Genomic DNA, 115,343 nt, shown 5'->3' on the forward strand with positions numbered 1-115,343 from the left:
CATACGATTGGTCTAAAAGCAGATGGTACAGTGGTAGCTACAGGCCACAATTTTTGGGGTCAATTGTATATAGAGGACTGGGAAGATATTGTTCAAATTGCGGTAGGGAGTTATCATACCGTCGGTTTAACAGGAGAAGGAAAAATAGTTGGTACGGGCAACAATAGCTATAGACAACTGGATTTTTCGCCTCAAGCACCTCTAGCTTTAGAGGTTGCTAGTGTAGCGAATCCAGAAACAGATGTAGAAGTGAATTGGCGTTGGTCGCCATTTAGTTCGATAATCTGGGGGATTGGAGAAGAAGGTTCCCGTATTTATAGATTGGAACAATGGAATGGAGAGGATTGGGCTCTAGTAGAGGAGTTCGATGGAGGTCATACATCATGGGCAGGAAAATTACTAGAAACAAATCAGACGAAGCTGCGTATTCAATTAGCTACGGACATTGGCTTATCCGCTTATACAGAATCTAATTTGTTTCGGATCGGCGCTCCTGAGTCACCAGATATCGATGACTATCCAGAAATGACGAATCAATCTGCCATTGATATAGCTGGAATAGCAGAACCTGGCAGTGAAGTAAAGGTCACATATGGGGAGAAAGAAAAAAGTGTAACAGCAGAGGAAGAGACAGGTGAATTTACACTGGAAGGGCTGGAGTTAACGCCAAATCAGGAAAATCAATTAGAGGTTGTAACTATTTCTTATGGTGTAGCAAGTGAGCCAGTCATTTTATCGATTTTACATGATGATATTGCTCCTGCTGTTCCAACGATTGAATTGGCACCAAGTGGATGGACTAATGAGGAAAACGTGCTTGTTACAATCACAGATGGAGAGGATCAAGGCAGTGGAGCAGCTCGAACCGAGTATCGAGTCGGGGAAGATGGAAACTGGACGCATTACGAAGAAGTATTTCCTATTTCAGATGAAGGCGAAACCACTGTATATGCACGAACGAGTGATCAGGCAGGCAATATCAGTGAAGTTGCTGAAGCCATAGTACAAATTGATCGTAATATCCCCACTGCCCCAAGTATTTCGGTTGATACCATGGAGTGGACCAATGCCGACCAGGTAACTGCTCATATCATGGTAATGGAAGAAAACACCACGATTGAATATCAACTTGGCGGTACAGAAGGGGAATGGCAAATTTATGAAGAAGAAATCGTTATTACCGAAGAAGGTGAGACCACGATTTATGCCAGAACAGTGAACCAAGCAGGCAGCAAAAGTGAGGTCACAGTAGAAACCATTCGGATCGATCGCACCAATCCAGAGATACATGTCATCATGACACAAGGCGAAAATGAGGATGTCTATGAAGAGGGAACATGGACAAATCAGACGGTTTATTTATCTATAGTAGCAATCGATCAAGCGATGAAAGATTTGGTGATCAGCATCAATGGAGAAATCGTTGAGGATCAGGCTGATTTTGCCTATGATACCTCTATTACAGAAACAGGAACACATCAAATAGAAGTAAAGGCTTCTGATCAAGCAGGAAATCAAACCGAAACAACACAGATCATTCCTATCGATCAAATGGCTCCATCCGCTCCGTCGATTCAGTTGAATCCAGATGGCTGGACTAATGCTGAATCGGTTACAGCAACGATTACAGCAGGAGAAGATAGGGAAAGTGGGGTAGCTCGAACGGAATATCGTATAGGTGAAGGCGAGTGGCAAATCTATGATACAGCTTTATCGATTACAGAATCAGGAGAAACCAAGATTTATGCTCGTACCATCGATCAAGCTGGAAATACCAGTGAAACATCTGAAGCAGTAGTGCAAATCAAACGGACAATACCTGCTGTGCCAACCCTCGCAGTAGAAACAAATAAATGGACTAATGCTGAAAGTGTTTCGGTAGCGATGACAACAAGTGAAGATAATGACCGTATCGAGTATCAATTAAATGGTGAAGGCGCATGGTTTACTTATGCAGATGGATTAGCCATTACTAAAGAAGGTAAAACAACGATTACGGCCCGTGCTGTTGATCAAGCAGGTAATACCAGCGAAGTAGTACAGGATATAGTTCGAATCGACCGCACAGCACCAGAACTGACTTTGCTTGGAGATAATCCTCTGACTATTCAGCATGGTGAAGTCTTTACCGAACCTGGTTATCAAGCAGAAGATAGTTTTACCAATGACTTACAAGTAACGAGTACTGGAGAAATAGACACAAACAAAATAGGAGCGCAAGAGTTAGTTTACACCGTGAAGGATGTAGCCGGAAATCAAACTAGCAAAACGCGTGTGGTACAGGTAGTTGATGAGGGATACCCTGTTATTACTTTAAAAGGTGATAACCCGCTTATTTTAGAGGTAGGAACAGACTATCAAGAAGCAGGCGCAATAGCAGAAGATAATGCAGACGGTGATATCAGTGATCAGATTCAAACGATAGATAATATCGATACATCGAAGCTGGGCATCTATCAAGTAACTTATCAAGTAACGGATAGTTCTGCAAATCAAACGGAAGTGATTCGTATGGTAGAGGTCGTGGATACTGTTGCTCCAGAGCTGACATTGCAAGGAGAACAAGAGGTTACCATGGAGCTTGGTGACGACTATGACGAAGCAGGCGCTACCGCTTCAGATAACTACGATGGAGATCTCAGTGAACAGGTTACGGTTACCGGTAGTATCGATACCAGTCAAGCAGGAGTATATCAGTTAACGTATGTCGTAAGGGACAGCTCTGGCAACATAACTAGTATGATACGCACGATAAATGTGATAGATACGATAGCACCAACAGAGATTACAATAGAAGCTACCGAAGTTACCGCAAATCAGATTGTATTCACATTCTCTGCTGAAGATTTGGCAGGTATTAAAGAATATCGTTTATTCCGTGATGGTGAGGAAATAGCGCGTATCGCTGGTAATGCAACAAGTTATACAGATCAAACAGTGCAGGCAGGCACAACCTATCACTATGAGTTAACAGCAATCGACCCATCGGATAATACTTCAACAGCGAATGTGGAAGTTACTACCAAACAAGTAGCAATACCGGAGGAACCTGAATTAAGTATTGAAAGAGTTCCGACATTGGCGAAGCAGCAGATAGCCTATGGGACTCCAATGTCTAAGCTCTTACTTCCAGAAAAGGTAGAGGTTTTATTAACTAATGGAGATCAAGTTAACTTATCTGTTACCTGGGATAAAGGTACACCTGTTTATGATGGGAAAATTACCGGCAGTTACTTTTTTACTGGAGAGATAATTTTACCAGATAACGTGACAAATCCGAATCAACATAAGGCGTTAATGGAACTTATTGTGGAGGCAGGACCAGAAGAACCAAAAGAGTTTGCAGTAACCGAGGTTATAGTAGATAAGCCGCCAGTATTGGTTGCGGCAGGCACAACAATTACCGTAAGGGATACAGAGACAACGATCCAATTGCCTGATGATTTGCCAGAAGGTACGAGGCTTCAGGTAAAATCAGTCAAGGACCTGACTTTTGAAGGCTTTCAGTTGGCAGGTGAACTTTATGACTTTATCTTTATCTATCCAGAGGGAGAGGAAGATTATACAGGTGAGTTTATCTTGACGATGGGGGTAACAGAAGACAGTGATCAAACTGCACTTTATCATTATCAAGAAGGTACGAAGACATGGGAATATATTGGTGGAACAAGAGATAAAGACTCTATAACAGCACCAGTCAATCACTTTTCAATCTATGGTGTATGGATGAAAGAAGATAATTCAATACCGCCTAGTAAAGAGAAACCAGAGCAGACAGAAACAGACCATGACAAACCATCTAAAATAGATAAAGAAGAACAAGACTCAATACCATTAGATCAAACAAATAATACTGAAACTACAAAAGAAGTAATCGACAACGAGCAGGAGCTAAAACAGAACTTACCAAATACTGCCACACAGCAATATAATTGGCTTTTAGCTGGTCTAATACTGCTATTATTAGGTAGCAGTATCTGGTGGATTGGTAGAAAGCGAAAGGAACTATAACAAATTATTACCTTAAGTATGCGCTCATCAATCTATTGGTGAGCGCTTTTTGTGCACAGTAAATAAAAATTTCCATTCAACAGATTAACGAGAATTGCCGATCTATAAATAAACTAGCTAAGATGAGCGATAGGAAGTATTCATTAAGCGCTAATTCTAATAATAAGAATTTTTTGTCTTTATCGCTTTATAGTGCTGTGATAAAATTTAAAGTGTGTTATTTTCATACAGAGTAAACGCTAGGTAATCGGGAGACGTGCAAGTAGAATTTAAGTGAACCCGATTTAGTTGTTAATACTGGGCATGTCGCAAGACAACAATTTTTTTAAAACAAGTATATATGAAAGAGAGTCAATGGATAGAGGGAGAGGATTATATTGCACTTTTGGCATAAATGGGTGATTGGCATCATTGTTTGTATCCAAGTAATTGCCCTCTTTTTTCTGATTTATGAAAATGGAGCTTCAATAACGATAGTAGGAGGAAGTATTCTATTTATCTTATTTGGTTTATATCGTCTGATATATTTTGATGTAGATCACTATCCTCGTATCAATTTGCTTTTATTGTGGGTGCAATTGGCTATAGGTTTTCTGATAACCTGTTTTGATTCCTCCTTTATTTCTTCCATTTATTTATATTTTTTGATTTCTGAAATAGCATTGATATATCGCTTTCGAACTAGTTTTCTGTATATGATATCCTCCTATATTTTGTATGTTATTAGTCGGTTCATTGTATTTGATTTTCCAGCGTTTGAAGAAAAATGTTAGTGAAGTAGTAGAAGCTGTAGTAAGAATCGACCACACTACTCCAACATTGACCTTACTTGGTGAAAATCCAATGTCTGTATTTTATGGAGAAGTTTTTGAAGAGCCTGGTTATCAAGCAGAAGATAACTTTACGGATGACTTGGAAGTAATCGTGACAGGAGAAATAGATACGAATCAAATAGGTGAACAAAAGTTAACCTACCCCGTCCAGGATCAAGCAGGAAACAAAGTAACCAAAACTAGAACGGTATATGTCATTGATAAAGATCAGCCTATCATAACTTTAAAAGGTGGAAATCCGCTTGTTCTAGAGGTAGGAACAGCTTATGAAGAGGCTGGAGCAACTGCTGAAGATAATGTAGATGGTGATATAAGTGACCAAATCAAAATTACTGATAATATCGATACATCGAAACTAGGAATCTATCAAGTAGTTTATAAAGTGGAAGACAGCTCCGGTAACCAAGCTACAGCGATTCGTACCATAGAGGTTGTAGATACTATCGCTCCAGAAATTACATTAAATGGAGAAGAAGAAATAATCATCGAGCTTGGTGATGAATACCAGGAAGCAGGTGCTCAAGCTTTAGATAATTATGATGGAGATGTGAGTAATCGTATTGAGATCACAGGAGATGTCGATACTAATCGGATAGGAACATATCAGATAACATACAGCGTGGCAGATAGTTCAAATAATACTGTTAGCATAACACGCACAATCCATGTAACAGATGCAACACCGCCAACCGATGTTATTTTCAAAGCAACAAGCGTAACAACAGATCGTGTAGCATTTACCTTCTCTGCACATGATTTGGGAGGAATTAAAAATTATATACTCTTAAGAGATGGAGAAGAAATTGCGCTTCTTGATGGGGGATCAACAAGCTATACAGATGAAGAATTGCAAGCAGGAACTACTTATCTTTATGAGCTTACAGCCGTTGATTTTTCTGATAATGCTTCTCTCAAAGTAGCTAAGGAGGTTACCACGAAAGAAAAATCAGTAGTAGCCGCGCCGATAACTGTAGAGTATGTAGATGAGGGAGGAAATCAGCTTACTAAAGTGGAAACGCTCACTGGGAAGATAGGAGAAGTCTACCAAACGGAAGCGAAAGAAATCGAAGGCTATGAGCTAGTAGAAATGCCAGACAATGCAAGTGGTGAATTTACAGAAGAAGCGCAGACAGTGACGTATGTGTATGCATTGGAGGAAGAAGAGTCAATTCTAGGTGAACCAGTGATAGTAGAACATGTCGATGAAGAGGGAACTGAGCTTCTTCCACCAGAAGAGCTTATTGGGAACATCGGAGATTCCTATCAAACCCATCCGTCTGAAATTGCAGGCTATGAATTATTACAGAATCCAGACAATGCAACTGGTGAATTTACCGATGAAGCACAAACTGTTATTTACGTCTATACACCAATAGAAAGTGATGTAGAAGGAACAATCATCATCGACTATGTCAATGAAGCTGGTGAATCTATTGCCGGTAGAGAGACGCAAACAGGCATAGTGGGAGAGGTTTATCAAACAGAGCCGAAAGCAATTGAGGGGTATCAGTTAATCGACACCCCGGACAATGCGACTGGCGAATTTACTGAAGAACCGCAAATCGTGGTCTACGTCTATGCGCTAATGGAAGAAGAGCCAACATTGGGAGCACCAGTAATCGTAAAATATATGGATGAAGCAGGGGAGGAACTGATTCCTTCCGAAGAATTAACTGGAAAGTTAGGCGAATCCTATCAAACAGAAGCAATCGAGATAGGTGGCTATGAAGTCTTGAAAACACCAGACAATGCAACTGGTGAATTTACAAGTGAAGCACAGACCGTGATTTACATTTATACTTCAGTAGAAAGTGACGTAGAAGGAACAGTCATCATTGAATATGTTGATGAAACGGGGCAGTCCATTGCAAATAGAGAAACACAAACAGGAGTAGTAGGAGAAGCCTATGAAACGGAACCAAAAATAATTGAGGGCTATGAATTAGTAGAAACGCAAGGTAATGCGACTGGCGAATTTACCGAAGAACCGCAAACAGTAACCTATGTTTATGCTTTAGAGGAAGAAGAGCCGATACTGGGAGCACCAGTGACCGTGAAATATGTGGATGAAGCAGGAGAGGAGCTCATTCCATCCGTAGTATTAAAAGGAAATATGGGTGAATCCTATCAAACAGAAGCAATCGAGCTAGGAGGCTATGATGTTGTGCAAACACCGGACAACGCTTCTGGTACATTTACAGAAGAAGCACAAACAGTAACGTATGTGTATGCTCCAAAGAAAGTAGAAGTGCCTTTGGAAGGAACCATTATGATAGAGTATGTGAATGAAGAGGGTCAATCACTTGTAAGCAGAGAAACGAGAATAGGCGTAGTAGGCGAAGCATATACAACAGAAGCGAAAGCAATTAAAGGCTATCAATTGATCGAAATCCCAGAAAATGCAACAGGTACATTTACCGAAGAAATGCAAACAGTAACGTATGTGTATACGTTAGAAAAACGAGAGGAACCAAAAGAAACTGAAATCCCAGAATTAATCGAAATTATTCTGGATGAACCACCAGTAGAGGTATTTCCGGGAATCACGGTCACGGTGAAAGATACCCAAACTATCATCCAATTACCGAATGATTTACCAGCAGGCACGTTATTACAAGTGCTCACTGCCGAAGTGAAAGAACAGAAAGACTTGAAGCAGGCTGGAGAAGTATACGACTTTCTCTTTACTTTCCCAGAAGAACAGGGGGATTACAGTGGAACATTTATCCTGACAATGGGTGTGGATGAAGCAGGTGACCAAGCAGCCCTATACCATTATCAAGAAGCATGGCAGCGGATTGGTGGAACCTTAAGTGGAAATACCATCACCGCAACGGTATCCGATTTCTCGATGTATGGTGTGTTTATGGAAGAAGTGCTAGAAACAGAACCGCCAGTGAAGGAAGAGCCAGAAGAGAAGGAACCAAAGCAAGAGCCGAAAGGGCAAGAAACAGAAGGAAAGAAACCAGCAAAAGAACCAAAAGAGGAAAAACCAGCAGAGGAAGAGGCCACTATTTTGCCAGCAACTGCAACCAATCAATATAACTGGCTGATTGCTGGGATCGTATTGATGATAACAGGAAGCAGCATATGGTTGATTCGTCGAAAAAGGAAGTATAAGGAAGATCATCAATAGAGTAAAGACATAACAGAACGTGTTCATAAACCTAAACGTACCCTGTATTCTTCCGCTAGAATAGAAGGAGCGATTAGGTTTTCCTTACTATCTCTGCTTGTCAACATATAGATATCGACGTGAACAAGACTAGATCAAACGAAAGTAGAATCATAAATTAGTAGAAAATCTGTGATTATGGTTTATAACAGTCAAAAATGTTAGCTCTCAACATTTTTTGACTGTTATTTTTTGTAATTTTTTCACTTTCCCAGGAAATAAAAAAATTATCTAGAAAAATAGCCAATTGCTAACATTCCTCAATATTCAAATAAATAATTCTCTGATAGCATTATGAAAAATCTTCTTAAAATGAGGTTTTGTAACGAATTGGAGGAAATTAACTTCAAATTGATTTGATAAGAGGATATGAATTATTTATAAAGGGGGAATAGAGATAAATGGGAGTAAAATTAATTAAGATTTCAGTTGTTTATTTTGCATTAGGAGCATTACTCGGGCTTTATATGTCTATGGCACAAAATTACAGCTACACTGGTGTGCATGCACATGTGAATTTGCTAGGGTGGACTGCTTTAACCCTAGCAGGAATTTTATATTTAATGTTTCCGAAAGCTGGAAATAGCCTGGCTGGTAAAATTCATTTTTGGATGCATAATATAGGTCTGCCTTTGATGATGATCGGATTATTCATGGCAATTAGCGGGTATGATCAATTTTTGATCTTAATTCCAGTAGGTGGGGTAACCGTTGTTTTAGCTGTTTTAGTCTTTGCTTTTAATATATTAAAAAATATTAAATCAGTTGATGCTTCATAGAACTCGCTTTTCGTTTAGAACAAATGAAATCTTAAATATATTTAAGGTTTCATTTCAATAGGGTGAATCATGGTAAGTTTAGCATAATTTCGTTGATGAGAAAATGAAGTAAAAAAAGGAAGGATGAATATATTTGCAGAAGGTTATGATGAAATCACAAGTATGGTTAATTACATTAGTATGTTTACTTGTATTAACACCAATTACATCAGTAATAGCAGCTGGGGTGGAGAAGGAAAAAGTTAATTATGTTTCATTAGGAGATTCATTAGCTGCTGGACAATTATCTGATAAAACCCTTGGTATTGGCTATGCAGGTAACATTGTAAAGGATTTAGAAGCAAATGGATATGAGGTGAATTTTTCTAACAAGGGAGTGCCTGGAGCAACTTCGACAGAGGTGGTTGCACAACTGAATGCTCAAGAGCTAATGAACGCAGATATTGTAACAATTAGTGCTGGTGCAAATGATTTATTAAGAGCATTAGATATGTCAAAAATTGCTTTATTTGATAAAAATTATTTGAATCCAAAAGCTGTATCTGAAATGAAAAATACTGTTAAAATTGAAATTGATACAGATATCGAGACAGCTATAGATATGGCTGAAGAATCAATAGTTGGAGCTGCTGGAAAGATAGCTACTTTACATATAACAATGGAAACACTAGAAGAAGCTGTAAAACCATATGAAACATTTTTATCAGATGATATAAAAGAAGCACTTACTTCAATTCGAAATGATTTAGATCATGTGATATTAAAGCTTACTAACATCCAAGAAGCAAAAGATAGTTTTGTAATGGGTGAAGAAAGTTCTAGAGAGACATTAGGGACGATATCCAATGAGCTTGGTTCTATATCAGAGGGTATAAACAAAATAAATAATGCAATCACAACGATTAATCTAGAAATAGACAAGTTACCTATTACTGTTCCTGTTGAAATTGTAGAGGCTGTAGAAACAGTTAACAATTTAAGCTTAGATATTAAAGAAAACGTAGATACAGCAAAAATTATGATTGATGATGCATTAATTAAATTAGATGAATTTGATGAGCGTATAGCAGAGATTGATAGATTAGTAGTAAATGCACAAGAAGTACAACAAATGCTAGCAAACCTGCCAAATAAGATAACAGAGGCAGGGAAAAATACAGCTCAAATCATTGCTGCTATTAAGGAAGTAAATCCGGAGGTACAGGTGTATGTATTAGAATATTATAATGCTTTGCCTTATTTATCAGCAGAGATACAACAATTCATAGTACCATTATTAATTGCTTTAAATGATGCGAATAAAGCAGTGGCAGATGCAACAGGAGCAATCTATATCCCTACTTTTGAAGCATTTGATGGAAAGCATGAAGCTTATCTTCCTAATCCAGGAGATATTCATCCAAATGAAGCAGGATATCGCGAGATTGCTGACGCATTTATGAGTAAAATAAATGAATCATTCCCAGAAATTTCTAAGCCAGATCCTACGCCTGAAGAGCCAAAAGAGCCGAATGAACCTGAGGAAGAACCTAGAGAATCAGCTAAACAGCCAGAATCAGTAGAAATCGTTCTAGGTAATTCACCTGTGGAGGTATTTGCAGGTACATTAGTTACGATCAAAGATACACAGGCAACTATCCAATTACCGGAAGATTTACCAAGTGGTACGATGCTACAGATTATGCTTGCGCAAGTAGATATACAGAAAGGTCTAACACAATCTGGAGAAGCTTTTGATTTTATTTTCACTTATCCAGTGGGGGATGAGGACTATAAGGGCGAATTTGTTTTAACATTAGGTGTAACAGGTGAACATGAAGGATCTTCTATTTATCATTATCAAACAGAAGATCAAGTATGGGAGTTAATTGGCGGTAAACTAGAAGAAGGAAAACTGACTGCGACAGTATCACATTTCTCTATGTATGGTGTATTTACGTCAGAAAAAACAACTGAGCCACCTAGCAAGCAAGAATCTTCTACTAAGGAAAAACCAATAAATGATGATCAAGGTACAGCAGATAAGGAAGAAAAAGAAAATAATGATAAAATTATAACAGATGAAGAAGTAAAAGCAGAAAAGGAATCTCAGAAGCTACCAGAAACAGCAACAAATCAATATAATTGGTTAATCATAGGGATTCTACTAGTTTTAATGGGTGGAAGTATTGAATTTATCCGTAGAAAAAGCGCAATGATGAAGTAAGTACAGGCCTAACTATATTCTTTTACATTAGAATATGTTTAGGCTTTTTCTACATGTATACAAATTGTTAAATTAATAACATTCTTTTCTTTAGATAGGTACAAACTTCTTAATCTACACTAAATCTATGCAAAGAACGAAATGTAATATATAATTAAGTTGAATAATAAGAATATTTCGTTAATATAACATAGGAAAGGAGAACTTGAATAAACCATGCGTATTTTACTAGTCGATGATGATCAAGATATATTGAACATTAACTCTATTTATCTTGAACGAGAAGGATATGAATGTTTATTAGCAGAAACATTGCAGCAGGCACATGCAATCATAGAATTGGAAAATCCAGATTTGATTGTTCTTGATATTATGCTTGCAGATGGATCAGGAATTGATTTTTGTCGTAAAATACGAGATCTTACGATTGCTCCGATCATCTTTTTATCAAGCTTACTAGAAGAAGCTAAGAAAATAGAGGCATTGAAAATTGGTGGTGATGATTATATAACTAAACCATACAAGCTTGCAGAATTATCGGCAAGAATCTATGCCAATTTACGACGTATGCAAATGTATGAGAAGAAGACATATGAATTTCCACCATTGAAAATAGAGGTAGAGTCCTATCGTGTTTTTTTATATGAAAAAGAAATACTACTTACGCAAAAAGAAATGCAATTATTAGTTATCCTTGTCAGAAATCAAGGAACGACAGTGCGTGCTGTTGATTTGTATGAACAAGTATGGGGACAACCTGCAATTAATGAATCGAGTATGAGAACATTGCAAGTACATATTTCTACATTGCGTAAAAAGATTATCTTAGATGAAAATTCCTCCATTAATATTAAAACGATTCGTATGATAGGTTATTGCTTTCAATATGAAGAGTAGGGAAAGCAAAATAATGGAATTGGTGGTAAGACAATGCATATACCGTTAGAAGATTGGTCCCAGTGGACATTTAGCCTTTTATTGCTTGGGGGTATATTTTTCGTTGGGCTTTTTAATATAGTAGTCTACCTAGTGCGTAGGAGACTTAATGTACATTATTATTTTGGAATGCTATGTGTGTTTTATGTCATATGGTATAGCAGCCATGTTATGACATTCAATCTGTTTTCATCAGACTTTCTAAGTGATCATTATATTATTATCATTGCTGCAATAGCTACGAATCGGATGGCTTTACATATTACTTTATATACAATGCATACGTTAGAAATAGATAAGCCTATATTTGAAAAGAGGTTTAAGATTGCCTCCAATTTATTGCTACTTGCTTGTTTCTTTATGCCATTTTCGATTACTTATACAGTAGGCATGATATGGTTAATTGAGTTGTTCAATGCAATCGTTCAAATTTATTTTTCATATGAAATTATAAAAGTGATCAAACGTTTTCGCAAAAACATTCGAATGATTAATGTAATTTGTTATTTTGTAATTTGTATTGCAACAATTATGCAGTTTATCGACATGGAATTCCATGGTAATACGATATTCCTTGCATTTATAATGATGGCGTTACAAGCGATAATTCTAGCAATTCATTATAATAATGCAATTGTTGAAGTAGAACGAGCGAATGTGACACTGGAAAGGAAAGTTATCGAACGGACAGCTGACCTTATTCAGAAGGAAAAGGAAACCATTCACCTTATTTCGAGTATTTCACATGATTTGCGCACGCCTATCTCTGTTGTTGGCGGTTATATAGGGCTTTTGCAGAGTGATCCAAGCATAGATGAAACAAATAAAAAATATATTTCTAATTCATTAGTGCGCCTATCACAGATGGAAAAGCTCACTCTGGATTTATTTACATTATCACAAATAAGCGATAAAAATTATACATTTGAGTTGGAAAATATCCATATTATGAGAATAATGAAAGAAATTAAGGTATTGTATACAGATCATGCAAAGGAAAAAGGGATCACCCTGGAAGTGAACACAGTGAATGCAATCTGTATAGCTGATAAAATGAGAGTCTTACAAATATTGGATAATTTACTGACGAATGCTTTAACATATGCGAGAACTTCTATCAAAATAGAAGGAAGATTACATAAAGATGAACTTCAAATTACTGTTTCTGATGATGGGGCAGGTATTCAACCAAAAGATCTCCCACATGTGTTTGAGCGTTTTTATAAAAAAAGTAAACATGGATCGGGACTTGGATTAAGTAATGTGAAACAGCTTGTTCAGCGCATGAATGGCACAGTCGTTGTTGAAAGTGAACTAGATGTTGGTACAAGTTTTCGATTTACATTGCCACTTGCAATAGAAGGACAGGAAAAACGGAACCTAGAATTTATTTAAGGTTCTGTTTTTATATGTGTAAGAATTTTGTATAATTTATTTTTCAATAAAGCTGAAACAATTTAAAAGGCTTCCTCGTGTAATGAATGAAGTGGAAATGAGGGGAGAAGAAAATGAGTACAATTTACATAAAGGGATTAAATAAATCCTATAAAAAGTTTCAAGCTTTAAAGGATATCCATTTGCAAATTGAACCTGGTTTATTTGGATTATTAGGGCCAAATGGAGCAGGAAAATCAACATTGATGAATATTATCAGTACGATTTTAACCTGGGATGAGGGGCAGGTATCTGTATACGACTATGATTTAAAAAAGGATAGTCATAAGGTACGCGAGCTATTAGGTTATTTACCACAGCATTTCCAAGCACCGGGACAATTTACCGGGGAAGAATTCCTGCATTATGTTGCATCCATGAAAGGAATGAATAATCGCCAGAAACGAGCAATAGAGGTACAGCGCTTGTTAGAACAGGTGAATTTAACAGAGCATGCAAGGAAAAGAATAAAGGGTTATTCAGGTGGGATGAAACGTCGCTTAGGGATTGCTCAAGCATTAATTGGCAGTCCAGAACTAATCATTCTAGATGAGCCAACAGCAGGACTTGATCCATCTGAGCGAATACGTTTCCGTAATGTTATCGAACGATTAGGGAAGGAATATACGATTATCTTATCTACTCATATTCTAAGCGATATTGAAACAAGCTGTGAGCGTGTGGGAGTCATTAATAAGGGAGAACTGCTCTATCAAGGAGAGACGGATAAGCTTGCTTCTTTAGCGGAAGGGGTAGTTTGGGAAATAACCGTGCCAATTTCTCAATATGATGAAGTGGAACAAGCATACATCGTACTTTCAAGTAGACGTGAGCAGGAACAAATGGTATTTCATATTCTGTCGAAGGATGAACCAGAACACCCAGCTCAATATGTAAAACCAACATTAGAAGATGGCTATATGGCGTTGATTAATGGGGTGATCGCATGAAGCAGCTTAAAAATAATTTTAAATATGAATGGTTGCTGTTGATTCGTAATAAATTTTTAGCGATTCCAATTTTAATTAATTTTGTGATTTGGGCTTATGTAATATATGGGAAATTTCAATTTGGTGCTGGGATAACAGTTGAAAATCAATTTTATCAATATTTTATTTTTATCCTTTTATTTAATTTATTTATTGTTGGAATCCTAGCTGTTTATATCGTAAATCGGGATCGTAATTCAAAATTTGAACAGCTAGCAATGACCTATCAAGTAAGAAACTGGCAATGGCTTACGAGTAAATGGTTGATCGTGCAAATATATGGGCTAGTCATCACATTTTTCACAGTAATAATTCAAGTGATTTGGTTTTTTACGGCATCAATGAATGCGACTGAAGTGTTGAAGCAATCCATTTATACATTTGTACAAATGGGTGGAGCACTTTTCATTATTGTTTCATTTGGCTTTCTATGTGCAGTACTTATTCCAAATATATTTAGTTATTTAGCTATTCCTGTATTGATTATTGTGTCTGTATTTTTACCATTTGATAACACAGGAATGTCGTTGGAATATGATAATCCGCGTTTCCATTTGCTGACACCTTTTGATTTTATGTTTGTGGAAACGCCGTATGAAGGGATATGGGGAATTGAACGTGTATTTGACGATACACTGATTCATCAGGTAGCTGTATATGTTATAGCAATATTGATTTTTGCTTTTATGTTATTTATTTTTAAAAGAAACCGTCGTAGTAAAGGGGAAAAGCAAGTCTTGCTTGCTCTTTTAGCTATAACAATGGCAGTGGCTTTTTTTATTAGTTTTATTCGTTTTACAGACTATAATCAAGCATTTAATCAATATGTAGAAACAGGAAATTATTATCTAGAAACATTCCTTTTGGATTATGAGGGAAAATCGGAAGAGGAATATTACGATTATATTTATCAGTATTATGATGAAATGCAGGATGATGAGCCATATGATTTTTCTATTGAAACATCTGATTTAGATGTCTTATTAAAAGAGGGACATCAGTTAGAGGCAACAAATCAATTGACAATAAAAAATAATGGTAAGGAAGCGACTAATGAAGTATTCCTTACGTTAAATCATCAGCTTGAGGTAACAGAGTGTAGTAGTGAGCGAGAGTTAAGTTGTTTAATAGATGGGGATTTTATAACACTTCAACTGACGGAACCAATTCAGCCAAATGAAGAATTTGAAATGAAGCTTACCTATGGTGGAAAGATTTTACAATACTTTGATGAAGGAAATGGTGAGTCAGCATTTATTGATAAGCAACGTGTATTTCTACCTAAATCTGCTGGCTGGTATCCATTAATAGGCAAGCGTGCCTTATTTCAAGTAATGGAAGATGAACAGCTGTATGTAAAATTTAGAATGCGAAATACAAGACAAGTAGAAGATTTCCCTACACAATTTAATGTATCGCTTCAAAGTGCGGGTGTGGAAGTACCCTTAAGAATGTCGATTCCTAAGGCTGAAAATGGCAATTTTACTGGGAAAACAAAACATGGTTTAGAATTGATTGGCGGAAATATGGTGGAGCAAGAAGTAGCAGGTATCCGTGTGATTAGTCATCCACAATTGCAGGAAAGACTACCTGAAATCATCAATAAATATCATCAAGCGTGGACAGGACTGAGGGAATGGTTTGATTTAGATTTAATGCCAGAAGCGATTTTCGTATTGCCAAGTAATCAATATTATGACCAAATAAATCATACAGAGAATTTATATTTATTGAATGAAGATATGGTATATGGAGAAGCGTTAGAGAATCATGTTGCAAATGCTGTATATAGACAAGTGCTTCAATCTGGTATCCCTCATCCTAATACATTTCGTGACGGAGGTAGTACAGATGAAGTAGATTTCTATGATCGAACTATTTTAAATGAATTATTTGAATGGAGTATTTATTATCAAATGAAGCAAGAATCCTTTACAAAATATAAACCCGAAGGAAACTGGGAAAAAGAGTATGACCAAAAGATGGAAATAATTAAAGAAATGGAAAAACAAGGTGATGAATACTTACTTGCGTTTACCCGTTATTTATATGATGCTAGCAATGAATTAACAAATAGAAGTGAATTTAATATCGAGAAGCTTGCCGAATCATTTGAAAAGGAGATGAAGAAATGACAGGATTAATTTTTCGCTGTCAGCTCTTTTTCAAAAAATGGTTAAGCTCAATTTATGGGATTGTCTTACTAGTATCTATCCCTATGGTAGCAATGATTCTTTATTATGATTTTTATTATGAAGAGACGGAGAGATTATTAAGTTTAATTTTTGAATTATTAGCACCGGTATGGCTTGTGCTTATCCTGCAATGGTATTTTTCAATTGAATTTGATTCTGGCTTTTTTACGCAGGTAGTGACCTATCCCATCGCCAGATATAAATTTTTACTGGAACGTTTTTTATTTGCATATATGTTATTTTTCGCTTTGCTAGGTGCTATTACGTGGGTGCTTACACCAATTCTAGGTTCTATTGTATGGAAGGCGTTACTTTATACACTACCACTTTATTTTTTCTATGGGGCAGTAATGCTTATTGGGCTGGTGATCAGTAAACGTTCGCTTGGTGCTTTGCTTGGCGGTATTTTTCTTTATTTGCAGAGCTTAATTGGTGCACCATTATTAGGGCAAGCTTTTCAAATGATTATGCTAAAGTATGGCAGTGTTATCTACTTTTTAGAGGGAGAGACTGGCTATAGTTTTGTAGATAATGATTTCTATTACTATAATCGGCTCATCTATATTGGAATCGGCATCATTCTAGTCATTTTAGCGCTTATCAAATTTCAGAGAAAGCCGGTATAGGAAGGGGGAAGAAAATGTTAGATGAACAATATATGACAGAATTGGCAAGTGGAAATGAATCAGCATTTGATTCCCTTGTTTTCCGTTATCATAAGCCTCTTTTCGGCTACCTCTACCGCTTATTACATGATGAAAAGCAAGCGGAGGATCTAGTGCAGGAGACCTTTTTGAAAATTTATCAGGAAGGGAAAAGGGGATTTATACCGGAGCAATTTAAACCTTGGATGTATAAAATTGCCACGAATCGCTGTAAAGATTATTGGAAAAAAGCATCAACGAAAAGGGAATTTGTAGCAGAGGATATATATGATAATCCAAGTCAGGTATACCATATTATCGATCATCAGATAGAAAGAAAATGGATGATGGAATCATTGAATCATCTTTCGCTTGATTATCGAACAGCACTCTATTTACGTTTTTATCAGGATTTAAAATATGAGGAAATTGCTATGACATTGGAGATTCCTTTAAATACAGTTAAGACTCGTATTTCACGAGGGTTAAATCAGCTAGAGAAAATTTTGCAGGAGAATGAGGGGAAGGAGGAGAGAAAATATGAGTGAGGATAAGGAATTACACAAGCTTGAAAAGAAATGGGCGAGTCGTATGGAACGTTTTACCACTCCAGAGCCTACTCGAGAGCAGACATTTATGTTATTAGATAATATAAGAAACCAAGCGGTTGAAGAACAACCGCAAGATATGCGAGCGGAACTTGAACAATTACAGAAATCCCGTACACGACTCGAACAAATGTTTGATTTACTAGCCTCACAATGGACATTTTATGGAATGCGTAGCTGGATTTTAACAGCAATTCTAATGCTTATACTAACCATTTCTGTATATGGTAATGATCCAGGAGAATCAGGCTTTTCGCTATGGTTAAAGGGAATGAGCTTCTTAATGATTATTTTGATTGCTTATGCATTTCGACCAAGAAATGAAGGAAATGCTACGCTTGAAGAGCTGAGCTATTATCCGCTTATTCAACAAATGTTTGCTCGCTTTGTTATTGTAATGGGTGTGCAGCTTATTCTTGCTTTGCCATTGACCTTTTTCTTATTAGGGTCAGCAAGCACAATGGCGTATATTTTCGGTACGTTTACTCCATTATTTTTCTTTGGATCGGTTGGCTTTGCTAGCACATTTTGGCTAGGAGGAAGTGCTGGAACAATCATCACAAGCTTTCTTTGGTTCATGCAAATTTTGTTAGATGGTCAAGTAAAGTCATTCTCATTATTTCGCTTACCAGAGAGTGATTGGTTTATGCTTGCAAATGTATTCCTTTTACTCCTATCAATTTTATTACTCTGGTCGATTGTTCTTAAACGAGAGAAGGCTGGACAATGAGATTAGCATTAAACAATGTAACTTATGATATAACAGGAGAACGCATATTAGATCAGCTATCATGTAGGATCAATACAGGTATCACCTATATTATTGGTAAAAATGGCTCAGGAAAAAGCACTTTATTAAAGCTGTGTGCGACTGCGCTTCAGCCAACAGAAGGAACGATTGAGTATACAGAGTTAGTAGAGAATCAACAAACAATCCTACAACGTAAAAGATTGACGATAGAGGACATAAGAAGAACGATTGGCTATATGCCTCAGGAATTTACAGGTTATGGGGAGCTATCCATTGAACGGTATCTACGATATATGGCAGCACATAAAGGGATTCCACGACAGTATGTAAAGAAAATAGTACGCGAATGGTTAGAAAAAACAAACTTATACACGATTCGTAGAAAAGCTTTATTTACCTTATCAGGCGGGCAGTTAAAAAAGGTCGGATTGATTCAAGCACTAATTAACCAACCAAGCATTTGTATTTTAGATGAACCGTTTGAAGGATTAGATCAAATGGAAAGATATTATTTCGACCGTGTTCTGCGTAGATCCGCTTTCCATAGCATTATCCTGATTAGCACCAATATTGTTGAGGAAATGCAGGAAGGGGATGTGCTCTATTTAGATAGAGGAAAGATTCGATTATTTACTAATCTAGAGAAAGAGTCGCGTCAGCAGGTGAAGATGTGGATAGAGTGAAATCGATAAATGGAAGATAACCAAAAGAAATTAGTATTAAAAAAAGAATAGAAGCTTTGGAAAGTAATTGAAAAGCCTGGACAAGAAATTTTAGTTTAATATATTTCTTGTCTATTTTTATATGTTTTGAAAATTAGGAGTATGATTTTTGTTTTCTTATCATTCTTAAGATAGAATTTAGTTTTAGTAAGAAATTTGTTGATATGAGAAGAGGTTATCAGATGGTAAGTGTTGAAAATATCATCTAAAATAGAATTTTTTCTAGAAAGGAGAAATAGATGATTAAAAGAATAGGGGCTTTATTTGTTTTTCTACTTGGTTTATTTTTTAGCTTCTTCACTGCCGATGTTGTGGCAGAAGATGCAACTCCATCAGATATCCCACTTACAGAGTTAGAGGCATTTGTAGATACGTATGTGGATGAATATGTTGGTAAAACAGTAGCAGGTGCTACAATTATTGCAGTGAAAGATGGAAGAATTATTTTTTCCAAAGGTTACGGGTATGCAGATATAGAAGAGCAAATTCCAATGGATCCTAGTACCTCTGTACTCGAATGGGGATCAGTAGCAAAACTATTTGTCTGGGTATCGGCAATGCAGTTAGTGGAGGAAGAGAAGCTTGATTTACAAGCTGATATTCGCACTTATTTACCGGAGGGATTTCTCACCAAATTAAACTTTGATCAAGCTATCACGATGCTTGATTTAATGCATCATCAGGCTGGGTTTGAAGAAAATATTTTTGATTTACTCTATGATTCCTCAGACCATCTGATGTCTTTAGAAGAGACATTAAAATTGGCAGAACCAGAGCAAGTTTATAAGCCTGGGGAAGTAGTTGCTTATTCTAATTATTCGACCTCCTTAGCAGCTTTTATTATTGAAAAAATTACAGGGCGATCATTTGCTGATTATGCGGCAGAACATATTTTTACACCACTTGGTATGGAGCATACAACAATGCATTTACCAATGGAAGAAAAAGAAGAGATTCACTTAAACAAAACAAAAGGATATACGTTAGAAGGCTCAGGTGATTTTAAGGAATTAGCACCTTTTTATATTTCCATGTATCCGAGCGGAGGTATTAATGGAACAGTAGAGGATTTGGCAAAATTTGCACAGGCTTTAATGCCAAATGATACGGAAAGCTCTCCCTTGTTTCAAGATAATCAAACTTTAACAACATTACTTTCTACAAGCTATGCTCCTCATGAGGGGGTTGCAGGAAATGCTCATGGCTTTTGGGAATATGATGGTAAGTATAGAGGATTGGTGCATGGGGGAAATACGGTAGCTTTCTCTAGTAATTTTCATATTGTGCCTGAAGAGAACTTTGCTATTATTGTCTTAACTAACCAAGCAGATGAAGCAGATCTGACAAATGGTCTAATAGCTGAATTGGTTGGGCAAGGAGATCTAGCTATTCAATCAGATACTCCCCAGACATCTATTGTGGAGGGGGATTATTTATCAGCACGTCGAACTTATAGCGGATTTATCAATCTATATTTTTATCTCAATCCTTTACATATCACAGCAATTAGTGATCATGAAATCGAAATAGATTTAGCAGGATTTAAAGCTAATTATGTTCAAACAAGTCCGAACACTTATAAATTTGAAAGTGGAGTAAATCTTTTACTTCCACATAATATGTTATATTTTCATGTGAAAGATGGGAAGGTAGAGCAAATTTCGACCACCTACGCTGATTATTTGCCAATGGATAAAAGTAAAGTTTTTCTTATGGCTAGTTTAGTATTATTTATTTGGTTTGTGGCTTACTTTCTTATTTCACCTATCTTATTAGCGATATTCGCTATTCGTCGACGGAGGAAAAAACTGAAAACAACCTTTATGATGAAGTGGAATAGGTTACTACTTCTTTCGGGAACAGCGATGCTAGTAAATGTAATAGTATTAGCTGTCCGTATGCTAACAAAGCCAATGCGAGCATACTCAGAGCTTTTGATTCATTTTATATTGAATTATGGTTTAACAGCGATCAATCTTCTCGCTTTTGTAATCATACTTCTGTATTGGAAAAAGACTCAGCTGACGAATATACAAAAGTTTGGATACATACTCACAGGAATTAGTAGTATTCTATTTATTGCTTGGCTAATTGTCTGGCAGTTCTATGCTTGAGGTCATTTCTTAACCTTACTGAGTGTTCTACACTTTTCGTTCGGTAATGCAAATAAAGATATGATATGATTCAAGAGGATTAAAAAGCATAGTGCATATCATTTAAAATAAATACGGCTAGAGCTAGATGGAGTCTCAACAAATAGGACGGTGACATCTAAGTGCTTTATTTGCTTCATTACTGAATTGCTTTTAATAATTAAAGGTCAGATGAATCACTCTAAGGCGTGATTGATATAGACAGATGGAGAGTGAGGAAAATGGCAAGAACATCTTCAACAGTGCAGGGAATTATTTTTAGTCTAATTGCCGGCTCCGCATGGGGGTTGGCTTTTCTTATTCCCAATATGCTTGCAAGTTTCACATCGTTAGATATTACGATTGGGCGTTATTTTATGTACGGCCTTTATTCTATTATTTTATTTATGATTGCTCGACAAAATCCATTCAAAATATCGAAAAAAGTTTGGTTGCAAGCATTAATTTATGCATTTGCTGGGAATGTAGGATATTTTTTCTTCCTTGTTTTAGCGATAAAATATGCTGGAGCAACAGTAACTACACTAGTTCTTGGCACAATCCCAATTGTTATCAGTATTGTTGGTAATTTTATTTATAAGGAATTCCCATTGAAAATCATGCTTATTCCAGCGGCTTCGATTTTAATCGGTGTTACTTTACTGTCTTATGGGGAATTAGATATGCAAGCTTTCGAAGTAAGTGGCAATGATTTTCTTCTAGGTTTTGCTTGCGCATTAATTGCCTTAGGGATGTGGACAGGATACGGAATTTCGAATGGGCGTTTTTTACGAGAAAATAGTGATGTTTCAGCAGATTTATTTTCAACAATCATTGGTATTCAAACATTAACATTGGTAATTATAGTAATTATCGTAAACAGCATTTTCCAAGAGCCTATCTGGGTACGTATTTGGGCGAATGAGGAATTTCTAATCTTTATCATCGGTGTTTCTGTATTAGGGATATTTGCATCATGGGTAGCTACCTGGGCCTGGAATCATGCATCAGCTAGGTTATCAGTTTCCTTATCAGGAATGCTTCTATCATTTGAAACCATTTTTGGATTATTATATGCGTTTATATATTATCAAGCATTTCCAACGATGACAGAAGGCTTTAGTATTGTGCTTATCTTAATCGGTGTATTATTTGGAATTTGGCGTATTTATCATTATAAATTTACATTAAAATAGAGGTGAGAATCATGGAGATTATTCGTAACTCAGGTTGTGATAACGCACCGAAGAATAAATTTATTCAAGAATATTCGATTGCATTGTTAACAAATAATCAGGAAGCATTACTAGAAAAAAGTGCAGAGCAAATAGAAATGTATTTATCAAAGGGAACAATGATAAAGGGAAAAGAAGCACTGTCCCAGCTTAGAGATTTCCTTCCAACGGGTCACCAAATACTAAGATGTGATGCATCCATCTCTCACGGAAAGCAAGCTTCTTTCCTTGGAACCTTGGAAAATGATATAGAGACACTCTTTGTTTCGATTCATTATGAATTTCGAACCTTTAAAGCAACTGATATTGTTAAGGCGATTCTATTTTTAGAGGAAAAATGAGGTTAAAATAAAAGGAAAAACAGAGCTTGAAATACGGACATTATTCAAATGAAGCGAAGTATAGAGGAAGTTCGGTTAAGTTCGCGACGTCCTGTCGCAACACCGAACTGACATACATCCTGTATCCCTCGAAGCGGTTATTTTCACAATTTATGTTCGGAACTAATTTTAAGTAATAAAACCTTTTTTCTGAACCTCCTTCACAAATGGTTATGACGGAATAATCAGATAAGTCATGATAATCATACAACTATGTTGACGGAACTATTTATAGCACTTAAAATGAAGAGACTAACTAATTGAAAAAGGTGTGTATGTATAATGAGAAGTAATATGATTAAAGTTGGTATCGATCGTGCACCACATCGAAGCCTTTTATATGCGACTGGAAAAGTGAAAGCGAGAGATTTAGAGAAACCATTTATTGGTGTTTGTAACTCCTATATTGATATTATTCCAGGACATGTTCATTTACGTGAATTTGCTGATGTAGTAAAAGAAGCTATTATTGAAGCGGGAGGAATTCCGTTTGAATTTAATACGATTGGTGTAGATGATGGGATTGCTATGGGACATATTGGTATGAGATATTCCTTACCAAGTCGTGAATTAATTGCTGATTCTGCTGAAACTGTAATTAATGCACACTGGTTTGACGGTGTATTCTATATCCCAAACTGTGACAAAATTACTCCAGGAATGCTGATGGCAGCAGTTCGTACAAATGTACCTTCTGTATTCGTTTCTGGTGGACCAATGGAAGCTGGAGTAAGTGAATCTGGACAGCAAATTTCTCTTTCTTCTGTATTTGAAGGAGTAGGAGCATATAAATCTGGGCAAATGTCAGAAGCAGAGTTATTAGATATTGAAAATAATGCTTGTCCTACATGTGGATCTTGTTCAGGAATGTTTACAGCAAATTCTATGAACTGTTTAATGGAAATGTTAGGTCTAGCATTACCAGGTAATGGTACCATCGTAGCGACAAGTGCGAAGCGTAAAGAATTAATATATGAAGCAGCTAGAAACCTAGTTCGTATGATTAAAGAAGATGTAAAACCACGTGATATTGTTACTAAAGAAGCAATTGATGATGCATTTGCATTAGATATGGCAATGGGTGGTTCTACAAATACAGTGCTTCATACGTTAGCAATTGCTCATGAAGCAGGAATTGATTATAACTTAGAAGATATTAATGAAGTAGCTAGTCGTGTACCTTATCTAGCGAAAATTATGCCTGCATCAGATATTTCAATGGATGATGTGAATAAAGCTGGTGGGGTTGAGGCTATTATTAATGAATTAACAAAAATCCCTGGAGCAATCCATCCAGAACGTATCACAATCACAGGTAAGACGATGGGTGAGTTAGTAAAAGCACATGAGATTACGAATGATAAAGTAATCCGCACAAAAGACAATCCATATAGCCCAGTAGGTGGATTATCTATTTTATATGGTAACTTAGCACCTGAAGGGTCAGTTATTAAAGTGGGTGGAGTAGATCCATCTATTCAAACATTCACTGGAGAAGCAATTGTTTTTAATTCTCAAGAAGAGGCACAAGAAGCGATTGATGATGGCTCTGTAGAAGCAGGACATGTTGTGGTAATTCGATATGAAGGGCCAAAAGGTGGACCAGGAATGCCAGAAATGCTAGCACCAACTTCAGCAATTATGGGGAGAGGTCTAGGAACCAAAGTAGCCTTAATTACAGATGGCCGTTTCAGTGGAGCATCCCGTGGTATTTCTATTGGGCATATTTCACCCGAGGCGGCAGAAGGCGGACCAATTGCCTTGATTAACAATGGAGATGTAATCGAAATTGATCTACCAAAACGTACCATCAATGTAAAGGTTTCTGATGAAGAGTTAGAGGATCGCCGTCAAAATTTGGAGCCTTTCAAACCGAAGATTCAAACTGGTTGGTTAGCAAGGTACTCAAAATTAGTAACGAATGCATCTAAAGGCGGTATCATGAGCATTTAGGTCATAATAATAATCTGAACGAATAAAAGCATCTTTGTTTTTAATGTTCGTGAATTAGGCTAATGTAGTAATTTCGTTATATAAATTAATAGATTAATATAAAAAGGAGAATTCTGTTTTTTAATGGGATTCTCTTTTTGATATTAATATTCGGTTTTTGGCTTGATTTTTTCGCTGTGAAATAACGGGAAGTTATTGACAGGCAGGTTCATCTGCGTGTATGATTGCTTTATTGAAATGCTTTAAAGAAGTAAAGCGTATAATCCTAGAGAATAAGGCTCACGGAGTTTCTACCAGACTACCATAAATGGTCTGACTACGCTGATATTAGAATTCTAGTTCATTTTAACATGAATAGAAGCTAGTATAGAAAAATAAAAAACGAACAATACATAGATGGAATATAGTTAATGTACGTAATCTATTGAGTTGTTATCAATGTTCGTGCTCTGTAACTTTATTGGTTAGCCTTGCCCAATTCTCTAAAAATGAAATAGCTTTACAAACAGAAGTATTTAAAACTTATTATGATTTACACCACCTGTTTTTAAAAGCCAATTAAACTTGGTTTTTTAAAATAATATTATTTCAATTATTTTAGGGGGAAAGGGAATGAAGAAGTATTTCCGCTTCGAAGAACTTGGGACTAATTATAGGACAGAGTTCACAGCAGGATTAACAACATTTTTAGCGATGGCTTATATTCTTTTTGTCAATCCTGATATTTTAAGTGCAACAGGGATGGATCCTGGTGCTGTGTTTACGGCTACGGCACTTGCAGCAGCTATTGGTACGCTTTTAATGGGTGTTCTTGCTCGCTATCCAATCGCACTTGCACCAGGTATGGGCTTGAACGCCTTTTTTGCTTTTTCTGTCGTTATAGGTATGGGAATTGCTTGGGAAACAGCTCTAGCTGGGGTATTAGCATCTGGAATTCTTTTTGTTATTTTATCTTTATCTGGACTTCGTGAAAAGATTATTAACGCAATCCCATCAGAGTTGAAAAAAGCAGTTGGAGCAGGAATTGGTCTGTTTATTGCATTTGTTGGGCTTCAAAATGCAGGGATTGTGGTAGGTGATGAAGCGACTCTAGTTGCCATCGGTGATTTAACGTCACCAGTTGTATTACTTGCTGTTTTTGGTTTAATTATTTCTGTTATCTTATTAACATTAGGTATTAAAGCAGGTATTTTTTATGGAATGATTATGACAGCTGTTGCTGGGATTATCTTTGGTTTATCTGAATTTAATGGTTTTGTTGGAAGTGTGCCAAGCATTGCTCCAACTTTTGGCCAAGCATTTGCGCACTTCGGTGATATCTTTACATTACAAATGCTCGTTGTTATTTTAACGTTTTTATTCGTTGATTTCTTTGATACAGCTGGAACCTTAGTCGCAGTTGCGTCACAAGCAGGACTGGTAAAGGATAATAAATTACCACGTGCTGGTAGAGCACTTATGGCTGATTCGACTGCAACAGTAGCGGGTTCTATTTTAGGTACATCTACAACAACATCATTTGTTGAGTCTACTGCAGGTGTTGGGGTAGGTGGACGTACTGGCTTCGCTTCTGTTGTGACAGCAGGGTTTTTCTTATTAGCATTATTCTTCTCACCATTATTAAGTGTTGTAACATCTGCGGTAACTGCTCCTGCTTTAATTATTGTTGGGGTTTTAATGTCTACTGCTTTAAAGGATATCGATTGGAAGCAATTTGAAATTGCTGTTCCAGCCTTCTTGACAGTGTTAATGATGCCATTGACATATAGCATTGCAACAGGGATTGCGATGGGGTTTATTTTCTACCCAATTACAATGATCTTAAAAGGTAGAATTAAAGAAATTCATCCGATTATGTATGGACTGTTTGTTATCTTTATCTTGTACTTCATATTCTTAAGTTGATTTTTTAAAATAGAGGTTGTCCAGAAAAACAGTTTTCACTGATTTTCTGAACAACCTCTTCTTTAGTTAGATATTTCTTGCTCTCATTTTAAAGATAACCGTATGATAAATTGTAAGTAAGATTGTTCCAGTAAAAGCGAAACCTGCGATAACTTGGTAAAGGGTAGTACCACCATATGCTTCCATGATGGAACCTCCCATTAAAGCTCCGATGATTCCGGAAACTCCAAAAAAGACGGAAAAGAAAATAAGATGTCCTGTAGATTGTAACGATCTTGGTACCATACGCGCAATATAATCAAATGCTGCTAAATAAAATACAGCAAATGTTACTCCGTGTAAGGATTGTAATGCAATGACCATAAATGGACTTTGGGCACTTGCAAAGAATAACCAACGAATACTGTATAAAGCACCCGCCAAAATGACAAATACCATTGGATGATATTTTTTAAACCAATATCCTGCTAGAGCGAATACAACGGCTTCACTAATAACTCCAACAAACCAAGCTAATCCAACAAGACTTTCACTTCCACCGAGTTCTACAATATATAATCCTACGAAACTATCATTTGCTCGATGTGTCAAACATAGAAAGATAATTAAGATTAAGAAAAAGATATATGGTTTATTGCTGAACATCTTTTTCACATCATGTAATTGAACAGGCTCTGATGATACTTGAACATCTTGAAGCCGAGTTGCAATAAAAAGAGCGAACACCCCAAACATCAGATAAGGGAATATCATATATTGAATCCCAATATTTGTAAGTACAAATCCAATGACCAGCGAGGAGACCGCAAATCCAATGGAGCCCCAAGTTCGGATGGACCCAAACGGAACCTTAAGTTCAAATGCTCTTCTCTGTGCTAGACTATCCCCAAGTGCGCCAATAGGTGTGGAAAAGAAATAAAATAACCCTGCACTTAATAGAATAGCAACTAAAACATCCATTTGAAAAAAGATGGTGCTAGCAACAAGCATACCAGAAACACAAATGAGCAGTATTTTTTTCACGGTTTTATACTTGTCACTTAAGAATCCCCAGAATGGCTGTGCTAAAATAGTTGCAAGTGGACCTATCGCTAGAACCCAACCAACCTCTGCATTTGTTAATCCTTTATACTGTAAATACAAAGGTAAGTAACTAATAATAATTGTGTTTGTTGCATAATAACTAAATAGAAACATTTTTAATGGAACTAGAGGCCCTTTTGTCAATCCACATCCCGCCTTCATCTCTTAGGAAGTTATATTACTTCCAAACGTTTTCTATAAATTCGTCGCGACCAGATTTAGCGCGATCTTCTAAATATTCTTTTTCACTTTTCTTATAGAAATCTTGATGATAATCTTCGGCTGGATAGAATTTACTAGCAGGTAAAATTTCCGTTACAATTGGTTTAGAAAATCTACCGCTATCTGCAAGTGCTTGCTTAGAAGCTTCTGCAATAGCTTTTTGCTCTTCGTCATGATAGAAAATTGCTGCACGATAAGAGTCGCCACGATCTTGGAATTGTCCTCCTGCATCTGTTGGATCAATTTGTTGCCAAAAGATGTCAACAATATCCTTGTAAGCAATAATACTTGGATCAAATGTTATTTCAACAGCTTCATAATGCCCAGAAGTTCCTTTTTTCACATCTTCATAGGTTGGGTTTTCTAAATGCCCACCAGAATATCCAGATATGACAGCATGTACCCCGTCCCATTGATCAAATGGTTTTACCATACACCAAAAACATCCACCGGCAAAGGTAGCTTTTTTTAATTCAGTCATTTGTTTAATACCTACTTTCAACAAAGAAATAATTTATTCTTTCATTATAAATCAAATGGATGAAAGATAGAAAATAATTGATTTGATTTTATTTATTTTAATGAAAGGTGTGGATTCAAAAGGAGGAATTAATTCTTCAATTGTCAAGACAGATTCATTAATTTTTAATTCTTATAGTCTGAATAGTTCTCAAAATTGTCAAATTCATTTATACTTAAAGTATCATATTGCAACACGGCGTTTGTATTTGAGAAAAATGAAGCAGGATTAACAGAAGCAAAATGATGTTCTCCCTTAATAATGGAGCGGAAGAGATAAGAGAGAATGTGATGATGTTTCGATATTGATGATGATGGAGTTAATGAAGACTTGCTGTTTTTATAGCTCTTAATACTTCAAACTTCTATAAAATGTTTACCGCTGGTTCATGGGCACAATATATTGAGAAAGGCACCACGAAACGGTATTGGCAACATGGATTATGCAAAACATTTGGGGGAATGAAGGACTTTTCTAATTTTGAAATAGAATGGTTCTGAGGGGAGAGAAGGACAGAATCAATTTGGTTAATTTGCTAATTTACTCAAGGAATACGCCGCATGTGAAAAGAGATTGGGATATATAAAGAAGTGTTTTAGTTGTGTTCAGCATATATCTCACCTCTATAGATGGCGAGATATATGCTTATTTTTCTGTTCTAAAGAAGAGTTGGAGCCTCTTAAGGATGTCATAGGTTTTGAATAGATAATTTTCGAGATGAACAATCAAAAATTTAGAACCAAATAAAACAACGAGCAATATATGAATAGGATGTAAAAATATATAAAACTCCTAGAGTAGCATATATTTATAGGTTCGTATTTTATTTAATAAACACTTTTTTATTCTAGTCTCTTATCATATTGCTAAGTTTCGTGGCGCAAATGAAAATATATCGTTTAGTAACGATAGTGTCCGGTAAAAAATAGGAGATGATTACAGGATGGTGAGGTGGAAAAGAAACCTCTTAATACTGTGTATAGGACAATTTTTTGTGATGGCATCGATGAGCTCTATCGTTCCGTTTTTACCACTTTATTTGCAAGAGCTAGGTTTAACAAATGCGAAGGAAATTAGTTTCTGGGCAGGACTGATTTTTGCTGCTAACTTTTTAACTGCCTTTATCTTTTCTCCAATTTGGGGAAAATTAGCGGATAAGCATGGACGGAAAATTATGGTTATTCGCTCTGGGATAGGTATGGCTATTACTATTTCATTAATGGGAGTTGTAACAAGTCATATTCAATTACTTTTTTTACGTTTATTAAGTGGAACTATTTCTGGATTTATTCCAGCAGGTATTGCCTTGATTTCTACCAATACACCTAAAGAGCGAATGGGGTATGCGCTTGGAACATTACAAGCAGGTGCAGTTGCTGGTTCGATTATTGGGCCAATGTTTGGTGGAATTATGGCAGATTCCTTAGGTTTTCAATCGATTTTTATCTATACAGGATTAACCGTTTTTATTGCGACAATTCTCGTATGGATCTTTGTAAAAGAGAAATTTGAAAAAGAAGAAGTTCCAGTGAAATCAAGTCATCTTCAAGATTTCAAAAAAATCATAGCGGTGAAACCAATTCTTGCTATCTTTGGAGTAGCAACAATTGTTCAGCTTGCTTTACAGGGAACTTTACCACTAATTTCTGTATATGTGCAGGAGCTTGCACCTAATGCTGAAAAGATTGCGTTTTTAGCAGGGGTTACCATGGCTGTTATGGGGCTATCAAATATGTTAGCATCCCCGCAACTTGGGAAGCTCTCAGACAAATATGGACCTTCACATATACTGTTTTTCTCGGTGCTAGGGGCAGCGGTGTTTATGTTACCACAAGCTTTCGTCTTTAATCTTTGGCAATTAATCATATTACGCTTCTTCCTTGGACTATGCTTAGGTGGTATGCTTCCGGCTATTAATACTTTAGTTCGTCATTATGCTCCGAAAGGGATGGAGAGTACTACGTTTGGTTATTCTAATTCCGCTATCTTTTTAGGAAATCTAATTGGTCCAATTATTGCAGGAGTAATTGCTTCTAATTTTGGGATTCGTAGTATATTTGTATGGGCAGGTATTTTGTTAATTCTAAATGCAGCTTGGGTTAAGTTTGCAATTTTAACAAAGAGCAGTTCAAGTGTGAAAAAGAGGAAATTCTTTCAAAAACAGCATGGCTGAAGTAAGGGGGGGAAAGAGACTAGGATGAAGAGGATCTAATTCTCATATCCATGTCTTGATATTTGATGAGTGAGCCATTTGCACACCAATTATTAACAGGAAAAGTAAAAGAAGTTGGCGAACATGGAGCAGCAGACCCAATGGATCGCGCATGGAAGAGTGGAATGTTTAAAGAAGTTAAAACAGAACCTATTTATTTATCAAAAACAGGTTTAGTAGGGGATGAGGTAGCAGATACGAAGGTACATGGTGGACCTGAGAAAGCTATCTTCGCACATCCAAGCTCTCATTATGAATATTGGGAGAAGGATTTGCAAATAGATACCATGAGAATTGGCGCCATGGGAGAAAATATTGCACTCGAACATGGGGATGAATCTACCTTTTGTATAGGTGATATCTATCAATTTGGCGAAGCGATTATTCAAGTATCCCAACCAAGACAGCCATGCTGGAAGCCAGCCCGAAGATTCCGAGTGAAGGATCTTGCTTTACGAATTCAAAATACAGGTAGAACGGGATGGTATTTCCGGGTACTACAAGAGGGAAATGTTAAAGCTGGTGATGTTTTACAATTAATGGAACGCCCTCATCCGAAATGGACCATTACAGCTTGTAATGAAGTCATGCATGTCTATAAAAACGATTTGCAACTTGCAGAAGAGTTAGCAGGAATTCCCGAATTAGCAGAAAGCTGGAAAAAGACATTAATGAAAAGATTGCGTGGTCAGCAGTCTTCTATAGAAAAAAGAGTATACGGACCGAATATGGAAGTGGGAAGATAATACCCCTATTTCATATACCTTCTTCGATTGTTTAGATAAGAACAATCAAAGGAGGTATTTTTTATGAAGAAAATATTTATTGATCCCGGGCATGGAGGAAGAGATCCAGGTGCAATTGCCAACGGTTTACAAGAGAAAAGCATTACCTTGGCAATAGCACTTCAAACAAAGGTATTTTTGGAGCAAAATTACGAAGGTGTACTTGTTCAACTATCTCGCTCAACAGATCAAACATTATCATTGGTTCAACGAACGAATATGGCAAATCAATGGCAAGCTGATTTATTTGTATCTATCCATGTAAATGCAGGCGGAGGAACTGGATTTGAATCATTTATTTATGATGGCTTATTTGCAGAGAGAGCGAAAACAGATGAAATAAGAAAGATGATTCATCATGAAATTGTGCAAGGTAGTGACTTTTTTGATCGAGGATGTAAAGCAGCAAACTTTCATGTGTTACGCGCAACCAGAATGAGTGCAGTCCTTGTAGAAAATGGCTTTATTGATCGTTTAGAAGATGCACGGCAATTAAAATCCTATGCATTTATTGAAAGACTAGCTTTGGCACATGCTAATGGAATAGCAAAAGCAATAAAGTTATTAAAGCAGGATAAAAGGATCTGGCATGTCATTATAAAAGGTGACACTTTATGGAGCCTTGCCCAAAGCTATCAAACTTCTGTTGAGCAATTAATGAAGTTAAACACATCTATTAACCCTTTATCTTTACAAATAGGTCAGAAAATCAGAGTGAATTAAGTTAAACTAAGCAATCCAAATAATTTATGAGTGGATTGCTTAGTTTTCTTTATTTTCTAAAAAGTTAGTGATATACTAAATTTGATATGGTTTACCTAAAATTATGATAGGTATTTGGACGCTTAAAGCAATCCTTTTAAGGTTAGTTAATAAAACATATAGAGAAGAAAAGGGGCATGGGGATGAGTAAAGCGATTGTCTTATTTATGAATGATAAAGAGATTCAAAAAAATGAGCAGCTTGTTCAACTAGTAAATAATAGTTCAGCAGATTTTTCTGTTCAATTAGTTGATAATCAAGTACAGGTACTTGTGAAGGAAGTCCAACAACGTAAAAAAACAAAAGATAAAATTCGTATGTTAGCAGGGGAAATTGCTCGTGAACTACGCAATAGAAAGGTAAAAAATGCAGAGATCCATGAAGAAAGCTTATGGAATGAATTTTCACCTTGGTCAAAGGATGATGTAGTCACTGCATTTGTGGAAGGCTGGGAGCTAGGCTCTTACCAATTTATTAAATACAAACATAATGTAGAAGCATTTACTACAGAATTAAGCTGGGAAGGAACTGAATTTTCTTCAGCAATAGAAGCAGGTAAAATCCGTGCAAAAGCAACCATGTTTGCAAGAGATCTGAAAAATGAAATACCAAGCTTTTTAAATCCAGTGACATTCCCAGAAATCCTCGAAGATACATTTAAAGATACTGCTGTAAATGTTACTGTTTTACGTCAGCCTGAAATTGAAGAAAGAGAAATGAATGGCATATTAACTGTTTGTCGTGGAAGTAAGCATGACCCAGCCTTTGTAGAATTATCCTACTGTGGGGATGAAACAAAACCACTTGTTGCTTTAGTTGGAAAAGGGGTTACCTTTGATACTGGTGGAATTAGTTTGAAGGATGCACGTGATTTAAGTAATATGCGTATGGATATGGGTGGTGCGGCTGCTGTATCTGGTGCTATGAAGCTACTCGCTGACAGTGGTGCTAAAGTAAATGTAGTAGCATTAATCCCGATTGTAGAGAATATTCCTGATAACACATCTGTACTTCCAGGTGACGTGATTACTTATAAAAATGGACTACATGTTCAAGTTGCAAATACAGACTATGAAGGAAGATTAATTTTAGCTGATGGTATCATTCGTGCAACTGAGCTGGAAGCAGAATATATTTTCAATATTTCTACCTTAACAGGATCTATTATGATGGCATTAGGCACAGAAATGGCAGGAGCATTTGGTGATGAAGAATTGACCTTTGCTATTAAGAAAATTGGTGAAGAAAATGGAGATTTCATTTGGCCAATGCCACTTATTGATACATACAAAGAGCATTTTAGTAGTAATTATGCAGATTTTAGTAATTTACCAAAATCAGATATGGCGGGAGCTATTGCAGGAGGATTGTTTTTAAGTAACTTTATTCCAGAAGACCATAAATGGCTACATATTGATATGGCTGGTGTAATGGAAAGTACGGAAAGAGGTTATTACGGTAATTCTGCCACTGGATTTGGTGTTAGATTATTAGCAGATTTTACGGAGCATGTTTCTGAGTAGATGGGATTAAAATAAAACTAGGGGAACTCCTGAAAGAATAAATGATTTATTCTCTAGGAGTTCTCTTTTTATGTTTTAAATTTGGATATTAAAAGTATTTAAAAGTACTTGTGCTTTTTCTTTATCTGTCAAATCAGCCTTTTCAATGATTCCATTCTCTTTTGTAATCAATGTTTGATCACGTAAAGTAATTCTTCCAGTAGGTGTAGCTTTTGTCACTAAATCATGGTGAGTAAAGGAAGAACCTGGTGAGACTTGATTGAAAACAATACCTTCATGAAAGTCAATGAGCTGTTTTTCTTTTAGTTGAAAACGGTATAAAGGAGCCCATCCTTCTTCATTTTGACGTGTAAGATGATACCAGGTTTCATCAGCTTCGATTACTTTATATGTTCCACTTGCGTCAGCCTGCTCACTTCCATCGAGTGGGATAGAGTGATAATTGGAATCACCAAATCCAACATCCGTTAAGTAAATGGCATTCTCTATTTTTACAAAAATAATCATATGTGTATCTTCTTTTGCCCAATAGCCTTGTGGACGACGTACCGTTGCAGAGCCAAGACTAGCATTAAAGCCAAGTGCTGATAATGCCCAATGGAATAGACCATTGACCTCATAGCAATAGCCACCACGATTGCTTTCTACTATTTTCTTATACATATGTTCTGTATTTAGATAAATTGGCTCCCTGCGCATTACATCTAAGTTTTCAAAAGGAACATGGAATAAATGTGCTTGTTGTAGTTTGCGCAAGGATTCTAAATCTACATTTATATTTTCTGGGGCTTTTATACGTTTTAAATAAGCTTGAATATCCATTTTTATCCTGCTTTCTATATTAATGTGTATCAAATATTTTTTGAATATCTTCTACATTGTCATATTTTATTAAAGAAAGCATTAATAGAATTCTAGCTTTCTGTACTAATAAATTATCACCAATGACAGGATTAAGCTTTTCATATGATTTCATTGAAGCAACTCTTCCATTTCCAAGACGACTACAGCGAACAATATAAATGCCCTTTTCTTTAGCTTCTAAAAGAGCTTCCTCTTCGGCAGGAGAGACAGTACCGGCACCAGTACCCGCTACAACAATCCCTTTATATTTACCAGATTCCGTAATATATCGAATCAGATCACCTGTAACTCCAGCATAAGAATAAACAATTTCAACAGCTGGAATATCTGTTAAATCTACATCTGCGAAATCGGAATATGCTGTATGTTTTCTTGTTGGAGCGCGATAGAACTGAATGGAGTTATCAGGTTCTACAAATCCAAGAAACCCATGCTGTCCAGATTGAAATGTTTCTAGGCGATATGTATTTGTTTTCGTTACTTCTCTTGCGCCATTTATCTCATCATTCATTACTACTAAAGCACCTTTTCCATATGCTTCATCACTGGCAGCAACACGAACAGCATGAAGTAAATTAATTGGACCATCACTACTTATAGCGGTGAAGGGACGCTGTGAACCAACTAAAACAATTGGTTTTTCACTAGGTACTGTTAAATGCAAGAAGTATGCTGTTTCTTCCATGGTATTTGTTCCATGTGTAATAACAACTCCATCAAAATCTTCTGAATGAAAAGCTTTTGTAATACGATCTCTAAGTGTAATCCAATGTGAGTTTTGAATGGCAGTACTAACAATATTGTCAACATGCTCGACGATAACATTTGCGTATTGCTTAATTTCTGGAACTTGTTCAAGGAAGTATTCACCTGAATAATTACCTGCTTTATAATCTTTTAAATCAAGACGATCTGAACCAGCACCAGAAATGGTTCCACCAGTAGTTAGTAGTAAGATTTTTTTCAATAAAAACGCCTCCTTTATTCTCATTGTATAAATTTAACCTAGTTGTGTCTACGAAACTATATTAGGACCAATAAAGAGCTAATAGTACATGCTATAATAATCTATAATTTTTAGGATATAATTTTTTTAAGAGAGGGATGTCTATTTTGCTAAAGCATCTAAAATCTAACAAAATCATTTCTTGTATTATGCTCATTGCTTTAATACTAACAATATTTGGTTGTGCTAGAGAGGGGGAAACAACAACTACTACGGTAACAATTGAGAATCCTAATGCTGAAGAAGTATTAACACTAGATCCTGATGCTGATATTTTCCAATTTAACGGTATTATCTATACAACAAATATCGATTGGGTGGAAGAAAAAGTACTAACGAAAGATAAGGAAATCGGAGAAATAAAAACCAGAAATGGAGCAGATGCAAGTTTTGAAGATGGCATGGCTAATAAATTGCCGGTCGGGGCAAAAATATTTAAGACGAACGAAGAAAATGAAATGTTTTTAATTGTAGAATTTGCTGAAGAAAGCTTAAAATATTATGCTCTTGTTGAAGGATAATTTAGGATTCACTTGACTTTCTGTTAAATTGAAATTTATGTTCATGACGTTCGTTTTAATGAAATAATACCAATCTATCAATAGATAGTGAAAAACTTCCAAGCTCGCAAATGATGAATTTAATATTAATTTATCCTTAATTATAAAAGAAATAAAAGTATTCTTACATGCTTACAATATAAATGAAAGCGCTTTTACTATACGAGTTCGAAAAAATAGATTATAATAAAAAGGTTAAATTCTTCTGATAATTTTAAATAGTAGTAGTTGTGTTTATTGAAAGATTTTTATATTATAGATAGTAGTCAAAATATTAAAACAGCATTTCAATTAATGGAAACTAAGGGGGATTATTTGTATGCGGAGGAAAGGGAAGGTTTTATTATTTATGCTAGTCGCAGTAATGCTTGTCATTGCTGGTTGTAGTAAGGGGGGATCAGGAAGCGGTGGTGATGCAAGAAATATCGTCATTGGTGTCGTAACTGAACCAGATACTATCGACATTCATGGTACATCTTCTGTAGGTGATGCTAATGGTGCACCTTATGATAGCTTAATGGAATATGATTTTGATGGGAATTTAATTCCGAATTTAATAGAAGAATATGAAGTAGCAGATGATGGGTTATCAGTAACTTTTCATATGAGAGATGATGCTAAGTTTCATTCAGGTGAACCGGTTACTGCAGAAGCGATAAAACAAACTTTTGAACGTTTAATGGATAGATCTCCATTCAGCACAAATGTTGGAACAGTAGAGAATATTGAAGTAATTGACGATACTTCTTTTACAATTGAGTGGTCTGAGCCATTTGCGCCGATTTTCTCAAACTTAACTTCACAATATTTAGCACCTATAGATGTATCTGTATTGGATGAAGATGGAGATGGATTTGAAAAGAATCCAATTGCTTCAGGACCATTAATGGTTGACGAGATCAAACGCGGAGATTCTATTATTTATAAGCCATTTGATGAGTATTACAATTGGGAAAATGATGAGCCTGGATTTGACGAAGTAAAGTTCCGCTTTATTACGGATGATGAAACACGAGTATTAGAGTTTAAGAGAGGAAATGTGAATGTATTATTAGATGTTCCATTCCAATATGTTGAAGAACTGGAAGAGGACGAGGAAGTAGATATCATACGTGTTCCAAACTATGTAATGAACTATTTAGGATGGAATAACAAATTACCTATCTTCCAAGATGAAAAGGTAAGACAGGCAATCGCATTAGCAATCGATAGAGATGCAATTATTCAAACAACATTTAATGGAGAAGCTACTCCGATCTTTGGGCCGCTACCTCCAGCAACTTATGGATATAGTGAAGATATAGAAAATATGGCAAAAGAAAAGTATACACAAGATATTGAGCAAGCAAAGCAGCTTTTATCAGAAGCGGGCTGGGAAGCTGGTTCAGGTGGTGTTGTTGAAAAAGATGGAGAAAAATTCTCTGTGGAACTATGGGTAGACAATGATCCAGCAAACCAACGTGCAGCACAAATTATCCAAAATCAGTTAATGGAGATTGGAATTGAGATTAATATCTCTGTAATGGAATCTGCAGCGATTATTGAAATGACGCCACAAGGACAACATGAGATGTTACTTTGGAGCTTTGGTTGGTTAGATGCAGATGTATTGAACTTCTTATTATTTGGTGATGGTAAATCAACTAGATTACATTACGAAAAAGAAGAAATTTACTCAATTTTAGAAGAAGCAGGAATGGAGATGGATACAGAAAAACGTTTAGCAATGTATGAAGAAGCTCAAAAATTATTAATTGAGCAATCTCCATGGGTTCCATTATATGTAAAAGATGGAATTAATGCTGTTCGTGGTTTTGACAAATTTGAGATTCACCCAATCGGTAACAATATCGTTTGGGAAACAATCCAGATGTCAGAATAAGAAATAAAAATGAGGCAGAGGCTTGGATGCAAAAGTGAATGTAGTGTAATAATTTCCTATTCATTTGTGGCAATCAAGCTTTTGTCTCGATTTAAAAAATAATAGGAGTGAAGATGAAATGAGCTTACAGCAACAAATTGAAGACTATATTAAAACGGTAGATGCTGATTTTGGTATACATATTAAAAACTTACGTACAAATGAAGAAGTAAATATTAATTCAGATCGTTTATTTCAAATGGCAAGTGTGTTTAAAGTGCCTATTCTAGCAACTTTATATGATCTTGTGCATCAAGGGAAAATAGATGATACGAAACGAATTAAATTTAGTGAAGATGATCTAGTTCCAGGTTCAGGTGTTATTCAAGAATTAGCTCCAGGAGTTGAGCTTACAATTCGTGATATTGCAACATTAATGATTATTGTAAGTGATAATTTAGCTACAGATAAGATTCTTGAGCTTATCGGAGTAGATACAGTTGAAAATAAAATGAGAGAAGTCGGAATTGAAAACATCCATATCGCACACCCATGTTGGGATCTGTTACGTTTAGTTGCAGGTGTTAGTGAAAGACCACAGAATAGACAGTCATACAATGAGATCATTGACGCTTTTAAAACAAATGAAACAGATCCTATTATATTTAGTGAAGAGGTAAAAAATAATTTAAGTACACCACGAGATATGTCTGCATTAGTTGAAAAAATCGCTAAAAATGAATTTGTTTCTCAAGCGGTGTGTGAAGATATTCGTGATATTATGCATCGTCAGCAATACAAACAAAGAATTGGTGGCTTACTACCACCACACACGGAAGTTGCAAGCAAGACTGGTTCCATTGCTACGATGTTTAACGATACAGGAATTGTGTATTTGCCAGATGGTAAAGGTGAATATGTAATGACAGCATTTACAGCTGGAAACCAAGAAGGTTATCAAGGTAATGAACCTATCGCTAAAATTTCGAGAATGGCATACGACAGCTTTGTAAAATAAGATATCTTTCAGAATTATTACTAGGAAGTTAATCTGCGATCAAAGGAGCGGAAAGCATTGAAAATAATCATAGGCGGAATTCAGCATGAAACGAATACATTTTCTAATGTAAAAACAACAGTTGAAGCATTTGAACTTCGCGGCTGGGATCTTGGGAATACACTGATTGAAAAAAATCGTGGTATACGTAATTTTATTGGAGGAATGGTTGATAAAGCAGAAGAATTGGAACTCGAAATTTTTCCGACCTTTGCTGTTACTGCCACCCCATCAGGTATCATTACAACAGACACATACGAGGCATTGAAGAATGCATTAATGGGCGGCGTTAGACAAGCTACTGATGTTGATGCTGTTGTATTAAGTCTTCATGGTGCAGGTGTTGCAGAAAATACAGAAGATCTTGAAGGCTCTTTGTTAGAAGAAGTTCGAGTAGCTGTTGGAGAGGACACTCCGATTATCGTAACATTAGATTTACATGCTAATATGACGCCAAAAATGGTAGATATAGCAGATGCTATTTTAGGGAATCATTTATACCCACATACGGATAGTTATGAAATTGGTGCAGAGGCAGTGGTTTTAGCAACAGAGATTGTTGAGGAGAAAGTAAAACCAACTATGTATTTAGAACAGCTACCAATCATGATTCCAACATCTACAACAAATTTGTCACCAGCAAGTGATGTGAATCAGCTTTGCTATCAATGGGAAGACAAAGAAGGCGTAATAGATTGTACATTTTATCATGGATTTCCCTACACAAATATTAGCCATTTAGGTGTAGCTGTATTAGTGACAACCAATAATGACCCAGAATTAGCAAAACAAGTGGCTAATGATGTTAGTAGTTTTATTGAGGAGAAGAAGCATGAATTCATTGTGGAACAACCATCACCGAAGGAAGGAATTGCACTCGCACTTGCACATGAAGGACGTCCAGTAGTTATCAATGAAACATCGGATAATCCAGGTGCTGGAACGCCGGCTGATGGAACTTATTTACTTCGTGAAATGCTTGCGGCAAATCTAACGGATGCGTGTTTTGGATTCATGTATGATCCTGAAGTAGCTAAGATTGCTGCAGAAGCAGGTGTAGGGGCAACCGTTGAAGTATCCTTAGGTGGAAAAACAGATGATTTACATGGAGAACCAATTCAATTAAGTGCATATGTAAAAGCTGTAACAGATGGTAAATTTGTCCAGTCCTCTGATATGGGGAAAGGTGAATTGGTTAATTTAGGAACTTCTGTCCGCTTGCAATGTAATGGGGTAGATATCATTGTCTGTTCTGTAAAAACACAAACCTTAGATGATGAAGTTTTCTTATTACATGGTATCGATATCCAGCAATTTAAAATTGTTGCATTAAAATCTAGCCAACATTTTAGAGCTGGTTTTGAACCAATTAGTTCAAAAATTATTACTGTTGATTCACCAGGTTTATCGACGATGGATTTCACTTCATTTGATTATTCAAATTTAAAAATGGAAATTTTCCCTTTAAATTAATGCAAAGAATTTTTCGATTATTCTAATGAGAAAGAATCATAGAAATTCAATGGAGGAGTAGCCGATGGGAGAATCAACACTGAAAAGTTTTGAAACTTACGCAAAGGAATTACAGGAAAAATATCTAATACCAGGAATTAGTGTCGGATTAAATAAGGATGGAAAGTCCTTTTATTATAAAGGATTTGGTCATCGGGATGCTGATAACGACTTACCAGTTACAGGAGATACGATATTTGGAATTGCATCTATTACAAAATCCTTTACTTGTGTAGCTATTATGCAATTACAAGAACAAGGGAAACTATCTGTAGATGATCCTGTTGTGAAGCATATACCAGAATTAAAGATAGTAGATGCAGAGAAAACAGCGAAGATGACAATTCATCATTTTATGACACATACATCCGGGTTGCCACCACTAGCTTCATCTGTTGGTGAGGGAGGCAAAACGGCTGTTCAATCACATGAAGATTTTATTCAATTTGTGAATGGACAAAAAGTACAGTTATTAGGCGAACCTGGAGAGCAGTTCAGCTATTCCAATCATGCATACAATTTACTAGGAACAATTGTTGCGCGTGCAAGTGGACAAAGCTATGACAGTTATATTCAGAAAAATATATTAGAGCCATGTGGTATGTCAAATACAATGTTTGATATAACGGATGTACTTGAAGATGGAAATATTACTAAATTATATGAGGCAAAGGTTGTTCGTGGACAAACAAGTGTTTATCCATTGGATGGCTGGGGAGAGACACCATTTATGAAGGCCTCAGGATTTTTAAGATCGACAGTAAATGATATGTTGCGTTATGCAGAAATTTTCCGAAATAAAGGTTTGTCTGGTAGTCGACAAATTTTAAATGCGGAAAGTGTTAAACAAATGACAACACCATATATCGAAATCGAACCTGGGAAATTTTATGGTTATGGATTAATGATTACACCAGATTATCATGGTCATACACTGGTTGAACATAGTGGTAGTTTACCTGGTGTGGCATCAAGAATGTGTATTGTACCAGAAGCCGGTTTGACTGGAGTTATTTTAACCAATCTAGCTGATATTCCAGCGGGAACCATTATATTAAGTGCCCTTAATGATGCACTAGGGGAAAATGTGAAAGCATCCCATAACAATTATAAAGAACATACGCTATCAGTAGAAAAACTAGAGAGCTTAAAAGGACTCTATGAATCTGATGAAGGTATGAAAGTAATCATTGATTCGTATGGATCACAACTCACCTTTTTTATGAATAGTGCATATCATCCCATTCGCTACATTGGGAATGATACCTTCCAAGTAAATCTTCGTGATCAAGAAGAAGCGATACGCTTTGTTTTTGAAGAAAATGGCGAAGTAGATCGATTAGAGTTTCACTATCGCCAGCTCTGGAAGCGTTAGGTTAAATAGATTTTGAAAGGGGGAAGGTCTCGCTATAAAAAAAGTAAGAGTGAAGGCAAATGTTTTAAAAAACATTCTGGGGAGGGTAATTTAGATGAAAAAAATTGGTTATGGTCTACTTTTAAGCATATTTATTTTACTGTTTGTCTTAGTGGGATGTAGTTCTAAAAAAACTGATGAATCTACTGGAGGAGAAGGTGTTAGTGAAGGTGGAGGCGATGGAGGTACTTTAGTCATTGCATCTGTTCGTGAACCAGATACAGTAGATGTTCACAACACTACATGGGTAGATGATGCAAATACACATATTTATGATAGATTATTCGTTTCCGATGATGAAGGGAACATTGCTAATGGTCTTGTAGAAGATTACGAAATCTCTGATGATTCATTATCGATGGAATTAAAATTAAAAGAAGGTATTACTTTCCATAACGGTAATCCTGTAAACGCAGAGGCTGTTATGAAAACCTTTGAACGCTATCAAGTAATCTCAGCTGGCGATTATTTAGGGCCAATTGCTGATATGGAAGTTATCGATGATTTAACATTGAAAATGACTTGGGAAACACCATTTGCACCATTCTTTAGTAATGCAACAACTTCCTATTTAGGAATTCTGGATACGTCAGTACTAGATGATGATTTGATGGGATTTGAAAAAGATCCTATTGGATCAGGTCCATTAAAACATGTAGAAACAAAGCGTGGAGAATCAATTCTTTATGAACCATTTGAAGATTTCCGCTGGGGAGAAGAAGGTCCACCAAAATTTGATCAAGTACTATTCCGTTTTATCTCAGATGATGAAACTCGTTTGTTAGAGTTCAAGAGCGGTAATGTTCATGTATTGCCAAATGTTCCACCTCAATACATGGAAGAATTAGAAGCTGATGATGAGGTACAAATTGATCGTGTCCTAGCTAATGGTAACACATACCTAGGATTTAATATGAAGCTACCTATTTTTGAAGATTTAAAAGTTCGTCAAGCAATTGCTAAAGGTATTGATCGTGATCCAATTATCGAACATTCTTTACAAGGTTTAGGTCAACCAATTTATGGTCCATTACCTCCAACTATTTTAGGGTATAGTCAGAAGATTGAAGATAAAGCGAAAGAAATGTATTCACGTGATGTTGAAGGTGCGAAACAATTACTTGCAGAAGCTGGTTGGGATGAAGTAAATAGTAATGGTATTGCTATGAAAGATGGTGAGCCATTCTCCGTTGAGCTATGGATGACGGATGAGCCAGTAATGCAACGTATTGGACAAATTATTCAAAACCAATTAAAAGAAATTGGAATCGATGTTCAGTTAATGGTGAAGGAAGATGCTGCGATTCGTGCACAAACTCCAGAAGGAGCACACCAGATGCTACTATGGCAATATGGTTGGTATGATGCAGATATCTTAAACTCTCTATTTGGTAAAGGTCAGTCTACTCGTATGCACTGGGAGCCAGAAGAGCTAGATCAGATGCTGAAAAAAATGCGTTCTGAAATGGACATGGATCAAAGATTACAAGACATTGAAGATGTACAAGATTACTTAGTAGAGAATGCCCCTTGGGTACCATTATTTGTTAGAGAAAATGTTACTGCTAGTCGTGGAGTAACAGGACTTGAGAAGCATCCAATTCAAAATATTTTCATTTGGGATGGAGCATATTTAGGAAACTAATTTTTGAAAATGGGAAAGCCTATTTGGCTTTCCCAACTAATATTAACAACACAGAATATATCCTTTTTATCTTCATGCAGTAGAACACTTTTCTCCTCTAAAGGTAGAGAGACAAAAGTTGTTTTATTCTGTTTCATAGGAATTAGAATTCTGGCTGAACGAAGATAAATTCTCCGGCGGATGTCACAGGTTTTTTAGGAGAACTGCACGAAACAGGTCAGTGATCCGTTATCATAAGACGTGATGGTCTGCTAGTGAACTCAAAAAAATCTGGACGTAAATACGCCGATGCGTATTTGATAGGAGGAGTTTACGTTGTCATCTTACATACTTAAAAGACTCTCAACGATGCTAGTTACGTTGCTTGGTGTCTCGATTATCGTATTTTTTATGGTTCACTTGATTCCAGGGGACCCTGTTACCTATATTCTAGGAGATTTTGCAACGGAAGAAGCAATTGCAAAATTAAACAGCCAACTGGGACTAGATCAGCCATTATTAATTCAATATTTTAATTATATGCTAGGTGTTGTACAAGGAGATTTAGGAACTTCTTATATTACTGGTTATACCGTAATGGAGGAAATTTTAAATCGTATTCCAGTAACAGCACAATTAGCATTATATAGTGTTGTACTTGGAGGAATTACGGGAGTTTTAATGGGGACAATTGCTGCGATCAAACAAAATACAATCATTGACCGTATTGCGATGTTAATTGCTTTAGTGGGAATTTCTGCACCCGGATTCTGGATTGCATTGTTCTTAATTTTAATATTTTCATATCAATTTGGTTGGTTCCCAATCTCTGGATATTCCGGGTTCCACTCACTTATTTTACCATCTATCACCCTAGCACTTGGAGCGGCAGGTAATATAGCGAGAATGACCCGTTCCAGTATGCTAGAAGTTATTCGTCAAGATTATATTCGTACTGCTCAAGCAAAAGGAGCAAGCTTATATCGTCTAATCTTTAGACATAGCCTGCAAAATGCTCTTATTCCAGTTGTAACCTTAATTGGAATGCAGTTTGGTTATTTATTGGCAGGTGCGGTTGTAACAGAGACTGTTTTCGCACTTCCAGGTATCGGAAATTTAGTAATTGATGCAATTTCAACACGTGATATTCCGACAGTGCAAGGATTAATTTTATTTATGGCATTTACAATTATTATTGTGAATCTAATTATTGATATTATTTACACCATTGTTGATCCGAGGATCAAATACGATTAAAGGAGGAGAACTGTTTTGACTCAACACCCAACTCAACAACCAGTGGAAGATACATTTGTAGCAACAACACCAGAAGCGGAAACAAAATCCAAATCCTATCTTTCGATTGTTTGGAGAAGACTGAGAAAAAATAAAGCGGCAATGGTAGGGGCAGGTATTCTATTATTCTTTACGCTAGCTTCTATTTTCGCGCCAGTTCTTGCTCCTTATTCAATAACTGAAATGAATTATGATGATAGTTTAGTAGGTCCTGGAGCTGCACATCTATTAGGAACAGATGAATTTGGACGTGATTTGCTTTCCCGTATGTTATATGGGGGACGGGTATCCTTATTAATGGGATTATTCGTTGTAGCGATTGCTGGAACAGTCGGTGTTATTTTAGGAGTAATTTCTGGATTTTATCGCCGAGTAGATATGTTTATTATGCAGTTTATTGATATTTTAATGGCTTTCCCATCTTTATTATTAGCGATTGCTATTGTTGCTATTTTAGGTGTAGGTTTAACCAATGCGATGATTGCCGTAGCAATAGCAGTTACACCTTCATTTGTCCGAGTTGTTCGAGGCTCGGTACTTTCTATTCGAGAAGTAGAATATGTAGAAGCAGCTAAAGCACTTGGGGTAAAGGATTGGAAAATCATTTTCAAACACATTTTACCAAATATTGCATCACCAATTATCGTTTTAGCAACGTTAGAGTTTGGTAGTGCGATTTTAGCCGCAGCAGCACTTAGTTTCTTAGGGTTAGGTGCACAACCTCCAAACCCAGAGTGGGGAGCACTTGTGTTTGTTGGGAAATCCTTTTTAAGCCAAGCATGGTGGATGACCTTATTCCCTGGACTTGCAATTATGCTTGTCGTGTTAGGCTTTAACCTTTTAGGAGATGGCTTACGTGACGCATTAGATCCAAGAATGAAGCTATAGCATAAGAATTCTACTTTCAGAGGAGGAACGAGATTGGATAAGATAAAGGAACAGACAGAATTATTAAGTGTAGAAAATTTATCTATCACTTTTTACGCAGAAGGAAAGAAAACAATCTCGGCTGTTCGAGATGTCAGTTTTAACATCAAAGAAGGGGAGACATTAGCCCTAGTTGGTGAATCTGGATGTGGGAAAAGTGTTACTGCACTATCTGTCATGCAATTATTACCGAAAACAGATGGATATGTTGAAGGACAAATTAATTTAAATGATAGAAATATTAATGCTTTATCTGAGAAGGCAATGCGCGATGTTCGTGGAAATGATATCTCTATGATATTCCAGGAGCCGATGACTTCTCTAAACCCAGTTCATAAAATTGGTGAACAAATTAGTGAAGTACTAAAAATTCACGCTGCTGTTTCTAAAACAGAGTTAAGAAAAGAATCGATTAATATGTTGAAAAAAGTTGGTATTCCTCGTGCAGAGAAAATCGTTGATGAGTATCCTCACCAGTTATCTGGTGGAATGAGACAACGTGTTATGATTGCAATGGCTATGGCATGTAATCCAAGGTTACTTATTGCAGATGAGCCAACTACAGCACTTGATGTTACCATTCAAGCACAAATATTAGAGCTGATGAATGAATTAAAAGAACAATATAAAACAGCTATTTTAATGATTACCCATGATCTTGGTGTAGTAGCTGAAATGGCTGATAATGTTATTGTTATGTACTATGGTCAAATTGTTGAACAAGCAGATGTACGCACATTATTCAAGTATCCGAAGCATCCATATACGATTGGTTTATTAAATTCGATACCTAATATTGAAGAAGAGGATGACATTCGTTTAAAACCAATTGAAGGAAATGTACCAAATCTTGGGGTGATTCAACAAGGGTGTCCATTCCGCTACCGTTGTACAAAAGCACATGATCGCTGTGAAACTGAAAACCCACCATTGATACAGCATGGAGATCAGCTTGTTAGATGTTGGTTGTATGAAGAGGAGGCAGTACGATGAGCCAGGACACACAAAAGCTACTAAAAGTAGAAGACCTAAAGACACATTTTCCAATTGGTAGAGGCTTCTTCAGCAAAGGGAAAGGCTTTGTAAAAGCAGTAGATGGGATTACCTTTGAGCTTAATGTTGGAGAAACATTAGGAATCGTAGGAGAGAGTGGCTGTGGTAAATCAACAACAGGCCGGAGTATTTTACGACTTGTGGAACCAACATCTGGAGCTGTAGAGTTTAGGGGAACAGATGTTACACAAATGGGAAAACAGCAATTACGTAGTCTTCGCAGTGAAATGCAAATCGTTTTCCAAGATCCATATGCTTCATTGAATCCAAGAATGACAGTTGGGGCTATTTTAATGGAAGCATTAGAAACACATAAAATTGGTGCTAATGGTGCGGAACGAAAGAAACGTGTAGGGGAGTTATTATCAACAGTTGGATTATCGCCAAATCATGCATCCCGTTATCCACATGAATTTAGTGGTGGGCAGAGACAGAGAATTGGAATTGCCCGGGCAATTGCTGTGAATCCCAAATTAATTATTGCCGATGAGCCTGTATCTGCCTTGGATGTTTCGGTTCAAGCACAAATTTTAAACTTATTCCAGGATTTACAAACAGAGCTTGGTCTTACGTATATTTTTATTGCACATGATCTAAGTGTAGTGAAACATGTAAGTGACCGAATTGGTGTAATGTATTTAGGAAGAATGGTGGAGCTTGCAAATAAATCAGATTTATTTAGAAATCCACTACATCCATATACACAAGCATTGATGTCTGCAGTACCTGTACCAGATCCAGATGTGAAAAAAGAGCGCATTATTTTAACAGGGGATGTACCAAGCCCAGCAGATCCACCAACAGGATGTACATTTCATCCGAGATGTCGTTTTGCAATGGATGTATGTAAGCAAATTAAACCAGCTCAATTGGAAGCGGAGCCGGGACATTTTGTGAATTGTCATTTATATGATCCACAATATAATCAAGGAGCGAAAAACTAAATGGCGAATTTGAAAAATTTTGAGAGCTATGCCAATGAGATCATTGAAAAATTTCAAATTCCAGGGGTCTCTATTGGAATTGATAAATATGCCCAACCGTTTTATTATCAAGGTTTTGGATATCGGAATAAAGAAGAGAAATTAGCTGTAACACCAGATACTGTTTTTGGAATTGCTTCTGTAACAAAATCCTTTACTTGTGTAGGGATTATGCAATTACAAGAAGCAGGTAAGCTATCTGTTCATGATAAAGTAATTAAGTATTTGCCTGAGTTTAAAACGCCAGATGCGGAAAAAACAGCGCAAATTACAATTCATCACTTTATGACAAATTCATCTGGGTTACCACCATTACCTTCGCTTGTATATGCGAATAAACGAAGCTTTGATCAAGATCCATCTACAAAAGACTACCCAGGTTTAGATGTAGCAGAATCTGAACAAGGTCCTATTGATACACATGAAGAATTAATGGAATTTATTGCGGGACTTGATTTTGATTTATTAGGACCTCCAGGTATTCATTTCAGCTATTCAAATGATGCATTCTCTTTATTAGGTGCAATTATTGAAAGAGTAAGCGGACAGAAATATGAAGAATATATAAAAGAACATATTTTAATTCCAGCTGGTATGCATCATAGTACATTTGATTTAAGCGATTTAGCTGAATATGACAACATCACCATGTCTTATGCTAAAAAAGAAGAAGATGGGAAAACAGTTGTTTATCAAGCACCAGTATGGTGGGATGCTCCAGCAATGCGAGCGGCAGGATATTTAAAATCAACAGTGCATGATATGCTGCGCTATACAGAGATTTACCGTAAGAAAGGTATTGTTCATGGAACAAGGATCTTATCAGAGGAAAGCGTAAAAGCAATGACTTATCCATATATTGAAACAGAGCCAGGAAGTTATTATGGTTATGGTCTAACTGTTACTCCAGATTTCTTTGGATATAAGCTTATTGAGCATGGTGGAAATTTAAAAGCTATTGCATCTTTAATGAGTATTATTCCAGACTTAGGTATTACTGGTATGATTTTAACGAATTTAGCGGCAGTGCCAGCGGGACCATTATTACGTGCTGCACTTCACGATACAATTGGTCAAGAAATAGGAGCATCACATATGACCTTCCAGAAGCGCGAAATTACCGAGGAAGAGATTAAGAGGCTTGTTGGAACATATATGTCCAATGAAGGTGCGAAGATTACAATTGGCTTAGATGAAGGCGATATTACGTTCTTCTCACAAGGAGAATACCATCCAATTAAATGTATTGGCGAAAACTTATTTGATGTAAATGTGAAAGATCAGCAAGAGATTGTACGCTTTATTGAAAATGCAAATGGGGAAGTTGATCGGATTGCATATCATTATCGACAGTTCCCTAAAATTAAGGAATGACAAGTTTTTTTGAACAAAGTAGGGAATCAAGACAGGGATAAAGTAGTTTCTTCCGTTGATTCTCTATTTTATTTTTTATTGGAGGGGGTACATCATGGGTAATCAAGCAACAGAAGATATTCGCTCTAAACAGTTTTCGGAACTGTTCACCCAGCTAGCAGAGCAGAAACTTTTTAATGGAAATATTTCTATTTTAGAAAATGGGGAAGTCTTTTATGAGGCATCTCTGGGAATTGCTAATTATCAAACAGGAGAATTATTAAATAAGGATACGGTTTTTGAATTAGCGTCTGTTTCAAAAGCATTTACAGCAATGGCAATTATGATATTACAAGAGCAAGGAAAATTAGATTATCAAACACCAATTGAGGAGTACTTTCCAAATTTACCTTATAAAAATATCACTATTCAAAATTTGTTAAGTCATTCGTCAGGCTTACCAGACTATATGGAGCTATTTGAAAAGCATTGGGACCATTCAAAGATAGCAGTGAATAAAGATATTGTAACTTTACTTGAAATCCATCATCCACCTGCACTTTTTGAACCAAATGAGAGCTGTGAATATAGTAATACAGCATATGCTTTGCTAGCGCTAATTGTGGAAGAAGTTTCGGGAGTCCCATATGCTGAATTTATGGAAAAAGAAATTTTTATGAAGCTAGATATGAAGAGAACAAAAGTCCATAATCGCCGATTAACCGGGGAAACGATTCCTAATTTTGCCTATGGTCATTTTTATGATCATGACAAAAATCAGTATGTTTTCCCAGATGAGCTTGAGGCACTTCATTTTGTTTTTTACTTAGATGGAATTCAAGGAGATGGTGTTGTTACTTCCACACTTGATGATATGAAAAAATGGGATCGTGCACTTTATACAGATCAGCTCGTTTCTAAGGCGACAATAGAGAAGGCATTTTCAGCAATTGTAAAGCCAAAGGATGAAAGCTTTGCTTATGGAAATGGTTGGCGAGTGAAAGAGGGAGAGGCAACAGGAAAACTTGTATATCATGGAGGGAGCTGGCCAGGATATCGTAATTGGTTTAGCCGTTATATTGAACAAGATAAAACAATTATTTATTTCACCAATGTAGAACGTTCACGCGCATTTACAGAATCTATGCTGGAGACAATTGAAAACATCTTATATGGTCGTCCTTATACGATACCAAAAGAAGAATAATAAGAAAGTAAAAACTCAATCTCAGCTTATTATAAAGCATGGATTGAGTTTTCTTCTTTATTAAGGAAGTATACAAGTTTAACACAAATTAATTCTTATTCATAAATAGTGCTGTCTAGCTACAAGCGCCAAAAACTATGAGATTTCCCGTCACGCTCTACGATAAAGAAGACTTGACGATTGGCAAGCCATCAGGCGCAGACAGAGCCATATTCGCACTTTCATCGACTAAGTTCGGTCAGGTCACGAGCACCAACGTCGATACTAGCTCGTCGTGTCCGTCGTGCCCCACGGGTGAAAGTCAACACCGGCTTTGTTTTATAAGGAAGCCCGACTAAAACCAGGCTAAAGCCTAACGTCGGATACCCCTAAAGGGACATGTTTCCTTTATCTTAAGGGTAAAGGAAGTTCACCCAACGTCGAACCGCCCAAAAAGAACAGGGGCGCAATCTCTACGTTTTTCGACGCATAGGATGTGCTAGTGCAGGACGCCTGAGCTTGTGACGTCGCGTTATTAGCCTGTAAGGACGCGACTTTCGCTTTTCTTCTTATCTTCGCTTCGAAGCTTTGATCGCTTCTTGGAAAAGAACGATTTGACTATTTAATAATTTTTCTCCACGCAAATAAGTATAGATACCCTGATGATCCTGTATGCGTGCTTTGACCGTATCATTTAGCATTAAGTCCAGAATAGAAAGAATCCGATTTTTAATTCGATTTTCAAAGATTGGAAACATTAATTCTACTCTTTTCTCCATATTACGTGTCATTAAATCTGCAGAAGAAAGAAATAAAGCTGCTTCATTATTATGATGGAAATAATAAACACGACTATGTTCAAGGAAGCGCCCAACAATACTGATAACCCGAATGTTTTCACTGATACCCTGAACCCCAGGGCGTAGACAACAAATACCCCTTACAATCAAATCAATTTTTACTCCCGCTTGGGAAGCTTCATATAATTTTTCAATGATAGGCTTATCTGTTAATGAATTCATTTTCGCGATAATACGTCCGTTTTTGTATTGCTTATGATAGGCAATTTCTTTATCAATATAATCTATTAAATCATTGCGAATATCAAAAGGTGCCATAGATAAATAATGGAATTCAGGTCTTTCCGTATATCCACTTATATAATTAAAGAAATTTGTCGCATCAATACCAAATTTCGGTTTTGTAGTGATATAAGACATATCTGTATAAAATTTAGCGGTTTGATCGTTATAATTGCCAGTACCTAAATGAACAATTCTTTCAATATGTTCTTGATTTTTTCGAACAATTAAGGTGATTTTACTATGTGTTTTCAAAGATATCATGCCATAGATAACATGACAGCCAGCAATTTCTAACTGTTTTGCCCATTGAACATTATTTTCTTCATCAAAGCGTGCTTTTAATTCTACAAGAACAGTTACTTGTTTTCCGTTCTCAGCGGCTCTTTTTAATCCAGCAATAATTGGAGAACCCCCACTCACTCGATAAAGCGTTTGTTTAATGGCAAGTACATCAGGATCATTTGCCGCTTCCAGAATTAGATCAACAATTGGTTCAAAAGATTCATATGGATGATGGAGAAAAATATCACGTTTTCTTACAGCATCAAAAATATTTTCTTCCTCATGAATGTCCAATGCTGGTTGCGGAATGAAAGTTTCATAGATAAGATGCTCATAATCATTTTTCAATTGACCGTAAAAATCATTTAAACAGGTTAGATCAAGTGGCCCATCAATAATATATAAATCCTCTTGATCGATTTCTAAAACCTTCAGGAAAAAATCAACAATATTTGGATCATATTCTCGTTTGTCCATTTCCAGACGTACAGCTGCTCCAAATTTTCTTTTTTTCAATTCTTTTTCAATTTCCTCAAGTAAATCATGTGCGCCATCTTCATGAATAGTCATATCAGCGTTTCTTGTAATTCGAAAGATGCTTGTCGATACCACATGATAGCCTTTAAAAAGCTTGTAAATAAAGTGTCGTATTAAATCTTCTAGTAGCACATAATCATGCGTGTCTCCAACCTTTACAAATCGCTTTAATAGTGCAGGGACTTGCACGATTGCCGTCTTCTTATGTTCTTTTTCTTGTACATATTCATCTTCTAATTGAACAGCTAGATTTAAAGATTTATTTAGTAGCATAGGAAAAGCACGGTAGGCATCAATTGCCATTGGCGTTAAAATTGGATAAATCTGTTGATCAAAGAAGCTTTCTAGTACTTGGATTTTTTCTGAGGATAGTTCGTTCATCTGTACAATCCGAAGCTGTTCTTTATGTAATTGTTTAGTTAAATCTTCATATAGGATATATTGCTGCTTCACCAAATCATGATTAAGTTCTGCAATTGCAGATAATTGTTGAGCAGGGGTTAGTCTAGATTTGTTATCAGGACGGTTAAATCCTGCCTTTACTTGATCTTTAAGCCCAGCTACACGTACCATGAAAAACTCATCTAAATTAGAAGAAAAGATAGAAATGAATCGCAGCCTTTCTAATAATGGATTATCCCTATCTGCTGCTTCTTCAAGTACCCTTTTATTAAATAGGAGCCAACTAAGCTCTCGATTATTATAATAAGGTGTTTTTGGAACCTTTTGTAACTGCACATTTTTCATAATTACCGTCATCCTTCATAAGTAAATTAGTAAAAGACTTTCTAAAAAAAGAGTATCGTTTTTACTAATAGCTTATGTGTAGAGGATGTAAAATTACCGTAAATTATTCTTATCAATTATGGTTATATAAAAAAGAAGCAGACAATGTTTTGAACTGCCCCCTGTCAAGTAGACAGTGGAAATAATAAAAAGGATCTAAGCGGCTTTAGCTCTATATTCCATAGGGCTAAGGCCGTTTAGTCGTTCTTGATATCTTTCATGATTATAAAAATGTATATATGCTTCTATCGCACTCGATAGCTCTTCAAATGTCTCAAACTTATGTAAATAATACTTTTCACATTTAAGTGTTCCCCAAAAGGATTCCATAGGACCATTATCAATGCATCTACCAACACGAGACATACTCTGTGTCATTTCTGCTTCCTCTACCCTTTGTTTAAAACCTTTAGAGGTATACTGAAATCCCCGATCACTATGGATCAGCGGATGTTCTCCATCCAAAAGGGCTACAGCTTGATCAAAAGTCTGAAACACAAGCGGATTATTATTGGAATGCCCTAACACATAACTCACAATCGATCCATCATATAGATCACGAATCGCGCTTAAGTAGGCTTTTTTTGATTGGCCATACTTCAATTCCGTGACATCTGTCACCCATTTCTCATTTGGCTTTTCAGCTGTAAATTCACGGTTGAGCACATTTTCTGCGACATGTTGAGGAGTAGAGTGTTTATACTGTTTCTTCTTTCTTCGAATAACAGATTGGATCCCAGCGACTTTCATCAATCGATATATTCTTTTGTGGTTAAAGTGCTGACCAAATTTCCGATTCATGTTCAACATCATTCGTCGGTAACCATAGATGCCCTCCACCTGATGATGGAGGGCTTTCATTTCTTTGATAATTTTTTCATTCTCAAGCTCTCGAAAGGAAGGTGTACGATTGACCCATTTATAGTAAGCAGCTCTTGAAACACCAGCAATATCACATAATAAGACGATGCTTAGTTGATCCGTTTCATGCAGTTCTTTTATAGCGATATATGTATTTTCCCATCTGACTTGATTTATTTTCTCCTCCTTTCGATCTCCTCTAACTTTTTTAAGAAAGCATTCTCTGCACGTAAACGTTCATTTTCTTTTTCGATTTGGCGCATCTTTAATTTCATTTTTTCTTCTGGAGTTAATTCTTCCACACGTTTGGAACGTCCTCGTCGATCCTTTAACGCATCCCATCCACCTTCTTCATATTTATGTACCCATTGATATACTTGTTGGTAGGATACTTGGTGATTTTCAGCCGTTTCTTGATAATCTTTCTCGTCGGCTAAAGCATCTTGTACAATCTGGATTCGTTCTTTCCAAGTGGTTTTTCTCCCTTTCGTCATAGAGTATCTTCCCTTCCTTTTCGTCCCTTTTAATTCTCTATGACCATTATACTTTTTAATCCATTTTTGAAGTACCCCTCTACTAGAAATTCCATACTTTTTAATGATTTCATTTTGTGAGTACTTCCCTGATAAATAATCGTTGACTGCAGCTGTTTTCAATTCCTTAGCATATCGTTTCCAAGTCCTTGAATCTGCTAAACCCTCTATTCCAGATTCTTCAAACTTCTCTATCCAGTTATATAAGGTAACCTTAGGGATTTGATACGTTGAATAGATTTCTGTAAGAGAATATTTTCCTTTTTTATAAGCCATGACTACTTCATGTTTAAATTCTGTAGAATAAAATTTATTGGACACAAAAACCCCCCCTAAATAAACAGATTTTTATTTTTTTATCTGTCTACCTTAAGGGGAGCATACCATTTAAGTGTCTGCCTCTAACAATATAGTTCACAACTTCAAGATAATCTCTCGCTTAATTGCTTTTTCTAAATGTTTCTTATGTTTTTCGGATTGATATATTTCTGGTTTGGCATCGCCATCGCATTTAAGCTGAATATTTAATCGGTTTTTCTCCATAGAGCATGTAAGCTTTTTAACAACTTGTCGCTTAGTTGTATCAAGGCTATAGACAAATTTTAATAATGCACCTAAATGTTGGAAATGGTGTCTTTCCTTTTTCAAAAACCAAGATTTAAATGGCTGAATAAATTGCTTGAATAGCGTGTTATTTTTATAAGATGCAATAAGTGCTAATTTAACACGGTCCTTATGCTCTAATCCATCAATGGTTCGATTGGCAAGCAAGTAAAAGGTATGTTGTGCACTTGCTTCTGAATCAATATAATCGCCAAGATGAAAGAGACAGCTTGCTCTTTGCAGTAGCACCCAATCAGCTTTTTCTAGTTCCATTAATCCATTTCCTTTTAAATAATCGAATAAGACTTTCATCAATGCTTGTACATGTTGAATTTGTGTCGTATTCATATGATAATCATCAATTAGCTTTTGAATACTTGTATCAATTACCTTGGGGAAAAGCAGTTTTCCTTTTTCTGTAGCTAGTCGTTGATAAAATACTCCGTCACGAAGTCCTTTTCTACTTAACATTAGGCTTTCTGCCTGTACTACTTGGTAAAGACAATGAAATACTTCAATAGCAGGGATAATAATGTCTGCACGATCTCTTGATAGGCCTTCTACTTTTACTAATTTTTCAGGCACTAAGGAAGTAAGGTAACTATTCACTTCTATAATATCTTTAGAGGACATTTCATATTGATGAAGTCCAGCTAATGGATAGTTCGTTAAATTTTGGTGAATTTGTGCTAAGTTACGTGCACTTCCGCCAATGGCAATTAGTTTTAATTCTTTATCCTGTAGCCAGGGGAGGGTTGCAAACTGTTTGTTTAAATATTGTCTTAATAACTGTATTTCTTTGTCAGTAGGAATTGTTTTTTTGAAAAAATCCTTTAATGTTAATGCACCAAAGGAAAAGCTATGAGATTCCAATAATTCCCGGTTTTGAAAAAGAGTTACTTCTGTACTGCCTCCACCAATATCCACTGTAATACCATCTTTAATCGAAGTGGAATTGACAACCGCTAAATAACCATAATAAGCTTCTTCTTGTTCAGAAAGAATTTGGATAGATAAACCAGTTTTCTTTTTCACTTGATCAATGATTTCTGCCTGATTGACAGCTTGTCGAATCGTTGCTGTGGCTACACAAATAATATCCTGTAATTCATACGTAATCATTACTTCTTGAAATGATTTTAATGTTTTTATCAGACGATCAACTCCACTAGGATTTAATGTATAATCTGTTTCTAAAAAGGAACGAAGACGGGATACGGATTTTACATTTTCTACTTCCTTTAGGTTTCCGTTGTTCTCTCTAAAGTAAATGACTAGTCTTGTTGTATTCGAGCCGATATCTATAATTGCAAAATGTTTACCCTTCATTTTTCCACCTGAATTCTTTTGTTTTTGCTTCTCTGATGACAACCCATCTTAATAACCTATCTCATCAATATTTCATCATATCGTACCACAATTCTTTCCCTAAAATTCTTTGTGGAAAAAAAGTTTAAGGAAACTTTACAGAATGCTGTTAAGGCAGAAATGTGCTACAATTTCAAAAAGTACAATAAATAATTAACCGTATGGAGAGGGAGACTTAAATGACATTAACATTTAACAGCAATGCTTTTGAACAAGCAGCAAGTCCATTTGTTGAAACCTATAAAATTCCTGGTGCAAGTTTAGGCTTAAATCATAACAGTAAACCTTTGTATTATAAAGGTTTTGGCTATCGTGATAAGACTGAAAAGCTGCCACTCGATGCAGACACCGTATTTGGGATTGCATCCATGACCAAGTCTTTTGCTTGTGTAGCAATTATGCATCTTCAGGATGCAGGAAAATTATCTGTAGATGATCAGGTGATTAAACATGTACCTGAATTTAAACTTCCTAGTGACGGAAAAACAGAAAAAGTAAGCCTTCATCATTTGATGACACATACAACAGGTTTACCACCAATTTCTGTACATAATTTAGCTCGCAAGCGAAGTATTGATAATGATCCAACTGCAAAAGATTATGGTCTAGATGTGACAAAAATGGTCGGTGATCCTATCGATACTGATGTGCAATTAATGGAAAAAATTGCTAGTTTACCAGTTGAGGTGTTGGATGATCCTGGGAAGGCTTTTTCTTATTCTAATGAGGCATATGGTGTGCTTGGAGCAGTAGTAAATCGTGCGAGTGGGGTTTCTTTTGAGACATATGTGATTGAAAATATACTAAAACCAGCAAATCTAAATAACACTTTCTTTGATATAGCAGAAATTGAGAAAAGAGATAATGTTACGATGCTATATGCACAGAAAAAAGAAGCAGATAAAAAAATTGTTTATGACACGCCATTATGGTGGGATGCTCCAGCAATGCGTGCAGCAGGCTATTTAAAATCAACAGTAAATGATATTTTAACTTATTTAGAAATTTTCCGTAATAAAGGTGTAGTTGGAGGAATACGAATTCTATCAGAGGAAAGTGTGGAGCAAATGACGTATCCTCATGTAGAATTTGAGCCAGGTCGGTATTATGGTTATGGATTGCGCGTAGTTCCTGACTTTTTTGGTTATAAATTAATTGAACATTCTGGTGGATTAAAAGGTGTCTCCTCTCATATGACAGTTATTCCAGAGCTTGGAGTTACTGGTGCTCTACTAACCAACCTCTCTAGTATTCCAGCAGCCAAGCTATTAAGGGGAGCACTGAATGTTTTATTAGAGAAAGGTTTTGATGCGTCTAGTTTTACATATATGGATTATGTTATGTCAGAAGAGAAGCAAGAAACATGTGTTGGTACATATACTTCTACAGAAGGAATGAAAGTAGAAATAAGCTTTGAGAAGGGGAAGCTTGGTATTGTTTCTGAAGCAAAATTTAGTCCATTACGCTGTGTAGGAGATTTTACTTTTATTAGTGAGCAAGGTGATGTAATTAGATTCTTTGCAAATGAACAGGGAGAAGCAGAGCGTATTTATTACGGTTCAAGACAAATTGCCAAGGATAAGTAATTTTAACGGTTAACTTTTTGAATATAATGGACAAGGGAGAGCTCTAAGATGTTATTAACAAAATTTCCAAGAAGAAAGTACACACCAAATAAAACACCAATTGAAAAATTAGAACGTTTATCTGCATTATTAGATGGACCAAATATTTATATAAAGCGAGATGATTTATTAGGTTTAGCAGCAGGAGGAAATAAAACTAGAAAATTAGAATTTATTATGGCTGATGCTCTAGCTAAAGGAGCAGATACTGTAGTTACCTGTGGTTCTCTGCAATCTAATCATTGTCGTCTTACTTTGGCAGCGGCAGTAAAAGAAGGCTTAGAATGTCATCTTGTTTTAGAGGAAACAGCAATTAAAGAATACAATCGTAATGCAAGTGGAAATAACTTTTTATACAAATTATTAGGTGCACATGTGCATGTGTTTGAAAATGGTACAGATAAACAGGCAGAAGTGGAAAAAGTATGTAAAGCACTAGAGGCAGAAGGGAAGAAACCTTACCCGATTCCGGTTGGCGGTTCTAATGAGCTTGGAACAATTGGCTATTCTGTTTGTGCACAGGAAATTATTGAGCAGTCATTTGATTTAGGAATAGATTTTGATCATATTATAGCTGCAAATGGTAGTGGTGCTACAACTGCCGGGCTTTTATTAGGTTTATATGGAAGAAATGAACATGTTGAATTTTCAGCGATTGGGGTAACGGGTTCAACGGAGGAAGTATCAAAAACAGTATTCGATTTAGTCGAAAAAACAGCGGATTTATTAGAAACAAAAGTAGATTTACCAAAAGAAAAGATTCATTTCTATGATGAATATGTTGGAGAAGGATATGCGATTCCAACAAAAGCAATGATAGAAGCTGTGCAAATGCTTGCACGTACAGAAGGGATTCTATTAGATCCTGTTTATACTGGAAAGGTAATGTCTGGCTTAATTGACTTAATCCGTAAAGGAAAGTTTAAAAAAGATGAAAATATATTATTTATTCATTCTGGTGGATCACCTGCTCTTTATGAAAACATGGACTTGTTTGAAGAAGATTTATTTAGTTGACCAATCATTATCACATTGTGAAAGCGGATAAATAGATGGTACACTGAGAATAAAGAAAGAATCTACCAAGAAAAAGCTTAGCAAGGAGAGGGAAATATGACATTAAATGAACAAAGCTTAGCGGATTTAGATCGTATTTTAACGGAAAAATGTGAAGCTGCAAATGTATCAGGGATGGCTTTAGTTGTAGCGAAAGAAGGTAAGCCAGTATTTGAAAAATATTATGGCTATCGTGATGTAGACAATCAATTAGAAATTACAGGAGATACTATTTTTGGAGTTGCTTCCTTAACAAAATCATTAGCAGCATTAACGATTATGCATTTAGTAGATCAAGGTAAATTAAATGTAGATGATCCTGTAGTGAAGTGGTTGCCAGAATTTAAATTGCCTAATAAAGAATACCAAGATCAAGTGAAAATTCATCATTTGATGTCACATACAAGTGGATTACCAGGTATGTCTGCAGTAAATAGTGTTCGTGCCAGAAGTATTGCCGATGATCCAGATGGTAATTATTTGAGTGGGAAAGTATCTGAAGAAATGCTAGCGAAGAATGTGCGCAATGTAGAAAGCATGTTAAATTATATTGCTGATCTTGATTTTGAATTATTAGGAGCGCCAGGAGAAACAATCAATTATTCGAATGAATGCTTTGCGATGCTTCAATTAATTGCTGAAAGAGCTAGTGGCACAGATTTCATTCCTTATGTGAAAGAAAATCTATTTACACCTTTGGAAATGACTCGCTCAACATTCTTATATGATGAAATGAAGCAATTTGATAATGTCACAGAACTTTATGCATATAAAAAAGACGGTAGTAAAGAAGTATTTCATTCTCCAGCATGGTGGGATGTAGGTGATATCTATACAAATGGATCACTTAAGGCAAGTGTAATGGATATTATCCGTTATTTAGAAGTTTACCGAAATGGTGGAACAGTGAACGGGCAACAGGTTGTATCTGCAGATAGTATTGGAAAAATGACAACGACACATATTGTAGGGCCTAATGATGTGGAATATGGTTATGGTTTACAATTACGTAATTATCCAGAAGTAAAAATTGTAGGTCATGGAGGAAGCATTAAAGGAGTATCTGCACATATGGCAATAGCAAAAGATTATTCAGTTGCTGTATTGATTAATTTAGCTGAAGTAAATGCAGAGGACATGGCTATGACAGCTTTACATCATGTGTTAGAAATCCCAAATCCGAAGCTAGATATCGTAGCAGAACATCCAGTATCCGAGTCTCAGTTACAACAATATGTAGGGGCATATGCTTCTGATGAAGGTCAAAAATTAAATGTTGAATTAGTAGATGGGACACTTCAAATTGGTGCAGGAACAGCTATGGAAGAACTTCGTTGTTATACGGAACATGGTTTCTGTACAAACGGCGGAAATAAAGTGAAATTTATTGTAGAAGCGGGAGAAGTTAAAGGCGTATTCTCTGGTGTACGTTACATCCCTAAAACGAAAAATTAAAATTAGAAGATTGATAGAAATAAATGAGAAAAGGGGGAAGAATGATGGCTCAAAAAATTAGCTTTCAAAAGAATTTAATGAAGGAAGATAGCAATTATTTAGAGCAAGCATCTGTTTTTTCTCATGAAGCAGCTAGGAAAGCGGGGAGATTTCAAAGTACACATCCCCTCTATGCACAAACACCATTAGTTTCTTTGCAGCATTTAGCAAACCATATTGGTGTAAAGCATTTATTTGTGAAGGATGAATCCTATCGTTTTGGATTAAATGCTTTTAAAGTACTTGGTGGTATCTATGCCATTGGTAGTTATTTAGCCAAACGTTTAAATCGAGATATTGAAACACTTTCCTTTGAAGAATTAAAGTCAGAGGCAGTGAAGGAAGAACTTGGTGAAATTACTTTTATCTCTGCAACAGATGGAAATCATGGAAAAGGAGTTGCTTGGGCTGCACGTGAATTGGGTCATCGTGCGGTAATCTATTTACCAAAGGGTGCGTCAGAGCATCGCGAGCAAGCAATTGTTGATGAAGGAGCAATTGTAGAAGTAACTAAATTTAACTATGACGAATCTGTACGTTTAGCTGCACAAACAGCTTTTGAAAAGGATTGGGTTGTTTTACAAGATACTTCATGGGAAGGTTACGAAGAAATTCCGGAATGGATTATACAGGGCTACGCAACCTTGGCAAGTGAAGCAGTACAGCAGATAAAGGAGCATACAGAAAAAGCCCCAACACATGTGTTCTTACAAGCAGGCGTTGGCTCCTTTGCAGCATCTGTTGCAGCTTATTTCTTACATGCATTTAAAGAAAAGCCACCTAAAATTATACTTGTAGAGCCACATGAAGCAAATTGCTATTATCGTTCTTTTGTATCCAATGAGGAAATCTATGAAATTGTTTATGGAGAGATGGATACGATTATGGCAGGGCTTGCTTGTGGAGAGCCAAACCCCGCTGCTTGGGAGTTTTTACGAAGGTATACAGATGTTTCATTTTCCTGTGACGAATCTATTGCTGCGGTAGGAATGCGAATCCTCGGGCATCCGTTAGATGAGGATCAACGCATTATTGCTGGAGAATCTGGAGCCGTAACAGCAGGTTTAGTGTATTGTTTAGCTACAGATGAAGCATTGCATGAAGCGAAAACAGCACTAGACCTAGATGAGAATGCTTCTATTATTGTGGTAAATACAGAAGGGAACACAAATCCAGATAATTACCGGAATATTGTATGGGAAGGCGCATTTGCGTATCAAGCAGAAAAATAACTTTGATATCAAAACATTCGTTAGAGGCTGACATTTAAGCTAATAGCGAATGTTTTTCTTCCTGTATAATAAAGAAAAGCTCTAAGCTAGACAACGCTAGCTCTGAATAAGCATTGATTTGCGCAATTTCTTATACTTCCTTACATTATATAAAGGATAAAGTTATCGGATAGCTGCATCCTTAGACAGGAGATAGAACTGTTAATCTGGACAGGTGGGATACTTATGTTTAATATTCAAATTTATGGTGATCAAGGAATGCGTATACAATTTGGTAATGAAATTTCTATAGAGACAAATGAACGTATTCGTAGTTTTATTTTTGTTCTTGAAAAGGAAAACATTCAGGGGATTATTGAATGGATTCCAACATATACAGCAGTGACTATTTATTATAATCCACTTGAAATTACATATGAATCTTTAAAGGAAAAAGTACTTCAAATTCAAAACAAGTTAAATCATATGACCATTCCTAAGGCAAGAATTGTTGAGATTCCAACCTGTTATGATCATGAATTTGCTTTTGATTTATCAACTGTAGCTCAGCATAATGGATTAGATGAGGAAGAAGTAATTGGATTGCATCATCAGGAGACTTATTTAGTTTATATGATTGGTTTTGCGCCTGGATTTCCATATCTAGGAGGTATGGATAAGCGAATTGCAACACCTCGATTAGCTGTTCCACGTCAAGAGATTCCAGCTGGTTCTGTTGGAATTGCTGGAGAGCAAACAGGAATTTACCCTTTAGCGACACCAGGTGGCTGGCAACTAATTGGTCGTACACCATTAAAATTATATGATCCAGAGCAAGTAAATCCTTTCTTATTAGAAGCAGGAGATTATATACAGTTTATTCCAATTGCTCGAGAAACTTATGAAGAAATTAAATCCCAAGTAGAAATGAATACTTATGAAATTGTAGTAAAGGAAATGGACTAGGAGGATTAGCATGACGTTTTATGTAGATTTAAATAGTGATTTAGGAGAAAGCTTTGGTGCTTACCATATTGGACAAGATGACCAGATTATGGATTTCATCACATCTGCTAATATTGCCTGTGGTTATCATGCGGGTGATCATAATGTGATGAGTCATGCGGTGAAAATTGCTACAGAAAAAAAAGTTGCAATAGGAGCACATCCAGGACTAGATGATTTGATTGGCTTTGGTCGACGAGTCATGCAAGTAGATGTAAGAGATATTTATAACAGCATGGTTTATCAAATTGGTGCATTACAAAGCTTTGCACATATTCATGGGAATCAGCTACAGCACGTGAAACCACATGGGGCATTATTTAATATGGCAAGCACTGATCGAGCACTTGCCGATGCGATTGCACATGCAGTATATGATATTAATCCGAAACTGATTTTATTTGGTTTATCTGGAAGTGAATTAATTAAAGCAGGAAAAGAGCTCGGTTTACGTGTAGCGGAAGAAGTATTTGCTGATCGGACTTATCAACCAGATGGAACATTAACAAGCCGAACGCAAGCGGATGCAATGATTCATGATGCAAAAGAAGCTGCAGAACGTGTGATTCGTATGGTGACAGAAGGAAAAGTAAAAACAGTGGAAGGATCAGATATTGCGATTCAAGCAGATACTATTTGTGTTCATGGAGATGAATCAAGCTCCTTAAAATTTGTAAAAATATTACGTGAGCAATTAACAAATCAAGGCATTATGATAAGAAGTGTGGGAGCTCAGTATGAATGAGATAATCGAAATCATTAAACCTGGTTTAGCAACATCCGTACAAGATTTAGGTCGTTATGGTATGCAAAAGTATGGGATTGTTGCGGCAGGAGCAATGGATTCTTTTGCATTACAGATAAGCAATATTTTAGTTGGTAATCCAAGAAATGAAGCCTGTTTGGAAATTGCCTGGATAGGTCCTAAAATTCGATTTTTAGATACAGCAGTTCTTGCTATTTGTGGAGCAAAATTATCACCAAAGTTAGATGGAACCCCTGTCCCGCTATGGAAGTCTTTTATAGTACATAAGGATCAAATATTAGAATTTGGCTCACCGGAGGAAGGGATGTATGCCTACCTTGCTATTCACGGTGGTATTGATGTTCCGATTGTTATGGGAAGTAAAGCTACTTATGTAAAAGCGCAGCTTGGTGGCTTTTTAGGCAGGAGCCTTAGAAAAGGAGATTGCTTACCAATTGGAAAAGCAACGGAACAACTCGCTAAAATAAACGGGAGAAGTCTACATTATGATTTTATTCCTACCTATGCAGAAGAAAGAAGCATCAAAGTATTATTAGGTCCAGATGATGCTGCATTTACAGAGGAAAGTATTGAAAGCTTCCTGAATGAAACATATGAAGTGACGAACCAAGCAGATCGAATGGGATATCGGCTAAAAGGACCTAAACTCGTACAACGTGAACATGCAGATATTTTTTCTGATGCTATTCTTCCAGGAACTATTCAAGTTCCGGCAAGTGGAGATCCAATCATCTTATTAGCAGATAGACAAACAACAGGAGGATACACGCGTATTGCAACTGTTATTTCTACAGATTTACCTTATTTAACTCAGAAAAACCCAGGCGAATCCCTAACTTTTGAAGCCGTTACTTTAGAGAAGGCACAGCGGCTCTATCGACAACAATCATTATTTTTACAGAGATTAAGTATGGTATAGTAGATAGTTTTTAGTAACTGAACATTTTTAAATCAGCCCTTATAGAGCATGAATTCTACATGGAGGATTATTCCTTTTATAATTTTTTAGAGAATTCATTATGTAAAGGATTTCATTTGATGTATAATATTAGCTGAATGGTCAGAAAAATTATACATATTAATTATGGAACAAGTGAATGGAGGATATTAGATGAGACCTTTAATCGGAATTACATCTCATATGGAACTAGATCAAGAGAATAATATTATTGGTAAGGAAGACGTAGAAGCAATCACACGTGCAGGTGGAATCCCAGTCGTTTTACCAAATATTTCAGACGAAGATAAAATTCAAGAGCTTGCAGAAAGAATTGACGGATTATATGTATCTGGTGGTGCAGATGTGGATCCATTATTATATGGAGAAGAACCACATAAAGATTTAGGAGGGATTACTCCAAATCGTGACTTTTTTGAAATCACTATTTCTAAGAAAGTTTTAGAAATGGGCAAACCTTTTATTGGTGTATGTCGTGGAGCACAAGTATTAAACGTTGCTTTAGGCGGAACTTTGTATCAGGATATTCATGCACAAACAGAAAATGAGTTAATCAAGCATCTTCAAAAAGCACCAAATAGCTATGAAACTCATTTTGCAAAAGTAGAAGCTGGAAGTCTATTAAATCGTATAGCTGGTAAAGATAAATTAAAAGTGAACAGTTATCATCACCAAGCGTGTAAGGATACTGGAAAAGGATTAAAAGTAAGCGCAACAGCAAGTGATGGAATAATTGAAGCAATTGAAGGAACTGGCGAGAACTTTGTATTAGGTATTCAATGGCATCCAGAACATCTATTAGATACAAATGAAGAATCATTAGCGTTTTTCAAAGCATTTGTCGAAGCTTGTAAGGAAAACTAAGTGGTAGATTTTTATAAAATCTAGTATGTTTTCATGAAGAAAATAATCTAGGAGGCTGTTCACATGAAAGTAATTGATACACATTGTGATGCATTATTAAAGCTGCAACGAGCACAAAATGGAGCATCTTATGGGGTTGAACCATTAAACTATCAAAATGCAACAGAGCTAGACACCAATTTTGAGCGTTTGCAGGCTGGAAATGTAAAGGTACAATTTTTTGCGATTTTTATTCTCCCGAATGTTCCTGCTGATTTAAAATGGCAGCATGCATTAGAGCAAGTAGATTTATTCTATACAGAAGTGTTGAAGAATCCGAAGATGAAGCATATTCGTAAATGGGAAGATATGGATTATCTTAAAGAAGACGAAATCGGTGCAGTATTAACATTAGAAGGTGCTGATGCTTTTGGAAATGACTTGATGAAGCTACGCACACTATATCGCTTAGGTGTTCTATCTATGGGAATGACATGGAATAATCCTAATTTATGCGCTGATGGCGCGGGCGAGCCACGTGGTGGTGGTTTAACGGAGTTAGGAATTGATGTAGTGAAATTAAATAATAAGCATAAAGTATTTACAGACGTTGCCCATTCTACGGTAAAAGGATTCTGGGATATTGTTGAGCATGCTGATTATCTAATCGCAAGTCACTCTAATTCTCGTGCAATTTATGACCATGTGCGAAATCTATATGATGATCAAGTGAAAGCATTTTTCGAGAAGAAGGGATTAATCCAGGTTGTTTTCTATCCTTCTTTTATCAATGGTACAAATCAAGCTACTTTTGCTGATTTAATCAAACATATTGATCATTTATGCTCATTAGGTGGAGAGAAATTTATTGGATTTGGTTCTGATTTTGATGGAATAGATAGTTATATTAAAGATTTCGAAGATGCATCAATGTTTCCGAATTTAATCAATGAACTATTAAAGCATTATTCCGAAGAGCAAGTGAAAGGATTTGCTTATCAAAACTTCTTAGATAATCGTCCAAAATAAATTAATCTACGCTAATAATATGAAGAGGCTGGGGTAGTAAAGATTTAATCAGAATCGCGAAATTCTTTGATTAAAAATCTTTCGCTCTAGCCTCCTTTTAAACGTATTTTATAGGAAGGTAGGGGATGGATTTGGTATATGACTTAAAAGAAAACTTATTAGCAAATTATGATAAAAAGAATGATAGAGATGGGATAAGTGGTGAGAGGATTGCAGAGCGACTCAGTCATTTATCAAAAATTGGACGTACAAGCAGCAACGGGTCTAATCGACCTGGATACTCTCAGGAGGAAAAAGCGGCAAAAGAACTGATAGCTAGCTGGATGCGTGAAGCAGGATTAGATGTACGATTTGATGGTGGAGGAAATGTCATTGGTAGATTAGCAGGTAAGAATCCTGAATCACCAGCAATCGTCAGTGGTTCACATGTGGATAGTGTTCCAAATGGGGGACATTTTGATGGTCCATTAGGAGTTATGCTAGCATTAGAAATTGTTGATGCTTGGCAAAGCTCAGGATATGTTCCAGAAAAGCCTTATGAGGTAGTGATCTTTGCAGATGAAGAAGGAGCATGCTTTAACGGTGGATTAAATGGAAGTGAAGCTTTTACTGGAGATGTGAATATGGTTGAAAAACTGCGATTAACAGATTCAGCTGGTAGAAGCTTTGAAGAAGTATTAAAGGATGTTGGTTTAACTGTTGAAGGATATGAGACAACTAGCAGGGAACAAGAAGAGATTGAGATGTATGTGGAAGTACATATCGAGCAAGGAAAGCGATTAGAAAAAGAAAATCTACCTTGTGGAATTGTAACTGGTATTGCAGGTGCCCAGTGGATTGCTTTTACATTTACAGGTGAAGCGAGTCATGCTGGAAATACCCCTATGACTGATCGTAGAGATCCAATGCTTGCAGTTAGTGATTTTATGTTAGCGATTAATAAATTACCAGGAAAATATAATGATTCAGCAGTAGTTACCGTAGGGAAGTTAAATGTAAAGCCTAACGGCGTGAATGTAATTCCTAGTAGTGTTGAGTTATTTGTTGATCTGCGCGATATCTATCAAGATACTCGTGATGAAATAGCACTTCAAGTCAAGGAAGCAGCAAAACAAGCTGGAGAAAAATTTAATATTGACGTAGTTTACAAAGAACTGATGGATACTATTCCAGTGCCAATTGCTAAGGATTTGCAAGGAAAATTAGCAGAGACACTAGAAGAATTGGATGTAGAACCATATTATTTGCCAAGTGGTGCAGGTCATGATGCAATGATTCTTGGTCAAAAATGGCCAGTAGCTATGCTTTTTGTTCAAAGTAAAGCTGGAATTAGTCATAATCCAGCGGAATGGACAGAGCTTGCAGATGCAGTGATGGCAGCAAGAGCTTTAAAGAAATTTATTGAGAAAATGCAATAATAACGAAAAGCGCAAGTCACGCCCTTACAGGCCAAGAACGTGACATCACGAGCACAACACGTAGGAGATACGGATTAAAAACGCGACGTAATCGAACTTAGCCGATGAAAGTGCGACTATGACTCTGTCTGCGCCAGACGGCTTGCCAATCGTCAAGTCTTCTTTATTGTAGGGGGCCTCGCCCTAGCTCTTAGTTTTTGGCGCTCGGAGCTAGACATGGCTATCTTTGAATAAGAATTAATTTGTACCAATTATATATACTTGCTTATCTAATAAATAAGGATAGCTAAGTCATTTAGCTATCCTTATTATATGGGTTCACATGCACAAGCACATCTTCAATGTCTGCATGTTTATTTTGTAAGGTTTGTTTTACCTTCCTAGCGATAGCATGTCCCTCTTCAACCGTTATATATGGATCGACACTAATTTTAACATCAATCACGACATATCGACCATGTGTACGAGCAAGTAATTGATCGATTTTTTTAACGCCTTCAATATTTAAGGCAGTTTCTTTAAATGTTTGAGTAGCATCTGGTTCTAGTACCTTTTCCATCATAATTACGGAGGATTCCTTGGCTAAGTCAACACCGACTTTGATTACAATAATAGAAACACCGATTCCAGCAATAGCATCACCGTAAACCAATAAAGGAATATTGAAATGTTCTCCAAGCATGGCTGCTGTAATACCTACTAACACTGCTAAGGAAGATAGGGAATCAGAGCGATGATGCCAAGCTTCACTAATGAGAGCAGCGCTATTATGTTTTTTTCCTAGATAGTATTTGTAATGAAATAACACTTCTTTAACAAGCAATGAGATAATGATAATAATTAAAGCAAGCATGGTAGGTGCTACTGGTTGCTCCCCGAAAAATATTTTAACAGATGAAATACTTATTTCAACACCAACGACAATCAGTAGTAACGCTATGATGAAAGAAGCAATATTTTCTGCTTTCCCATGTCCATATGGATGTTCTTCATCAGGTGGCTTAGCGGCAATTTTTACTGCAAATAAAATAACTATGGAGCCGACAATATCAGATGCGGAATGAAGTGCATCAGCGAGTAACGCACGGCTTCCTGATATTAATCCACCAACAGCTTTTAAAATGGTAAGTAGTGCATTAACAATAATACCAACCCATGTAGCGACTATAATAACACGCGAAGTTTCATGCACGTAACGCTCACCTCAATTCATTTAAATGAATATGTAAAAGTATATCATTCTCAATTAGGATGATCTAATTAAGAATGCGGTTTTACCATTATAAAGTATTTTGGAATATTACTCCAATCTTAAATCAAAATATATAAATATTTTATGAAGGAATTTTCGCAAAACTAGTCGAAAATGTTACAATATATACTAGAAAACAATATAGATAAAAGAGAAAGGATCTTACAAATGAATTATACAAAGCCAATTCAAGTATACCGTGGTGAATTTGTAGAAAGCACACATGATGTCCATGTTGCAGTGGTTCATGCAAATGGAGATCTTATTGCGTACTATGGAAATCCATTTCGTCAAACCTTTGCTCGATCATCAATGAAGCCTTTTCAAGTTATTTCAGTCGTAGAATCAGGAGCTATTGAAAAGTACCAAATTGAGGACAGAGAGCTTTCCTTGTTCTGTGCAAGCCATAGTGCAGAGCCTTATCATCGTGAAGCAGTGTCAAACATTCTGAAAAAGATTCAATTGGAAGTAGATCATCTACAATGTGGTACACATGTGCCAATGGATTTTGAAAGTTATAAACAGTTGATAAGAGAAGGTCGTGAATTAACTCCATTATACAGTAACTGCTCAGGTAAACATTCAGGTATGCTTACTGCATGTGTGATGCAGGGATTTGATGTGGAATCTTATCGTGAAGTATCTCATCCTTATCAACAACAAATTATTGACAATATTGCTAATATCACTGGATATGCACGAGATAAAATTAAAACATCTGTAGATGGCTGTGGAGTACCTGTACATAGATTACCTTTATATTATACTGCATTAGGCTTTGCTCGGTTAGCAGCTCCAGAACATTGGGAACAAGGAAGTGAGCAACGTAAAGATTCTTTACGTCGTGTGCGTGATGCCATGACCACACATCCAGAAATGGTAGCAGGAACAAAACGTTATGATACAGATTTAATGACTGCATTTAAAGGAAGAATTGTATCTAAAAGTGGTGCAGAAGGGGTGCATTGCTACGGAGATCGTGAGACAGGCATTGGTGTAATTGTAAAAGTAGAGGATGGACAAGGCAGAGCTTCAAGCGTTGCATCTATGGAAGTACTTCAACAATTACAAATTGGGAATCCTACCATTTGGGAGCAATTAAAAGATTATCATCATGCACCAGTTCTAAATGCAAGAGATGAAGCTATTGGTAAAGTTGTTCCAAACTTTAAGTTAAAACGACTTTAATCAATTTTTATGTTAATTTTTCGGAAAATCGAATTATCTAAAAATATTATTGACAGTGATAGAAGAGAAGCATATAATTAGTCCTTGAAAAAATGCTGTGAAGAAAATTCGCGATTAGTGGAGAGTGAGTTACTTATGCCAGAAAAAGTAGTTATTGCATTAGGTGGAAACGCCATTTTACAACCAGGTCAGGAAGGTTCTTTTGAAAACCAATTAGAGAATGTGCGCATAAGTACAGAAATCATTTCTCGAATCATTAAAAACGGACATCAAGTTATTATTACACATGGAAATGGTCCGCAAGTTGGAAATATTTTAAGACAAAATGAAGAAGCGAAGCATGTTGTTCCACCATTCCCACTTGATGTTTGTAGTGCAGAGTCACAGGGATTTATCGGTTATATGCTTGACCAATCCTTGAAAAATTCTTTACATAAGTTAAAGCTTGATAAGCAAGTAGTTAGTTTATTAACACAAACAGAAGTGTCAAAAAACGATCAGGCATTCCAAAACCCTACTAAGCCAATCGGGTTGTTTTATTCGGAAGAGGAAGCGAAGCAATTAGCAGATGAAAAGGGTTGGGATGTTAAAGAAGATGCAGGAAGAGGCTGGCGTCGAGTAGTCGCTTCACCAAAGCCGCAGTCAATTATTGGCTCAGAAACTATTAAAATGTTAGTAGATACAGGAGCGATTGTTATTGCCTCTGGTGGTGGAGGTATTCCAGTTATTCGTGATGAGCAAGGTGCGATTATTGGTGTGGAAGCAGTGATTGATAAAGATAGTAGTGCATTTAAGCTTGCAGAAGAAGTAAATGCAGATATGTTAATGATTTTAACAGATGTACCGAATGCTTATATTCACTATGGCAAACCAGAGCAAAAGAAATTAGAAAAACTATCTTTAGCAGAAGCGAAAAACTATGTTGAAGAAGGGCATTTTTCGGCAGGAAGTATGGAGCCTAAAATGCGTTCAGCAATTGCTTTTGCTGAAAAAGGTGGTAAAGCAGTTATTTGTTCATTAGATCAAGCCGATTTAGCAATTGAAGGTAAAGCAGGAACAATGATTATTAAATAAAAAAGTATCTAGCTTTGTTTAAAGCGGGTTGTCAGATAGAATGTAGATGAAGCATTATCTGAAGCCCGTTTTTATCTTTGTCTAACATCTTCTAGGTGATAAAATTTTGAAAATAGACTTTAATAGATGTCACAGAATTTAATGGACTATAGGAAGCATGTTCACATATAGATCTAGATTTTTTTGCATCAAGAACAACTTAGGAGGATATCATCGTGAAAGAATTATGGAAATCCAATAATTGGATTGCAGGCTTGCAATGGCTTTTCTTTATTTTTACAAATATTGTCGTTATTCCAATCACAGTTGGAGCGGCTTATCAATTACCACCAGAAAAGATAGTTTCTTTATTGCAGCTTTCCTTTATTGTAACAGGACTTGCATGTGTCTTGCAGGCGCTACTTGGTCATCGTCGAGCATTGATGGAAGGGCAGTCAGGTTTATGGTGGGGTGTATTTTTAACCTTAGTAAATATGTCTGCTGCTCAAGGAATTCCACTTGAAGAATTAGGAGGAAGCTTGGCAGTCGGGATTATTATTTCAGGTGCGATTACCTTAATTATTGGTTTGAGCGGCTTTGGTCCAAAGCTTGCGAAATTATTTAATCCAGCAGTGATGGGTGTATTTATCTTTTTACTAGGCGTGCAATTAGTAGGCATCTTTTTAAAAGGAATGCTAGGAATCCCTTTTGGAACAGTAGAAGAGGGTGCAGGAATTCATTTAACTTATTCTTTATTATCTATTGGAATTGTTATCTTAGTTATTCTTATTAATTTAAAGGCACCTATCCAGCTTAGACGTTATGGATTATTAATCGGAATTATTGTAGGATGGGTAGCATTTTCTCTTATTTTCCAACCTGCTTCGGAGCAAAGACAAACATCCTTTGTCGTAGAATTTTTTCCACTGGGCAAGCCAGCATTAAATGTTGGGGTCATCTTGACAGCAATATTTGCAGGACTTCTCAATTTAGCAAATACATTTGGCGCATTAAAAGGGTCAGAAGCATTGTATGATGAAAAAACTTCTAAAGCTCAATATCGTGGATGCTTTACCATTACAGGTATAGTAAATATGGTTTCTGGTGTTTTTGGACTTGTACCTTATGCACCGTATGTTTCTTCCATTGGATTTTTAATTCAGTCTAATATATTACAGCGTTTACCGTTTATTCTAGGGGGATTAATGTTTATGGTAATGGGACTTGTTCCATCCATTGGTGCATTTTTCTCAAAGCTTCCATTAAGCATAGGGAGTGCGGTATTATTTGTAGCTTATTTATTATTATTTCAGTCGGCATGGAGCTTTTTTAGTCAGGTTAAGTTTAATATGATGAATGCTTATCGTGTTGCTATTCCTTTATTTGTAGGAATAACGATTATGACAATGCCTGCTACATATTTTGACTCTATTCCAATGGTTATTCGACCATTACTAAGCAGTGGATTACTAGTAGGGATTTTATTAGCTGTTATTTTGGAAAACACATTAAATTGGGATCGTATCGGTTTGCAAAAAGAAAATAGAGCATAAAAAAAGTCTGGTTCTCCTCAAAACTTAACTTTTGAGAGTCCCAGACTTTTTTTATGAGCGGTTAGGCGGCTACGTCTTTTCGTTTTCTCTCTGATTCTTCAACAAATACTGCTGCAGAAGCATCTCCAACAATGTTGACAGATGTCCGCATCATATCAAGAATTCGATCAATTCCTGCAACAAGTGCGATTCCTTCTAATGGTAAGTTTACTGCAGCTAGTACCATTGTTAACATAACTAAGCCTGCCCCTGGAACACCAGCAGCACCAATAGAAGCAAGTGTTGCAACAATCATGACAGTCATCAATTGACTGAATGTTAATGAAGTACCAAAATATTGAGCAATAAACATAACGGCAATACCTTGATAAATAGCTGTTCCATCCATATTAATTGTTGCACCTAATGGAAGTACAAAGCTACTAGTAGTTTTAGAAACACCTAAGTTTTCTTGGGTATTTTTCATTGTCACTGGTAGTGTACCAGAACTACTACATGTACTAAAAGCAACGGCAGCAGCAGGTAAAATACCTTTGAAGAAACGAATTGGTGACATTTTTCCGAGTACTTTAACCGCTGTTCCATAAATAAAGATAAGGTGAACAAGACATGCTACTAACATAGCTAAAATAATCTTCATTAATGGCATAATAACAGCTAATCCATATTCCCCAACAACAGGAGCAAGAAGTCCAAAGACTCCGATTGGTACGAGAATCATAATGATACCTGTAATTTTATACATGATTTCAGCTAAGGAGTTAAAGAAACGATGTACAGGCTCTGCTTTCTTACCAACAAGTACGATCCCGATTCCAATAAAAATAGCAAAAAAGATAACTTGTAAAATATCTCCCGATGCTAAAGCTTCTACTGGGTTTGTTGGAATAATATTTAATAAAGTTTGTACAACACCTTCTGTTTCTGGTGCAGTTGTTGCTTCTTCAATCTCTGCATCTAATCCCGAACCAGGTTGGAAGATAAAACCTGCTAATAGACCGATTGTTACAGCAATAAATGTAGTAATCAGGTAGTAGGATAATGTTTTACCGCCAAGCCTACCGAGTACTTTAACATCTCCAGCGCTTGCAACACCTACAATGATGCTAGATAAAATTAATGGAACGATGATGAACATGATGAGTCTGAGGAATAAATCGCCTAATGGTTGAACATACTTTGCATTTTCACCAAAAATTAGACCAACAATAATTGCTAAAACAAGAGCAATTGCAATTTGCCATAGAATATTTAACTTCTTCATTGGTACCTCCTCCATGTTAAATTAAAATACAAGAACAAAAGAACCTCCTTTTCTCGTTTTTTGTTATAGAAAGGCCAATTTCTAGAAGTAGAATATGAGGAATGATTAAAGTGGAAAAGCCTTCCTTAATAAATATTATACAGAAAGTAAACATAAAATACAGGAAAATAGAAATAATTTAAAATAGTTAGTTTATTATTGCGTAGAAAAGTATAAAAATTTTCACAAGTTGTTTTTTATTCAGAGGTAGCGCTGTCTAGCTCCGAGCGCCAAAAACTACGAGCTAACGCGAGCCGCCCTACAATAAAGAAGACTTGACGATTGGCAAGCCGTCAGGCGTAGACAGAGTCGTAGTCGCACTTATGCCCTGCGGGTGAAAGTCAACATTAGTTCTGTTTTATAAGGAAGCCCGACTAAAACCAGGCTAAAGCCTAACGTCGGATACCCCTAAAGGGGCATGCTTCCTTTATCTTGGTTTTGCCACACCAATCTCTACGTTTTTAAGCGGGCTCGACTTTCGCTTTTCGTTCTTTTTTGATAAAATTGTGACAATATAAATTAGCAAAGAAAGTTATCAACAGGTGATTTATTGACTTTCTATATACGCATATGTAGAATGTAAATATATGAGAAATTATACTTACATAATGTTATGAGGTGATCTAATGATACAAGCGGTTTTTACGATTGGAATTGTTATGACTGTAGTATTAGTAGTTTTAGCATTCGTTCTTTCAAAAATTAATTTAAAAGGATTTACAATGTATTATCCATTCGCAGCAGTGTTCTTTGCAGGATTAGTATTCTTACTACTTGCTATAATTCTTGAAAAAGTAGATATTTTAGGTGCTGGATTTGGCGGATGGGGACTTGCTTGCTTATTCTCTGCAGCAATTGCAATGATTATCGCAGCAATTCTAGATTCATACGCACAAAAAGCATAATTAGAAGTCTATATGAACAAAGACAAACTGCACCTCCAATGGCTAGATATATCTAGCCATTGGAGGTGCAGTTTTATTTTTATCTATTAATTTTCTTTTAAAAATGTTTGATTATCCCGTTGCTCTATTTTATCTGCTTTTAATAATGAACCTAATGCTCGTTTGAAAGCAGATTTACTCATCTCAAATGTTCCTCGAATTTCTTCTGGATCACTTTTATCGCTAAAAGGAATTACCCCATCATTGTCAATAATATGCTGAAGGATCTGTTCAGCATCATCACTAATTCGCTCTTGTTTGAGTGGAAGCAAGGAGAGATTAAGGGTAGCATCATCTTTTATTTGAATGACTCGTGCCTCGATTAATTCACCTAAACGGGGTTCTTTTTTTCTTTCTGTGTGATGAATAAAACCCCGATAGCCTTCTTCTGTCATAATGGCTGTACCTTCACGACTGGTTCGATATACACGTCCATTTACAGTTGTATTTAGTAGTTCATCGGGTGCTATTTCTCTTCTTTCCATCATTACTTTTTCAGTTGCAGGAATAGCTAATAGTCTGCCAATATGATCTTTACTAAGTGTGACAAAAAGCTGATCGCCTACTGCGGGCCATACTTTTTCAAATAATGGTAAATCATCAATTGAAACAAGCATTTCTTTGGCAATTCCAATCTGAACAAAAACACCTAGACGTGGCACAACCTCAACCACCTCTGCCCAGCCATATGTTCCTAGCTGAATTGTTGGAATACTCATTGTAGCCACTGTTCGATTATTTTTGTCATGATATAGGAATACCTCGATTACCTCTCCAACTTCAGGGGTATTTGTTATTTCATTATGATGAAGTAAAATTTCCGCTTCTTCTTTTTTCAGAACATAGCCTGTTTCGATTGCACGATCCACCTTTAGGCGTTGCACAGTACCAAGTGATACAAAATCCATATGTATACCTACCTTCTTCCTTATTCGTTCTTCTTATTATACCAATTTGTTTCTGTAGTGTATTGTTTTTCCATGAAATGTAACCACAGATTACAAAATACGAGAGAAAATTGCTTCGGGTAAAAAAATATTGTACACAAATTCGACAAAAATATGATAGACTTATTAATGGTATTAACCTTTTCCTAACTATTTTAATCAATTAAAAATCTCAGCTTTAAAAATATTATGATTTACATAGAAAAATAATATACTTCTTGTCAAATGAAGTCTTTGGTAGATGTGGGAATATAAATAGAAATAAGATTTCTTCCAGACAAATTTGATATACAGATGAAATTTACATAATGGAGATGCTTTTTAAATGGGATTATTTTTTAGTGTAGTGCTACCAATTGTTTCTATTTTTGGATTAGGATATATTTTACAGAGGATCCGTGTACTTGATGTTAAATCTGTATCTACTGTTGCCATTTATATCTTCTTACCGGCATTAGCATTTAACTCGCTTTATAATGCGAACTTTAATAAAGGATTTACAATTGTTATTATATTTGCTTTTAGTTTACTCTTTTGTATGATTGTCTTGAATAAGATTTTGGCGAAAATATTCAAATGGCCACAATCTGTAGAAAGTGCTTCAATATTAACAACAGCGTTTATGAATGGCGGGAATTATGGAGTTCCCGTGATTATTTTTGTTTTACCAGAAGCAGCAGTTGCTTATGGTGTGTTTTTTATGGTTTTACAACAAATTATTATGAACTCTTTCGGTGTATATTATGCTTCTCGTAGTCGAAGTGGGGCATTAAAAGCTGTGAAAACAGTCTTTAAAATGCCTGCTACATATGCGGTCATCCTAGCATTTCTTTGCCAAGGACTTACACTAGAGGTACCAGCATCGATTCTTTCTGTATTGGAAATGTTAGGTGCTGCAACGATTCCAATTATGATGGTTAACTTAGGAATGCAGCTCGCATCTATCACATCACTTAAATTTAATTGGCAGGTCATTACATCAGCTACAATTATCAGAATGGTTATTTCTCCATTACTTGCACTTGGATTTGTTGCCTTATTAGATGTTGAACCGATGATTGCATCTGTTATTATTATTGTTGCTTCTATGCCAAGCGCAGCGACAACAACCTTGCTTGCATTGGAATTTGATACAGAACCCGATCTCGTTTCAAGTATAACCTTAGTTACAACTTTAATAAGTGTGGTTTCTCTGACCGTATTGTTAAATTTTATATAGTATTAAAACATCCTTATTGAATGTATTTTCAATAGGGATGTTTTTTGTGCTATTAACAAAATTTGTTTTAAAAATTGCTTTTCCTCTTGAATTCTCTTCACTAAAAAGTAATATGCTTTTAAGCTATAGTGGGCTATTCAATATAGATATTTGTTATTTATATAATTGTCATTTTATAATGATATTAACAAAAAATCAGGCAAACCTAAGGAAAGGCTGTATCATAAGAGATTATTCATTACTAACTAAATAAGGTTATTTAAAAAATAGGAAGGAAAGATTAACATGGAATTAGAAGAGCTTTTATTAAAAATGACTACAGAGGGCATTATTCATGGTGGTTCAGAAGTTAATAAGGCAATGACTGCTGTGTCGGCTGAAACAAGACGGTTATGCGCCCAATTGAATAATGGTATATATACAGATGAGGAAGTTAGAAATCAAGTTTCCCAAATTATTGGAAAAGAGCTAGATGAAGGTTTTTCCTTATTCTTGCCATTTACTTCAGACTTTGGGAAAAACATTACAATAGGGAAAAATGTATTCATAAACTCTGGATGTCGATTTCAAGATCAAGGTGGAATCCATATCGGAGATGAGAGCTTAATTGGACATAATGTTGTTTTTGCAACAATCAATCATGATTTTCACCCATTAAAAAGAGGAACATTACATTTAAAACCAGTTGTGCTAGAGAAGAGAACTTGGATTGGTTCTAATGCAACGATTCTTCCAGGAGTGAGGGTTGGAGAAAATTCAGTCGTTGCGGCTGGCTCAGTAGTTACTAAAGATGTTGCACCTAATACAATTGTTGGTGGAAATCCCGCGAAATTTATCACTAATTTAGAAGATAAGATAGAAGATTGAATGTAATTCACAAGGTAAATTAGCAACTTTTTATGAGGTTGGAAGCACTTCCGTATGTAAAGATATTAGTAGGCATAAATCACGTGGAAAACAATTGTAAAGGTCATCTTAATTGCAACTATTTCGGAAAATGGATTAATATATAAATAAGTGAATAAAAGGATTGCACCAGGAAAGAAGGCATTTATAATGAAAGCAGATCCGCTGCAACTTATTTGGAAGATAATAATGACAACCATTGTTGCTATAATGGGAGGGTTATTATTTAAATTTCTCCATATTCCAGTACCATGGCTTATTGGGCCAATGGTTATCATGGTATTTGCTAATAATTTTTTAAAGATTGATTTTGCTTGGCATTCATCGCTACGAACAGTTGGATTAATGATTGTAGGATATACTATTGGGATGTCATTGACGGCAGAAGCACTACGAGATATTGCAAAACAATTACCACTGATGTTCACCATGACATTTATTTTAATAATATTTTGTGCGGGTATAGCTTGGGTTGTTTCAAAGCTATCTGGTATTGATTATCAAACATCTATTTTAGCTAGTATACCTGGTGGGCTCTCGCAAATTTTAACACTTGCGGAGGAAACAAAGGGAATTAATTTTGCAGTAGTAGCTGTTACGCAAATCATTCGTGTTATCTTGATTATTGTTTCTATTCCACTTATTGTTTCAATGCCAATATTTCGTAATAATGGTGGACAGGTAGCAGAATATATTGAACCGGTAACTGCATCTATTGGTATGTTCCCAAATATTCTTTATTTTACTGTTGCATCATTTGTATTTATTTATCTTGGCAAAAAAATAAAATTACCTACACCTCAATTACTTGGGCCTATTTTAGCAACAATGATATTACAACTAAGTGGAGTGGCAGGACCAGAGCTGTCAGATGTTATGATTAATGCAGGCCAATTTATGATCGGTACATATGTTGGATTATTATTAAATATAAAATCTTTACCATCGCGAAATAAAACAGTAGGATTAGCATTAATTAGTGGTGTATTACTAATATGTGGATCGATACTACTCAGTTTTTTATTAGCCATCATGCAAGACTTCACCATTGGAACAGCTATGCTTAGTTTAGCACCAGGTGGTATGGATCAAATGGGAATTATCGCCCATGCAGTAAATGCAGATTTATCAACTGTCTCTGGATATCAGTTATTTCGGACTTTATTTATTTTCTTTTTTGTTCCAATTACTTTTAATCTTATTTTTAAACCTGGTAAAGAGAAACAGAAGAAATCAATGTCTCCATCAAGTAAGAGTACATCCTAGTGCTCTTGCTTTTTTACTTTAGAATTAAATTTGTACCTTCATTACTGTATTTCTGTCAGAATCTAGTTGTGTTATAGTTGAGTATAGAGATAATGACTGGGACAAAAGAATTTTTAAGTATTTATGTTCAGAAACAATTAACTAAAAATATTTTTGTTCCATTTTGAATAATAAAGGAGTTTTTTGAACTATGAAAAGTGTCGTAATTGCAGAGAAGCCTTCTGTTGCTAGAGATATTGCAAGAGTGCTTCAATGTCATAAAAAAGGTTCTGGTTTTCTAGAAGGAGATAAATATATCGTTACTTGGGCACTTGGACATTTAGTAACCTTGGCGGACCCAGAAACCTATGATGCCAAATATAAGCAATGGAATTTAGAAGATTTACCAATGCTACCAGATCGTTTAAAGTTAACGACTATTAAACAAACGAGCAAGCAATTCCATGCAGTAAAAGCTCAATTAAGTAGAAAAGATATAAAAGAAATTATTATCGCAACAGATGCGGGACGTGAGGGAGAGCTTGTTGCACGTTGGATTATTGATCGTGTACGTGTTCAAAAGCCGATCAAACGTCTGTGGATTTCTTCCGTAACAGATAAAGCGATTCGTGATGGCTTCCGTCAGCTAAAGCCAGGAAAGAACTATGAAAATTTATACGCGTCTGCAGTAGCTCGTGCAGAAGCTGATTGGTATGTTGGCTTAAATGCGACACGCGCATTGACAACAAAATTTAATGCACAACTTTCTTCAGGACGTGTACAAACACCTACGCTAGCAATTATTGCTACAAGAGAGCAAGAAATTAAGAATTTTAAACCAAAAACATATTATGGAATAGAGGCCAAAGAAAGAAGAGGATTTACCTTATATTGGCAAGACGAAAAAAACAATGCTCGTATTTTTTCTAAGGAAAAAGCAGATGCTTTGATGAAACAATTAACAGATGAGAAGGCAGTAGTGACTAAAATAGAGAAAAAAATGAAGAAGCAATTTGCACCACAGCTATATGATTTAACAGAATTACAGCGTGATGCAAACCGCTTATTTAACTTTTCTGCCAAGCAAACATTAACGATTATGCAAAGCCTTTATGAACGTCATAAGATATTAACATATCCACGTACAGATTCTCGATTCTTATCAACAGATATCGTGTCCACATTGCCTGAAAGAATAAAAGCAAGTGCCAGCGGCTCGTATGGAAAAATCGCGAATGATATTTTGCGAAGAAAAAAAATTCATCAATTACCAAAATCGGTAGTGGATAATAATAAAGTATCAGATCACCATGCAATTATTCCGACAGAAGAAGCGGTGTTTTTAGATGAGTTATCTGCACAAGAACGTAGAATTTATGATCTTGTCGTTAAACGCTTTTTAGCAGTGCTAGCAGAACCTTTCGAATTTGAACAGGTCACAGTAACTGCTGAAATTGCGAAGGAGAAATTTGTTGCGAAAGGTAAAGTGATTAAACAGCATGGATGGAAAGCTATTTATGATAAAAACTTTACAGAAGAAGGAGAGCAGCAAAACGAACAAAGCTTACCTGTCTTAAGAGAAAATGAAGTACTACAAGTAACAATCAAACGCACGAGTGGAGAAACACAGCCACCAAGTAGATTTACGGAAGGAACACTACTGCAAGCGATGGAAAATCCTGTACGATATATGCAGCTACAAGATCAAAAATTAGTAACAACAATTAAAGAAACAGGTGGTCTTGGTACAGTAGCAACACGTGCTGACATTATTGAAAAATTATTTAGTAGTATGATGATGGAGTTAAAAGGGAAGCATATTTATTTAACAGCTAAAGGTCGTCAGCTGTTGGACTTAGTTCCAGAAGATTTGCGTTCTCCATCATTAACAGCGTCTTGGGAACAGAAATTAAAGCAAATTGCAGATGGAAAACTAAATAAAGCACAATTTATGAAAGAAATAAAAGCCTACACAAAGCAAGTGGTTAGTGAGATTAAACAATCTGACGAGATATTTAAACATGATAATTTAACAGGAACCAATTGTCCGAAGTGTGGTAAGTTAATGCTTGAAATCAATAATAAACAAGGTAAGATGCTTGTTTGTCAGGATCGTTCTTGTGGACATAAGAAGAATATTTTAAAACGCACGAATGCTCGTTGCCCTAATTGTCATAAGCGCTTGGAATTACGTGGAGAAGGAGAAGGGCAGACATTTACTTGTTCTTGTGGACATCGAGAGAAATTATCAACATTTAATAAAAGGAAACAACATGAGAAAAAGCATAAAGTTTCTAAACGTGAAGTAAATCAATATATGAAAAAACAAAATGAAGAGTTTACAAATAATGCATTAGCAGATGCATTAGCTAAATTTAAAAAATAGTAGCATTATATTAAAAGGTATTTTTGCGATTAATTCTCAAATTTGCCAAATTTATTACAAAAAAATAAAATAATTTACTTTCATGAGGTTTATCGTGTATCATTATACTGGTATAGTGATACCAAAGAGTTATTTGTGAAAATTACTCTATTATGATATCGAACTTGAGAACATAGGGGAGGTAAATTGCAGATGGCTTTCGTTATTCTTGATCCTTGTAGACAAGAAAAGGCAGCAGAATGTGTAAGTGTTTGTCCTGTTGATTGTATTGAAGAAGGACCAGATCAATTTTATATAGATCCAGATATTTGTATTGACTGCGGTGCATGTGTTGCTGTTTGTCCAGTAGATGCAATCGTAGAAGAATATGATTTAGCACCAGAGCAAGAAATTTTCTTGCAAAAAGCGGAAGAATTTTTCGCAGATCGCTAAGGTAAATAATGATAGACTAAGAACAAAAAGCATTAATATCATCCCATCCCTGTTTAAAAGCTTAGAAATTGCTACTGTTCTTCAATATTAAAAGGATGTCCAGAAAGTGAGTGAAAATAAACTTTTTGGACATCCTCTTTTTTGTTACATCTATTTACTGATTACCTTTTTTAACCCAATCTGCAACTGTAACTGTACGTTTAGCCTGGTACTTAACAGCATCTTCAACATTTTCTACCATCTTACCATCTTGATCAACTGTTACACTTGTTCCATATGGATTTCCACCTGCACCAAATACAACTGGATCAGTGTAACCAGGAGTAGCAATAATAGCACCCCAGTGCATCATCGTAGTATATAATGATAATAAAGTAGCTTCTTGTCCACCATGTGGATTTTGTGCAGAAGTCATCCCACTAACAACTTTGTTAACAGTCTTACCACTTGCCCAAAGTCCACCTTGAATATCAATAAATTGTTTCATTTGAGATGGCATTACACCAAAACGAGTTGGTATACTAAAGATAATTGCATCTGCCCATTCTAAATCATCTGAAGTAGCTACTGGTACATCTTTCGTTGCATCAACAGTTGCTTTCCATCCTTCATTTCCTTCGATAACAGCTTCAGGTGCAAGTTCTTCTACTTTTAATACTCTTACGTCTGCGCCTAATTCTTTAGCTCCTTCTGCTGCCCATTGTGCTAATTGATAATTTGTTCCACCCATACTATAAAATACTACTGCTAATTTAACATTTGACATATTTTTTTCGTCTCCTTTGATTTTCCACATAGTTTATCTTAAAAAAACATTATTATAACTTCTTTTTGCATTTTAAATAATTCTTATATCAATCACCTCCAAAAATAAGTTATTTTACCACAAATGAATGGAGTGATATTATAGACGTGAATACCATTTGCTAGCTGCTTCAACTTCTTCAAGTGTTAATTGATGGCCTCTATTTTCCCAATGTATTTCAACTTTCGCATTTGCACCTTCCAATAATGTTTGCAATTCCTCAGATTCTTCCGGAGGGCAAATGGGATCATTAGTACCAGCAGCAATAAATACAGATTTTCCAGATAAATCAGGAAGGTCAATTCCTCTTCTTGGCACCATAGGATGATGAAGAATAGCACCTTTTAAAGCATCTTGATAGTGAAATAATAAACTTGCTGCTATATTAGCACCATTTGAATAACCGATTGCTATCATATTATTTCGATTAAATTCATATTTTTGAGCTGCTTGATTAAGAAATTCATTTAATTCCTTTGTGCGGAAGATCAGATCTTCTTCATCAAATACTCCTTCTGCCAATCTTTTAAAGTAGCGGGGCATCCCATTTTCTAAAACATTCCCACGAACACTGAGTACGGATGCTTCCTTATCAATTATCTCTGCAATAGGCAATAGATTTGATTCATCTCCACCAGTTCCATGCAGAAGTAGTAGAGTTGGTTTGTTATGGTCCTTACCTTTTTGAAATATATGTTTCATTTCATATCCTCCTTTAATATCTGAACCTTCACAGAAGGGAAAATTGCTCCATTTCAATTATTATTAATTCGAGATATAAAGCAAAATTATATCCTTTTTAATATTTTTTTAGCCTCTACATATTTTACCGACTTAGATTAGGGTTGAGTTTAAGTATTCGTATTTATAATTAATTCATTTATCTCGAATTCGTTATAATTATATCTTAAATAAAATAAACATGCAACCCATAGTTTTATTTTTTTAAAGAAGGAATTTCGTTTGAATTAACTGTTGTTCAACGGAATTCCTTAGCTCATTGCTGTAGAAAGAAAAATAATAAGATCTAATATATGTTTTCACCAAGAAGGGAAATTATTCGTTGTTTCCTTTCTTGGTTCCATGTAGAATTAAATGAAACATTCTAATTAAGTGAAACTTCATTCAATTGTTCTACTACTATTAAATAGACTGTGGTAAACGGGACTTTTGAGCGTAAGTATTTACTTTTCGGATAGATTTTGTCATATAAGATGAAGGAAAATTCGTAGTAAGTAATACAAAAGGGGACTAGCATAATGAAAAACGTAATTGATATTAATAAAGTAAGCTGGGTGCGTAATCAGAAACCTATTTTGACCGATATCACTTGGCAAGTGGAGAAGGGGCAACATTGGGCAATACTCGGACTAAATGGATCTGGTAAAACAACTTTATTAAATATGGTGAATGGTTATATTTGGCCAACGAAAGGAACAGTTTCCGTCCTGCAGCAACGCTTTGGTAAAACGGATATTCGTGAAATGCGTAAAGCGATTGGCTGGGTAAGCTCTTCTTTACAGGAACGTATTAACGGTAATTTGAAAACACAAAGAATTGTTGTTAGTGGAAAATTTGCATCAACAGGATTATTTGATGATCCAACAGAAGAGGATTATGAAAAAGCGAAGGCAATTTTAAAACAGCTTGGTTGCGCAAAATTAATTGATCGTACATATGATACTTGTTCCACAGGAGAGAAACAGAAAATATTAATTGCCCGTGGGTTGATGGCAGAGCCAAAATTATTGATTTTGGATGAACCGACAAACGGGTTAGATTTTATTTCACGAGAAGATCTTTTAGTTAGTATTGAAGGTTTCGCTAAGCAGGAGGATGCACCAAGCATCATTTTTGTAACTCATCATATTGAAGAAATCATGCCGACTTTCACACATACTTTACTTTTACAGGAGGGGAAAGTATTTGAACAGGGAGAGCGTGAAAACATATTAACACCAGAGAAAATGACAACATTTTTTGGTAAGCCTGTAGAGGTGGATTGGCGAAGTAATCGTGCTTGGCTAACATTGAAATAATTTTGACGAAAAGAAGAAAAAAATGACAAAAAAAGATAAAAAAAACCTTTAATAAATAAAAATACCTCCGATATATGTAATAGGGACACAAGGATGTGACCTAAAAATATTTTACATACATGGAGGTATGTCTTATGATTATCAATCATAATATTTCAGCAATGAACACACATCGTCAACTAGGAGTTAATAACAACGCGGTTGCACAATCTTTAGAAAAACTTTCTTCAGGTTTAAAAATTAACCGCGCTGGTGACGATGCAGCAGGATTAGCTATTTCTGAGAAAATGCGAGGACAAATCCGCGGATTAGACATGGCACAAAAGAACGCTCAAGACGGTATTTCTTTAATTCAAACAGCTGAAGGTGCTCTACAAGAAACACATGAAATCTTACAGCGTATGCGTGAATTAGCGGTTCAATCTTCAAACGATACAAACCAAACAGATGTTGACCGTCAAGCAATGCAAGAAGAGTTTAACGCATTACTTGCAGAAATTGATGAGATTTCTACAAGAACAGAGTTTAACAAACAAAAATTAATTAACGGAAGCTTCACTGAAAAGAAATTCCACATTGGTGCAAATACAGATCAAAGCATTACTGTAAGCATTGATGCAATGAATGTATCTTCACTTGGAATTTCAGGCTTATCTGCTGATGCAACAGGTTCTACAGGTGGTATTCTAGAACAATCTGCAGCAAACGCAGCAATTTCTACACTTGATATAGCAATCAATCAGGTATCTACACAGCGTGCGAAGCTTGGTGCGATTCAAAATCGTTTAGAGCACACAATTAAGAACTTAGGTACTTCATCTGAGAACTTACAAGCTGCAGAAGCTCGTATTCGTGACGTAGATATGGCACAAGAAATGATGGAGTTCACGAAGAACAACATCCTAACTCAAGCAGCACAAGCAATGCTTGCACAAGCTAACCAAGTGCCACAAAGTGTACTTCAATTATTACGTTAATCAACTTAAAAAGGACTCTAGCTCATTCAGCTAGGGTTCTTTTTTTACCCCAACTTTTCTTCTGAAAGCTTAAACATTTCTACGATGGTACCGATAAGAAAGATAGTGAAATATGTAGTGAACGCTTTCTTAGTAATAGTTTGTAGGACTACATTTGTGGGTCACATCCTTATACTAAAATGATAAAGTTATGCACTTGCGGTATAGCTTTTTAATTAGAAACGCTAATAAGTTTAGGAGCGATATATATGAATACTTTACTTTCAGTCTGTATGATTGTTAAAAATGAAGAACGTGTGATAGAGCGGTGCTTGCAATCCATTCAAGGAATTGCAGATGAAATTATTATTGTAGATACAGGTTCTGAGGATGATACAAAGGAAATTGCAAGTAAGTATACGGAACAAGTCTATGATTTTATATGGGTAAATGATTTTGCGAAAGCAAGAAACTATGCTGCTTCTAAAGCAACAGGCGATTGGATATTAGCACTTGATGCAGATGAGTATGTAGATAGAGAGAGTTTTGAAAAATTTAAGGAAAAACTAGCAATAAAACCACCACAACACGAAATAAATGGTATTGAAATTGTAAGTTTTATTGGAAATAATGCTTCGCAAACGGCATTAAACCGACATATACGTTTTTATAAAAATAATGGATTAATCGAATATTATCGGTCTATTCATGAAGAATTAAGACATCAGGATGAAACAAAAAGCGAAATTGGGCTCATTAATTTAACATTGTACCATACAGGATATATGAAGGACACGGTGAAAGAAAAACAAAAATCGGATCGAAATTTATCCATTTTATTAAAACAAAAAGATAAAAAAGCAATTGATTATTTCTATATCGGTAATGAATATAATTCGCTTGGCGATACAGAAAAAGCGATCATCAATTATCAAAAAGCATTTATAAAAAGAAATAATGTATTGGTTGATTGGCTGAAAAAATTATTTATTTATTTGATCGATGCTTTGTATCGTGAGAAAAGGTATAAAGAAGCATTAGAAGTGATTAGTGATTGCGAAGAAATGTATCCTAATTATGCAGATTACAAATATTATAAAGGGTTGATCTATTACACTCAAAAAGAACGAAAACGGGCTAAAGCTGTTTTTGAATATATTTTAAAAAATAAAAGTCATTTAGTGGCAGACCATAGTAATGAATTTTTAGAGCTATTGCCGTTGACACACTTAGGTTTTATTTATGAAAAAGAGAACCAATTACATAAAGCAGTAGAATCTTATTCTCAGGCTATTTCTTTAAATGAATCTAATAATGAGCTTTGGAGTCGGTTGTTATATCTATTAGGTAAACATTCGACATTGGAGGAGCTTGCTACATTTATCAATAATAGAGTAGTTCCAAGTCATGGCATGAATGAACTAAGGATGTTGAAAATTTTATTATCTGTCCCATTATTAGCTGTTCAAAAATTAACACGCTCCCTTTTAGAAGAAGAGGTGTTAACAACCTTTGAAAAAGAGGCTTTACTAATTAAGAATTATTTTTTAGACGGCAATCTTGATGAAGTGATCTATCTGATAGAACAAAAGAAAGATGAAGAAATTATTTCCATCTTACTAACAGATATTTTTTCAATTTCTGATTTTATTATTTTTTCCCTAGCTGCTGATTATATTCGTGGACAAAATTTATTATTAGAGATTGGATTAGATGACTCCATTGATGATCTATTGATGAATATATTTCACAATAAGTCGACAAAAGGAATTTGGAATAAGACAGAAGAACAATTCTTTCTTAAAACATACAAACAAGCTCAAGTTTTAAAGCTTCTTGCAGTAATTGAGTTATTAGATAAGAAAAAGTATAAATTAAGCAAACCTATAAAAGAAGAAATAAAGGCAATTAAAGAGACGTTATAAGGGTGGGATAAGATGCGTTATTTTGTACGGGATAAAGTGTTGGAGTTATTATCGACATTGAAAGAAGCGATAGATTATATTAATCATAAAGCATTAGAGGAATGTTTATTTGTGATGGAGGATATGCAAGCAGGGCTAGATTCCATTCACAACACTTTTCAAAGTGCTTTTACGGTAGCTACATTCTCTAAGTATGAAGAAATAGTTAGAGCAATCGAAGTACAATTATCTATGGTGAGAGAGAAAAAGGAAAATCAACAAACAGCATATAAGGAAGTTAAGCAAATAAAATATTTTATTGATCAATTACAGACGGATTTACTTGATGAAGCTGAAGTGAAGCTAGAGGTGTTATTTATCCCTTATAAATTTTCCATGTGGGATTCTCTAGAAAGTATTTGGCTTGCTGCTGAAGCAGATCCAAGATGTAATAGCCGTGTCATGCCGATTCCATATTATGACCGTGATGAGAATGGTTTATTAGCTGATTTTCATTATGAAGTTGATAGTTTTATGAAGCATGATATTCCTGTTGTTTCTTATAAGGAATATGACTATACGGTGATTCAGCCTGATGTGATTTATTATCATAACCCGTATGACGGAAATAATCGAGTAACATCTGTTTCACCAGAATTTTACTCAGATAAATTAAAACATTATACAAATATGATGGTATATGTGCCTTACTTTGTAGCTGGAAATTATAAGGGAATAGAAAAGGAAAGAAGTTTTGCACGGGCTCCTGGGCTAATTAATGCGGATAAAGTTATACTACAGTCTGAAGTATTAAAAAATGTATATATAGAGCTTGGGGCTAATCCTAATAAAATGGAAGTGTTAGGTTCTCCTAAATTAGACTCTATTTATAATCTGGAAAAGAAAGCCCATATTCCTTCTAATTGGCAAAAACTAAATGATAAAAAGGTAACCTTATTAAATAGTAGTATTGGGGACTTTTTAAAAGAAAATAATTATTTAAGTGATTTAAGACAAAATATTGAAAACATATTAAGCAATGATGAGCTTGGGCTTATATGGAGACCGCATCCATTATTTGAAACTACTATTAAATCCATGAAAACGGATAAAGCATTGGAATATAAAGCGATTAAAAAGCTCGTATCCGCTCATCCAAACGCTATAATTGATAATAATGAAGATATGTTATCGGCTTTTTATTTCTCTGATGCATTAGTCTCAGATTCTAGCTCGTTGATATATTTATATATTATGACAGGAAAGCCTGTATACATCTTATACACAGATCCAAAGCAAGTAGAAAAAACACTTTTATATAGTGATTACTTGTCATGTTATTTTGAAAAGGAATTAGAACTTCATGAATTTTTAGGATTGCTGAAGGAAGGAAGAGATCCACAAGGGAAGAAGAGATATGATAATTTTAGAAAGTCAATTATAAATTCGGATGGGACTTCTGGAAAGAAAATCTATGATTGTATTATAAAAGAAATGGAAGGGCGAACGGTACTCAACTAGGTGTAAATACTAATGAAATTAGTATATATTATAAAAAGAAAAGGTAAGAAGTTATGAAAAGCCTATATTTAAATACTGAACAATTAAAGAAATTACAAACTGAAATGCTTAGCCTTTTAGTTGAATTTGACCGGATATGTATAAAATATAATATTCCTTACTTTTTATTTGCAGGCACATTATTGGGGGCAACAAGGCATCATGGTTTTATCCCATGGGACGATGATATTGATGTAGCAATGCACAGAAAAGATTATAATAAATTTAAAGAAGTGGTAAAGAAAGAATTAGATCAAAATACATATTTCTTTCAAAGTCAAGAGACAGATCAATATTATAATTGGGTCTTTGATAGATTAAGATTGAATAACACAGTATATAAAAGAGTTGGTCAAGAACATTTGAAATATCACAGCGGAATATTTCTTGATATATTTCCTTTAGATGATTTATCTGAAAACAAGCTCAAACAATTTATTACAATAAATATGTGTAAGATATGTAAAAAAGCTTTGTGGGCACCTGTAGGAGTAAAGCATGGTAAAAATATGATACATAGGTTAGTGTTTAAGCTATTGAATTACATACCGAGAAGACTCCTTATTTTTATTTACGAGTATTTTGCAATTACATTTAATAAAAAGAAAACTTCATTAATTGCAAGTCATAATGTTTCTACCATTATTTTTAAGAAGGAATGGTGTCAGGAAAGCATAAAACTTGAATTTGAAGATTTAAAATTTTATGCGCCTATAAAATATCATGATTTTTTGGAAGAACACTATGGAAATTACATGAAGCTACCACCAGAAGAGGAGCGAAAAGGTCATCATTATGTTTCGTATATTAAATTTTCTGATGGTGAAGAAGTTAAATAGTAGTAATGTTTAGCGCTGACAAGTGAATATCTATCTAAAGCTATGGTTTTCATCGATCTCTAGGAATTTCTGTAATAAATAAAATATACTTTTCTTCTTGACGTTTGAAAGCGATCTGAATAGTTAATACCGAAATGATTTTTCCTATATTAACAGAAAGTAAAAATACTATCTTAAATATGCACAGAAAAGCTTAGCGGCTCTGTGCATATTTCTATAAATCTAAATTCAAGTAATGCTTTTATGTACTTTCTGTTTATTCCATGGTGGATTAAACTTTTCTATAAACTGTCTCTCTAGCAATCTTGTTATCTTTACCGCTTCAAATGAATCGCCTATAATTAAGATATCTGTTGTAATTCTATCTAAATTTTCATATATTAATTTACCCGATTTATGTTTTCTAACACTATCACTTTCTCGTCTGTAATCTTTTCTAATCCACCATTGTTTAATTCTATTGCCACGCCCTACATACATTATTTTTCCACCTACTTTATGTCGATACAATCCTATATATTTATTATAAGGTGTCAAATTGGCAGTTTTCAAATTACCTATACTTTGCCATTTAGAATTCCAAGCATTAACAGTTACACCTCCAAATAAAACTTCATCACGATGACTTACATTAATGCCTATATTTGCCTTACGTTCTTCCAATTTTTTACGAGCTTGTTCTATTTTTTTCTCTTTGCTCTTGACTCATATTATTATTTCTTTCGGCATTCCGTAGTTTTCTTTCATATTCATTAAGAGGCCTTGCTTGGTTTTTAATTGCCCTCGCTTGCTGTTCTTTGCCCTTTGCAACCACGGGTTTCTATTATTCCAGACGCGGTTTCTATAATCACTCCTGCAATTTTACCCAGTTTGTTCCAGAAACTCATGACACACCACCTCTGATTGCATTTTATATTTAGTATACCAAGTTTTTTAAAAGGAGAAATTATCATTATCCTTTTGAAGCTAGAATTATAGAATAAAAATCCGTCTTTTATCATAAACAGAGACTTCTATTCCACTTCTCCGTATTAATTCCTATTAAATCCTTGAATAAATGAAAATTAAGTCATACAATATTTAAATTAGGAAAATATTTTGATTTCCGAAAGAAATAGAGTCAGTTATTAATATAATTCGAAAAGTTTGGTGATTGAATTGAATGATGGAAAGATCCAGAAACGTTGGTTATTTGTACTAACCATTGGATTAGGTACACTCCTTAATCCATTGAATTCATCTATGATTTCAGTAGCTTTAACACGGATTCAAAGTGAGTTTGAGTTATCGTTTGCTGATGCTTCATGGGTTATTTCCATATTTTATATTGCTAGCGCTGCTGGTCAACCGGTGATGGGGAAATTGAGTGATATGTTTGGAGCAAAGCGGATGTTTTTAATTGGGTTAGTTTTAGTCGCAGCATCTTCCATTATTGCTCCGTTTGCGCCTAATTATTGGACGTTATTAGCATGTCGTGCATTACAAGCAATTGGTAGTTCTACACTGTTTCCAAGTGGAATGAGTCTAGTTCGTTCACATATTACGGAAGGGCAGGGAAGAGCTCTAGCGACATTATCGATTTTCGCATCTACTTCCGCAGCATTTGGTCCATCCGTAGGTGGGTTCTTAATTGGTTCATGGGATTGGCCATCGATATTCTTGATTAACTTACCATTTATTATTTTATCTTTTGTTTTGGCTATTGTCATTTTACCGAATAAACAAGTGCAAAGTGTTGGGAAGAAACGAATTGACTTTATGGGAATTGTTTTATTTATCGTTTCTATTATTGGATTAATTTTATTCTTGTTATCTCTCGATAGTAGTATCAATTGGCTTGGTTTAGTTGTATTTATCATCACAGCAATTGGTTTTTATTATTATGAAACATGGGTCAAGGAACCGTTTATTAACGTAAAATCAATTCAGAAAAATACGAATGTATTATTTGTGTATTTACAGTTTATTATTATTAATCTAGTCTACTATTGTTACTTTTTTGGATTCCCAACTTATTTACAGCAGGTGAAGATGTTAAGCCCTGAACGAACAGGCTTAATCATGCTAACATTAGCTGGCTTCTCTGTTATTATTGCACCTTTTGCGGGAAGAATTTTAGATAAGTATGGATCCAAGATTGCCTTGATTATTGGGGTATCCTTATTAACCTTTGGGACAGGGTTATTACTTACCTTCAATGAGGCTTCTTCTCTTTTATGGCTAATGATTATTATGGCTGTTTTGGGGATGAGTGCAGGATTTAACAATATTGCTACACAGATTGCTTTATATGAAAATGTGGATGAGGAAGATACTGGCTCAGCTTCAGGATTATTATTAACAAGCCGTTATTTAGGATCAATATTATCTGCAAGCTTGCTTGGCCTTACTTTTAATAGGTATCTAAACATTGAAACATTAAATCTTGTTGCCATTGTTTGTTTTGCCTTCTGTGTCTTTTTATTATTATTTGTTTTGAGATACCCGAAGCGCAAGAGAGCGAGAATGTAGGTTAAATAGAATGTAACCCCTCTTTAAAGACAAATTCTTTATAGAGGGGTTATTTATTTCTACTTTTCCTGTTCTATTTGATTGTCTTCTTTATCTGGTTTATTCTTATTTACATTTGCTTCATCGAATGACATCGTGATGGTGAATAGTATTAAAAATAATACACCACGAATAACATTTTTTACAGCTAGGCCATTATCTTTAATTTTACAAATCAATGAGATGATGAAAAATGCAATAGATCCTAATAAAAAAACAAACGCTATAATTAACAACATATGTAACACCTCATTTTCTAAAAGCTAATCTTATCCTACCATAAAATGTGTATCAATGCTTTTTTATATTTCAGTATTAGGAATAATTAGTTTTACATTAGTATCAATGTTCCTAGCTCCATGATAATAGTAGAATTCATGTAATAATTCATGTAAACTATAAATAGAATTTTTTGAGGGAAATGAACTATATTTTATAAAGATAGGGTGAAAAAATGGGAAGAAGAATATTTTACTATTTACTAACTAATGTTTTGGTATTACTAACAATCAGTATTATTATCACAGCTACTGGTATTGGAAAGTATATTACTGCAGAGGGGAATATTAATTTTGGCGCATTGCTTGTGTTCAGTGCAGTTATTGGTTTCGCAGGTTCGTTTATTTCACTTGCGATGTCGCGTTGGATAGCAAAGCGTGCGATGCGTGTTCAAGTGATTAATCCGGATAATCCAGGTGGGGCAATAGAAGCTTCTGTAGTCGAAAAAGTGCATCGTCTATCACGTGCTGCAGGTTTAACACATATGCCAGAAGTAGGTATTTATCACTCGGCAGAAGTTAATGCTTTTGCAACCGGACCATCGAAAAAACGTTCTTTAGTTGCTGTTTCTGCTGGTTTATTGAATGAAATGGATGATGATGCGGTTGAGGGAGTTATCGCACATGAGGTTGCACATATCGCAAATGGAGATATGGTGACAATGACATTACTTCAGGGTGTTGTAAATACATTTGTTGTGTTCTTATCCCGTATCGCTGCATTTATTGTATCACGTTTTGCTAGAGAAGAGTTAGAAGCGATTGTACATATTATTGCGGTAATCATTTTCCAAATTATCTTCTCAATTTTAGGAAGTATTGTTGTTTATGGATATTCACGTCATCGCGAATTCCATGCTGACAAAGGTGGAGCAGATTTCGCTGGGAAAGAGAAAATGCGTCATGCATTAGTAAGCCTAAAGGCATATACTAATCGCGCATCAACTGGTGATCAAGATGCCGCTATAGCAACGATGAAAATCAATGGAAAGAAAAGCTTCCTGTCTTTATTTTCCACACACCCTGATCTAGATGAAAGAATTAAAAGATTATCATAAATGAAAAGCGGAGAGCGTCCTTACAAGCTAAGAACGTGACGCGAAGGCTCATAGTTTTTGGCGCTCAAAGCTAGACAGTGCTATCTGTGGATGAGCATTAATTTTCGCCATTTTTGTATTTTCGTGAAACATAAATGAAAAAAGCAGTGTGAAGTAATCTCTAGTCAAGTTTTGAACGTTAGGAGAATACATCACGCTGCTTTATTTATAAATGAAAAAGAAGTGGATTAAATGAAGCTAAAGCCAAAAAGATTAAACAAAGGAGATACGATTGGCGTAGTTGCACCAGCAAGCCCAATTCGATCAAGAGGTCATTTACATCAAGCTGTTAAAGAGCTAAAAAGCTGGGATTTTCAAGTCAAGCTAGGTGAACATGTCTATCGCAAGCATGGTTATATGGCAGGAACAGATCAAGAGCGAGCAGATGATCTAAATGCGATGTTTAAGGATAAAACAATCGATGCGATTATGGTTACAAATGGTGGATATGGATCTGGACGAATATTAGATCTATTAGATTATAATATGATTAAACAGAATCCTAAACTACTTGTTGGTTTTAGTGATATTACTTCTTTACATCTGGCATTACAGAAAAAAACAGGATTAGTAACATTTCATGGACCTGGAGTAATGAAGTGGAATCCTCAAGATTTTTCAAGCTATTCCAAGGAATATCTATTAAAAGCAATCTCCAATAATGCCCCTATAGGAGCAATTAAAGTAGAAGATGATAAAAACTGGGTGGATATTATTTACCCTGGACAGGTTCAGGCAGAAATTGTTGGAGGAAATTTAGCTTTACTTTGCGCATCTTTAGGCACACCGTACGAAATAGACACAAAGGGAAAAATTTTATTTTTTGAAGACTGGAATCTGGAGCCATGGATGATGGATACCTATATCCAACACTTGAAGAACGCAGGAAAACTAGATGACGCAGTAGGTTTTGTGATAGGAGAATGTGCACATTGTGACCCAGTTTTTCATGCAGGCACAGGAATATATGGTTGTCTTAGCTTGGAGGAGTTATTTGCAGAGTTAATTCAACCATTTGGTAAGCCTGCTATCTATGGGTTACCTCTAGGTCATACAGCTAGTCTTGCAACAATTCCATTAGGTGTAGAAGCATATTTAGATGCTACAAATGGAAAGCTGGTCATTAAAGAAAATGGAGTTATTTAATTAAAAGACTGAGTTTCCTTATCATAGACTAGGAAATTTGGTCTTTTATTCTTTTTAAGAAATTGCTTTAAATTTTATCATAATATCAACATTGTACCCAATGTTCTTGTTATTGCCTTTCCATCAGTATTTTTCCTGTTCTAATTGCCAGATTGCTAGCATTAATTTTTACAATATTGGTAACAAAAAAAGGCTAAATCCATGAAATATGCTTTTAAAATTGGTAAGGTTGTAATTAATAAATTTTCAAGGAGTGAAAGAAATGTATCCATTATATGAACTACTTTCCAAATTAAAAGAGTATAAATGGGTTAATTTGACACATGAGGTAACCGCTGATATTCCAGTTTATCCAACGTTTAATCCACTGTCATCTTCTTCTATTTCAACCATTGATGATACGGGTGCTTTTTCTCTAGAGTATAGGATAGGTAACGCTCATGGCACACATATTGATGCACCTAATCACTTCATAAATGGAAAAAGAGATTTATTAGATATTTCTCAAAAAGAGCGTGTTCTTCCTTTATACGTTCTTCATTTAGAAGATAAGGTGAGAGAAAACCCTGGTTATGCTGTAACGGTCGAGGATATTAAAGCGTTTGAAATGGAGTATGGGGAGATTCTAGAAGGTAGTTTTGTTGCTTTTTCAAGTGGATGGTATAAAAAATTTGATGATAAAGAAGCATTTTTTAATAAGGATGAAAATGATATTGAACATACGCCTGGTTGGTCTATACCAGCTTTAGAATATCTCAGTAGGATTCGCAATGTCACAGCTATTGGACATGAAACATTAAACACGGATAGTGGTATTGAAGCTGAAGAAGCTGGTTTTTTGGTTGCTCAAAAATATTGGTTAAATGAGAACAAATACCAAAATGAACTGTTAGCTAATTTGGATAAAGTTCCAGCTGTTGGAAGTCTTATTTTTACCGGAGCCCCACATATTAAGGATGCACCAGGATTTCCTGCAGAAGTGTTTGCGGTTATTCCAAATAATGGATAATCATAAAGATAAGTTAAACCAATAAGAACATTGCTTTAAAAAGCATGTCTTATTGGTTTTTTATTAAACGACAAATTGATTAATCGATAAGGTAAACCTCTTTTGTATTATAAATAAATGGCTAACCAGTTTATCATTTCTTCTAGACGAGCAGATCTGCGGTCAGGGTCTGCAATCTTTAACATTAAATGACTACTCTCTGGTATTCGGACAAATCGGGCTGTTTTTCCTTGGCGTTTAATATGAGAATAAAATTGTTCGCCTTGTTCAATTGGTACACGTTGGTCATCCTCTGCGTGAATAAGTAAGAGTGGCGTATTGACCTTATGTACATAAGCAAGTGGAGAAATCTCCCATAGTGCTTCAAAGCTATTTTTATCGGGCATATCTTCATCAGTTAGACCTGGATCAACGTCTCCCGTTCCATAATTAGAAACCAAATTACTAACACTACCTTCAGCGATAGCCACATTAAATTGATCTGTTTGTGTAATAATCCAATTTGTCATGTATCCACCATAGCTTAATCCACTAATTGCCATTCGTGATTCATCTAAGAAATTATATTGGTTTATTGCAGCCTCTAATCCAGTTAGAATATCTACCTTATCTTTTCCGCCATAATCATTGAGTACAGCCTTTGTAAAAGCTTCTCCATAGCCAGAACTACCACGCGGATTTACATAAATAACCGCGTAACCTTGTGCAGCAAATAACTGCATTTGGTGAAAGTAGGTAAAGCCATGAGTGGAGTGAGGGCCACCGTGAATATCAAGAACAACAGGATACTTTTTGCCTGCTTCAAAATTAGCTGGTTTTAGTAGAAATCCATGCATTTTCCAGCCATCAGATGCAGCATATGTAAAGGCTTCAAATGATGCTAATTTTACTTGTTCAAGATAAGCTTGATTTGGGTTATCAATACAAATCTCTGTATCTGGAAAGCATGTTTCTATTGCAGGGAAGTCATCTGTTACATGACGAGCATTTCGATACAATATTGCAGTTTCATCAAGTGATACTTTACTTAGTTTTCCTGGGGTTTCTGGATTAGAATAAATGAGGACAAATGTATCTGTACCATCATAGGAAAAACCTGAAATTGTTCTTGCGCCACCGATAACGACTGCTGTTTTATCCTGCTGATTTGCAGAAAAACGTATGATTTCTGTTGTGCCATGATGTCCGCTTAATGCGTAGATATGTTTGCTATCATTTGACCAAACTATTTGCCATGGTGGGCGGCGATAGAGTGTATCAGAATAAATTGTATCTGCTAAAATATCGGGATAATCTGCATCTAAGCAAACTATATGAGAATGAGTAAAGTCCATCTTATAAAGGCGATTGTGTAAGCTACCAGCAATAAAGGCTAAAGATCGTCCATCAGGTGCATAGCTAATTTTTGAGACAACTTCTTCGTCATAAAGCTTAGTTACTTCTTTATTAGCTAAAGATAATTCATATAATACACCATGAGCTAAACGGTTATTATTTTCAGTATCTACAGCAATAAAAGCTAATTTTTCGGAAGTAGGAGAGACGGTGTATGCCTCAATATTTAAACTAGTATTGGTTAATTGTTGATAGGTGTGATTCTTAATGTTAATGGAAATGATTTGTTGTTTCGTTCCATCATGAAATCCAGTACCATCAAATTTATAATACAAGCTTTCATAAGCAAGCTTCACAATTCGATCTACTTTACCGTCAGCTTCTTCAATTGTGTTTAAGATAGGCAGGAGAGCGTATAGCTTGCTTCCGTCCGTTGAAAAGGCAAGAGTATGAGCAGCATATTTAAAATGTGAAATAATTTCAAATTGACGTTGCTTTAAATCATAGATACAAATTTGTGTTCCCACAGCTTCTTGTTTGGTTAAAAAAGCAATCTTTGTCCCATCGGGTGACCACACAGCACCATAATTTTCTGTACTCTCGTTAACAGATATTTGTTCCTTGGCTTGCTGATCTAGATCAGCAAGCCAAAGATGTGTTTCATATTTATTTTCGTTAATTGTAGTTACTTCATATAAAACATTTTTTCTGTTAGGTGAAATGACTGGATTACTAGGTAATCGAAATTTGTAAAAATCGTCTTGCTTTACATGCTGTTTTTCCATTACAATATCCTCATTTCATGGTTATTTAGATACAGAGATATTCCAAGTAATAAATCCGTCTTGGAACTGGAAATTATTTACTTTATTAGAAACAGTAGCAATTCGGTTGGAATCTCCAAGTTTAATAAATGGAACTTCATCTGTTAACCATTGTACAATCGCTTCATAAGCCTCAGCTGTTTCTTCTAAAGAAGGCTGTCTTCTAAATTCATCAATTAGTTCAAAGAATTCATTTCCTTCAATCCAACCAGAATCATAGCCTGGACGTAAGAATCCATATGAAGTTGGCTCAGGCTGTGGTCCCCAACCCATAATATTCAAGTCGAAGCCTTCTGGGTCTTCTGTTAAATCAAGTAGGGTTGGCCAATCATACACTTCTAGATTAACTTTAAGTCCCATTTGCTCTAATTGTTGTTGTGCAACAACAGAAGCATTGTATTGATCATCATAATCACGTGTTGTGACAAGGCTGATTTCTTCTCCAGCAACCCCAAGTTCTTCTAGCTCTTGTTTAGCAGCTTCTAAATCATACTCTTCTAATTCAGCTTTACCAACATCTGTATTGTAAAGATTTGTTAAGTAAGGCATCACTAAATTGTGGTTAAGGGTGTAATATTCTTCATTACCGAAAGTACCGTGCATGATAGAAGCAACATCTAATCCTTGGCGAATTGCTTTGCGCACACGCACATCTTTGAATATTTCTTTTTCTTTATTAAAGAGGAAGATATAAGTAGAACCGGGAACACTATGGTTTACTGCAACATCACTATTTTCAATTGTTTCTGCTTGGTCATATGGCGTTGCATGAACGATGTCATATTCACCAGATAGTACTCCCGCTACTCGTGTAGAAGCATCTGTTACAAAATGGAAATACACTTCCTCAACAAGTGCTTCTTTTTTACCAGCAAGTCCACTAGCTTCTTCCTCTACAGCTTGATAATCATCAAACTTTGAAAGCTTTACATAAGAATCCTGACGCCATTCGTCAAACTGAAATGGTCCAGTACCGATAAATTCAGTAACACCAGAGTCATCACCTGCTTCAATTACTTCTGCTGGCATAATGGCTGCAAATGATCCTAGCATTCCAGTTAAGACAGGTAGAGTAGTTGAAATTGGTTCTGGTAACGTAAATACAACGGTTTGATCATCAGTAGCTTCAAACTTTGCATCAGCGAATGGGGTAGCGCGGCTAGATAAAGTTCTCCAACGTTCCATAGAAGCAACTACATCGTCTACAGTCATTTCTTTTCCGTTATGGAATTTAACGCCTTGTCTTATTTTAAAAGTGATTTCTTTCCCGTCATCACTGACTTCATAAGATTCAGCAAGCATTGGTTTCACTTCGTAATTTTCATCAGTAGCAAGTAATGTTTCATATACACCACGCATAATATCGGATGTAGCAACTGCTGTTGTGATATGTGGGTCAATTGTGGCTGGTTGTGCGGAATAAGCGATATTTAATTCATCTTTTAAATCATCATCTGAGGTTTCTGTCTGGGTTGTGTCATTGTCATTGGCATTTGTTTCTTCAGCTGCATCTTGATTGTCTTCAGAGTCTTTACTACAAGCAATTAAAATGACAGCTAAGAAAGCGCATACAAAAATAGATTTTAATAATTTGTTCATCTCTACTAAACACCCCTTTATAAAATTATGTTACTATTCGTGGTTGTTATTTTCTTTCTCACCCCCAAATTAGTTATTTTTAAGTATAAGCAACGAAGGGCATGAGGTCAATATTTTCTGAATTTATTATTAATGAAAATGATAAAAAAACAGGGTGTTTTGAAGAAAATTGAAATTTCGTCAGATAAAATGATTTAAAATAAAAAAGTAGTACAAAACCAATTCTCCGGTTCTGTACTACTATTCATTATTCTGAAACAGTTAAATTCCAAATGTTTATTCCATCCTGGAATTGGAGATTATTAACTTTTTTGGATGCGGAAAATACACGATATGTGTCTCCAAGCTTCAATAATGGGACATGATCTGTCATCCATTGCATAATCGCATCATAAGCATCATCTGTTTCATCAAGAGAAGGTTGTCTTCTGAAATCATCAATTAAATCATAGAATTCTTGATCATCCAACCAACCAGAATCTTGCCCGCGATTTAAAAATCCATAAGCAGTTGGTTCCGGTTGAGCTCCCCAGCTCATGATATTAATATGATATCCTGTTTCCTCATATGTTTTATCAATTAATGTAGGCCAATCATATACTTCTAATGATACTTTAAAGCCAACTGCCTCTAGCTGTTGTTGAGCAACAAGCGAAGCATTGTACTGTTCTTCATAATCACGTGTCGTAATGATAATTAACTCTTCTCCAGCAACACCAAGGTCTTCTAATTGTTGTTTCGCTGCTTCAGGGTCATATGCTTCCATCTCTGCTTTTCCAATTTCTGTATCAAAACGATTTGTTAAATGTGGTTTGACTAAGTTATGATTAAGCTCGTAGTATTGCTCATCTGCTGAAGCACTTTGCATAATTGCATCTTCATCAAAGGCAAGTCTAACTGCCTCACGAACTCTTACGTCTTTAAATACTTCCATGTTTTTATTCATGATAAATACAAGTGTGCTACCTGGAATTGTATAGTTTTCAATCTCTGGATTATCTTCAAGTATCTCTGCTTGGTCATATGGAGTTGGGTGAATAATATCGTATTCACCTGATAAAATTCCTGCTACTCGTGTAGATGGATCTGTGACGAAATAGAAATAAACTTCTTCAACAAGTGCTTCTTTTCTTCCTGCTGAGCCACTTGGCTCCGCTTCAAGTGGCTGGTAGTCATCAAACTTAGTCACTTTGATATAACTATCTTGTTTCCACTCATCAAACTGAAAAGGACCTGTTCCAATATATTCTTGAACACCTAACTCAGTTGCACCATCAATAATATCTTTTGGCATAATGGCAGCATAAGAACCTAACATTCCTGCAAGCACGCTTAATGCAGTAGAAATAGGTTCCTCTAAAGTTAAGAGAACCGTATAATCATCTATTTTTTCAAAAGTAGCTTCTTGGAATGCGCCGGCACGGTTAGAGAATTCCTTCCAACGATTCATAGATGCAACCACATCATCTGCTGTCATTTCTTGTCCATTATGGAAAAGGACACCTTGTCTTAAGGTAAAAGTAATTTCTGTTCCATCTTCACTTAAGTCATATGATTCAGCGAGCATAGGTTGAAACTCATAATCTTCATTTACAGTGATTAAAGTTTCATACACTCCCCGCATTACATCTGAAGTAATAACTGCTGTCGTTAAATATGGATCCAGAGTTGGTGGCTGTGCAGAATAGGCAATATGTAAATCTTGTCTTAAACCTTGCTCATCTGGTGATGCGTTATTTTCTTCTTCTGCATCTTCATTTGATGTTGTGTCGTTATCTGTTGCAGAATTACAACCGATAAGAATTAATATTAAGATAATTGCTAAAAAACTGGACTTTAATACTTTATTCATTTTTTACTAAACTCCCCTTAAATGTTGTTGGCATGGCTCTAGCTGCAAGCTATTTTTATATTGTAACAGAAAATTTGTATTTCCGGCTAATTCAGAGTAAAAAAGTAGGAATTATTTTTTGAAAAAGAAAAATGTTAGATAAAAAAACCGGAAATTAATAGGAAGTTAGCTTGAACATCGAGTATCAAATAAAGGATGTTCACAGTCCTATAAATTTCCGGAATAAGATGTTTAACCAATCTGGATAGATGAATCTTTGCTAGAATCAGCCTCACGCCATTCAAGTTCTAGCTCGAGTTTATGCTTGCCATTTCTTTCTTCAAGTTTGATTTCTAATGTGACGTTGTCAGAAGGAACGACTTCATGGTCTTGACCATTATGTGTTAAGATAAACTTTTTTTCGTTTTTTAATTTGTTAGCAATACTATCTAAAAATGTAGCAGCGTTTACAAGTGACATTTTCTCTTCGTAATCAACATGAATCGTTTTTGGATTTCTGTTTTCTTTTGTCATTTGAATCACCTCTACTTATAATTATTATAATTTAATTATAAGTACAAACTGTTATTTTGTCACCTGTTATTTACGAAATTTACTTTTTTTCTTTTTCATTTCAAGTTTTTTCGTCAAATGATCAACTTTTTCCTTCTGTATTATTGTCATTTTATGATCTATTTCAGTAATTTCATATATTCCATTCTGTTTTGCTAAAGTAACCCAAGAACCTATTCCGCAACCATTTGGAAGCGAAGAGAGGGGGAGGTGAATTTCTTTTCCTAGTTCTTCAATTAAAATAACAGCTTTCTCATTCCCGATAAAACGATCAATAAATCCTTTCATGTTTTACCCTCCTACACAAGCTAATCCTTGTTCTTCAATATCCTTTAATCGTCCTTCGCTAATTCCGTTTATTTTCATTAATTCGTCTAAGCTTTTATAAGGTCTAGATTCAATTATAGCTTCTGCTCTTCCTTCACCAATATGAATAATTTCTTGTAATTGTTTAGGGCTTGCTTGATTAATATCAATACATATTTCTTCTTTAGGTTTTGTCTCTGGCTTTTTATTTACATTTGCTTTTGTTTCTATTGTGTCTATTGCATATTCTTTTCCATCCGTAGAGACGATAATTGTTCCATCCATATCTGTTCCATATAAAATAATTCCAGCTTCGTGAATTTGCTGAATGACTTCCATATGTGGATGTCCATAGGAATTATCTTGACCAGCACTATAAATAGCTACCTCTGGATCAACAACCTTAAGAAAATCTGGTGATGTAGATGTGTTAGAGCCATGATGCCCTAGATGCAGGAAATTTGCTTTTACCGTTTTATTATTGTCTATCATCATTAGTTCTTGCTTTTTATAAGCATCACCTGTGAACAAGAAGGAAATCTCTCCATAAGTAAAGCGAACAGAAATGGAATCCTCATTTAATCCACCTGTTAATTCTGTCGGATGTAATACTTCTATTTCCATTGGACCAATTTGAAATGCTTCACCTGCGCGTGGCTCATAATAATCAGTATCGCTTTCTGTAACTGCTTCTAATGAATTAATAAAAACTCCTGATTCTACTGTGTTTCCAGACATCCAAACCTCTCCAACATCAAATGCTTCCATAATACCTGGGAGCTGACCAATATGATCGGCATGTGGATGACTTATAATTACTAAATCAATCAACTCTATTTGTTGATTTTGCAAATAAGTAACAACATCATTTTTATTCCAATCACCAGCATCATAAAGAATATGATAATATGTATCCTCATGTTTATATTGGAAAAGTGTTGCATCTGCTTGTCCAGCATCAATGTAATGCACCGTTAAATCAGTAGTTAATTCAATTTGCTTATTTTCTTCATTTGCAGGAAATATTGTATTCATATTCCCGCATCCTACTAGTAAGAGAATAAGTAGGAAAAAAAAGAATTTTTTCATATGTATGCTTCTCCTATCTGTTTTTGTTCCATTCTTAGCCTATCAAAATATCAATCGTTTGACGAGTAAATTCTAGAACAAATGTTTGCAAGCTAAATAGTCTTGTGACTCATCTTGTTTGGTAGCTAATCAAGCTTGCTTTTGTTATACTTTTAGCTGATAATCACCAGGAAGAGAGGAGGCTTGAAAATGGGTTTAGAAGAAGCTAAACAAGAACAGAATCGTTTATATAACATCATGATTATAATAGGAATTGTCTTCGTATCATTTAACTTACGTCCTGGAATAACATCTGTTGGACCTCTTTTCGGGATGATTCGAGAAGATTTAAGTCTGGCCAGCTGGGGTGCAGGTTTATTAACAAGTTTACCATTATTAGCGTTTGCACTTATTTCACCAATTGCACCAACACTTGGAAGACGATTATCTAATGAAAGAGCAATTTTAGTTGGTTTATTCTTTTTAGTAATTGGAATCGGTGTCCGTTCTATATCTTGGATCGTTTTTTTGTTTTTTGGAACTTTTTTAGTAGGGTTAGGAATTGCTATTTGTAATGTACTTCTTCCTGGTTTCATTAAAGAAAAATATCCACTGAAGGTAGCATTGATGACAGGTGTATATTCTACTATGATGTCTGTTTTTGCCGCATCAGCTTCTGGTTTAAGTATTCCATTTGCAGTAGATTTCCAGATGGGGTGGCAAGTAGCATTACTTGTTTGGGGCTTACCGGCAATTATTGCAATTGTTGTATGGATTTATTTGGACAAGCATAAAAAGAGTAAAGAAAAAGTAGAGATGCGCTATATCACTCCAAGTTCAAAAGGGGGGATGTGGAAATCTCCACTAGCATGGCAAATTGCCTTATTTATGGGATTACAATCCACCATGTTCTATGTAACTATCTCTTGGTTACCAGAAATCCTAACAGATTATGGAGTGAGTTTAGTTACAGCTGGTTGGTTTGTATCTCTTGCACAATTTATCGGCTTACCAGCTAGTTTCATTGTACCAATTATTGCGGGGAAATTTGCCTCTCAACGATTGCTTGTAACTGTTTTAAGTATCATGATGATTTCAGGTTTCACTGGATTATGGCTAGGTAGTTCTACTTGGATGCTAATTATTTGTATTACTTTGATTGGAATATCTCTAAGTGGAAATTTTGCATTAGCATTAACTTTTCTTGGTTTACGAGCAAGAACTTCGACAGATGCTGCTGAGTTATCAGGGATGGCACAATCTATTGGTTATCTTTTAGCGGCAGTTGGTCCATTTGCGATCGGTTTATTATTTGATATCACACAGACATGGGAGATTCCGCTTATTGTTTTAATTTGTAATGTTGGTGTGATGTATATATTTGGTTTATTTGCCGGTCGGAATAAATATGTATTGGATTAATCAGTGACATTATCTATACATACACGCAATTTGGGGATGCCGGAATTCCAAATTATACACTTTCTGTAAAACATTGTATGATATGAAGGAGTTGAGATATTTGAAAAACCATCCAAAAATTGAGGTGCCAGCAACGAAGATGGAGAAGATCCTCCATTTATTATCATTATTGCTTATTATTGGTTCCTTTATTTATGTAAGTGTGTCCTTTAGTTCTTTGCCTGACGAAGTGCCCGTTCATTTCAACATAAATGGGGAGCCAGATAGCTGGGGAAATAAAGCAACGATTTTAATCATGCCTATTATTTCTGTCTTTATTTTCTTACCAATGTATTTTCTTAGTAAGGCACCACATACCTTTAATTACATGGTTAAGGTCACAGAGGAAAATGCTCCACGCATTTATCCCATTGCTCGCTTAATGATGGCAGTTATCAATTTTTTTGCGATGGTGTTATTTGCTTATATTGCCTGGGATATGGTGCAAGCAGCGCATGGTATAAATTATAGTGGGATTTGGCTGTTCATTATTACATTGGGTCTACCACTTTTAATTATTATATTTTTTGGATTGTGGATGAATAAAGTAAAATAATATGAGCATATGCATTTTCATAATGAACATCTATGTAAAAACATCATTTAAATGAAGAATTAAGCCTTTAAACATAGGTGTTCACATAGAAGAACTCCTCACTAAGGCAAAGATTGATAGTAAAGTGAGATGAGAGCCATGCCCAAAAATATTTGGATATTAGTAACTGCAATGGTAGTAAATACAACAGGAGCTTCTTTCTTATGGCCGTTGATTACGATTTATATGCATAATCATTTAGGAAAAAGCTTGGCATTTGCTGGATTGATTTTAATGTTTAGTAATGCTGCATCGATTGTTGGTAATTTAATTGGTGGTACACTTTTTGATAAATACAGCGCTTATAAAACATTGTTATATGGAGCGGGAATTGTCCTTTCTGCATCTACAGTTCTAATATTTTATAATGACATTCTTCCATTTGCATTATGTTTAATTTTTATTAATTTTGGCTCAGGAATCACTTGGCCTATTATGTTTGCTTTAGCAGGCTCAGTATGGCCAGAAGGAGGCAGACGCTCTTTTAACGCGTTATATGTTGGGAATAATTTAGGAGTAGCACTAGGTGCAACCTTTGGCGGCTTGATTGCGAGTATTTCCTTCCAATATATTTTTATAGCAAATGTATTGTTTTTTATTGCTTTCCTAGGAATTGTTATTTTTACATTTAAAGTAATGGATCAAAAGAGTGATCCACAAATGAATACAAATGTAATTGAACAACGAAGTAAGATTGAAGAACGCGCACCATTTATTGCTTTGTTAATTTTATGTATTGGCTTCTTTGTTGTTACAATGACTTATGCACAATGGGGTTCAACAATTGCCGCATATACACAGGATATAGGAATTCCGTTAGAGCAATACAGTATACTATGGGCTATCAATGGATTTTTAATTGTAGTTGGGCAACCACTAATTAAGTGGATAACGAATGTAGTAAAATCAGAGAAGGTTCATCTATATATAGGACATTCGATCTTTATTTTGTCTGTATTAGTTGCTCTATTCGCAAAAGATTTTACGATGTTTGCTGTGGCAATGATTATTATTACAATTGGTGAAATGCTGATTTGGCCGGCTATTCCTGCTTTAGCTTATCGATTAGCACCAAAAGGGAAAATTGGCTTTTATCAAGGCATCGTAAATAGTGTAGGAGCAGCTGGAAGGATGACTGGTCCATTACTTGGAGGTTTCATCGTTGATTATTTCAACATCCAATTATTATTCTATATCCTTGTTGGAATCCTATTTCTTCCTTTCATTACTACAGCTATTTTTGATCGCGGTTTGAAAAAGGAAAATCAAGTTGGATAAAATGAGTGAGCTTTATCTATAAAAATCAATTAATGAACTAAGCGTTTATTTTACACTTGCGTTTCAGCAGTGGGGGATATGTGCTTAGTTATTTTTTTGCGGGAGATAAGAAAGGTATGAAAAATGTTTGTTTCAGAATGGAAAGTAGGCGCTATTGCGAATCACCAAATGCTTTTCCTTTTCATAAATTAAGGTAACGATGTGACAAAGGATGTGTATGCTTGAAGAAAAAAATTTATTATTATGTAACGGGAAATACTGCAGAAGGTTTTATAAATCATTTAGCTTCAAATGTAAAAGATATTACTAAGGTGATTATTATTTCTCACCCATCCGCAGGTGTAAAAACAGCATGGTTAAAAAAATTGATTAATATATATCAAGAAGAATATTCACTGGAAATATTGCGTAGTGATTTAGGGAACCCATTTATAGATGGAATCATTATTCGAGATTGTTCTTTAGCAATTATTTCTGATCGAATTGACTGCTTGCCTGCAGATAGAAAGCATATTTTTAAAATAGAAGAAGATGTAAGTGTAAATGAAAAGGTATATGAGACAATGAACGAGCTGTATGAAGAAGCATATCAAAGCTTTTCTAGAGGTTTACGTGTGCATGATGATTTAGAGGCTATTTATATTCAGGAAATGGATGTAGTAAAAGGGAATGCGTTAATTACACAATTTATTGAACAGTATATTCCAAAAACAAAAGAAAAAGAGGCTATTATAGATACACCAAAAAGATTTTTTGGTACAACAACTGGAGATGGAATGGTTACTGACGTTCCAAATTTAATAGAAGGAATTCCGAATGTTTTTCATATAAAAGGAAGAGCAGGGACAGGAAAGTCATATTTTATGCGTAAAATAATGGATGCTTGTTTAAAAAATGGAATTCCTGTAGAAGAATATCGCTGTAGCTTTGATCCAAATAGTGTAGATATGATTCGTATTCCAGAGCTTCAATTATGTATGTTAGATAGTACAGATCCTCATGCATTTGAGCCTAAGCGTACTGGGGAACATATTATTGATTTATACACAGAAATGATTACACCTGGTACAGATGAAAAGTATGAAGAAGAAATTACTATAGTAACAAAAGAGTATAAGGATTATATGCTTCAAGGAGTGGAGCTAATCAAACAAGCTTGTGCATATTATCGAAGTTTTGAAAAAGAATATAATTATGATGATACAGTTAATGAATCAGATTTTCAGAAATTGCTTGCTTTGATTAAAGGGTAATTAGCTATCCAGATAAATAAGAGCTAAACGATGAGTGAGGTTACTTGCACATAAAGATATTTCATTGTAAAATAATATTAATTGACAGAATATTAAAAATGAATGTTTTATAAATGGAAATAAGGGTATGTTATTTTTAATTAGGTGAAGAACAATAGCGTTTGGAGGTGCTGAGAATGGTAACGGTAAAGTTATTAAAGCCTTATTATATTAAATCAGATGCTCAATATGTTCGTATTAAATTAGCCTATCAATATTTTTCATTACTTATAAATGACCAATTATATCATTTCGTACCAATTGAATCGAATGAAATTAAGATCGATCGAAGAACAAAACAGATTGTAAATACAAATGCAAACTTCGCATTTCAGAAAGGAAAAGACATTATAAGCATTAGAATGTCTGAGTTAGTTTCGTTGCCAGATTTCCTCATACAATTGTTTTTTATCGTTGAAGCGTTCAATCAGAGTACAAATTACATGAATGAATCGGAGCTGAAGGAAGAAAGTAAAATACTTATTCGAGAATTAGAACAGATGAACTTAAAAAATTTAATTGATAAGTCTTTAGATAACCGTGATGAGGAATTATTTTATGAATTAACTAGCAAATTAGATACTGTTTAGTGTAATGGAAGCAGCTTAGACAAAAAAATAAGGAATTCAGTGAAAAACTGAATTCCTTATTTTTTATATTTTTTCGTTCTTAAAATTCGTATCAAGGTGTGACATCTTGTAAAATTTCGGCAACTTTTTTAGCAGTATAGCTACTTGCTCCTTTATCTTGAACACTTTCAATCACCATTGCAATGATTAAATTCTGCTTTTCTGTAGGATACCCAACAAACCAACCATTTTCACTACCTGTTGAGTCAGCTGTAAGCTTTAATTCAGCGGTTCCTGTCTTTCCAGAAATAGGGAAATCAGGAATATTAGCTGCTGATGCTGTTCCTTCTGTAACAATTCCACGCAATATATCTTGCATCATTTCAGCTTCTTCAGCAGTTACTAAATCTTTATGCCAAATTTGTCCAATATCTTCTGATGTAAGCAGTACTGGTTTTAGCATATTCCCTTCATTTAAAAATGCTGTGTAGGCAAGAGCTAAATGAAGAGCGCTCATTTCTATTTCAGCTTGACCATAGCTAGAGTTCGCTAACTGTACTTCATCTTCTAGCTTACCTGTTGTAGAAATAGTTGATTTTTGAAAAGGATATTCAAACGGAAACTCTTCCTCTAAACCAAATTGTTTGAGACCCGTTTCAAATGCCTTTGCACCAGTGCGTATTGCTTGCATAGCAAAATAAATATTATCTGAACGGTATAGGGCTTCTCTTAAATCTACAGGCCTACCAGTAGCAGAGACACGTTTTATGGTGTAATCTCCCCAGCCTTCTTTCCCCCAACGTAAACCTTCAATCGTTAATCCTTCCGTTGGATCAAGGGAGCCATCCTTTAACCCAATAGAAGCAGAGATTGGTTTAATTACTGAACCAGGAGCATAAGTTGAAGAAAAACGATTAATTAAAGGCAGTTGCGGATCATCTTGAATCGTTTTCCATTGTTCTGCAGAGATACCATATGCTAAATCATTTGGATTAAACCCAGGACTACTGACCAGAGCAATCGTTTCTCCTGTTTTAGGATCAACAGCAGCTGCTGTACCTGCATCTCCTTCTTCTTCATAAGCTTCGTAAATTTTTTCTTGTACATTTGCATCAATGGTTAGAATAATGGTTTCTCCATCTTCTACCGGAATTTCAGCAAGAACAATATCTTCTTTACCTTCATCGGAAACAACGATTTTAACACCTTGTTTTCCTTTTAATTTTCGTTCGAAATGACTTTCAAGACCCCGTTTTCCAATTAAGTCCCCACTGGAATAGGTGCCTTCTTCTTGTTTTTCTAATTCTTCACCAGTAATTGGTCCAACATAACCAACTAAATGTGAGCCAGCTTTTCCTAATGGATAAATTCTGCCAAGTACTTCTTGACCAGCTACAGAATCAATCTTCCAGAGCTGCTCCAAGAGAGATTCATTTGTTTTAGGTACTTTTTTTAATGGAACAAATAAATCGGGTTTTACCCAATCAGCTTCTAGTTTACTTTTAATAGTGTCTGCAGGAATATCTAAGACTTTAGAGACACTTTCAATGATTTGCTCTTTTTGATCACCCATTTTTTCTGGAATGATTCCTATTTCATAAATCATGTCATTCATCGCCAATGGCATTTTATTTCGGTCTAGAATTTCTCCACGTTTCGGCTTGGAGACCTTGATATTAATATTTCCGCCATTTTTGATTTCAGGAAAGATAAGACCAGGATCCCAATTAATATACCAATCCTTTTCATCTTCTCCTTCTAATACAGCAGTTACTTCATAATTAAATGAAATTGGCCCAGCAAGGCTCTCCATACTTACGGAAATAGGAAAAGTGAATTTTCCATCTTCAGCAGCTTTCTTCAAATCATTCTTTTCTAATTCTTTATATGAAACTTCTAGGTTGCTAATATTTAAATCACTATATATTTTTTCATATCGATCAACATATGTTTCACTTGGATATTCTTCTAAAGCATCTTTAGATAGCATTTGGTACATTTCTGAAAAACGTTCATTATTCCATAAATCAATATATGTACCAATCCGCTCATCCAGTTTATCTCCCTCATTTGAACAAGCGGAGAGAAAGATAAAACCAATGATAAGGAAAGCGAAAATTCCCTTTCTCATAAAAACCCCCTCATTTTCTAAATACTCGTATACTTACTTTATTATATCATGACTCACATAAAGTGTTGAACTGAAAAAAGCTTGTAGAAAAAAATTCATAATTAGAAGTTGTTCAAAAATCCTATTAAAATAATGTTTTGAATTTTTGAGTTGACCTGCTTTCGTATGGAGAGAAACCTCTTTAAACCTACTGTTTAGCAGCGCATTGTACTTTCGCCGCACATGATGTACCAGTATCGGAGCTTCAATAGTACGTTGCCGTGGAGAACTTAACCAATGCTAGTTCTTTTTATCGGGCTTTTTGAATATATACTATATCGTAAGAACAAAGTACTAATACATTTAAATGTGTTTCGACAAAGAGTTTCTGATAAATTCTACAAAACAAGGCTATGGTAGACAAAACTAGTCAATTTATACTTCCTATGTTCTAGTATAATAGATTTACATTCAAAATGTAAGCGCTCTATCAAAGCGAATTTGGTCAGGTGATTTGAAGAGGGGAGAATAGGATGAAGTTACCTAAAAAACAAAAAAGCATAATTTATGATTTAGGTTGGGTGGAATTAATAAAGGAAGCTAAAAATAAAGGATTGACTCCAAAAGAGGTCCGAATATTTTTAAAAAATAGTAGTGAGTTAATCCGAAACACGAAATAATATGCTAGAATCTCCTGTCAAATATATGCTATAATTTGATAGGAAAGAGGGTGAATGGACTTGATCGGTGAAAAAATCAAAAAATTACGAAAAGAAAAGAAGATGTCTATTTCTGAACTTGCCGAGAAAGCAAATGTAGCTAAGTCATATTTGAGTTCGATTGAGCGTAATATACAATCGAATCCATCGATCCAGTTTATTGAAAAAGTTAGTAATGTATTAGGTGTTCCAGCAAATGAATTATTGCGTGTAAATGGAATAAGCGATGTGGAAGAATTAGATGATGAATGGTTACAAATAGTTCAAGAAGCCATGGATTCAGGTGTAACCAAAGAGCAATTTAAGGAGTTTCTAGAATTTAACCGTTGGCGAAATAATCAGGAACATTCATAAATTTAAAGTGACAAAACAAAAAATCGTTAAATATGACTTAGGCAGAAGGTGACAATTGAATTCCTTCTGCTTTTTACTTGATAAATATTTCAGTAGCATAAAAACTTCATGACAATTTTTATTACATACTTGCTATTTGAAAAAAAATAAATGATAATTATCTAGTCTTTTTTACACCTTAAATTGAGGTGTTTAAAAAAATAGATAAGATTATGTTTATCCAATGTGTATGAACGGGTAATAAGAACATGTCTATTTATTTTCACATTTACCTGAATGAATGGATAAGGGAGGAGAGGTAAAATGAAAATTATTAAAGTAAAAGACTATGAAGAGTTAAGTAAGAAAGCTTGTGAAGTTTTTGTTCAAAAGTTACAAACAATTGCTAATCCAGTATTAGGTTTAGCAACGGGTTCTACTCCTGAAGGGTTATATGAATGCCTGATTGGGCAGTATAAGCAAAATAAAGTATCTTTTAAAAATGCAACAACTTTTAATTTAGATGAATATATTGGTCTGCCAAATGACCATGATCAAAGCTATCATTATTTTATGAATGAAAAGCTATTTAAACATATTGATTTGCCAAAAGAACGTGCACATGTTCCAAGTGGTGTTGTAGCAGATTTGGAAAAAGAATGTCATGATTATGAGCAAGCAATTAAAGAACAAGGACCTATTGATCTTCAATTATTAGGAATGGGTCCAAATGGTCATATTGCTTTTAATGAACCTGGAACATCTTTTGAAAGTAGAACAGCTATCTATGATTTAACAGAGTCTACTCGTAATGCGAATGCACGATTCTTTGACTCGATTGATGAAGTACCAACAAAAGCAATCTCAATGGGTATAGGAACAATTATGGATGCGAAGGAAATTCTATTTATTGTTTCTGGGGAATCTAAAGCTGAGATTTTAGCAAAAGTACTTGAAGGAAAAGCAGATCCTTCTATTCCTGCTACTGTATTACATTTACATGATAATGTAACAGTAATTGCAGACGAAGCAGCATTGTCAAAGTACAAAGGTTAATGTTGAAGGAATTGTCAGAAAAACGTTTTCTTGACAATTCCTTCATTGCTAAGCATCTTTTATGACTCTTTTGTGGATTCTACATCTATTTCAACATATTTCATATTTGTTTCATTAATTTCTGCTTGGCCACTTGTCATATTAGTCATCCAGTCTTGAAAGATTTCTTCATCTCCTGTTTTTGCATAAATATTAAATTCAACATTCTCTAAATAATTAATTTGATCGACTATATATGCTGATTGGCGCAGTTCATTTTCTAATTTTCCTAAAAGTGGATAATCGATTTTAACAGAAAAACCTTGCATTAATTGACGTTTAACAATTCCTGTTGCTTTAATTGCTTGTGAAGTCGTTGATCCGTATGCGCGGATTAAACCACCTGCACCTAATTTAATCCCACCATAGTACCTAGTAACGACAACAGCAGTATCTTTTAATTGTTGTTTTTTTAACACTTCAAGCATTGGAACACCAGCTGTTCCACTAGGTTCACCATCATCATTTGCTTTTTGGATCTGATCATGCTCACCAATTATATAGGCTGAGCAATTATGAGTAGCATCATGATGCTTTTTCTTAATTTGGTTAATAAATTCTATCGCGTCTTCTTCTGTTTCAACGCGTTTCACATGTCCAATAAATCTAGATTTTTGAATAATTAATTGATCTGAGCCTTTTGATTTGACAGTATAATAACTAGGTAACATCAAATCCTCCTCATAGATTTTATGTAGTAAAATGTTATTAATATATATAGGGAATGATTGTTTAGTTTATTTGTCACATACAATCAACAATATAATAATAGAGTAGTTTAAAAATAATAGGGAAAAGACCCTAAGAAAAACGCAAGCACTAACGTATATTATAACATAGGTTATTTGGAGATGATGATGCAAATGGCTGATATAAAGACTTTAGATCATATTATTGACGAGATGATTGATGTTGTTGAAAATAGTAAAAATGAAATCATCCATATTAGTGAAGAATCAATTGAAGAGTATAAAAATTTACAAGTTGAATTGGCAGAAACGCAAAAAAATGTTGCAAAGTTTATTGAGCAAGGGGACGAGTTAGAACGTAGGGTCCAAATATTACGTCAACGCCTTCTCCGAGTTAATAAATTTTACGATCAATATTCAGAAGAAGAAGTCCGTAAAGTATATGATAGTACACTCCAGATACAAACGGAGTTAACCACACTAAGGCAAAGAGAAAAAAGTTTGCGTGACAAACGGGATTATTTAGAAAGACGTTTAATCATATTAGAGCAGACAATTGAACGAGCAACAGGTTTAACAGGGAAAATTTCTGTCGTACTCACTTACCTTCAAGATGATTTCAAACATGTTAATCAGCTTATTGAAACAGCTAAAGAGAAGCAAGAGTTTAGTTTACAAATTATTCATGCACAGGAAGAGGAAAGAAGAAGAATTTCCCGAGAAATTCATGATGGACCAGCACAAATGCTTGCAAATATTATGTTACGTTCTGAATTAGTTGAACGTATGGCGCGTCAAGGCGAAATGGAACTTGCAGTAAAAGAGCTGAAAAATGTTCGCCAAATGGTTCAAGCGTCTTTATATGAAGTAAGGCATATGATTTATGATTTACGTCCAATGGCAT

The 115,343-nt window shown here is 35.4% G+C and carries 90 protein-coding genes, 4 pseudogenes and 1 riboswitch (2 of these 95 running past the window's edge); of the genes and pseudogenes, 71 read left to right on the forward strand and 23 right to left on the reverse strand.

Annotation, left to right across the window (positions count from 1 at the left end; all coding sequences use genetic code 11):
- From AB4Y30_RS04595 to AB4Y30_RS04680, 18 genes and pseudogenes are all read left to right on the forward strand, one after another.
- Positions 1 to 183: pseudogene (locus tag AB4Y30_RS04595) on the forward strand (RCC1 domain-containing protein) (its annotated part extends 636 nt beyond the left edge of the window); the annotation flags it as partial.
- Between the two features lie 1,905 nt (positions 184 to 2,088).
- Positions 2,089 to 4,011: pseudogene (locus tag AB4Y30_RS04600) on the forward strand (immunoglobulin-like domain-containing protein); the annotation flags it as partial.
- A gap of 756 nt (positions 4,012 to 4,767) precedes the next feature.
- A complete protein-coding gene (locus AB4Y30_RS04605) occupies positions 4,768 to 7,980 on the forward strand; it encodes a MucBP domain-containing protein (RefSeq protein WP_368654315.1) in 3,213 nt (1,070 codons plus the stop codon).
- Positions 7,981 to 8,420: 440 nt separating this feature from the next.
- A complete protein-coding gene (locus tag AB4Y30_RS04610; RefSeq protein ID WP_368654316.1) occupies positions 8,421 to 8,798 on the forward strand; it encodes a cytochrome-c oxidase in 378 nt (125 codons plus the stop codon).
- A 133-nt stretch (positions 8,799 to 8,931) separates the two neighbouring features.
- Positions 8,932 to 11,004 (forward strand): GDSL-type esterase/lipase family protein, encoded by a 2,073-nt coding sequence (locus AB4Y30_RS04615; RefSeq protein WP_368654317.1) that lies wholly within the window; start codon positions 8,932 to 8,934, stop codon positions 11,002 to 11,004.
- Between the two features lie 216 nt (positions 11,005 to 11,220).
- Positions 11,221 to 11,901: a response regulator transcription factor gene (locus AB4Y30_RS04620; RefSeq protein ID WP_368654318.1), complete on the forward strand. Its 681-nt coding sequence runs from the start codon at positions 11,221 to 11,223 to the stop codon at positions 11,899 to 11,901.
- Positions 11,902 to 12,111: 210 nt separating this feature from the next.
- Positions 12,112 to 13,335 carry a sensor histidine kinase gene (locus AB4Y30_RS04625; RefSeq protein ID WP_368654319.1) on the forward strand — a complete coding sequence of 408 codons (1,224 nt, stop codon included), beginning with the start codon at positions 12,112 to 12,114 and terminating at the stop codon, positions 13,333 to 13,335.
- A 113-nt stretch (positions 13,336 to 13,448) separates the two neighbouring features.
- Positions 13,449 to 14,324 (forward strand): ABC transporter ATP-binding protein, encoded by an 876-nt coding sequence (locus tag AB4Y30_RS04630; RefSeq protein ID WP_368654320.1) that lies wholly within the window; start codon positions 13,449 to 13,451, stop codon positions 14,322 to 14,324.
- A complete protein-coding gene (locus AB4Y30_RS04635) occupies positions 14,321 to 16,498 on the forward strand; it encodes a hypothetical protein (protein ID WP_368654321.1) in 2,178 nt (725 codons plus the stop codon). Before AB4Y30_RS04630 ends, AB4Y30_RS04635 begins: the two co-directional genes overlap by 4 nt.
- On the forward strand, positions 16,495 to 17,184 hold the full coding sequence (locus AB4Y30_RS04640; RefSeq protein WP_368654322.1) for a hypothetical protein: 690 nt from the start codon (positions 16,495 to 16,497) through the stop codon (positions 17,182 to 17,184). Before AB4Y30_RS04635 ends, AB4Y30_RS04640 begins: the two co-directional genes overlap by 4 nt.
- Positions 17,185 to 17,198: 14 nt before the next feature.
- Positions 17,199 to 17,750: an RNA polymerase sigma factor gene (locus AB4Y30_RS04645; protein ID WP_368654323.1), complete on the forward strand. Its 552-nt coding sequence runs from the start codon at positions 17,199 to 17,201 to the stop codon at positions 17,748 to 17,750.
- Entirely contained in the window at positions 17,743 to 18,540 is a 798-nt protein-coding gene (locus AB4Y30_RS04650) for a hypothetical protein (RefSeq protein ID WP_368654324.1), read from the forward strand. The genes AB4Y30_RS04645 and AB4Y30_RS04650 overlap by 8 nt, the downstream gene beginning before the upstream one ends.
- On the forward strand, positions 18,537 to 19,244 hold the full coding sequence (locus AB4Y30_RS04655) for an ATP-binding cassette domain-containing protein (protein ID WP_368654325.1): 708 nt from the start codon (positions 18,537 to 18,539) through the stop codon (positions 19,242 to 19,244). The genes AB4Y30_RS04650 and AB4Y30_RS04655 overlap by 4 nt, the downstream gene beginning before the upstream one ends.
- 278 nt (positions 19,245 to 19,522) lie before the next feature.
- Complete coding sequence (locus AB4Y30_RS04660) at positions 19,523 to 21,397, forward strand: serine hydrolase domain-containing protein (protein ID WP_368654326.1); 1,875 nt, start codon at positions 19,523 to 19,525, stop codon at positions 21,395 to 21,397.
- Positions 21,398 to 21,657: 260 nt separating this feature from the next.
- Positions 21,658 to 22,611, forward strand: a complete 954-nt coding sequence (locus AB4Y30_RS04665) for a DMT family transporter (RefSeq protein WP_368654327.1) — start codon at positions 21,658 to 21,660, stop codon at positions 22,609 to 22,611.
- An 11-nt stretch (positions 22,612 to 22,622) separates the two neighbouring features.
- Complete coding sequence (locus tag AB4Y30_RS04670; protein ID WP_368654328.1) at positions 22,623 to 22,991, forward strand: hypothetical protein; 369 nt, start codon at positions 22,623 to 22,625, stop codon at positions 22,989 to 22,991.
- Positions 22,992 to 23,312: 321 nt separating this feature from the next.
- Positions 23,313 to 24,983: a dihydroxy-acid dehydratase gene (gene ilvD / locus AB4Y30_RS04675; protein ID WP_368654329.1), complete on the forward strand. Its 1,671-nt coding sequence runs from the start codon at positions 23,313 to 23,315 to the stop codon at positions 24,981 to 24,983.
- 235 nt (positions 24,984 to 25,218) lie between these two features.
- A riboswitch (purine riboswitch) is annotated at positions 25,219 to 25,322 on the forward strand.
- Between the two features lie 273 nt (positions 25,323 to 25,595).
- Positions 25,596 to 26,888 (forward strand): NCS2 family permease, encoded by a 1,293-nt coding sequence (locus tag AB4Y30_RS04680; RefSeq protein WP_368654330.1) that lies wholly within the window; start codon positions 25,596 to 25,598, stop codon positions 26,886 to 26,888.
- 66 nt (positions 26,889 to 26,954) lie between these two features.
- Here AB4Y30_RS04680 and AB4Y30_RS04685 read toward each other — a convergent pair whose 3' ends face one another.
- Complete coding sequence (locus tag AB4Y30_RS04685) at positions 26,955 to 28,115, reverse strand: MFS transporter (protein WP_368654331.1); 1,161 nt, start codon at positions 28,113 to 28,115, stop codon at positions 26,955 to 26,957.
- 34 nt (positions 28,116 to 28,149) lie between these two features.
- Positions 28,150 to 28,674 carry a peptide-methionine (S)-S-oxide reductase MsrA gene (gene msrA, locus AB4Y30_RS04690; protein ID WP_368654332.1) on the reverse strand — a complete coding sequence of 175 codons (525 nt, stop codon included), beginning with the start codon at positions 28,672 to 28,674 and terminating at the stop codon, positions 28,150 to 28,152.
- Between the two features lie 982 nt (positions 28,675 to 29,656).
- Between msrA and AB4Y30_RS04695 the strand changes: the two genes are divergently transcribed.
- The 4 genes from AB4Y30_RS04695 to AB4Y30_RS04710 all read left to right on the forward strand — a co-directional run bounded on the left by AB4Y30_RS04695 (position 29,657) and on the right by AB4Y30_RS04710 (position 33,995).
- Entirely contained in the window at positions 29,657 to 30,886 is a 1,230-nt protein-coding gene (locus tag AB4Y30_RS04695) for an MFS transporter (protein ID WP_368654333.1), read from the forward strand.
- A 65-nt stretch (positions 30,887 to 30,951) separates the two neighbouring features.
- Positions 30,952 to 31,671 (forward strand): MOSC domain-containing protein, encoded by a 720-nt coding sequence (locus AB4Y30_RS04700; protein ID WP_368654334.1) that lies wholly within the window; start codon positions 30,952 to 30,954, stop codon positions 31,669 to 31,671.
- Between the two features lie 63 nt (positions 31,672 to 31,734).
- Positions 31,735 to 32,433 (forward strand): N-acetylmuramoyl-L-alanine amidase, encoded by a 699-nt coding sequence (locus tag AB4Y30_RS04705; RefSeq protein ID WP_368654335.1) that lies wholly within the window; start codon positions 31,735 to 31,737, stop codon positions 32,431 to 32,433.
- 182 nt (positions 32,434 to 32,615) lie between these two features.
- Positions 32,616 to 33,995, forward strand: a complete 1,380-nt coding sequence (locus tag AB4Y30_RS04710) for a leucyl aminopeptidase family protein (protein WP_368654336.1) — start codon at positions 32,616 to 32,618, stop codon at positions 33,993 to 33,995.
- A gap of 75 nt (positions 33,996 to 34,070) precedes the next feature.
- Here AB4Y30_RS04710 and AB4Y30_RS04715 read toward each other — a convergent pair whose 3' ends face one another.
- Both AB4Y30_RS04715 and AB4Y30_RS04720 read right to left on the reverse strand, forming a co-directional pair.
- Positions 34,071 to 34,817, reverse strand: a complete 747-nt coding sequence (locus AB4Y30_RS04715; protein ID WP_368654337.1) for an arylamine N-acetyltransferase — start codon at positions 34,815 to 34,817, stop codon at positions 34,071 to 34,073.
- Positions 34,818 to 34,836: 19 nt separating this feature from the next.
- Positions 34,837 to 35,850: an asparaginase gene (locus AB4Y30_RS04720; protein WP_368654338.1), complete on the reverse strand. Its 1,014-nt coding sequence runs from the start codon at positions 35,848 to 35,850 to the stop codon at positions 34,837 to 34,839.
- A gap of 122 nt (positions 35,851 to 35,972) precedes the next feature.
- On the opposite strand from AB4Y30_RS04720, the gene AB4Y30_RS04725 reads away from it, so the two are divergent.
- The 12 genes from AB4Y30_RS04725 (at position 35,973) to AB4Y30_RS04780 (ending at position 50,712) form a co-directional block, all read left to right on the forward strand.
- Complete coding sequence (locus AB4Y30_RS04725) at positions 35,973 to 36,386, forward strand: hypothetical protein (protein WP_368654339.1); 414 nt, start codon at positions 35,973 to 35,975, stop codon at positions 36,384 to 36,386.
- 358 nt (positions 36,387 to 36,744) lie between these two features.
- Entirely contained in the window at positions 36,745 to 38,307 is a 1,563-nt protein-coding gene (locus tag AB4Y30_RS04730; protein WP_368654340.1) for an ABC transporter substrate-binding protein, read from the forward strand.
- Positions 38,308 to 38,425: 118 nt separating this feature from the next.
- Positions 38,426 to 39,304, forward strand: coding sequence for a serine hydrolase (locus AB4Y30_RS04735; RefSeq protein WP_368654341.1), 879 nt, complete (start codon positions 38,426 to 38,428; stop codon positions 39,302 to 39,304).
- Positions 39,305 to 39,361: 57 nt separating this feature from the next.
- Positions 39,362 to 40,816 carry a M81 family metallopeptidase gene (locus AB4Y30_RS04740; RefSeq protein ID WP_368654342.1) on the forward strand — a complete coding sequence of 485 codons (1,455 nt, stop codon included), beginning with the start codon at positions 39,362 to 39,364 and terminating at the stop codon, positions 40,814 to 40,816.
- Positions 40,817 to 40,880: 64 nt separating this feature from the next.
- Positions 40,881 to 42,230: a serine hydrolase domain-containing protein gene (locus AB4Y30_RS04745; RefSeq protein WP_368654343.1), complete on the forward strand. Its 1,350-nt coding sequence runs from the start codon at positions 40,881 to 40,883 to the stop codon at positions 42,228 to 42,230.
- A 94-nt stretch (positions 42,231 to 42,324) separates the two neighbouring features.
- Entirely contained in the window at positions 42,325 to 43,914 is a 1,590-nt protein-coding gene (locus tag AB4Y30_RS04750; RefSeq protein WP_368654344.1) for an ABC transporter substrate-binding protein, read from the forward strand.
- A gap of 315 nt (positions 43,915 to 44,229) precedes the next feature.
- Complete coding sequence (locus AB4Y30_RS04755) at positions 44,230 to 45,150, forward strand: ABC transporter permease (protein ID WP_368654345.1); 921 nt, start codon at positions 44,230 to 44,232, stop codon at positions 45,148 to 45,150.
- 15 nt (positions 45,151 to 45,165) lie between these two features.
- A complete protein-coding gene (locus AB4Y30_RS04760; protein ID WP_368654346.1) occupies positions 45,166 to 46,077 on the forward strand; it encodes an ABC transporter permease in 912 nt (303 codons plus the stop codon).
- Positions 46,078 to 46,119: 42 nt separating this feature from the next.
- Positions 46,120 to 47,109: an ABC transporter ATP-binding protein gene (locus tag AB4Y30_RS04765; protein ID WP_368655172.1), complete on the forward strand. Its 990-nt coding sequence runs from the start codon at positions 46,120 to 46,122 to the stop codon at positions 47,107 to 47,109.
- On the forward strand, positions 47,106 to 48,113 hold the full coding sequence (locus tag AB4Y30_RS04770) for an ABC transporter ATP-binding protein (protein WP_368654347.1): 1,008 nt from the start codon (positions 47,106 to 47,108) through the stop codon (positions 48,111 to 48,113). Before AB4Y30_RS04765 ends, AB4Y30_RS04770 begins: the two co-directional genes overlap by 4 nt.
- Positions 48,114 to 49,526 (forward strand): serine hydrolase domain-containing protein, encoded by a 1,413-nt coding sequence (locus AB4Y30_RS04775; RefSeq protein ID WP_368654348.1) that lies wholly within the window; start codon positions 48,114 to 48,116, stop codon positions 49,524 to 49,526.
- Between the two features lie 94 nt (positions 49,527 to 49,620).
- Positions 49,621 to 50,712, forward strand: coding sequence for a serine hydrolase domain-containing protein (locus tag AB4Y30_RS04780; RefSeq protein ID WP_368654349.1), 1,092 nt, complete (start codon positions 49,621 to 49,623; stop codon positions 50,710 to 50,712).
- 548 nt (positions 50,713 to 51,260) lie between these two features.
- Here AB4Y30_RS04780 and AB4Y30_RS04785 read toward each other — a convergent pair.
- The 4 genes and pseudogenes from AB4Y30_RS04785 to ppx all read right to left on the reverse strand — a co-directional run bounded on the left by AB4Y30_RS04785 (position 51,261) and on the right by ppx (position 56,707).
- Positions 51,261 to 53,342: an RNA degradosome polyphosphate kinase gene (locus tag AB4Y30_RS04785; protein WP_368654350.1), complete on the reverse strand. Its 2,082-nt coding sequence runs from the start codon at positions 53,340 to 53,342 to the stop codon at positions 51,261 to 51,263.
- 195 nt (positions 53,343 to 53,537) lie between these two features.
- Positions 53,538 to 54,964, reverse strand: a pseudogene (locus tag AB4Y30_RS04790) (IS3 family transposase); the annotation flags it as partial.
- Positions 54,965 to 54,970: 6 nt separating this feature from the next.
- Positions 54,971 to 55,051, reverse strand: a pseudogene (locus AB4Y30_RS04795) (hypothetical protein); the annotation flags it as partial.
- A 138-nt stretch (positions 55,052 to 55,189) separates the two neighbouring features.
- Positions 55,190 to 56,707 (reverse strand): exopolyphosphatase, encoded by a 1,518-nt coding sequence (gene ppx / locus AB4Y30_RS04800; protein WP_368654351.1) that lies wholly within the window; start codon positions 56,705 to 56,707, stop codon positions 55,190 to 55,192.
- Positions 56,708 to 56,925: 218 nt separating this feature from the next.
- Here ppx and AB4Y30_RS04805 point away from each other — a divergent pair, with 218 nt between their 5' ends.
- The 10 genes from AB4Y30_RS04805 to AB4Y30_RS04850 all read left to right on the forward strand — a co-directional run bounded on the left by AB4Y30_RS04805 (position 56,926) and on the right by AB4Y30_RS04850 (position 68,151).
- Positions 56,926 to 58,332 carry a serine hydrolase domain-containing protein gene (locus AB4Y30_RS04805; RefSeq protein WP_368654352.1) on the forward strand — a complete coding sequence of 469 codons (1,407 nt, stop codon included), beginning with the start codon at positions 56,926 to 56,928 and terminating at the stop codon, positions 58,330 to 58,332.
- Positions 58,333 to 58,380: 48 nt separating this feature from the next.
- Positions 58,381 to 59,388 carry a D-cysteine desulfhydrase gene (locus AB4Y30_RS04810; protein ID WP_368654353.1) on the forward strand — a complete coding sequence of 336 codons (1,008 nt, stop codon included), beginning with the start codon at positions 58,381 to 58,383 and terminating at the stop codon, positions 59,386 to 59,388.
- A 96-nt stretch (positions 59,389 to 59,484) separates the two neighbouring features.
- Complete coding sequence (locus AB4Y30_RS04815) at positions 59,485 to 60,882, forward strand: serine hydrolase domain-containing protein (RefSeq protein ID WP_368654354.1); 1,398 nt, start codon at positions 59,485 to 59,487, stop codon at positions 60,880 to 60,882.
- A gap of 44 nt (positions 60,883 to 60,926) precedes the next feature.
- Complete coding sequence (gene dpaL, locus AB4Y30_RS04820) at positions 60,927 to 62,153, forward strand: diaminopropionate ammonia-lyase (protein ID WP_368654355.1); 1,227 nt, start codon at positions 60,927 to 60,929, stop codon at positions 62,151 to 62,153.
- A gap of 225 nt (positions 62,154 to 62,378) precedes the next feature.
- The gene (gene pxpB, locus AB4Y30_RS04825) at positions 62,379 to 63,098 is read left to right on the forward strand and encodes a 5-oxoprolinase subunit PxpB (protein ID WP_368654356.1); all 720 of its coding nucleotides are present in this window, start codon (positions 62,379 to 62,381) and stop codon (positions 63,096 to 63,098) included.
- Positions 63,099 to 63,108: 10 nt separating this feature from the next.
- Positions 63,109 to 63,882 (forward strand): LamB/YcsF family protein, encoded by a 774-nt coding sequence (locus AB4Y30_RS04830; RefSeq protein ID WP_368654357.1) that lies wholly within the window; start codon positions 63,109 to 63,111, stop codon positions 63,880 to 63,882.
- The gene (locus AB4Y30_RS04835) at positions 63,875 to 64,822 is read left to right on the forward strand and encodes a biotin-dependent carboxyltransferase family protein (protein WP_368654358.1); all 948 of its coding nucleotides are present in this window, start codon (positions 63,875 to 63,877) and stop codon (positions 64,820 to 64,822) included. The genes AB4Y30_RS04830 and AB4Y30_RS04835 overlap by 8 nt, the downstream gene beginning before the upstream one ends.
- 192 nt (positions 64,823 to 65,014) lie before the next feature.
- Positions 65,015 to 65,725, forward strand: a complete 711-nt coding sequence (locus AB4Y30_RS04840; protein WP_368654359.1) for a gamma-glutamyl-gamma-aminobutyrate hydrolase family protein — start codon at positions 65,015 to 65,017, stop codon at positions 65,723 to 65,725.
- A 63-nt stretch (positions 65,726 to 65,788) separates the two neighbouring features.
- Positions 65,789 to 66,733, forward strand: a complete 945-nt coding sequence (locus AB4Y30_RS04845; protein WP_368654360.1) for a dipeptidase — start codon at positions 65,789 to 65,791, stop codon at positions 66,731 to 66,733.
- Between the two features lie 125 nt (positions 66,734 to 66,858).
- Entirely contained in the window at positions 66,859 to 68,151 is a 1,293-nt protein-coding gene (locus AB4Y30_RS04850; RefSeq protein ID WP_368654361.1) for a M20 family metallo-hydrolase, read from the forward strand.
- Positions 68,152 to 68,446: 295 nt separating this feature from the next.
- Here AB4Y30_RS04850 and AB4Y30_RS04855 read toward each other — a convergent pair whose 3' ends face one another.
- Positions 68,447 to 69,343, reverse strand: coding sequence for a cation diffusion facilitator family transporter (locus AB4Y30_RS04855; RefSeq protein ID WP_368654362.1), 897 nt, complete (start codon positions 69,341 to 69,343; stop codon positions 68,447 to 68,449).
- A gap of 228 nt (positions 69,344 to 69,571) precedes the next feature.
- Between AB4Y30_RS04855 and AB4Y30_RS04860 the strand changes: the two genes are divergently transcribed.
- The 3 genes from AB4Y30_RS04860 (at position 69,572) to AB4Y30_RS04870 (ending at position 73,197) form a co-directional block, all read left to right on the forward strand.
- Entirely contained in the window at positions 69,572 to 70,591 is a 1,020-nt protein-coding gene (locus AB4Y30_RS04860) for an asparaginase (protein WP_368654363.1), read from the forward strand.
- Positions 70,592 to 70,726: 135 nt separating this feature from the next.
- Positions 70,727 to 71,665: a carbamate kinase gene (arcC, locus tag AB4Y30_RS04865; RefSeq protein ID WP_368654364.1), complete on the forward strand. Its 939-nt coding sequence runs from the start codon at positions 70,727 to 70,729 to the stop codon at positions 71,663 to 71,665.
- A gap of 215 nt (positions 71,666 to 71,880) precedes the next feature.
- Positions 71,881 to 73,197 (forward strand): uracil/xanthine transporter, encoded by a 1,317-nt coding sequence (locus AB4Y30_RS04870; RefSeq protein ID WP_368654365.1) that lies wholly within the window; start codon positions 71,881 to 71,883, stop codon positions 73,195 to 73,197.
- 61 nt (positions 73,198 to 73,258) lie between these two features.
- On the opposite strand, the gene AB4Y30_RS04875 is transcribed toward AB4Y30_RS04870, so the two are convergent.
- Complete coding sequence (locus tag AB4Y30_RS04875; protein WP_368654366.1) at positions 73,259 to 74,461, reverse strand: dicarboxylate/amino acid:cation symporter; 1,203 nt, start codon at positions 74,459 to 74,461, stop codon at positions 73,259 to 73,261.
- Between the two features lie 665 nt (positions 74,462 to 75,126).
- Here AB4Y30_RS04875 and AB4Y30_RS04880 point away from each other — a divergent pair.
- Positions 75,127 to 75,405: a hypothetical protein gene (locus tag AB4Y30_RS04880; RefSeq protein WP_368654367.1), complete on the forward strand. Its 279-nt coding sequence runs from the start codon at positions 75,127 to 75,129 to the stop codon at positions 75,403 to 75,405.
- Positions 75,406 to 75,491: 86 nt separating this feature from the next.
- On the opposite strand, the gene AB4Y30_RS04885 is transcribed toward AB4Y30_RS04880, so the two are convergent.
- Positions 75,492 to 76,352, reverse strand: coding sequence for a S1 RNA-binding domain-containing protein (locus tag AB4Y30_RS04885; RefSeq protein WP_368654368.1), 861 nt, complete (start codon positions 76,350 to 76,352; stop codon positions 75,492 to 75,494).
- A gap of 364 nt (positions 76,353 to 76,716) precedes the next feature.
- On the opposite strand from AB4Y30_RS04885, the gene AB4Y30_RS04890 reads away from it, so the two are divergent.
- The 5 genes from AB4Y30_RS04890 to AB4Y30_RS04910 all read left to right on the forward strand — a co-directional run bounded on the left by AB4Y30_RS04890 (position 76,717) and on the right by AB4Y30_RS04910 (position 82,579).
- Entirely contained in the window at positions 76,717 to 77,610 is an 894-nt protein-coding gene (locus AB4Y30_RS04890) for an AEC family transporter (protein ID WP_368654369.1), read from the forward strand.
- 285 nt (positions 77,611 to 77,895) lie between these two features.
- Positions 77,896 to 78,477, forward strand: coding sequence for a DapH/DapD/GlmU-related protein (locus AB4Y30_RS04895; RefSeq protein ID WP_368654370.1), 582 nt, complete (start codon positions 77,896 to 77,898; stop codon positions 78,475 to 78,477).
- 189 nt (positions 78,478 to 78,666) lie between these two features.
- Positions 78,667 to 79,782: an AbrB family transcriptional regulator gene (locus tag AB4Y30_RS04900; protein WP_368654371.1), complete on the forward strand. Its 1,116-nt coding sequence runs from the start codon at positions 78,667 to 78,669 to the stop codon at positions 79,780 to 79,782.
- Positions 79,783 to 79,972: 190 nt separating this feature from the next.
- The gene (locus AB4Y30_RS04905) at positions 79,973 to 82,147 is read left to right on the forward strand and encodes a DNA topoisomerase III (RefSeq protein ID WP_368654372.1); all 2,175 of its coding nucleotides are present in this window, start codon (positions 79,973 to 79,975) and stop codon (positions 82,145 to 82,147) included.
- Between the two features lie 192 nt (positions 82,148 to 82,339).
- Positions 82,340 to 82,579 carry an indolepyruvate ferredoxin oxidoreductase subunit alpha gene (locus AB4Y30_RS04910; protein WP_368654373.1) on the forward strand — a complete coding sequence of 80 codons (240 nt, stop codon included), beginning with the start codon at positions 82,340 to 82,342 and terminating at the stop codon, positions 82,577 to 82,579.
- 154 nt (positions 82,580 to 82,733) lie between these two features.
- Here the strand turns inward: AB4Y30_RS04910 and wrbA are convergent, their stop codons facing one another.
- Together wrbA and AB4Y30_RS04920 are read right to left on the reverse strand one after the other, a co-directional pair.
- Positions 82,734 to 83,345: an NAD(P)H:quinone oxidoreductase type IV gene (gene wrbA / locus AB4Y30_RS04915; protein WP_368654374.1), complete on the reverse strand. Its 612-nt coding sequence runs from the start codon at positions 83,343 to 83,345 to the stop codon at positions 82,734 to 82,736.
- A 138-nt stretch (positions 83,346 to 83,483) separates the two neighbouring features.
- Entirely contained in the window at positions 83,484 to 84,086 is a 603-nt protein-coding gene (locus AB4Y30_RS04920) for an alpha/beta hydrolase (RefSeq protein ID WP_368654375.1), read from the reverse strand.
- Positions 84,087 to 84,643: 557 nt separating this feature from the next.
- Between AB4Y30_RS04920 and AB4Y30_RS04925 the strand changes: the two genes are divergently transcribed.
- From AB4Y30_RS04925 to AB4Y30_RS04945, 5 genes are all read left to right on the forward strand, one after another.
- On the forward strand, positions 84,644 to 85,423 hold the full coding sequence (locus AB4Y30_RS04925) for an ABC transporter ATP-binding protein (RefSeq protein WP_368654376.1): 780 nt from the start codon (positions 84,644 to 84,646) through the stop codon (positions 85,421 to 85,423).
- A gap of 134 nt (positions 85,424 to 85,557) precedes the next feature.
- The gene (gene hag, locus AB4Y30_RS04930) at positions 85,558 to 86,400 is read left to right on the forward strand and encodes a flagellin Hag (protein ID WP_368654377.1); all 843 of its coding nucleotides are present in this window, start codon (positions 85,558 to 85,560) and stop codon (positions 86,398 to 86,400) included.
- 248 nt (positions 86,401 to 86,648) lie between these two features.
- Positions 86,649 to 88,304, forward strand: coding sequence for a glycosyltransferase (locus AB4Y30_RS04935; RefSeq protein WP_368654378.1), 1,656 nt, complete (start codon positions 86,649 to 86,651; stop codon positions 88,302 to 88,304).
- A gap of 12 nt (positions 88,305 to 88,316) precedes the next feature.
- Positions 88,317 to 89,804, forward strand: coding sequence for a CDP-glycerol glycerophosphotransferase family protein (locus AB4Y30_RS04940; protein WP_368654379.1), 1,488 nt, complete (start codon positions 88,317 to 88,319; stop codon positions 89,802 to 89,804).
- A gap of 53 nt (positions 89,805 to 89,857) precedes the next feature.
- On the forward strand, positions 89,858 to 90,682 hold the full coding sequence (locus tag AB4Y30_RS04945; protein ID WP_368654380.1) for a phosphorylcholine transferase LicD: 825 nt from the start codon (positions 89,858 to 89,860) through the stop codon (positions 90,680 to 90,682).
- Between the two features lie 228 nt (positions 90,683 to 90,910).
- Here the strand turns inward: AB4Y30_RS04945 and AB4Y30_RS04950 are convergent, their stop codons facing one another.
- Positions 90,911 to 91,345 (reverse strand): hypothetical protein, encoded by a 435-nt coding sequence (locus tag AB4Y30_RS04950; RefSeq protein ID WP_368654381.1) that lies wholly within the window; start codon positions 91,343 to 91,345, stop codon positions 90,911 to 90,913.
- Positions 91,346 to 91,840: 495 nt separating this feature from the next.
- Between AB4Y30_RS04950 and AB4Y30_RS04955 the strand changes: the two genes are divergently transcribed.
- A complete protein-coding gene (locus tag AB4Y30_RS04955) occupies positions 91,841 to 93,193 on the forward strand; it encodes an MFS transporter (protein WP_368654382.1) in 1,353 nt (450 codons plus the stop codon).
- A 59-nt stretch (positions 93,194 to 93,252) separates the two neighbouring features.
- Here AB4Y30_RS04955 and AB4Y30_RS04960 read toward each other — a convergent pair whose 3' ends face one another.
- Positions 93,253 to 93,471: a hypothetical protein gene (locus tag AB4Y30_RS04960; protein WP_368654383.1), complete on the reverse strand. Its 219-nt coding sequence runs from the start codon at positions 93,469 to 93,471 to the stop codon at positions 93,253 to 93,255.
- Between the two features lie 215 nt (positions 93,472 to 93,686).
- Between AB4Y30_RS04960 and htpX the strand changes: the two genes are divergently transcribed.
- The 3 genes from htpX (at position 93,687) to AB4Y30_RS04975 (ending at position 96,762) form a co-directional block, all read left to right on the forward strand.
- Positions 93,687 to 94,568: a protease HtpX gene (gene htpX / locus AB4Y30_RS04965; protein WP_368654384.1), complete on the forward strand. Its 882-nt coding sequence runs from the start codon at positions 93,687 to 93,689 to the stop codon at positions 94,566 to 94,568.
- Positions 94,569 to 94,799: 231 nt separating this feature from the next.
- Positions 94,800 to 95,753 carry an LD-carboxypeptidase gene (locus AB4Y30_RS04970; protein ID WP_368654385.1) on the forward strand — a complete coding sequence of 318 codons (954 nt, stop codon included), beginning with the start codon at positions 94,800 to 94,802 and terminating at the stop codon, positions 95,751 to 95,753.
- Positions 95,754 to 96,015: 262 nt separating this feature from the next.
- On the forward strand, positions 96,016 to 96,762 hold the full coding sequence (locus tag AB4Y30_RS04975) for a cyclase family protein (protein WP_368654386.1): 747 nt from the start codon (positions 96,016 to 96,018) through the stop codon (positions 96,760 to 96,762).
- Positions 96,763 to 96,869: 107 nt separating this feature from the next.
- On the opposite strand, the gene AB4Y30_RS04980 is transcribed toward AB4Y30_RS04975, so the two are convergent.
- The 6 genes from AB4Y30_RS04980 to AB4Y30_RS05005 all read right to left on the reverse strand — a co-directional run bounded on the left by AB4Y30_RS04980 (position 96,870) and on the right by AB4Y30_RS05005 (position 104,265).
- Positions 96,870 to 98,882 carry a prolyl oligopeptidase family serine peptidase gene (locus AB4Y30_RS04980; RefSeq protein WP_368654387.1) on the reverse strand — a complete coding sequence of 671 codons (2,013 nt, stop codon included), beginning with the start codon at positions 98,880 to 98,882 and terminating at the stop codon, positions 96,870 to 96,872.
- A 21-nt stretch (positions 98,883 to 98,903) separates the two neighbouring features.
- Entirely contained in the window at positions 98,904 to 100,520 is a 1,617-nt protein-coding gene (locus AB4Y30_RS04985; protein WP_368654388.1) for an ABC transporter substrate-binding protein, read from the reverse strand.
- A gap of 247 nt (positions 100,521 to 100,767) precedes the next feature.
- Positions 100,768 to 102,372, reverse strand: coding sequence for an ABC transporter substrate-binding protein (locus AB4Y30_RS04990; protein WP_368654389.1), 1,605 nt, complete (start codon positions 102,370 to 102,372; stop codon positions 100,768 to 100,770).
- Between the two features lie 231 nt (positions 102,373 to 102,603).
- Complete coding sequence (locus tag AB4Y30_RS04995; RefSeq protein ID WP_368654390.1) at positions 102,604 to 102,885, reverse strand: amphi-Trp domain-containing protein; 282 nt, start codon at positions 102,883 to 102,885, stop codon at positions 102,604 to 102,606.
- 66 nt (positions 102,886 to 102,951) lie between these two features.
- Entirely contained in the window at positions 102,952 to 103,212 is a 261-nt protein-coding gene (locus AB4Y30_RS05000) for a DUF3006 family protein (RefSeq protein ID WP_368654391.1), read from the reverse strand.
- A 3-nt stretch (positions 103,213 to 103,215) separates the two neighbouring features.
- Positions 103,216 to 104,265 carry an MBL fold metallo-hydrolase gene (locus AB4Y30_RS05005; protein WP_368654392.1) on the reverse strand — a complete coding sequence of 350 codons (1,050 nt, stop codon included), beginning with the start codon at positions 104,263 to 104,265 and terminating at the stop codon, positions 103,216 to 103,218.
- A 243-nt stretch (positions 104,266 to 104,508) separates the two neighbouring features.
- On the opposite strand from AB4Y30_RS05005, the gene AB4Y30_RS05010 reads away from it, so the two are divergent.
- The 5 genes from AB4Y30_RS05010 to AB4Y30_RS05030 all read left to right on the forward strand — a co-directional run bounded on the left by AB4Y30_RS05010 (position 104,509) and on the right by AB4Y30_RS05030 (position 109,514).
- Entirely contained in the window at positions 104,509 to 105,720 is a 1,212-nt protein-coding gene (locus AB4Y30_RS05010) for a CynX/NimT family MFS transporter (protein WP_368654393.1), read from the forward strand.
- Between the two features lie 100 nt (positions 105,721 to 105,820).
- Positions 105,821 to 106,315: a DUF1648 domain-containing protein gene (locus AB4Y30_RS05015; RefSeq protein ID WP_368654394.1), complete on the forward strand. Its 495-nt coding sequence runs from the start codon at positions 105,821 to 105,823 to the stop codon at positions 106,313 to 106,315.
- A 138-nt stretch (positions 106,316 to 106,453) separates the two neighbouring features.
- The gene (locus tag AB4Y30_RS05020) at positions 106,454 to 107,632 is read left to right on the forward strand and encodes an MDR family MFS transporter (RefSeq protein WP_368654395.1); all 1,179 of its coding nucleotides are present in this window, start codon (positions 106,454 to 106,456) and stop codon (positions 107,630 to 107,632) included.
- 221 nt (positions 107,633 to 107,853) lie between these two features.
- Positions 107,854 to 108,885: a hypothetical protein gene (locus tag AB4Y30_RS05025; protein ID WP_368654396.1), complete on the forward strand. Its 1,032-nt coding sequence runs from the start codon at positions 107,854 to 107,856 to the stop codon at positions 108,883 to 108,885.
- A gap of 176 nt (positions 108,886 to 109,061) precedes the next feature.
- Positions 109,062 to 109,514: an IDEAL domain-containing protein gene (locus AB4Y30_RS05030; RefSeq protein WP_368654397.1), complete on the forward strand. Its 453-nt coding sequence runs from the start codon at positions 109,062 to 109,064 to the stop codon at positions 109,512 to 109,514.
- 91 nt (positions 109,515 to 109,605) lie between these two features.
- Here the strand turns inward: AB4Y30_RS05030 and AB4Y30_RS05035 are convergent, their stop codons facing one another.
- Complete coding sequence (locus tag AB4Y30_RS05035; RefSeq protein ID WP_368654398.1) at positions 109,606 to 111,624, reverse strand: penicillin-binding transpeptidase domain-containing protein; 2,019 nt, start codon at positions 111,622 to 111,624, stop codon at positions 109,606 to 109,608.
- Positions 111,625 to 112,136: 512 nt separating this feature from the next.
- Here AB4Y30_RS05035 and AB4Y30_RS05040 point away from each other — a divergent pair.
- The 3 genes from AB4Y30_RS05040 (at position 112,137) to nagB (ending at position 113,711) form a co-directional block, all read left to right on the forward strand.
- Complete coding sequence (locus AB4Y30_RS05040) at positions 112,137 to 112,283, forward strand: anti-repressor SinI family protein (protein WP_368654399.1); 147 nt, start codon at positions 112,137 to 112,139, stop codon at positions 112,281 to 112,283.
- 60 nt (positions 112,284 to 112,343) lie between these two features.
- Positions 112,344 to 112,676 carry a helix-turn-helix domain-containing protein gene (locus tag AB4Y30_RS05045; protein ID WP_368655173.1) on the forward strand — a complete coding sequence of 111 codons (333 nt, stop codon included), beginning with the start codon at positions 112,344 to 112,346 and terminating at the stop codon, positions 112,674 to 112,676.
- Between the two features lie 303 nt (positions 112,677 to 112,979).
- Positions 112,980 to 113,711 carry a glucosamine-6-phosphate deaminase gene (gene nagB / locus AB4Y30_RS05050; RefSeq protein WP_368654400.1) on the forward strand — a complete coding sequence of 244 codons (732 nt, stop codon included), beginning with the start codon at positions 112,980 to 112,982 and terminating at the stop codon, positions 113,709 to 113,711.
- Between the two features lie 59 nt (positions 113,712 to 113,770).
- Here nagB and AB4Y30_RS05055 read toward each other — a convergent pair whose 3' ends face one another.
- Complete coding sequence (locus AB4Y30_RS05055; RefSeq protein ID WP_368654401.1) at positions 113,771 to 114,421, reverse strand: YigZ family protein; 651 nt, start codon at positions 114,419 to 114,421, stop codon at positions 113,771 to 113,773.
- A gap of 192 nt (positions 114,422 to 114,613) precedes the next feature.
- Between AB4Y30_RS05055 and AB4Y30_RS05060 the strand changes: the two genes are divergently transcribed.
- Positions 114,614 to 115,343: the 5' portion of a sensor histidine kinase gene (locus AB4Y30_RS05060; RefSeq protein ID WP_368654402.1), read on the forward strand. Its footprint extends 419 nt past the window's final position; the window shows 730 of its 1,149 coding nt (coding positions 1-730); it begins with the start codon at positions 114,614 to 114,616; the stop codon falls past the right edge of the window.

This window comes from Ornithinibacillus sp. 4-3 (assembly GCF_040958695.1).
Classification (GTDB): Bacteria; Bacillota; Bacilli; order Bacillales; family Amphibacillaceae; genus CALAMD01.

Excerpts from the sequence above, each read along its gene's own strand:
- hag (WP_368654377.1), top strand. The coding sequence starts at position 85,558 with ATGATTATCAATCATAATATTTCAGCAATGAACACACATCGTCAACTA.
- AB4Y30_RS05030 (WP_368654397.1), top strand. The coding sequence starts at position 109,062 with ATGGTAACGGTAAAGTTATTAAAGCCTTATTATATTAAATCAGATGCT.
- wrbA (WP_368654374.1), bottom strand. The coding sequence starts at position 83,345 with ATGTCAAATGTTAAATTAGCAGTAGTATTTTATAGTATGGGTGGAACA.
- AB4Y30_RS04835 (WP_368654358.1), top strand. The coding sequence starts at position 63,875 with ATGAATGAGATAATCGAAATCATTAAACCTGGTTTAGCAACATCCGTA.
- AB4Y30_RS04900 (WP_368654371.1), top strand. The coding sequence starts at position 78,667 with ATGAAAGCAGATCCGCTGCAACTTATTTGGAAGATAATAATGACAACC.
- AB4Y30_RS04860 (WP_368654363.1), top strand. The coding sequence starts at position 69,572 with ATGAATTATACAAAGCCAATTCAAGTATACCGTGGTGAATTTGTAGAA.
- AB4Y30_RS04875 (WP_368654366.1), bottom strand. The coding sequence starts at position 74,461 with ATGAAGAAGTTAAATATTCTATGGCAAATTGCAATTGCTCTTGTTTTA.
- AB4Y30_RS04700 (WP_368654334.1), top strand. The coding sequence starts at position 30,952 with ATGAGTGAGCCATTTGCACACCAATTATTAACAGGAAAAGTAAAAGAA.
- AB4Y30_RS04935 (WP_368654378.1), top strand. The coding sequence starts at position 86,649 with ATGAATACTTTACTTTCAGTCTGTATGATTGTTAAAAATGAAGAACGT.
- AB4Y30_RS04890 (WP_368654369.1), top strand. The coding sequence starts at position 76,717 with ATGGGATTATTTTTTAGTGTAGTGCTACCAATTGTTTCTATTTTTGGA.
- AB4Y30_RS04650 (WP_368654324.1), top strand. The coding sequence starts at position 17,743 with ATGAGTGAGGATAAGGAATTACACAAGCTTGAAAAGAAATGGGCGAGT.
- AB4Y30_RS04715 (WP_368654337.1), bottom strand. The coding sequence starts at position 34,817 with ATGGATATTCAAGCTTATTTAAAACGTATAAAAGCCCCAGAAAATATA.
- AB4Y30_RS04775 (WP_368654348.1), top strand. The coding sequence starts at position 48,114 with ATGGCGAATTTGAAAAATTTTGAGAGCTATGCCAATGAGATCATTGAA.
- msrA (WP_368654332.1), bottom strand. The coding sequence starts at position 28,674 with ATGACTGAATTAAAAAAAGCTACCTTTGCCGGTGGATGTTTTTGGTGT.
- AB4Y30_RS04770 (WP_368654347.1), top strand. The coding sequence starts at position 47,106 with ATGAGCCAGGACACACAAAAGCTACTAAAAGTAGAAGACCTAAAGACA.
- AB4Y30_RS04730 (WP_368654340.1), top strand. The coding sequence starts at position 36,745 with ATGCGGAGGAAAGGGAAGGTTTTATTATTTATGCTAGTCGCAGTAATG.
- htpX (WP_368654384.1), top strand. The coding sequence starts at position 93,687 with ATGGGAAGAAGAATATTTTACTATTTACTAACTAATGTTTTGGTATTA.
- AB4Y30_RS05020 (WP_368654395.1), top strand. The coding sequence starts at position 106,454 with ATGCCCAAAAATATTTGGATATTAGTAACTGCAATGGTAGTAAATACA.
- AB4Y30_RS04830 (WP_368654357.1), top strand. The coding sequence starts at position 63,109 with ATGACGTTTTATGTAGATTTAAATAGTGATTTAGGAGAAAGCTTTGGT.
- AB4Y30_RS04670 (WP_368654328.1), top strand. The coding sequence starts at position 22,623 with ATGGAGATTATTCGTAACTCAGGTTGTGATAACGCACCGAAGAATAAA.
- AB4Y30_RS04925 (WP_368654376.1), top strand. The coding sequence starts at position 84,644 with ATGAAAAACGTAATTGATATTAATAAAGTAAGCTGGGTGCGTAATCAG.
- AB4Y30_RS05040 (WP_368654399.1), top strand. The coding sequence starts at position 112,137 with ATGAAGTTACCTAAAAAACAAAAAAGCATAATTTATGATTTAGGTTGG.
- AB4Y30_RS04745 (WP_368654343.1), top strand. The coding sequence starts at position 40,881 with ATGGGAGAATCAACACTGAAAAGTTTTGAAACTTACGCAAAGGAATTA.
- AB4Y30_RS04985 (WP_368654388.1), bottom strand. The coding sequence starts at position 100,520 with ATGAACAAATTATTAAAATCTATTTTTGTATGCGCTTTCTTAGCTGTC.
- AB4Y30_RS04610 (WP_368654316.1), top strand. The coding sequence starts at position 8,421 with ATGGGAGTAAAATTAATTAAGATTTCAGTTGTTTATTTTGCATTAGGA.
- AB4Y30_RS04990 (WP_368654389.1), bottom strand. The coding sequence starts at position 102,372 with ATGAATAAAGTATTAAAGTCCAGTTTTTTAGCAATTATCTTAATATTA.
- AB4Y30_RS04780 (WP_368654349.1), top strand. The coding sequence starts at position 49,621 with ATGGGTAATCAAGCAACAGAAGATATTCGCTCTAAACAGTTTTCGGAA.
- AB4Y30_RS04960 (WP_368654383.1), bottom strand. The coding sequence starts at position 93,471 with ATGTTGTTAATTATAGCGTTTGTTTTTTTATTAGGATCTATTGCATTT.
- arcC (WP_368654364.1), top strand. The coding sequence starts at position 70,727 with ATGCCAGAAAAAGTAGTTATTGCATTAGGTGGAAACGCCATTTTACAA.
- ppx (WP_368654351.1), bottom strand. The coding sequence starts at position 56,707 with ATGAAGGGTAAACATTTTGCAATTATAGATATCGGCTCGAATACAACA.
- AB4Y30_RS04680 (WP_368654330.1), top strand. The coding sequence starts at position 25,596 with ATGAAGAAGTATTTCCGCTTCGAAGAACTTGGGACTAATTATAGGACA.
- AB4Y30_RS04635 (WP_368654321.1), top strand. The coding sequence starts at position 14,321 with ATGAAGCAGCTTAAAAATAATTTTAAATATGAATGGTTGCTGTTGATT.
- AB4Y30_RS04660 (WP_368654326.1), top strand. The coding sequence starts at position 19,523 with ATGATTAAAAGAATAGGGGCTTTATTTGTTTTTCTACTTGGTTTATTT.
- ilvD (WP_368654329.1), top strand. The coding sequence starts at position 23,313 with ATGAGAAGTAATATGATTAAAGTTGGTATCGATCGTGCACCACATCGA.
- AB4Y30_RS04645 (WP_368654323.1), top strand. The coding sequence starts at position 17,199 with ATGTTAGATGAACAATATATGACAGAATTGGCAAGTGGAAATGAATCA.
- AB4Y30_RS04750 (WP_368654344.1), top strand. The coding sequence starts at position 42,325 with ATGAAAAAAATTGGTTATGGTCTACTTTTAAGCATATTTATTTTACTG.
- AB4Y30_RS04735 (WP_368654341.1), top strand. The coding sequence starts at position 38,426 with ATGAGCTTACAGCAACAAATTGAAGACTATATTAAAACGGTAGATGCT.
- AB4Y30_RS05055 (WP_368654401.1), bottom strand. The coding sequence starts at position 114,421 with ATGTTACCTAGTTATTATACTGTCAAATCAAAAGGCTCAGATCAATTA.
- pxpB (WP_368654356.1), top strand. The coding sequence starts at position 62,379 with ATGTTTAATATTCAAATTTATGGTGATCAAGGAATGCGTATACAATTT.
- AB4Y30_RS04625 (WP_368654319.1), top strand. The coding sequence starts at position 12,112 with ATGACATTCAATCTGTTTTCATCAGACTTTCTAAGTGATCATTATATT.
- AB4Y30_RS05035 (WP_368654398.1), bottom strand. The coding sequence starts at position 111,624 with ATGAGAAAGGGAATTTTCGCTTTCCTTATCATTGGTTTTATCTTTCTC.
- AB4Y30_RS04695 (WP_368654333.1), top strand. The coding sequence starts at position 29,657 with ATGGTGAGGTGGAAAAGAAACCTCTTAATACTGTGTATAGGACAATTT.
- AB4Y30_RS04945 (WP_368654380.1), top strand. The coding sequence starts at position 89,858 with ATGAAAAGCCTATATTTAAATACTGAACAATTAAAGAAATTACAAACT.
- AB4Y30_RS04980 (WP_368654387.1), bottom strand. The coding sequence starts at position 98,882 with ATGGAAAAACAGCATGTAAAGCAAGACGATTTTTACAAATTTCGATTA.
- AB4Y30_RS04705 (WP_368654335.1), top strand. The coding sequence starts at position 31,735 with ATGAAGAAAATATTTATTGATCCCGGGCATGGAGGAAGAGATCCAGGT.
- AB4Y30_RS04995 (WP_368654390.1), bottom strand. The coding sequence starts at position 102,885 with ATGACAAAAGAAAACAGAAATCCAAAAACGATTCATGTTGATTACGAA.
- AB4Y30_RS04640 (WP_368654322.1), top strand. The coding sequence starts at position 16,495 with ATGACAGGATTAATTTTTCGCTGTCAGCTCTTTTTCAAAAAATGGTTA.
- dpaL (WP_368654355.1), top strand. The coding sequence starts at position 60,927 with ATGGCTCAAAAAATTAGCTTTCAAAAGAATTTAATGAAGGAAGATAGC.
- AB4Y30_RS04920 (WP_368654375.1), bottom strand. The coding sequence starts at position 84,086 with ATGAAACATATATTTCAAAAAGGTAAGGACCATAACAAACCAACTCTA.
- AB4Y30_RS04880 (WP_368654367.1), top strand. The coding sequence starts at position 75,127 with ATGATACAAGCGGTTTTTACGATTGGAATTGTTATGACTGTAGTATTA.
- AB4Y30_RS05000 (WP_368654391.1), bottom strand. The coding sequence starts at position 103,212 with ATGAAAGGATTTATTGATCGTTTTATCGGGAATGAGAAAGCTGTTATT.
- AB4Y30_RS04630 (WP_368654320.1), top strand. The coding sequence starts at position 13,449 with ATGAGTACAATTTACATAAAGGGATTAAATAAATCCTATAAAAAGTTT.
- AB4Y30_RS04710 (WP_368654336.1), top strand. The coding sequence starts at position 32,616 with ATGAGTAAAGCGATTGTCTTATTTATGAATGATAAAGAGATTCAAAAA.
- AB4Y30_RS04655 (WP_368654325.1), top strand. The coding sequence starts at position 18,537 with ATGAGATTAGCATTAAACAATGTAACTTATGATATAACAGGAGAACGC.
- AB4Y30_RS04895 (WP_368654370.1), top strand. The coding sequence starts at position 77,896 with ATGGAATTAGAAGAGCTTTTATTAAAAATGACTACAGAGGGCATTATT.
- AB4Y30_RS04885 (WP_368654368.1), bottom strand. The coding sequence starts at position 76,352 with ATGGATTTTGTATCACTTGGTACTGTGCAACGCCTAAAGGTGGATCGT.
- AB4Y30_RS04840 (WP_368654359.1), top strand. The coding sequence starts at position 65,015 with ATGAGACCTTTAATCGGAATTACATCTCATATGGAACTAGATCAAGAG.
- AB4Y30_RS04970 (WP_368654385.1), top strand. The coding sequence starts at position 94,800 with ATGAAGCTAAAGCCAAAAAGATTAAACAAAGGAGATACGATTGGCGTA.
- AB4Y30_RS04720 (WP_368654338.1), bottom strand. The coding sequence starts at position 35,850 with ATGAGAATAAAGGAGGCGTTTTTATTGAAAAAAATCTTACTACTAACT.
- AB4Y30_RS04975 (WP_368654386.1), top strand. The coding sequence starts at position 96,016 with ATGTATCCATTATATGAACTACTTTCCAAATTAAAAGAGTATAAATGG.
- AB4Y30_RS04805 (WP_368654352.1), top strand. The coding sequence starts at position 56,926 with ATGACATTAACATTTAACAGCAATGCTTTTGAACAAGCAGCAAGTCCA.
- nagB (WP_368654400.1), top strand. The coding sequence starts at position 112,980 with ATGAAAATTATTAAAGTAAAAGACTATGAAGAGTTAAGTAAGAAAGCT.
- AB4Y30_RS04665 (WP_368654327.1), top strand. The coding sequence starts at position 21,658 with ATGGCAAGAACATCTTCAACAGTGCAGGGAATTATTTTTAGTCTAATT.
- AB4Y30_RS04940 (WP_368654379.1), top strand. The coding sequence starts at position 88,317 with ATGCGTTATTTTGTACGGGATAAAGTGTTGGAGTTATTATCGACATTG.
- AB4Y30_RS04620 (WP_368654318.1), top strand. The coding sequence starts at position 11,221 with ATGCGTATTTTACTAGTCGATGATGATCAAGATATATTGAACATTAAC.
- AB4Y30_RS04910 (WP_368654373.1), top strand. The coding sequence starts at position 82,340 with ATGGCTTTCGTTATTCTTGATCCTTGTAGACAAGAAAAGGCAGCAGAA.
- AB4Y30_RS04850 (WP_368654361.1), top strand. The coding sequence starts at position 66,859 with ATGGATTTGGTATATGACTTAAAAGAAAACTTATTAGCAAATTATGAT.
- AB4Y30_RS04785 (WP_368654350.1), bottom strand. The coding sequence starts at position 53,342 with ATGAAAAATGTGCAGTTACAAAAGGTTCCAAAAACACCTTATTATAAT.
- AB4Y30_RS05005 (WP_368654392.1), bottom strand. The coding sequence starts at position 104,265 with ATGAATACAATATTTCCTGCAAATGAAGAAAATAAGCAAATTGAATTA.
- AB4Y30_RS04815 (WP_368654354.1), top strand. The coding sequence starts at position 59,485 with ATGACATTAAATGAACAAAGCTTAGCGGATTTAGATCGTATTTTAACG.
- AB4Y30_RS04810 (WP_368654353.1), top strand. The coding sequence starts at position 58,381 with ATGTTATTAACAAAATTTCCAAGAAGAAAGTACACACCAAATAAAACA.
- AB4Y30_RS05010 (WP_368654393.1), top strand. The coding sequence starts at position 104,509 with ATGGGTTTAGAAGAAGCTAAACAAGAACAGAATCGTTTATATAACATC.
- AB4Y30_RS04905 (WP_368654372.1), top strand. The coding sequence starts at position 79,973 with ATGAAAAGTGTCGTAATTGCAGAGAAGCCTTCTGTTGCTAGAGATATT.
- AB4Y30_RS04845 (WP_368654360.1), top strand. The coding sequence starts at position 65,789 with ATGAAAGTAATTGATACACATTGTGATGCATTATTAAAGCTGCAACGA.